This is a genomic window from Sphingomonas sp. TREG-RG-20F-R18-01 (assembly GCF_022662475.1).
GTDB lineage: Bacteria > Pseudomonadota > Alphaproteobacteria > Sphingomonadales > Sphingomonadaceae > Sphingomonas.
Genome location: NZ_JAKNQQ010000004.1, coordinates 286558 through 400389 on the forward strand (window position 1 = coordinate 286558; position 113832 = coordinate 400389).

The 113832-nt window shown below is 66.4% G+C and carries 103 protein-coding genes and 3 pseudogenes (1 of these 106 only partly in view); 53 read left to right on the forward strand and 53 right to left on the reverse strand.

Features of this window, described 5'->3' with window-relative positions; translation table 11 throughout:
* The 4 genes from L8K25_RS13550 to L8K25_RS13565 all read left to right on the forward strand — a co-directional run.
* Positions 1 to 2923: the 3' portion of a TonB-dependent receptor gene (locus L8K25_RS13550; protein ID WP_242139518.1), read on the forward strand. The gene continues 110 nt to the left of window position 1, outside the view; 2923 of the gene's 3033 nt are visible here — the last part of the coding sequence; the start codon falls outside the window, past its left edge; the stop codon is at positions 2921 to 2923.
* A 91-nt stretch (positions 2924 to 3014) separates the two neighbouring features.
* On the forward strand, positions 3015 to 4061 hold the full coding sequence (locus L8K25_RS13555; protein ID WP_242139519.1) for a glycoside hydrolase family 43 protein: 1047 nt from the start codon (positions 3015 to 3017) through the stop codon (positions 4059 to 4061).
* A gap of 64 nt (positions 4062 to 4125) precedes the next feature.
* On the forward strand, positions 4126 to 6492 hold the full coding sequence (locus tag L8K25_RS13560) for a GH92 family glycosyl hydrolase (RefSeq protein WP_242139520.1): 2367 nt from the start codon (positions 4126 to 4128) through the stop codon (positions 6490 to 6492).
* Between the two features lie 25 nt (positions 6493 to 6517).
* Positions 6518 to 7867, forward strand: coding sequence for a glycoside hydrolase family 125 protein (locus tag L8K25_RS13565; protein WP_347341154.1), 1350 nt, complete (start codon positions 6518 to 6520; stop codon positions 7865 to 7867).
* 92 nt (positions 7868 to 7959) lie between these two features.
* Here the strand turns inward: L8K25_RS13565 and L8K25_RS13570 are convergent, their stop codons facing one another.
* Positions 7960 to 9183, reverse strand: a complete 1224-nt coding sequence (locus tag L8K25_RS13570; RefSeq protein WP_242139521.1) for an ROK family transcriptional regulator — start codon at positions 9181 to 9183, stop codon at positions 7960 to 7962.
* 367 nt (positions 9184 to 9550) lie between these two features.
* On the opposite strand from L8K25_RS13570, the gene L8K25_RS13575 reads away from it, so the two are divergent.
* Positions 9551 to 10468 carry an ROK family protein gene (locus L8K25_RS13575; protein WP_242139522.1) on the forward strand — a complete coding sequence of 306 codons (918 nt, stop codon included), beginning with the start codon at positions 9551 to 9553 and terminating at the stop codon, positions 10466 to 10468.
* Between the two features lie 31 nt (positions 10469 to 10499).
* On the opposite strand, the gene L8K25_RS13580 is transcribed toward L8K25_RS13575, so the two are convergent.
* The 14 genes from L8K25_RS13580 to L8K25_RS13645 all read right to left on the reverse strand — a co-directional run bounded on the left by L8K25_RS13580 (position 10500) and on the right by L8K25_RS13645 (position 25519).
* Positions 10500 to 11288, reverse strand: a complete 789-nt coding sequence (locus L8K25_RS13580; protein ID WP_242139523.1) for an IclR family transcriptional regulator — start codon at positions 11286 to 11288, stop codon at positions 10500 to 10502.
* Positions 11289 to 11386: 98 nt separating this feature from the next.
* Positions 11387 to 13720, reverse strand: a complete 2334-nt coding sequence (locus tag L8K25_RS13585) for a TIM-barrel domain-containing protein (RefSeq protein WP_242139524.1) — start codon at positions 13718 to 13720, stop codon at positions 11387 to 11389.
* Complete coding sequence (gene lldD, locus L8K25_RS13590; protein ID WP_242139525.1) at positions 13717 to 14889, reverse strand: FMN-dependent L-lactate dehydrogenase LldD; 1173 nt, start codon at positions 14887 to 14889, stop codon at positions 13717 to 13719. Before lldD ends, L8K25_RS13585 begins: the two co-directional genes overlap by 4 nt.
* Positions 14890 to 15019: 130 nt before the next feature.
* The gene (locus L8K25_RS13595; RefSeq protein WP_242139526.1) at positions 15020 to 15370 is read right to left on the reverse strand and encodes an L-rhamnose mutarotase; all 351 of its coding nucleotides are present in this window, start codon (positions 15368 to 15370) and stop codon (positions 15020 to 15022) included.
* Entirely contained in the window at positions 15370 to 16212 is an 843-nt protein-coding gene (locus L8K25_RS13600) for a fumarylacetoacetate hydrolase family protein (RefSeq protein WP_242139527.1), read from the reverse strand. Before L8K25_RS13600 ends, L8K25_RS13595 begins: the two co-directional genes overlap by 1 nt.
* A 156-nt stretch (positions 16213 to 16368) precedes the next feature.
* Positions 16369 to 17097 (reverse strand): SDR family oxidoreductase, encoded by a 729-nt coding sequence (locus tag L8K25_RS13605; protein ID WP_242139528.1) that lies wholly within the window; start codon positions 17095 to 17097, stop codon positions 16369 to 16371.
* Complete coding sequence (locus L8K25_RS13610) at positions 17094 to 18296, reverse strand: UxaA family hydrolase (RefSeq protein ID WP_242139529.1); 1203 nt, start codon at positions 18294 to 18296, stop codon at positions 17094 to 17096. Before L8K25_RS13610 ends, L8K25_RS13605 begins: the two co-directional genes overlap by 4 nt.
* A complete protein-coding gene (locus L8K25_RS13615; protein ID WP_242139530.1) occupies positions 18293 to 18592 on the reverse strand; it encodes a UxaA family hydrolase in 300 nt (99 codons plus the stop codon). Before L8K25_RS13615 ends, L8K25_RS13610 begins: the two co-directional genes overlap by 4 nt.
* Positions 18589 to 19566 carry an aldo/keto reductase gene (locus L8K25_RS13620; protein ID WP_242139531.1) on the reverse strand — a complete coding sequence of 326 codons (978 nt, stop codon included), beginning with the start codon at positions 19564 to 19566 and terminating at the stop codon, positions 18589 to 18591. The genes L8K25_RS13615 and L8K25_RS13620 overlap by 4 nt, the downstream gene beginning before the upstream one ends.
* Positions 19563 to 20789 carry an L-fucose:H+ symporter permease gene (gene fucP / locus L8K25_RS13625; RefSeq protein WP_242139532.1) on the reverse strand — a complete coding sequence of 409 codons (1227 nt, stop codon included), beginning with the start codon at positions 20787 to 20789 and terminating at the stop codon, positions 19563 to 19565. The genes L8K25_RS13620 and fucP overlap by 4 nt, the downstream gene beginning before the upstream one ends.
* Positions 20790 to 21022: 233 nt before the next feature.
* Positions 21023 to 22018: an alpha/beta hydrolase gene (locus tag L8K25_RS13630; RefSeq protein ID WP_242139533.1), complete on the reverse strand. Its 996-nt coding sequence runs from the start codon at positions 22016 to 22018 to the stop codon at positions 21023 to 21025.
* Positions 22019 to 22166: 148 nt separating this feature from the next.
* Positions 22167 to 22547, reverse strand: a complete 381-nt coding sequence (locus L8K25_RS13635; RefSeq protein ID WP_242139534.1) for a hypothetical protein — start codon at positions 22545 to 22547, stop codon at positions 22167 to 22169.
* A gap of 147 nt (positions 22548 to 22694) precedes the next feature.
* A complete protein-coding gene (gene astD, locus L8K25_RS13640; protein WP_242139535.1) occupies positions 22695 to 24107 on the reverse strand; it encodes a succinylglutamate-semialdehyde dehydrogenase in 1413 nt (470 codons plus the stop codon).
* A 50-nt stretch (positions 24108 to 24157) separates the two neighbouring features.
* On the reverse strand, positions 24158 to 25519 hold the full coding sequence (locus L8K25_RS13645; protein ID WP_242139536.1) for a protein adenylyltransferase SelO: 1362 nt from the start codon (positions 25517 to 25519) through the stop codon (positions 24158 to 24160).
* Between the two features lie 37 nt (positions 25520 to 25556).
* Between L8K25_RS13645 and L8K25_RS13650 the strand changes: the two genes are divergently transcribed.
* The 7 genes from L8K25_RS13650 to leuB all read left to right on the forward strand — a co-directional run bounded on the left by L8K25_RS13650 (position 25557) and on the right by leuB (position 33512).
* Positions 25557 to 26432, forward strand: a complete 876-nt coding sequence (locus tag L8K25_RS13650) for an alpha/beta hydrolase (RefSeq protein ID WP_242139537.1) — start codon at positions 25557 to 25559, stop codon at positions 26430 to 26432.
* Between the two features lie 103 nt (positions 26433 to 26535).
* Positions 26536 to 27663 (forward strand): glycosidase, encoded by a 1128-nt coding sequence (locus tag L8K25_RS13655; protein ID WP_242139538.1) that lies wholly within the window; start codon positions 26536 to 26538, stop codon positions 27661 to 27663.
* Between the two features lie 254 nt (positions 27664 to 27917).
* Positions 27918 to 29054: a glycosyltransferase family 4 protein gene (locus L8K25_RS13660; RefSeq protein WP_242139539.1), complete on the forward strand. Its 1137-nt coding sequence runs from the start codon at positions 27918 to 27920 to the stop codon at positions 29052 to 29054.
* Positions 29055 to 29122: 68 nt separating this feature from the next.
* On the forward strand, positions 29123 to 30526 hold the full coding sequence (locus L8K25_RS13665; protein ID WP_242139540.1) for a nitronate monooxygenase: 1404 nt from the start codon (positions 29123 to 29125) through the stop codon (positions 30524 to 30526).
* 83 nt (positions 30527 to 30609) lie between these two features.
* The gene (locus L8K25_RS13670; RefSeq protein ID WP_242139616.1) at positions 30610 to 31554 is read left to right on the forward strand and encodes a polysaccharide deacetylase; all 945 of its coding nucleotides are present in this window, start codon (positions 30610 to 30612) and stop codon (positions 31552 to 31554) included.
* 226 nt (positions 31555 to 31780) lie between these two features.
* Entirely contained in the window at positions 31781 to 32407 is a 627-nt protein-coding gene (locus L8K25_RS13675) for a recombination protein O N-terminal domain-containing protein (RefSeq protein WP_242139541.1), read from the forward strand.
* A 52-nt stretch (positions 32408 to 32459) separates the two neighbouring features.
* On the forward strand, positions 32460 to 33512 hold the full coding sequence (gene leuB / locus L8K25_RS13680) for a 3-isopropylmalate dehydrogenase (protein WP_242139542.1): 1053 nt from the start codon (positions 32460 to 32462) through the stop codon (positions 33510 to 33512).
* Positions 33513 to 33676: 164 nt separating this feature from the next.
* On the opposite strand, the gene L8K25_RS13685 is transcribed toward leuB, so the two are convergent.
* Positions 33677 to 35023 carry an NAD-dependent succinate-semialdehyde dehydrogenase gene (locus L8K25_RS13685; RefSeq protein WP_242139543.1) on the reverse strand — a complete coding sequence of 449 codons (1347 nt, stop codon included), beginning with the start codon at positions 35021 to 35023 and terminating at the stop codon, positions 33677 to 33679.
* Between the two features lie 108 nt (positions 35024 to 35131).
* Here L8K25_RS13685 and L8K25_RS13690 point away from each other — a divergent pair, with 108 nt between their 5' ends.
* The 10 genes and pseudogenes from L8K25_RS13690 to L8K25_RS13735 all read left to right on the forward strand — a co-directional run bounded on the left by L8K25_RS13690 (position 35132) and on the right by L8K25_RS13735 (position 42885).
* Positions 35132 to 35371 (forward strand): exodeoxyribonuclease VII small subunit, encoded by a 240-nt coding sequence (locus L8K25_RS13690; RefSeq protein ID WP_242139544.1) that lies wholly within the window; start codon positions 35132 to 35134, stop codon positions 35369 to 35371.
* Positions 35372 to 35375: 4 nt separating this feature from the next.
* The gene (locus L8K25_RS13695; protein ID WP_242139545.1) at positions 35376 to 36275 is read left to right on the forward strand and encodes a polyprenyl synthetase family protein; all 900 of its coding nucleotides are present in this window, start codon (positions 35376 to 35378) and stop codon (positions 36273 to 36275) included.
* Positions 36272 to 36796: a pantetheine-phosphate adenylyltransferase gene (coaD, locus tag L8K25_RS13700; RefSeq protein WP_242139546.1), complete on the forward strand. Its 525-nt coding sequence runs from the start codon at positions 36272 to 36274 to the stop codon at positions 36794 to 36796. The genes L8K25_RS13695 and coaD overlap by 4 nt, the downstream gene beginning before the upstream one ends.
* A gap of 131 nt (positions 36797 to 36927) precedes the next feature.
* Positions 36928 to 37686, forward strand: coding sequence for a peptidylprolyl isomerase (locus L8K25_RS13705; RefSeq protein ID WP_242139617.1), 759 nt, complete (start codon positions 36928 to 36930; stop codon positions 37684 to 37686).
* 34 nt (positions 37687 to 37720) lie between these two features.
* The gene (gene queA / locus L8K25_RS13710) at positions 37721 to 38755 is read left to right on the forward strand and encodes a tRNA preQ1(34) S-adenosylmethionine ribosyltransferase-isomerase QueA (RefSeq protein ID WP_242139547.1); all 1035 of its coding nucleotides are present in this window, start codon (positions 37721 to 37723) and stop codon (positions 38753 to 38755) included.
* A 2-nt stretch (positions 38756 to 38757) separates the two neighbouring features.
* Positions 38758 to 39258, forward strand: a complete 501-nt coding sequence (locus L8K25_RS13715) for an EF-hand domain-containing protein (protein WP_242139548.1) — start codon at positions 38758 to 38760, stop codon at positions 39256 to 39258.
* A gap of 138 nt (positions 39259 to 39396) precedes the next feature.
* Complete coding sequence (locus L8K25_RS13720; RefSeq protein ID WP_242139549.1) at positions 39397 to 40056, forward strand: HAD hydrolase-like protein; 660 nt, start codon at positions 39397 to 39399, stop codon at positions 40054 to 40056.
* Between the two features lie 32 nt (positions 40057 to 40088).
* Complete coding sequence (locus tag L8K25_RS13725; RefSeq protein WP_242139550.1) at positions 40089 to 41183, forward strand: MBL fold metallo-hydrolase; 1095 nt, start codon at positions 40089 to 40091, stop codon at positions 41181 to 41183.
* A 122-nt stretch (positions 41184 to 41305) separates the two neighbouring features.
* On the forward strand, positions 41306 to 42178 hold the full coding sequence (locus L8K25_RS13730) for a dienelactone hydrolase family protein (RefSeq protein ID WP_242139551.1): 873 nt from the start codon (positions 41306 to 41308) through the stop codon (positions 42176 to 42178).
* Positions 42179 to 42243: 65 nt separating this feature from the next.
* Positions 42244 to 42885 (forward strand): annotated as a pseudogene (locus tag L8K25_RS13735) (glutathione S-transferase family protein).
* Positions 42886 to 42977: 92 nt separating this feature from the next.
* Here L8K25_RS13735 and L8K25_RS22710 read toward each other — a convergent pair.
* From L8K25_RS22710 to L8K25_RS13750, 3 genes are all read right to left on the reverse strand, one after another.
* On the reverse strand, positions 42978 to 43253 hold the full coding sequence (locus L8K25_RS22710; protein ID WP_347341155.1) for a DUF1289 domain-containing protein: 276 nt from the start codon (positions 43251 to 43253) through the stop codon (positions 42978 to 42980).
* Positions 43205 to 44695, reverse strand: a complete 1491-nt coding sequence (locus L8K25_RS13745) for a DEAD/DEAH box helicase (RefSeq protein WP_242139552.1) — start codon at positions 44693 to 44695, stop codon at positions 43205 to 43207. The genes L8K25_RS22710 and L8K25_RS13745 overlap by 49 nt, the downstream gene beginning before the upstream one ends.
* Positions 44696 to 44795: 100 nt before the next feature.
* Entirely contained in the window at positions 44796 to 45254 is a 459-nt protein-coding gene (locus L8K25_RS13750) for a hypothetical protein (protein WP_242139553.1), read from the reverse strand.
* Between the two features lie 873 nt (positions 45255 to 46127).
* Between L8K25_RS13750 and L8K25_RS13755 the strand changes: the two genes are divergently transcribed.
* The 5 genes from L8K25_RS13755 to L8K25_RS13775 all read left to right on the forward strand — a co-directional run bounded on the left by L8K25_RS13755 (position 46128) and on the right by L8K25_RS13775 (position 51439).
* Positions 46128 to 46934, forward strand: coding sequence for an ABC transporter substrate-binding protein (locus L8K25_RS13755; protein WP_242139554.1), 807 nt, complete (start codon positions 46128 to 46130; stop codon positions 46932 to 46934).
* A complete protein-coding gene (locus L8K25_RS13760; protein WP_242139555.1) occupies positions 46931 to 47893 on the forward strand; it encodes an iron ABC transporter permease in 963 nt (320 codons plus the stop codon). Before L8K25_RS13755 ends, L8K25_RS13760 begins: the two co-directional genes overlap by 4 nt.
* The gene (locus L8K25_RS13765) at positions 47884 to 48657 is read left to right on the forward strand and encodes an ABC transporter ATP-binding protein (RefSeq protein WP_242139556.1); all 774 of its coding nucleotides are present in this window, start codon (positions 47884 to 47886) and stop codon (positions 48655 to 48657) included. Before L8K25_RS13760 ends, L8K25_RS13765 begins: the two co-directional genes overlap by 10 nt.
* An 82-nt stretch (positions 48658 to 48739) precedes the next feature.
* Entirely contained in the window at positions 48740 to 50365 is a 1626-nt protein-coding gene (locus tag L8K25_RS13770; protein WP_242139557.1) for an MFS transporter, read from the forward strand.
* A gap of 33 nt (positions 50366 to 50398) precedes the next feature.
* Complete coding sequence (locus L8K25_RS13775) at positions 50399 to 51439, forward strand: alanine racemase (protein WP_242139558.1); 1041 nt, start codon at positions 50399 to 50401, stop codon at positions 51437 to 51439.
* A 111-nt stretch (positions 51440 to 51550) separates the two neighbouring features.
* On the opposite strand, the gene L8K25_RS13780 is transcribed toward L8K25_RS13775, so the two are convergent.
* A complete protein-coding gene (locus L8K25_RS13780; protein ID WP_242139559.1) occupies positions 51551 to 52723 on the reverse strand; it encodes an acetyl-CoA C-acetyltransferase in 1173 nt (390 codons plus the stop codon).
* Positions 52724 to 52782: 59 nt separating this feature from the next.
* Entirely contained in the window at positions 52783 to 53823 is a 1041-nt protein-coding gene (locus L8K25_RS13785) for an alpha/beta fold hydrolase (RefSeq protein ID WP_242139619.1), read from the reverse strand.
* A gap of 79 nt (positions 53824 to 53902) precedes the next feature.
* Here L8K25_RS13785 and phaR point away from each other — a divergent pair, with 79 nt between their 5' ends.
* Entirely contained in the window at positions 53903 to 54472 is a 570-nt protein-coding gene (gene phaR / locus L8K25_RS13790) for a polyhydroxyalkanoate synthesis repressor PhaR (protein WP_242139560.1), read from the forward strand.
* Positions 54473 to 54483: 11 nt separating this feature from the next.
* Positions 54484 to 54657: a hypothetical protein gene (locus L8K25_RS13795; RefSeq protein WP_242139561.1), complete on the forward strand. Its 174-nt coding sequence runs from the start codon at positions 54484 to 54486 to the stop codon at positions 54655 to 54657.
* Between the two features lie 33 nt (positions 54658 to 54690).
* On the opposite strand, the gene L8K25_RS13800 is transcribed toward L8K25_RS13795, so the two are convergent.
* Positions 54691 to 55230: a biliverdin-producing heme oxygenase gene (locus L8K25_RS13800; RefSeq protein ID WP_242139562.1), complete on the reverse strand. Its 540-nt coding sequence runs from the start codon at positions 55228 to 55230 to the stop codon at positions 54691 to 54693.
* Between the two features lie 3 nt (positions 55231 to 55233).
* Here L8K25_RS13800 and L8K25_RS13805 point away from each other — a divergent pair, with 3 nt between their 5' ends.
* On the forward strand, positions 55234 to 56202 hold the full coding sequence (locus tag L8K25_RS13805) for an AraC family transcriptional regulator (protein WP_242139563.1): 969 nt from the start codon (positions 55234 to 55236) through the stop codon (positions 56200 to 56202).
* A 3-nt stretch (positions 56203 to 56205) separates the two neighbouring features.
* Complete coding sequence (locus L8K25_RS13810) at positions 56206 to 58824, forward strand: HWE histidine kinase domain-containing protein (protein WP_242139564.1); 2619 nt, start codon at positions 56206 to 56208, stop codon at positions 58822 to 58824.
* A gap of 60 nt (positions 58825 to 58884) precedes the next feature.
* Here L8K25_RS13810 and L8K25_RS13815 read toward each other — a convergent pair whose 3' ends face one another.
* A complete protein-coding gene (locus tag L8K25_RS13815; protein ID WP_242139565.1) occupies positions 58885 to 60408 on the reverse strand; it encodes a CpaF family protein in 1524 nt (507 codons plus the stop codon).
* Positions 60409 to 60670: 262 nt separating this feature from the next.
* On the opposite strand from L8K25_RS13815, the gene L8K25_RS13820 reads away from it, so the two are divergent.
* Positions 60671 to 62119, forward strand: coding sequence for a hypothetical protein (locus tag L8K25_RS13820; RefSeq protein WP_242139566.1), 1449 nt, complete (start codon positions 60671 to 60673; stop codon positions 62117 to 62119).
* Here L8K25_RS13820 and L8K25_RS13825 read toward each other — a convergent pair.
* The 5 genes from L8K25_RS13825 to L8K25_RS13845 all read right to left on the reverse strand — a co-directional run bounded on the left by L8K25_RS13825 (position 62116) and on the right by L8K25_RS13845 (position 67103).
* Positions 62116 to 62367, reverse strand: a complete 252-nt coding sequence (locus L8K25_RS13825) for an ATP synthase F1 subunit epsilon (protein ID WP_131527320.1) — start codon at positions 62365 to 62367, stop codon at positions 62116 to 62118. The two genes, L8K25_RS13820 and L8K25_RS13825, sit on opposite strands and share 4 nt — an antisense overlap.
* 126 nt (positions 62368 to 62493) lie before the next feature.
* Positions 62494 to 63954 carry a F0F1 ATP synthase subunit beta gene (gene atpD / locus L8K25_RS13830; RefSeq protein WP_242139620.1) on the reverse strand — a complete coding sequence of 487 codons (1461 nt, stop codon included), beginning with the start codon at positions 63952 to 63954 and terminating at the stop codon, positions 62494 to 62496.
* Positions 63955 to 63995: 41 nt separating this feature from the next.
* The gene (locus L8K25_RS13835; protein WP_242139567.1) at positions 63996 to 64874 is read right to left on the reverse strand and encodes a F0F1 ATP synthase subunit gamma; all 879 of its coding nucleotides are present in this window, start codon (positions 64872 to 64874) and stop codon (positions 63996 to 63998) included.
* A 137-nt stretch (positions 64875 to 65011) separates the two neighbouring features.
* A complete protein-coding gene (atpA, locus tag L8K25_RS13840; RefSeq protein WP_242139568.1) occupies positions 65012 to 66541 on the reverse strand; it encodes a F0F1 ATP synthase subunit alpha in 1530 nt (509 codons plus the stop codon).
* Positions 66542 to 66548: 7 nt separating this feature from the next.
* Positions 66549 to 67103 (reverse strand): F0F1 ATP synthase subunit delta, encoded by a 555-nt coding sequence (locus L8K25_RS13845; protein WP_242139569.1) that lies wholly within the window; start codon positions 67101 to 67103, stop codon positions 66549 to 66551.
* A gap of 221 nt (positions 67104 to 67324) precedes the next feature.
* Between L8K25_RS13845 and L8K25_RS13850 the strand changes: the two genes are divergently transcribed.
* The 4 genes from L8K25_RS13850 (at position 67325) to L8K25_RS13865 (ending at position 72352) form a co-directional block, all read left to right on the forward strand.
* Complete coding sequence (locus L8K25_RS13850; protein ID WP_242139570.1) at positions 67325 to 69106, forward strand: methyl-accepting chemotaxis protein; 1782 nt, start codon at positions 67325 to 67327, stop codon at positions 69104 to 69106.
* Positions 69107 to 69565: 459 nt separating this feature from the next.
* Positions 69566 to 70243 (forward strand): dienelactone hydrolase family protein, encoded by a 678-nt coding sequence (locus L8K25_RS13855; RefSeq protein WP_242139571.1) that lies wholly within the window; start codon positions 69566 to 69568, stop codon positions 70241 to 70243.
* Between the two features lie 58 nt (positions 70244 to 70301).
* Complete coding sequence (gene ada / locus L8K25_RS13860; protein ID WP_242139572.1) at positions 70302 to 71339, forward strand: bifunctional DNA-binding transcriptional regulator/O6-methylguanine-DNA methyltransferase Ada; 1038 nt, start codon at positions 70302 to 70304, stop codon at positions 71337 to 71339.
* A gap of 125 nt (positions 71340 to 71464) precedes the next feature.
* Positions 71465 to 72352 (forward strand): CPBP family intramembrane glutamic endopeptidase, encoded by an 888-nt coding sequence (locus L8K25_RS13865; RefSeq protein ID WP_242139573.1) that lies wholly within the window; start codon positions 71465 to 71467, stop codon positions 72350 to 72352.
* Here L8K25_RS13865 and L8K25_RS13870 read toward each other — a convergent pair.
* Both L8K25_RS13870 and L8K25_RS13875 read right to left on the reverse strand, forming a co-directional pair.
* Positions 72341 to 73885, reverse strand: coding sequence for a trypsin-like peptidase domain-containing protein (locus L8K25_RS13870; protein ID WP_242139621.1), 1545 nt, complete (start codon positions 73883 to 73885; stop codon positions 72341 to 72343). The genes L8K25_RS13865 and L8K25_RS13870 overlap by 12 nt on opposite strands.
* A gap of 199 nt (positions 73886 to 74084) precedes the next feature.
* Positions 74085 to 75164 (reverse strand): sialidase family protein, encoded by a 1080-nt coding sequence (locus L8K25_RS13875; RefSeq protein ID WP_242139574.1) that lies wholly within the window; start codon positions 75162 to 75164, stop codon positions 74085 to 74087.
* Between the two features lie 155 nt (positions 75165 to 75319).
* Between L8K25_RS13875 and L8K25_RS13880 the strand changes: the two genes are divergently transcribed.
* From L8K25_RS13880 to L8K25_RS13890, 3 genes are read left to right on the forward strand one after another with little or no spacing between them, the layout of a single operon-like run.
* Entirely contained in the window at positions 75320 to 76504 is a 1185-nt protein-coding gene (locus tag L8K25_RS13880; RefSeq protein WP_242139575.1) for a PepSY-associated TM helix domain-containing protein, read from the forward strand.
* The gene (locus tag L8K25_RS13885; RefSeq protein ID WP_242139576.1) at positions 76501 to 76668 is read left to right on the forward strand and encodes a hypothetical protein; all 168 of its coding nucleotides are present in this window, start codon (positions 76501 to 76503) and stop codon (positions 76666 to 76668) included. Before L8K25_RS13880 ends, L8K25_RS13885 begins: the two co-directional genes overlap by 4 nt.
* Positions 76669 to 76728: 60 nt before the next feature.
* Complete coding sequence (locus L8K25_RS13890; RefSeq protein ID WP_242139577.1) at positions 76729 to 78897, forward strand: TonB-dependent siderophore receptor; 2169 nt, start codon at positions 76729 to 76731, stop codon at positions 78895 to 78897.
* 163 nt (positions 78898 to 79060) lie between these two features.
* Here L8K25_RS13890 and L8K25_RS13895 read toward each other — a convergent pair whose 3' ends face one another.
* A complete protein-coding gene (locus tag L8K25_RS13895) occupies positions 79061 to 81229 on the reverse strand; it encodes a primosomal protein N' (protein ID WP_242139622.1) in 2169 nt (722 codons plus the stop codon).
* Positions 81230 to 81465: 236 nt separating this feature from the next.
* On the opposite strand from L8K25_RS13895, the gene L8K25_RS13900 reads away from it, so the two are divergent.
* Positions 81466 to 82350 carry a tyrosine recombinase XerC gene (locus L8K25_RS13900; RefSeq protein ID WP_242139578.1) on the forward strand — a complete coding sequence of 295 codons (885 nt, stop codon included), beginning with the start codon at positions 81466 to 81468 and terminating at the stop codon, positions 82348 to 82350.
* Between the two features lie 139 nt (positions 82351 to 82489).
* On the opposite strand, the gene L8K25_RS13905 is transcribed toward L8K25_RS13900, so the two are convergent.
* The 5 genes from L8K25_RS13905 to rsmI form a co-directional block, all read right to left on the reverse strand.
* Positions 82490 to 83167: a type 1 glutamine amidotransferase domain-containing protein gene (locus L8K25_RS13905; RefSeq protein WP_242139579.1), complete on the reverse strand. Its 678-nt coding sequence runs from the start codon at positions 83165 to 83167 to the stop codon at positions 82490 to 82492.
* Between the two features lie 90 nt (positions 83168 to 83257).
* Entirely contained in the window at positions 83258 to 83857 is a 600-nt protein-coding gene (locus L8K25_RS13910; RefSeq protein ID WP_242139580.1) for a DedA family protein, read from the reverse strand.
* A 13-nt stretch (positions 83858 to 83870) separates the two neighbouring features.
* Positions 83871 to 84821 (reverse strand): glutathione synthase, encoded by a 951-nt coding sequence (gshB, locus tag L8K25_RS13915; RefSeq protein ID WP_242139581.1) that lies wholly within the window; start codon positions 84819 to 84821, stop codon positions 83871 to 83873.
* A gap of 165 nt (positions 84822 to 84986) precedes the next feature.
* On the reverse strand, positions 84987 to 85343 hold the full coding sequence (locus L8K25_RS13920; protein WP_242139582.1) for a YraN family protein: 357 nt from the start codon (positions 85341 to 85343) through the stop codon (positions 84987 to 84989).
* 157 nt (positions 85344 to 85500) lie between these two features.
* Positions 85501 to 86334: a 16S rRNA (cytidine(1402)-2'-O)-methyltransferase gene (gene rsmI, locus L8K25_RS13925; RefSeq protein ID WP_242139583.1), complete on the reverse strand. Its 834-nt coding sequence runs from the start codon at positions 86332 to 86334 to the stop codon at positions 85501 to 85503.
* Between the two features lie 11 nt (positions 86335 to 86345).
* Between rsmI and L8K25_RS13930 the strand changes: the two genes are divergently transcribed.
* Positions 86346 to 87545, forward strand: a complete 1200-nt coding sequence (locus tag L8K25_RS13930; protein WP_242139584.1) for a penicillin-binding protein activator — start codon at positions 86346 to 86348, stop codon at positions 87543 to 87545.
* 130 nt (positions 87546 to 87675) lie between these two features.
* Here L8K25_RS13930 and hemW read toward each other — a convergent pair whose 3' ends face one another.
* Positions 87676 to 88854: a radical SAM family heme chaperone HemW gene (gene hemW / locus L8K25_RS13935; protein WP_242139585.1), complete on the reverse strand. Its 1179-nt coding sequence runs from the start codon at positions 88852 to 88854 to the stop codon at positions 87676 to 87678.
* A gap of 62 nt (positions 88855 to 88916) precedes the next feature.
* Here hemW and L8K25_RS13940 point away from each other — a divergent pair, with 62 nt between their 5' ends.
* The gene (locus L8K25_RS13940) at positions 88917 to 89459 is read left to right on the forward strand and encodes a CAP domain-containing protein (RefSeq protein WP_242139623.1); all 543 of its coding nucleotides are present in this window, start codon (positions 88917 to 88919) and stop codon (positions 89457 to 89459) included.
* A 204-nt stretch (positions 89460 to 89663) separates the two neighbouring features.
* Positions 89664 to 90275, forward strand: coding sequence for a PEPxxWA-CTERM sorting domain-containing protein (locus tag L8K25_RS13945; RefSeq protein WP_242139586.1), 612 nt, complete (start codon positions 89664 to 89666; stop codon positions 90273 to 90275).
* A gap of 76 nt (positions 90276 to 90351) precedes the next feature.
* On the opposite strand, the gene rdgB is transcribed toward L8K25_RS13945, so the two are convergent.
* Both rdgB and rph read right to left on the reverse strand, forming a co-directional pair.
* Positions 90352 to 90996 carry an RdgB/HAM1 family non-canonical purine NTP pyrophosphatase gene (gene rdgB / locus L8K25_RS13950; protein WP_242139587.1) on the reverse strand — a complete coding sequence of 215 codons (645 nt, stop codon included), beginning with the start codon at positions 90994 to 90996 and terminating at the stop codon, positions 90352 to 90354.
* Positions 90993 to 91709: a ribonuclease PH gene (rph, locus tag L8K25_RS13955; RefSeq protein ID WP_131527368.1), complete on the reverse strand. Its 717-nt coding sequence runs from the start codon at positions 91707 to 91709 to the stop codon at positions 90993 to 90995. Before rph ends, rdgB begins: the two co-directional genes overlap by 4 nt.
* 97 nt (positions 91710 to 91806) lie before the next feature.
* On the opposite strand from rph, the gene L8K25_RS13960 reads away from it, so the two are divergent.
* Positions 91807 to 92571 (forward strand): TonB family protein, encoded by a 765-nt coding sequence (locus tag L8K25_RS13960; protein WP_242139588.1) that lies wholly within the window; start codon positions 91807 to 91809, stop codon positions 92569 to 92571.
* 906 nt (positions 92572 to 93477) lie between these two features.
* On the opposite strand, the gene L8K25_RS13965 is transcribed toward L8K25_RS13960, so the two are convergent.
* The 3 genes from L8K25_RS13965 to L8K25_RS13975 are packed head-to-tail and all read right to left on the reverse strand — an operon-like array spanning position 93478 to position 96055.
* Positions 93478 to 94263 (reverse strand): SDR family NAD(P)-dependent oxidoreductase, encoded by a 786-nt coding sequence (locus L8K25_RS13965; RefSeq protein WP_242139589.1) that lies wholly within the window; start codon positions 94261 to 94263, stop codon positions 93478 to 93480.
* A 23-nt stretch (positions 94264 to 94286) separates the two neighbouring features.
* Entirely contained in the window at positions 94287 to 95474 is a 1188-nt protein-coding gene (locus tag L8K25_RS13970; protein WP_010215963.1) for a zinc-dependent alcohol dehydrogenase, read from the reverse strand.
* Positions 95474 to 96055: an SRPBCC family protein gene (locus tag L8K25_RS13975; protein WP_242139590.1), complete on the reverse strand. Its 582-nt coding sequence runs from the start codon at positions 96053 to 96055 to the stop codon at positions 95474 to 95476. Before L8K25_RS13975 ends, L8K25_RS13970 begins: the two co-directional genes overlap by 1 nt.
* 145 nt (positions 96056 to 96200) lie before the next feature.
* Here L8K25_RS13975 and hrcA point away from each other — a divergent pair, with 145 nt between their 5' ends.
* The gene (hrcA, locus tag L8K25_RS13980; RefSeq protein WP_242139624.1) at positions 96201 to 97244 is read left to right on the forward strand and encodes a heat-inducible transcriptional repressor HrcA; all 1044 of its coding nucleotides are present in this window, start codon (positions 96201 to 96203) and stop codon (positions 97242 to 97244) included.
* A 20-nt stretch (positions 97245 to 97264) separates the two neighbouring features.
* Positions 97265 to 97816 carry a nucleotide exchange factor GrpE gene (gene grpE, locus L8K25_RS13985; protein WP_242139591.1) on the forward strand — a complete coding sequence of 184 codons (552 nt, stop codon included), beginning with the start codon at positions 97265 to 97267 and terminating at the stop codon, positions 97814 to 97816.
* Between the two features lie 42 nt (positions 97817 to 97858).
* Here grpE and L8K25_RS13990 read toward each other — a convergent pair whose 3' ends face one another.
* The gene (locus L8K25_RS13990) at positions 97859 to 99025 is read right to left on the reverse strand and encodes a glycosyltransferase family 4 protein (protein WP_242139592.1); all 1167 of its coding nucleotides are present in this window, start codon (positions 99023 to 99025) and stop codon (positions 97859 to 97861) included.
* A 378-nt stretch (positions 99026 to 99403) separates the two neighbouring features.
* Complete coding sequence (gene dapE, locus L8K25_RS13995; protein ID WP_242139625.1) at positions 99404 to 100543, reverse strand: succinyl-diaminopimelate desuccinylase; 1140 nt, start codon at positions 100541 to 100543, stop codon at positions 99404 to 99406.
* Between the two features lie 199 nt (positions 100544 to 100742).
* Here dapE and L8K25_RS14000 point away from each other — a divergent pair, with 199 nt between their 5' ends.
* Both L8K25_RS14000 and L8K25_RS14005 read left to right on the forward strand, forming a co-directional pair.
* Complete coding sequence (locus tag L8K25_RS14000) at positions 100743 to 101375, forward strand: PEPxxWA-CTERM sorting domain-containing protein (RefSeq protein WP_242139593.1); 633 nt, start codon at positions 100743 to 100745, stop codon at positions 101373 to 101375.
* 117 nt (positions 101376 to 101492) lie between these two features.
* Positions 101493 to 101597 (forward strand): annotated as a pseudogene (locus L8K25_RS14005) (transcriptional regulator); the annotation flags it as partial.
* A 418-nt stretch (positions 101598 to 102015) separates the two neighbouring features.
* On the opposite strand, the gene L8K25_RS14010 reads toward L8K25_RS14005, so the two are convergent.
* Entirely contained in the window at positions 102016 to 102684 is a 669-nt protein-coding gene (locus tag L8K25_RS14010; RefSeq protein ID WP_242139594.1) for a glutathione S-transferase family protein, read from the reverse strand.
* An 86-nt stretch (positions 102685 to 102770) separates the two neighbouring features.
* Between L8K25_RS14010 and L8K25_RS14015 the strand changes: the two genes are divergently transcribed.
* The 4 genes from L8K25_RS14015 (at position 102771) to L8K25_RS14030 (ending at position 106312) form a co-directional block, all read left to right on the forward strand.
* Positions 102771 to 104105 carry a chloride channel protein gene (locus L8K25_RS14015; RefSeq protein ID WP_242139595.1) on the forward strand — a complete coding sequence of 445 codons (1335 nt, stop codon included), beginning with the start codon at positions 102771 to 102773 and terminating at the stop codon, positions 104103 to 104105.
* A 217-nt stretch (positions 104106 to 104322) separates the two neighbouring features.
* Entirely contained in the window at positions 104323 to 104703 is a 381-nt protein-coding gene (locus L8K25_RS14020) for a hypothetical protein (protein ID WP_242139596.1), read from the forward strand.
* A complete protein-coding gene (locus L8K25_RS14025) occupies positions 104703 to 105842 on the forward strand; it encodes a glutathionylspermidine synthase family protein (protein WP_242139597.1) in 1140 nt (379 codons plus the stop codon). The genes L8K25_RS14020 and L8K25_RS14025 overlap by 1 nt, the downstream gene beginning before the upstream one ends.
* Before the next feature lie 2 nt (positions 105843 to 105844).
* Positions 105845 to 106312, forward strand: coding sequence for an OsmC family protein (locus L8K25_RS14030; RefSeq protein WP_242139598.1), 468 nt, complete (start codon positions 105845 to 105847; stop codon positions 106310 to 106312).
* Between the two features lie 256 nt (positions 106313 to 106568).
* Here L8K25_RS14030 and L8K25_RS14035 read toward each other — a convergent pair whose 3' ends face one another.
* The 7 genes from L8K25_RS14035 to L8K25_RS14065 all read right to left on the reverse strand — a co-directional run bounded on the left by L8K25_RS14035 (position 106569) and on the right by L8K25_RS14065 (position 111678).
* Positions 106569 to 106949 carry a hypothetical protein gene (locus L8K25_RS14035; protein WP_242139599.1) on the reverse strand — a complete coding sequence of 127 codons (381 nt, stop codon included), beginning with the start codon at positions 106947 to 106949 and terminating at the stop codon, positions 106569 to 106571.
* A 1189-nt stretch (positions 106950 to 108138) separates the two neighbouring features.
* Positions 108139 to 108774 carry a ribosome biogenesis GTP-binding protein YihA/YsxC gene (yihA, locus tag L8K25_RS14040; RefSeq protein ID WP_131527398.1) on the reverse strand — a complete coding sequence of 212 codons (636 nt, stop codon included), beginning with the start codon at positions 108772 to 108774 and terminating at the stop codon, positions 108139 to 108141.
* Positions 108771 to 110540 (reverse strand): membrane protein insertase YidC, encoded by a 1770-nt coding sequence (yidC, locus tag L8K25_RS14045; protein WP_242139600.1) that lies wholly within the window; start codon positions 110538 to 110540, stop codon positions 108771 to 108773. The genes yihA and yidC overlap by 4 nt, the downstream gene beginning before the upstream one ends.
* A 37-nt stretch (positions 110541 to 110577) precedes the next feature.
* Positions 110578 to 110811, reverse strand: a complete 234-nt coding sequence (yidD, locus tag L8K25_RS14050; RefSeq protein WP_242139601.1) for a membrane protein insertion efficiency factor YidD — start codon at positions 110809 to 110811, stop codon at positions 110578 to 110580.
* 28 nt (positions 110812 to 110839) lie between these two features.
* A complete protein-coding gene (gene rnpA, locus L8K25_RS14055; RefSeq protein ID WP_010162953.1) occupies positions 110840 to 111157 on the reverse strand; it encodes a ribonuclease P protein component in 318 nt (105 codons plus the stop codon).
* A 32-nt stretch (positions 111158 to 111189) separates the two neighbouring features.
* Positions 111190 to 111324 (reverse strand): 50S ribosomal protein L34, encoded by a 135-nt coding sequence (gene rpmH / locus L8K25_RS14060; protein WP_010162954.1) that lies wholly within the window; start codon positions 111322 to 111324, stop codon positions 111190 to 111192.
* An 87-nt stretch (positions 111325 to 111411) separates the two neighbouring features.
* A complete protein-coding gene (locus L8K25_RS14065; protein WP_242139602.1) occupies positions 111412 to 111678 on the reverse strand; it encodes a hypothetical protein in 267 nt (88 codons plus the stop codon).
* A 115-nt stretch (positions 111679 to 111793) separates the two neighbouring features.
* Between L8K25_RS14065 and L8K25_RS14070 the strand changes: the two are divergent.
* Positions 111794 to 112636, forward strand: a pseudogene (locus L8K25_RS14070) (ATP-binding protein); the annotation flags it as partial.
* A gap of 186 nt (positions 112637 to 112822) precedes the next feature.
* On the opposite strand, the gene L8K25_RS14075 reads toward L8K25_RS14070, so the two are convergent.
* Complete coding sequence (locus tag L8K25_RS14075; protein WP_242139603.1) at positions 112823 to 113728, reverse strand: helix-turn-helix domain-containing protein; 906 nt, start codon at positions 113726 to 113728, stop codon at positions 112823 to 112825.
* Between the last annotated feature and the right edge of the window lie 104 nt (positions 113729 to 113832).

The following is a 113832-nucleotide window of genomic DNA, read 5'->3' on the forward strand; positions in this document are numbered from 1 at the left end:
AACGCCGCCGCCGGTGACGAACGCGCAACAGCCGACCGCCCCCGCCGACCAGGGCCCGGCCCCGGCAGACCAGGGGCAGACGAACACCGGCCCGGTCCGGATCACGGCCGATGACATCGTGGTGACCGGCTATCGTCGCTCGATCGAAACCAGCCTGGCGCGCAAGCGTGCGGCAAACGCCTTCATCGACGTGATCACGGCGGAAGACGTCGGCAAGTTTCCCGACAAGAACGTCGCGGACTCGCTCCAGCGCGTCCCGGGTGTGATCATCGATCGCGATGGCGGCGAGGGAAGCAGGGTCAGCATCCGCGGCCTGCAATCGGACCTGACCCTGACCGAACTCAACGGCAACTTCATCGCCGGCGCGGATACCGGCGACCCGTCGCGGTCGTTCAACTATCTGCTGCTGCCCTCGAACATGATCGGTAGCATCGACGTCTACAAGTCGCCCGAGGCGCGGCTCGACGAAGGTGGTGTCGGCGGCACGATCATCCTGCACACGCGACGGCCGCTGGATCTCAAGCCCTGGTCCGGGTTCGTCTCGGCCGAAGGCACGATTTCGGACGTGACCAACAAGGTCGAGCCGCAGATTTCGGGGCAGCTGTCGTGGCACAACGCCTCCGGCACGCTTGGCCTGCTGGTCGGCGGGACCTATCAGAAGCGGACCAATCGCGAGATGGATGGCTCGACCGAGAGCTGGCAGTGGTGGACCGATGGCGGTCGCGACGGCATCAAGGCGACCGACGTGCGGGGGCGTCCGATCGCCAACGATGCGGCGGTGAGCTATTGGTCGCAAGGGCGGGGCGAAACGACCCAGTCCGGCACGCATTACAACGGCTATTGGGCACCGCAGTCGGTCGACGAATCGATCGTCGTCTCCGAACGCGAGCGGATCGGCGCGCAAGCGACGCTGGAGTGGAAACCGACCGACAATCTGCGGCTCACCGCCAACTATTTCCGGTTCCAGCTGAACAGCAAGACCCAGTCCAACGTGTTGAAGATCCCCGAATGGGGCTATGACAATTTCTTCACCGCGGCGAAATTCGACAAGAGCGGGACGATCCTGCAGTCGGCGACGTTCCAGGTGCCCAACGCGGGTACGGGATGCCTGCGGCAGACGCCGATCTGCACCATGGAGACGCCGCAGCTGTCCGGCGTCTACGCCCGGGAAAAGGACATCTCGAACACGTTCGACCTGCATGGCGACTGGTCGCACGACCGGCTGTCGGTGTCGTTCATCGTCGGCAAGACCCGTTCCACCGGCGGCCCGTCTGAGCAGTTTTCCGTCGCGGCCAAGCCGCGCTTGACCGGCACGGTCACGCAGAACGGCAATTTCCTCAGCATGTACGACTATAGCGGCGGCGGGCTGAACATGACCTTCTCGCCCGAATTGCAGCAGAACCTGACGAACGGGGTCGCGCAGATCGACACCGGGTCGACCGGGTCGGGCTTCACCAACAGCTCGGTCGAGCAGCGCTACGCGCAGGTCGACGTCACGCGCAAGTTCGACGGGCTGCTCCAGTCGATCCAGGTCGGAGGCAAATGGCGCGACGGCAAGATCACGCGCGAGACCGGCGAGCTCGACTGGTATGCCGATCCGGCGACGCAGCTGCGCTTCCAGGACACGCCGGCGGGCGCAGTCGCGCAGCCGTCGTTCTTCTACAGTTCGCCGATCAGCAATATTCCGGGGGGCTTCACCGCAAGCTCCTATCCCGGGATCAACCTGACCAATTACCTCAGCTATCTGAACAAGACCTACGGTCAGGCGGTCAACGTGCCGCAGCCGCAGAACCTCTACAAGATCGACGAGAAGATCTGGGCGGGCTATATCGAGGCGAACTTCAAGGCGGGGCCGGTTCGCGGCAACATCGGGCTGCGCGTCGCCAATACCAAGCAGTCGGGCACCTCGACCGACACCATCTATCGCGAGATCGATTATTGCCAGGACGGCCCCGGCGGTCCGTTCAGCCCGCCGCCGCTGGGCGCGGACGGCAATTGCCAGGTCCTGCCGCAGAGCCAGCGCGAGGTTCGCGAGTTCAGCCCGAACAACGAATCGAAGAGCTACACCGACATTCTGCCGAGCCTCAACGTCTCGTGGGACGTGACGAGCAACGTCCTGCTGCGCGGCGCGGTATCGAAGGTGGTGGCGCGGCCGGCCTATAACGATCTGGCGGCGGCGCGATCGCTGACGTTCCATTCGGCCGCCTATACCTATGACCGCAACCAGTTCGGCGAGACTGCCGGCTGGTTCGGTAATGGCGGCAATTTCAATCTCAAACCCTTCTCCGCCTGGGCGTATGACCTCGGTGCGGAGTGGTATTTCCACCGGGGTTCGGTCGTCGGCGCGGCGCTGTTCCGCAAGGACGTGAAGAACTTCGTCGTCCCGCTGGTGCTCGACCTGGCGCAGACGGTGCAGGGCCAGCAGGTTCTGGTGCAGCAATATTCGACCCAGGCGAATGGCGCGAGCGCGGTGTCGGAGGGCGTCGAGCTCTACGCGCAGCACACGCTTGATTTCGGGCTCGGCGCGCAGGTGAACTTCACCTACAACCATACGTCGACCGCGGACGTCTCGCTCAACGGCACCAAGATCGGCACGTCGCCGCTCGTCGGCAGTGCCAAGACGCAGTGGAATGCATCGCTGTTCTATGAAAAGCACGGCGTGCTGCTGCGCGCCTCGTACAACCGCAAGGGCGAGCAGGTCGGCGGAATCGTCTCCGGCCTTAACGTCTATTCGGATCCCTACGAGCAGGTCGATCTCAACGCCCAATACAATATCACCGATCATATCTCGCTGACCGCTTCGGTGATCAACCTGACCAAGTCCGAACAGCGCGCGCATCTCGGGAACGATACGACTGCGCGCTACTACTCCAGCCAGTACACCGGACGTCGCTTCTACAGCGGCGTGCAGTGGACTTTCTGAGACGGCGTACCCCTCCCCGAGTACGTCGCGCGGCACCGTCTTCCCCAGGCGGGGCCGCGCCCTTTTCCGATCCGGGCAAGGATGATGGCCGATGAGCAGGTTTGGTCTGGTTGCGCTGGCCGCGCTGCTGCTGGCGGCTCCGGTCGCGGCGCACAATCCGATCGTTCCGGGCTGGTATGCCGACCCCGAGATCCGGGTGTTCGGCGACACCTACTGGATCTACCCGACCTATTCCGACGACGCGGCAAAACCGGACGTCTCGCCGCATTTCACGCTTGACCAGGCCAAGCTGCGACGGCGGCATACGGTGCGGCCGTCTTATCTCCAGCAGACCTTTTTCAACGCCTTTTCCTCGCGCGATCTGGTCCATTGGACCCGGCACAGCCATGTGCTCGACGTCGCCAACGTGGCCTGGGCCGGCTATGCCGTGTGGGCGCCCTCGGCGATCGAGCACAAGGGCCGCTATTATCTGTTCTTCGGCGCGAACGACATTCAGAGCGACGCCGAACACGGCGGGATCGGCGTAGCGGTCGCGGACAAACCCGGCGGCCCGTTCAAGGACGCGATCGGCAAGCCGCTGATCGGGGCGTTCCACAATCAGGCGCAGCCGATCGACCCGTTCGTCTACCGCGACGACGATGGTCAGATGTATCTCTATTACGGCGGCTGGCGACATTGCAACGTCGTCCGCCTGAGCGACGACCTGCGCAGCGTCCGGCCGTTCCCGGACGGCACGACCTATAAGGAGATCACCCCGCCGGGCTATGTCGAGGGATCGTTCGTCATCAAGCGCCGCGGGGTCTATTATCTGATGTGGTCCGAGGGGGAATGGACCGGATCGGACTATAGCGTCGCCTATGCCATGGGGCCGAGCCCGACCGGACCGTTCAGGCCGATGGGCAAGATTCTCGCCGAGGACGCGCGGATCGCGCGCGGGGCGGGGCATCATTCGGTCGTCAACGTACCGGGCACCGACGAATGGTACATCGTCTATCACCGCCGTCCGCTCAGCGACGCCAAAGGCGAACATCGCCAGATCGCGATCGATCGGATGAGCTTTGCTACCGACGGCACGATCGAGCCGGTCGTGCTGACCCACACAGGCGCGCCACCGCGTCCGATCGGCCGGCGGCAATGACCGGCCCGTCCGCACCGGCCACCTTGGCCGTTCAGCCCTATACGCATTCTCCGGGAGACCTGACGTGAAGATCCGTTTCGCCGCATCCGCCGGCCGCAGCCTCGCGTTGCTCGCCGTCACCAGTCTCGGCCTGCCCGCGCCGCTGCTCGTCGCGCCGGCGATGGCGCAGCAGCGCGGCGAAGCGGCGGAATCACTGGCCGATCTGGTCAACCCGCTGATGGGAACCGATTCCACCTACGAATTGTCCTACGGCAACACCTATCCGGCGGTCGCGGTGCCGTGGGGGATGAACTTCTGGACCCCGGTGACCGGCAAGCCCGGCAGCGGCTGGGGCTATATGTACCATGATCTCAAGATCAACGGGCTCAAGCAGACGCATCAGCCGAGCCCGTGGATGAACGACTATGCCGCCTTCTCGCTGTTCGCGGAAACCGGCCCGCTCAAGATCAAGGAAGACGAGCGCGCGAGCTGGTACAGCCACAAGGCGGAGACGAGCCACCCGTACAATTACAAGGTCTATCTCGCCGATTATAACGTCACCGCCGAGGTGACGCCGACCAACCGCGCCGCGCAATTCCGCTTCACCTTCCCCAAGAGCGACGACGCGCACATCCTGCTCGACGGGCTGGCGGGCGGGTCGATGGTCAAGATCGATGCGGCCAACCGGCGGATCACTGGCTATGTCCGCAACAACCACGGCGGCGTGCCCGACAATTTCCACAATTACTTCGTCGCGCAGTTCGACCACGACTTCAGCGTCAGCCGGACCTGGGACGACAATTGGCAGATCGGCGCGGATGCGACGCGTGAAGGCGGCCATGTCGGCGCGGTCGTCAGCTTCAGGACGCACGACGGGGAACAGGTCGGCGTAAAGGTCGCCTCGTCCTTCATCAGCGCGGAGCAGGCACAGCGCAATGTCGACAGCGAGATCGGCCGTGACAGCTACGCCGCGACCGAGGCCAAGGCGAAAGCCGCGTGGGAGAAGGAGCTCGGGATCATCCGGGTGAGCGATCCCGATCTCAACAACAAGCGCACCTTCTATTCGGCAATGTACCGGATGCTGCTGTTCCCGCGGCAGTTCCACGAGATCGATGCGCGCGGGACGATGGTCCATTACAGCCCGTATGACGGCAAGGTCCACGACGGGCCGATGTATACCGACAACGGCTTCTGGGACACGTGGCGCGCGGTCTTCCCCTATTTCGCGCTCGTCCGGCCCGAGCTCGACGGCCAGATCATGCAGGGGCTGGCCAACGCCTATAAGGAAGGCGGCTGGCTCCCCGAATGGATGAGCCCGGGCCAGCGCGACGTGATGATCGGGTCGAACTCGGCGAACATCATCGCGGACGCCTATCTGGAAGGCGTGCGCGGGTTCGACATCGAGACGCTGTACGAGGCGATGGTCAAGAATGCGACGACCTCGGAAGGGCGACCGAAGGACAAGAAGGGCAATGTCGTCACCGCAGTCGGGCGCGAGGGCGTCGAATGGTACAACAAGCTCGGCTATGTGCCCTATGACGTCGGCATCAACGAAAGCGCCGCGCGCACGCTTGAATACGCCACCGCCGACTTCTCGCTCTCGCGCCTCGCCGCCGCGCTCGGCAAGACCGAGGATGCCAGGAAATACGCCGCGCAGGCGCAGAATTACCGCAAGCTCTACGACGCGCAATCCGGCTGGATGCGCGGCCGCAACAAGGACGGTAGCTGGATGCAGCCGTTCAATCCCTACGCCTGGGGGGATGCCTTCACCGAGGGCAATGCGCTGCATTACAGCTTCTCGGCGATGCAGGACGTGCAGGGGCTGATCGACCTGCAGGGCGGCGATCGTGCGTTCACCGACAAGCTCGATTCGATCTTCACGCTGCCGCCGGTGTTCGACGACAGCTATTACGGATCGGTGATCCATGAGACGCGCGAGATGCAGATCGTCAATATGGGGCAATATGCGCACGGCAATCAGCCGATCCAGCACATGACCTATCTCTACGACTGGGCGGGCCAGCCGTGGAAGACGCAAGGCCATGTCCGCGACGTGATGGCCAAGCTCTATTCGGCGACGCCTGACGGCTATCCGGGGGATGAGGACAATGGCCAGACTTCGGCCTGGTACGTCTTTTCCGCGATGGGCTTTTATCCGGTGACCCCGACGGTCGGCCAATATGCGATCGGCAGTCCACTGTTTCGATCGGTCCGCCTGACCATGCCGGGCGGCAAGGTGCTGACGATCGAGGCGCCCAACAACGGGCCGCAGAACGTCTACATCCAGTCGGTGACGCTGAACGGCAAGCCGCATGACAAGCCGTGGCTGTCGCGCGCTGCCTTGCAGGCGGGCGGGACGCTGCGTTTCGTGATGGGGCCGACCCCCAACACGCACTGGGGCACCGCCAAGGCGAACGCGCCTTTCTCGATGAGCGCACCGGTGGCGCGCTGAGCTGAAAACGGAACGGGAGAGTGGCATGAATCGTCGAGACATCATTGCGGGCGCAGGCGCGCTCGCGGTCGCGGCGGCGGTCCCCGCCCGCGCGGCGACGGCTGCCTACGGATCGAAGAGGCCGCCGATCAGCGCGCGCCGCTTCACCAGCAAGGCGGTCGAGGCGGAGATCCGTGCGGTCAAGGCGCGGATCGCCGACCCCGAACTCGCCTGGATGTTCGAGAACTGCTACCCCAACACGCTCGACACGACGGTCAAGCTGTCGAGCATCGACGGCAAACCCGACGCGTTCGTCATCACCGGCGATATCGACGCTTTGTGGCTGCGCGACAGTTCGGCGCAGATGCAGACCTACGTCCATCTCGCGCCGCGCGACGCCGATTTGCGCCGCGTGTTCCACGGGCTGATCCAGCGACAGGCGCGCTGCATCCTGATCGATTCCTACGCCAATGCCTTCATGGAGGATCCGACCGCCAGATCGTCGCTCGGCGCGGTGTCCGACAAGACCGAGATGAAGCCAGGCGTCGCGGAGCGGAAATGGGAGATCGACTCGCTCTGCTATCCGATGCGGCTGGCGCATTCCTATTGGACCGCCACGCGCGACACGGCACCGTTCGATGCGTTGTGGGCGCAGGGCATGGCGCGCGCGGTCGCAACCTTCCGCGAACAACAACGCAAGGAAGGGCCGGGGCCTTACCACTTCCAGCGCGTCGACCCGTCACCGACCGAGACGTTGATGCTCGGCGGCTATGGCGCGCCTACCCGCAAGGTCGGGCTGATCCATTCGATGTTCCGGCCGTCCGACGATGCGACGGTGCTGCCGTTCTTGATCCCGTCCAACCTGTTCGCGGTCTCCGCGCTGCGGATGCTGGCGCAGGTGCAGCAGGAAGCGCGCGGCGACACCGCGGCGGCGCGGGACTGTCTCGCGCTTGCCGCCGAGGTCGAGGCGGCGCTCGTCGCGCATGGCCGGATGCCCGACGGGCAGGGCGGCACGGTCTGGGCCTATGAGGCGGACGGCTTCGGCAACGCGCTGTTCATGGACGACGCGAACGTGCCGAGCCTGTGCGGGCTGGCGTTGCTCGGTGCCGCGGATCGCGCGGACCCGCTGTTCCGCCGGACGGCGGCGTTGGCGTGGAGCCCGCGCAACCCGTTCTTCTTCGAGGGCAGCGCCGCGCAGGGGATCGGCGGGCCGCATGTCGGGCTCGACATGATCTGGCCGATGTCGATCATGGTCCACGCGCGCAACAGCGACGACGATGCGGTGGTTCGCCAATGCCTGCGCTGGCTGAAGACGACGCATGCGGGCACCGGCTTCATGCACGAGAGCTTCCACAAGGACGATCCCGCCAAGTTCACGCGGCCGTGGTTCGCCTAGGCCAACGGCCTGTTTGGCGAGCTGATCCTCGACACGCTGCGGCGCAAGCCCGCATTGCTCGCCGAACGCCTCTAGGACGCGATGATAGCCGCTTACAGCACCTGCACGACGTCCGGCTGGCCCTGCGCCTTCCACAGGGCGCCAGGCTTTGGCAGCAGGAAATGGCTGAACGGCAGGATCGCCGCGCCGACTGCGGGCGCATCCGCGGACAGAGCTGCGCGCCGCACCGGTGCGACCGAGGGGAGCAATGGCGCGCGCGCGCGCATCAGCGCATCGGTGCGCTCCGCCAGGGCGTCGAGCTGCGCGGTCGGCAGTCTGCCGCCCAGCAGAATCACGCCCGGATTGATCAGGCAGTTGATCGCCTCGATCGGCACCGTCAGCTGATGTGCGGCGCGTTCGATCCATTCGGAAACACAGGCCTGCACCTCGGGATCGGTCGTGCCATCCATCACTTCGGCCAGGTGGAACCCCTGTTCTTCAAGGCTGCGCGCGAGGCCGGAGAGCGAAACGTAGCGCTGGATCTGCTCGTCCGGGGTTGTGTCATGCTGGGGCGACCGCATGAAGCCGAGCTCACCGCTACGCCCGTCCGCACCGCGGATGTAGGTTCCGTCGATCACCAGGCCGCCACCCAGTCCGGACGACAGCAGGATGTAGAAGAAGGTGTTGTTGCGCTGCCCCTGGCCGAGCTGCATCTCGCCCATGGCCGCCGCGGCGGCGTCGTTTTCGAGAAAGACCGGAAGCGCGAAAGGTTCGTCGAACAGGGACGCGACGTCGACATCAGCCCAGGCGGCGTAGCTCGGCGGGCGGCCCGGCAGGTCGACCAGCCCAAGGTCGTCGGGCACGGCAACACCCAGGCCGACGACCTTGGCGACATCGACATTCGCCTTGCGGAGCATGGTGCGGATCGAACGACGATACAGCGCGCGGACTTGGTCCGGCAGCGCGAAGTCGAGATCCTCGGTCACGCGGGCGAGCGTTTCTCCCGAGAAGTCGACCAGCACGATCGTGACATGGTCGCGATCGATGTTGACGCCGATCGAATAGCAGGCGTCGCGCCGGACCACGAGCTTGGTCGGCGGCTGCCCGCGCGCGCCGCGCCGCTGCCCCGCTTCCTCGATCAGCCCGTCCTGCAGCAGGCGCTTGGTGATGTTCGCGATCGCGGGACCGGTCAGCCCAGTGATCCGGGCCAATTCGACGCGCGTCAACGGACTCATCACGCGGATCGCATGAAGCGTCACACGCTGGTTATGGTCTGCGGCGCGTTCCAGATTGGTGCCCGACAGGCGCGGCTGATCCCGCGGGGTCTGGCGTGTCATACCCATCCGCTGCGCGGTACGGCGCGAACCATCGCGGTCATGATCGATCCCATCTCTACCCTGCCTGTTGCGCGCACCCGCGATCCCCGTTCCGGCAATGCGAACCGCGGCGCCTCGGCAAACTGCACTAGCACGACCGTAACGACCAGCCCAAACGGCGCGGCGGACCGATGGCAGACGGCATGGCCCGACGCGCCACGTCTCGGCCGGTCCTCAGCTTTCTGGATGATTGAATTATTTAAGTTGGTTTATTAATGATGGGCGGCGTCGCGGTCGACCGTCAGGTGTGTGGTGCGCGCGGACAGCGTTTGGGAGAGAATATGCAGCTTGTGCTTAGCGTCCGGGTCCTGGCACGGACGACCAAGGCATGACGGCTGACGGAAACGTCGCGCCCCTGCGCGCCGGTGTGGAACTTGGTGGGACCAAATGCGTGTGCACGCTCGCGCGGAGCACTGGCGAGATCATTGACCAGGCTACCGTACCGACCCGCGATCCCGGCGAGACGCTGCCGGCGATCATCGCGATTCTGCGGGCGTGGCAGAATACGCACGGGTTCACCGCGCTCGGAATCGCGTCGTTCGGCCCGCTGGAGCTGAATGTCGCGTCGCTCCATCATGGCGAGATCGGCGCGACCACCAAGCCGGGCTGGACCGGTACCAACGTCCTTCGCATCCTGTCGGCCCCGTTCGATGTCCCGGTCGGGTTCGATACGGACGTCAACGGTGCGGCGCTCGCCGAGATGGCGTGGGGGTGTGCGCAGGGCATGACCGACTTTGCCTATGTCACCGTCGGCACCGGCGTCGGGGTCGGGCTGGTGGTGCACGGTCTTCCCACGCGCGGCATCGGGCATAGCGAACTGGGGCACATTCGCGTGCCACGGCTGGCCGGCGACACGTTTCCCAGCTTCTGCCCTTTCCACGACGATTGCGTGGAAGGGCTGGCTTCGGGATCCGCCCTCGCGCTGCGGCTCGGCGAGCGATCCGCGCGCGATGTCGCGGCGGGGGACCCCGTCTGGGCGCAGGTGGTCCATGTGCTCGCCGTCCTGTGTCATACCCTCGTCTGCGCGACCGGTCCGCACCGCATCGCGATCGGCGGGGGCGTGGTGACCGGCCAGGCGCATTTGCTCGAGCGGATCGAAGCAAGTCTCGTCGCCAGTCTCAACGGCTATATGCGGCTGCCCGCGGACGCGCCCTATATCGTCGCGCCGGCGCTGGGAGACCGGGCGGGGCCGCTCGGTTCGATCGCGGTCGCCAATTTCGCCGATACGGGCGCGCGCCGGTCCTGAGCCGGCGGTGCGGCCGCACCGCCGGCCATGGTCATAGCCGCTCGTCGCTCTGGATGAGCTGGTCGGCGATCTGCCGGGCGGCAGCCTGCGCCATTGCGGCGACCTGCTGCGCGGTATGGAGTGGCTGGCGACGCTCGAGGTAGGGAACCGTCAGCGCCGCGGCGGCCGCATTGCTCCGCAGGATCGGGACCGAAGTGTCGATCACGCCTGCGATCAGCGGGCTCGGCATCTGTTCGAGACCGGCTGCGCGGATCGCATCGGCGTGGGCGCGAAAGGCATGGAGATCCTTTGTCGACAGCGGCGGGTCGAACAACCCTTCCCACCGCGTGCGGACGGCATCGCTCTGGAAAGCGTAGAGGACGGTGCCGGATGCGGTCCACGGCAGGGGCCGGCGATACCCGACGCGGACCGAGAAGCCGAGATGCTCGCCGGATTCGACCCTGGCGACGACCACGATTTCGCCCCGGCTGTGCAGCGCGAGATGGCAGGACTCGCTGCTTTCCTGCACCAGTTGCCGCATCACGGGCAGGGCGAGCTCGACCAGATTGCGGGTGCGGGGCTGGCGCATGCCGAGCGAGAAGAGCCGGTCGGTCAGGCGGAACCCTTCCGATGCCGAATCCTGCTCGATATATCCGCGGAACTGCAGCACCTGAACCATCCGGTGCAATTCGCCGCGCGACCGATCGAGCTGGTCGGCGATCGTCGTGAACGACATCGGATCGCGCGCATTGGCAAGCAATTCGAGGATGTCGAGCCCCTTCTCGAGCGCAGGTGCCTTGTACCGGCGGCCGTCCTGCTCTTCGTGCTCTTCCTGCTCCATGATCGCCCCCGCTTCGGTCTTATGTACCGTCGACCTTAGCCGGGGCGCGTGGCAGCGGACAAGGTCCGCCCCCACGCGCGCCGGCGGGGGCAGACCCGTCAGCGGCCCATGATCTTGACCAGGCCTGCCGGATCCTGCCCGGTCGGCAATTTGCCCGATGCGCTCAGCCGCTTTGTCGTATCGTCCCAGCGCAGCGTCGCACTGCTGCCGGTCTTGCGATTGCTCACGCCATCGTCGTCGTACAGCGTGAAGCTGGTCGATCGCCCCGGATAGACGCGGATACTGTCCAGTTGCTGCCGCGTGGCCGTGCTGGGGACCTGAACACCCATCGGGATGATCGATCCGGCGCGGACGAACAGCGGAATGCGGTCGATCGGCGCTGGCGCAGTGATCGTCTGGCCGCCGCTGTGGCGCTCGTTGGTCCAGTAGTCATACCAGTCCGCGCCGGCCGGCAGATAGACCGGGCGGCTGGTCGCGCCCTGTTCGGTGACGGGGGCGACGAGGAACGCCGGTCCGAACATATATTCGTCCCCCATGTCGGCGACCTTGGGATCGTTCGGAAAGTCCATGAACAACCCGCGCATGAACGGCGCGCCACTCTGCTGGGTCTGATGACCGAGCGCGTAGAGGTAGGGCATCAAGGCGTAACGAAGCCTCAGATACTGCGCGAGCACCGGTTCGGCGGCCTTGCCATATTGCCAGATTGCGGTGCCCGGACGCTGCCCGTGGATCCGCAGAGTCGGGGTGAAGCTGTTATACTCGAACCAGCGGACGAACAGTTCGGGATAGTCCGGATAGTTTGCCCCCATGGCGGTCGCGCCGGCGGGGTCGAGCAGGACCGGGTGTTCCGCGGTCGGGCCGGCCGGATATTGCCAGCCCCCGGTGTCGCTGCTCCAATATGCCATGCCGGACGCGGTGAAGTTCAGCCCGGTCGGGACTTGTCGGCGCAAGGCCTCCCACGTCGACTGGACGTCCGACGACCAGAACAGGCAGCCGTTGCGCTGGGCACCGAGATAGGCCGCCCGACACAGGATGAGGTTGCGTAGGTCGGGCCGGTCCTTGGCCGACCCATCCGCAACGCTCGCCGTATGCACCAGCGGGAAGACGTTGTGATAGCGATCGCCGGACCCGATCGAGAACTGATGGCCGTCCGGCACCAGATCCGGCTCGGTCTCGTCGAGCCAGAACCAGTCGAAGCCCTGCGAGGCGATATTGTCGCGGATCTTGCCCCAGAACCATTTGCCCGCATCCGGATTGGTGCTGTCGAGCAATGCTCCGGCCCGGTCATACCGCACCGGCAGGCCGTCGACCACGCTGCCGTCGGCATCGTGCAGCAACCATCCCTTGGCGGAGAGCATGTCGTAATAGCGCGACTCCTTCTCGAAGCGCGGCCACACGCTGATGATGCTGCGCATGCCCATTGCCTTGAGCCGGGCATTCATGCCCGCAGGATCCGGGAAATAGGTGCGGTCGATGTCGAGCTGGCCCATCCGGCTCCAGTAGAACCAGTCGAGCACCATCGCGTCGAGCGGATAGCCGCGGCTGCGATAGCCGTCGGCAATGCCGAGCAGTTCGGCCTGCGTCTCATAGCGCGCCTTGCTCTGAATCAGCCCGAATGCGGCCTTGGGGGGCAGCGGGGTCGGCCCGGTCAGCCTGGCGTAGCCCGCGTAGAGCGCGTCGGTCGTGTCCCCTGTGATGACGAAGAAGGAGACGCGCTCGCCGACCTGCGACTGCCAGTGAGTGCTGTTGTGGAGTCCCGGGGAAACCGTCGTCGTCGAAGGGTTGTCCCAGACGATGCCATACCCCTTGTTGGTGACCATGAACGGTACGCACACCGTCTCCCCCGCGGGCGCGTCATAATTGTGGCGGCAGTCGATCGTCCGGCCGCGCAGGTCGAGCTTGCCTTCCTGATTCTGTCCGAGCCCGTAATAATGCTCGTCGAGCGGTGCGGCGAAGCTGGCGCCGACCTTGAAGGTCTTTTCCCCGGCAACCGTGTGCGGGGCCATTTCCCAGCCGCTCATCTGCGTGATGACATGGCCGTCCGTTCCCCGGACGGTGATCGCGACGGGGGGCAGGGACGGCGCGAAATAGCGTTCCATCTGCGAGGGGGCCTTGGGCCATGGCTGTGCGGCGACGGTCAGCGTCATCCCGGACGACGCGAAGACGTCGCCTGCGGGATCGGTGCGATGCGTCCAGCCGGTTGCGTCCGCCCTGGCGTTCGGGCCGGGGCCGGGGGGCGCATCGGCCAGCCCGCGGTCGACCGCGATCGTCACGCGCACGATATTGGGCGCATACGGTTCGATCGCGACGAGGCTGCCATTGCGGTCGAGCGTGGCGATCGGGTCGGCCTGCGCGGTGACAGGCAACAGCGCAATCGCGGCGGCGCCGGTCCAGCGCGCGAGCATCCGTTTGGGAACCGATACGGTGATCATAGGGAATCCTGTCGTTGGAAGGCGGTGGAAACGAGCATCGATCGATCGATATCGGCAATTCGGGTGCGGCCGCACAGCGCCATGGCGACGCGCATCTCGGCTTCGATCAGCCGCAGGACGTGCGCGACCCCGGCCTCGCCATTGGCGGCAAGCGCATAGGCCCAGGCGCGCCCGAGCAACACGCCCTTCGCGCCGAGGGCCATCAGCTTGACGACGTCGAGACCCGAGCGGACCCCGCCGTCAGCGAGCACCGTCAGCGCATCGCCCACCGCATCGACGATCGCGGGCAGCGCGTCGGCGGTGGCGGGGACGCCGTCGAGTTGCCGCCCCCCGTGGTTGGAGACGACGATCCCGTCCGCGCCGGTCCGCGCTGCTTCGCGCGCGTCGGCGGGGTCGAGGATACCCTTGATGATCAACGGCCCCTGCCAATGCGACCGGATGAAGTCGAGGTCGCGCCAGGTGACACTGGAATCAAAATTGGTGCGCATCCATCCGAGGAAATCCTCGAGCCCGGTCTTGTCCCCCAGCGCCGGGGCGACGTTGCCCAGATGGTGCGGCCGCCCGCGCACGCCGACGTCGAGCGCCCACTCGGGATGGGTCATGGCCTGGCCGAACCGGCGCAGCGTCCCGCCCAAGCCAGACGCGCCGGCCAGACCCGAACGGTAATCGCGGTAGCGTGCGCCTGGGACCGGCATGTCGACCGTGAAGACCAGCGCCGAACATCCGAGCTGCCGCGCTTCGTCGAGCAAGGCGCGGACGAGCCCGCGATCGCGGATCATGTAGAGCTGGAACCAAAATGGCGCGGTTGCCGCGGCGGCGACTTCGGCCAGCGGGCACACGCTGACGGTCGACAGACAGAAGGGGATGCCCGCCGCATTGGCCGCGCGGATCGCCTGCACTTCGCCCCGCCGCGCGTTCATGCCCGCAAGCCCGATCGGCGCCAGCATCACCGGCAGCGATTGCGCCGCGCCGAACAGCGTCGTCGTCAGGTCGATCGCGGACACATCGGTCAGGACGCGCTGCCGCAGGGCGAGCTGTTCGAGCACGGCCACGTTCCGGCGCAGCGTGACCTCGGCATAGGAGCCGCCGTCGAGATATTCGAACAGGAACGGGGGCAGGCGGCGGCGCGCCTGCGCTCGATAATCCAGCACTGCGGCCGCCTTCGTCATTTCACTCCCCCCGGTCCGGCGCGCGTTGCATCACCGTCCGCGTCGCCATCCGTTTTCACGTATGGTCAATTATTTTACTGGCGCAAGCCACTCGACTGTTGCGCTGAGCGTCGCGGGGTCCGAGCGCCGGTCAGGCGCCGTCCTGTTCATGGAGCGCAAAGATCTGGCCGGCTTCGGTCCATTTCGTTCCCGGCACGGCCGCGGGAATGGTCTGCTGGAAACGATCCATCAGCGTTTCCCACGCCTGAACGTCCGGATCCGCCGCGTCACCGGCCGCCTTGGCGGCGGGATCGTACGCCGCGCCCGTCTCCATCAGCATCACCAGCCGGTTGCCTGCACGGAAGATCCGCATGTCCTCGATCCCGGCGCGTCGGATGCTGGCGGTGACCGCCGCGGGGACTGCCCCCGCTGCGTGCCACCGCTCATATTCCGCGATCCCGGCTGGATCGTCCTTCAGGTCGAGCAGCAGGACATGAAGCATCAGTCGGCCTCCACGGCCTGCCGCTGCTCGCCGAGCTTGTCGATGCCGAGCCGCATCACGTCGCCTGCCTTGAGATAGACCGGCGGCTTTTGCCCCATGCCGACACCGGGGGGCGTGCCGGTGGTGATCACGTCGCCGGGATGCAGCGTCATGAACTGGCTGAGGTAGCTGACGAGGAACGCGGGCTTGTAGACCATCGTCGCGGTGGTGCCGTCCTGATAGCGGTGGCCGTTGACCTCAAGCCACATGCCGAGGTCGGTCGGGTCGCCGACCTCGTCGGGCGTGACGAGCCACGGGCCGATCGGGCCGAACGTGTCGCAGCCCTTGCCCTTGTCCCAGGTCCCGTGGCGATCGAGCTGATACTCGCGCTCGGACACGTCGTTGATGAGGCAATAGCCGGCGATGTGGGCAGGCGCGTCGGCCTCGGACACATATTTGGCAGCCGTGCCGATGACGATGCCCAGTTCGACTTCCCAATCGGTCCTGGTCGATCCGCGCGGGATGCGCACGGTGTCGTTCGGCCCGACGATCGCGCTGGTCGCCTTGGTGAACAGCACGGGTTCCGGCGGGACGGTCATCCCGCTCTCGGCGGCGTGATCCGAATAATTGAGCCCGATGCACAGGAACTTGCCGACCTGCCCGACGCACGCGCCGATACGCGGCGTGCCCTCGACCGGGGGGAGGGTTTCGGGGTCGAGGCTGGCCAGTTCGGCGAGGACGTCCGGGGATAGCGTTGCGCCGATCACGTCGGGAATTTCACCCGACAGGTCGCGCAGCGTGCCGTTCGCATCGATCAGGCCGGGGCGTTCTTCGTGGAGCGGGCCGTAGCGGACTAACTTCATGGGGAAACTCCTGGGGGGTGATTCACATTCCGTCATTTTCGCGGAGGCGGGAATCCATAGTGGCTGGCCTGCGTACGTCTTTCCCTCGGTAGCCAGTATGGATCCCCGGTTTCGCGGGGATGACGATAGGGGGGAGAGGGCGCCGAAACGAAAGCCTTAGTTGATCCAGCCGCCGTCGACGATGTGCGCCTGGCCCGTGGTGAACGCGGATTCGTCGCTGGCGAGGTACAGCGCGAGCGCGGCGATCTCCTCCGGGCGGCCGAGCCGACCCATTGGCTGTCGCGCGGTGAAATCCTTGCGCGCCTGGTCATAATCCCCGGTATCGCGCAGCCGTTGCTGGAGCGAGGGGGAATCGACCGTGCCGGGGCAGATCGCATTGCAGCGCACCCCGCGCGCGACGAAATCCGCCGCGACCGACTTGGTCAACCCGATCACCGCAGCCTTGGTCGCGCCATAAGCGAAGCGGTTGGGGATGCCCTTGATCGAACTCGCGATCGACGCGACGTTGACGATGCTCCCCGCGCCGCGATCCAGCATCAGCGGCAGGTAGGCGCGGATCGTGCGGTACATGGCGGTCACGTTGAGGTCGTTGGCGAACGCCCAGCTGTCCTCGCCGCAGTCGAGGATCGTCCCGTTGTGAACGACGCCAGCGCTGTTCATCAGCACGTCGACCGGCCCGGTGCGCCCGGGCAGCGCGGCGACCGTGGCGGCATCGCGCACGTCGAGCGCGAAGGTCTCGCATGCAAGACCCTCCAGCTTCGACGCGTCGATATCGGTCGCAATGACCCTCGCGCCCTCGGCGACGAACAGTTCGGCGCTGGCGCGACCGATGCCTTGCCCGGCGGCGGTGATGAAGACGGTCTTGCCGCTTAGCCGCGCGCTCATGCCGCCTGCCTCCGCGGCAGGCAGGCGGGGCCGACGGGATCGAAACTCTTGTAGGTCAAGATGAACTCCTGATGCCCGAGCGCCTCGGACACGCTGCGTTCGCCCGCCGCGATGGCAAGCGTTCGTTCGTAGATTTCGGTGCCGACCTGCTCGATCGTCGCGGCGCCTTCGAGGATCCGGCCGGCGTTGACGTCCATGTCGTCCGCCAGGCGTCGCGCGGTCTCGGGGTTGGCGCAGATCTTGATGACCGGGGAGATCGCCGATCCGACCACCGACCCGCGCCCCGTCGTGAACAGGTTGATGTGCGCGCCGCACGCAATCAGCTCGACGATTTCGGCATTGTCCGAAATGTTGGGAAAGCCGAAGCGCGGCTCGCCGTCCGGCACGACGTCCAGCATGTAGAGACCGGGCGAAGGCGGGATGTCGCCGGGCTTGACGATCCCCGAGATCGGCGAACTGCCCGACTTGGAATAGGCGCCCATCGACTTTTCCTCCTGCGTCGTCAGCCCGCCCTCGGCGTTACCGGGAGCGAAGCTGCCGAAGCCGAGGATGGTATAATAGCGTTCCGCCTTCTCGACGCTCGCCATCAGCGCCGCGCCGAGCTCGGGGGTGATCGCGCGGTCGGCCATGATCGCCTCGCACCCGACCAGCTCGCCGGTCTCCTCGAAGATGCAGGTCGCGCCCTCCGCAACGAAGCGATCGAACGCGCGGCCGACTGCTGGGTTGGCGGTGATCCCGCTGGTCCCGTCGGAGCCGCCGCAGATCGTCCCGATGACGAGCTCGCTGGGAGCCATCGGGATGCGCGGGCCCGCGTCCGCGATCGCCTGGACGCGCGCGACGGCGGCGAGCCCCGCGGCGATCGTCGAGGCGGTGCCGCCGTTCTGCTGGATCACCAGCGTCTCGACCGGACGCCCGCTCGCCGCGACGGTCGCTGCCAGTCCCTCGCGATTGAAGCTCTCGCAGCCGAGCGAGACGATCACGAGGCCGCCGACATTGGGATGCGTCGCGATCGCCTTCATCACCTTGTCCGCATAGCTGTTGGGATAGCAACCGGGGAAGCCGATCAGATGCACGTCGGCATGATCGATCTTGTCGACGATGCGGCGGGCGACGTGATGCGCGCACTCGACCAGATATGCGACCGCGACGACGTTGCGGATGCCCTTGCGGCCGTCGCTGCGGGACCAGGCGGAAATCATGATTCGGTGCTCCGTTCGAGCGTGTCGCGCAGGTGCGACGCGATGTAATCGCTCTTCATATTGTGCAGGTGGACGTGATCGCCGCGTGCGGCGGGGGCGGTCATCGATCCGATCGGCGCGCCATATTTGATCACCGTTTCGCCGAGGCTGAGCGTCAGGCGCGCGATCTTGTGGCCGACCTGGACCGGAACCGGGATCACGACGGCATCGCCATCGATCGAAACGGTGTCGCCGGCGGCAATTGCGGCGGTAACCACCAGGATGTTGTCGCTCGGGTGCAGAAGAATAGCGGTCATGCGGCAAAGGCGTCCGAAGAGGGGGCGTCGGCGGTCAGTCTGTCCCACAATGCGTCGGGGATCGGCCACCGGGCATAGCGGAGGGTTGCCTCGACCTGATCACGCCCGACGAGGCCGGGGATGACGCTGCCGACGACGGCATGGCGCAACGGGAATTGCAGGGCCGCCGCCGCGAGCGGGACGTCGAACGCACGACACGCCTGTTCCAGCGCCGCGACCCGCGCCACGACCAGCGCCGGCGGGGGGGCGTAGTTGAAATGGCGCGCCTGCGCGCTGCCTTCCACGAGGATCCCGCTGTTGTACGGTCCGCCGATCACCAGCCGCGTTCCGGCGCGTTCGCACCGTTCGATCAGCGCGACGGCGCCGTCCTGTTCGAGCAACGTGTAGCGGCCGGCCAGCAGGATCAGGTCGAGGTCGGCGGAGTCGAGCAACTGGTGACAGACCGCCACTTCGTTGACGCCGATCCCGATCGCACCGATGTCGCCAGCGTCGCGCAACTCGCGCAATGCCGGGTAGCCGCCGTCCAGGAACGCAGCCAGATGGCGCGCGGCATCGTCCCCGTGCGTTTCCTCGCCCAGGTCGTGCGCGAACAGCACGTCGATCCGGTCACGCCGGAGGCGCGTGCGACTTGCGCTGTAACTGCGCAGCACCGCATCGCGCGTATAGTCGAAAACCGGCTCGAGCGGGGGGGCGTCGACGAAGCCGTGCCGCTCGTGATCGGTGCTGCCGGTCGGTTCCAGCAAGCGCCCGACCTTGGTCGATACCAGCGCGCGCGCGTCCGGGTCGTGCGCCGCCAGCGCCGCGCCGAGACGGCTTTCGGCGAGACCGAACCCATAATGAGGCGCAACGTCGAAATAGCCGATCCCGGCGTCGAGCGCCGCCGCGACGGTGTCGGTTGCCACCGCATCGTCGACGCGCCGATACAGGTTGCCGATCCCGGCGCAGCCCATGCCGATCGGGGGTAGGTCGATCATGCGGGCCTCCGCAGATGAAACAGGCCGAACGCCAGCACGACGACGAAGCATCCCGCAGGAACGATCATGGCGCGCACGATCGATCCGCTTGCATCGGACACAAGGCCCATCACGGCGGGGAACACCGCGCCGCCGACGATCGCCATGACCAGCAACGCCGACCCAGCCTTGGTCCGCGCGCCCAGGCCATCGACCGCCTCGGCGAAGATCGTGGGGTACAGGATCGACATGAAGAAGCTGCTCGCGACCAGCGCGAGGACGCCGGGCATGCCACCGACGATACTTGCGATCAGGCATAGCAGCGCGGCTATCGTCGCGAACATCGACAGCAGCGGCAGTGGCCGGATCCGACCCATCAGCGCGGCGCCGGCGAAGCGACCGATCATGAAGACGATCAGCGAGGCGGTCAGATACCCCGCCGCCTGCGTCGCCGGCGTTCCCGGCAGCGCCGTTTCGACATAGCGGATCAGGAAACTCCACACGCCCACCTGCGCACCGACGTAGAAGAACTGCGCCAGCACGCCGATCAGGAAGCGCGGCGATCGTAACAGCCAGGCGAAATCGGACGCTGCGCCGACCCCGTCCTCGACGTCGGGCCGGGTCGCGATGTCGGGGAAGGGCGCCAGACGGATGAACAGCGCCCATACCAGGACACCGATCCCGATGCAGAGATACGGGATCTGGACCGCCGCCGCTGCGCTGGCGCGATCGAGTGTCGCATTGTCCGACAGGATGAAGGCGCGACCGATCAGGACTCCGGTGATCGACCCGAGCGGGTTGAACGCCTGCGCGAAGTTCAGCCGACGGGATGCGGTCTCGGCACTGCCGAGCCGCGCGATCAGCGGATTGGCGGATGTTTCCAGAAAGGCGAGACCACTCGCGATGATGAACAGCGCGGCAAGGAACGCGGGGTAGCTCAACGCGCTCGCGGCGGGCCAGAACAGCAGCGCGCCGAGGCCATAAAGGCCAAGCCCGAGCAACACCGCCGCCCGATAGCCGAACGACCGCATGAACAGCGCGGCAGGGATCGCAAGGCAGAAATAGCCGAGGTAGAAGGCGGACTGGACCAGTCCCGCGCCGAAATCCCCCAGGCTGAACAGGCCCTTGAAATGCGAGATCAGCACGTCGTTGAGATTGTTCGCGACGCCCCAGAGAAAGAACAGCGCGACGATCAGCACGATCGGGAGCTTGAGCGACGCACGCGCGGGAATGGGGCGACTCACGCGCGCTCTTGCCCGCACGCAGTCCCGGGAGCGGGTGCCGATCGCGTCGCCGATGCCGCTGGAAACGGGAAATAGCTCGATCGCATGGGCATTTCGGAATCCCCTCCAGGCTCCAACCGATCCGGATGCGGACCACGAGGGTGTCCCGCGACCCGACCGGCCTCTTTCGTCCAACCATAAAGCGACAATTTATATATGAACAGCCATTTTCGGCTTGCCGACGGAGCGGCGGGTCATCCGTGGAACACGCCCCGGCTGGCTCCGAACGCAAGGAACAGGTCCGGCCAGGCCGACGCCGGTCTGCTTTTCGGGAGGCGCACGCCGAAACCGTGGCCGCCGCTATCGAAGACGTGCAATTCCGTCGGTCGTGCCTGTGCCTTCAACGCGGTGAATAGGACGACGCTATTGGCGACGGGTACGAGATCGTCGTCCGCGGCATGCGCCAGGAAGACCGGTGGCGTGTCCGCGGTGACGCGGGCCTCGACGGAGGCGGCATGGCGCAGTGCGGCCGACGCCACATCCCCCAGCAGTGCATCGCGCGATCCGCCGTGTGAAAAGGCGGCTTCCATGCTCACCACCGGGTAGATCAGTCCGGCATAATCGGGCCGGGCCGACTGGGTGTCGATCGCGTCGACCGGGGCGTAGCTCTGCTCGGCATGTCGTGTCGCGAGCGATCCCGCCAGATGTCCGCCGGCCGAAAATCCCAGAACCGCAATCCGTGCGATATCCACGCCGTAGCGGCGCGCGCCTGCCCGGATCAGCCGCATCGCGCGCTGGGCATCCTGCAACGGTACGAGCTGGCGGTTGTCCCAGCCTTCGCCGGGCAGCCGGTATTGCAGGACGAAGGCGGTAATGCCGCGCGCATTGAGCCATGCCGCCTGTTCGAGGCCTTCATTGTCGTAGGAGAGGAAACCGTATCCGCCCCCGGGCATCACCAGCACCGCCGCGCCATTGGACCTCACGGGACGTTTCACGACGAGGACGGGATGCGCGACGCCACGGACCCAACGATCGGGATGGTGCGCATCCCGGCTTCGCTCCTCGATGCTGGCCGTGATCGCTTCATGGCGATCGCCCGGTATCGCGTTCGGCCAAAGCGGGACGATCTCGTCGCCAGATCGCACCTGCGCGCCGAGCCCGGAGGACGCGAGCAACGTCGGCGCAAGCGAGCACAACGCGGCGGCGCTTGTCAGTACGGTACGGCGGGTCGGTTCGTGAGGGGGCATCATGGAGCCTTTCAATACAGCCGGGGGCGGCGGTCCGGTGATCGATGCGTCATCATGCCGTTTTCCGCGGGGGTTACAATTGCGCCAAAGAAAAGCCCGCCGTCTCGAAGGAGACGACGGGCGTTTGATCGTTGCGACGGTATCGCCGGGATCAGTTCTTCTTGCGTGCCCGCTTCGGTGCGGCGGCGGCGGCGGTGTCTTCTTCCTCTTCGGGCGAGTCCTCACCCGCTTCGGTCAGCGCCTCGCCCAGCGCCTTCAGCTTTTCCTGCGAGGAATCGGCCTTGTCGGCGATCTTGGTCGTTGCAGCACCGAGACGATGGAGCAGGGCGTGGACGCGATCCGCATCCGGTTCGTCCCGCTCCAGCTGCTTGCGCAAGGATGCCAGATCGCGCAGGATGCCCTTGGCCCCGGACGTGTCGATATCCACCAGCGCGGCTTCCCAATCCTCGACCATGTCGGCGCCCTTGGTGGGCTTGGTCGTCTCAAGACCGCGATTGATCGCGTTCATCGTACCGGCGAATTTAACGGCCATGTTCCATCTCCGAATTGCCTGTGTGGTGGCGATCGGGGAAACGTCGGGAGGCTTGCTAAATGTCCGCGCAGCGAGCGGGCTAATGCACTGATACGGATCAACCCGATCCGATCGGTGCACGAGTACCCGCTCGGCACGCTTATCCGGTCAGGCGTCGCGCAGCCCCACGCCGATGCTCGCGCGGGCCTGCTCGGCCTCGTTCGACACGACCGGATAGGCGCAATAGTCCGCCGCATAATAGGCGCTCGGCCGATGATTGCCCGACCAGCCGATTCCCCCGAACGGCGCGCCCGACGACGCCCCGTTGGTCGGCTTGTTCCAGTTGACGATCCCGGCCCGCGCATTTGCCCAGAACTGGTCGTACAGCTTGGGGTTCTGGCTGAGCAGGGAGGCGGACAGGCCGTAGCGCGTGTTGTTCGCCTCCACGATCGCATCCTCGAAACTCGACTTTCGGATCACCTGCAGGATCGGCCCGAACAGTTCGACGTCGGGCCGGTCGTTCATCTCGGTCGTGTCGATCAGCGCGGGGCGAAGGAACGGTCGATCGAGCACGGGCCGTTCGAGATGGCGGATCGCGCGTCCGCCGCGCATCATTAGCTCGAGAAAGCTCTCGGTCAGCATGTCGGCTGCCTGATTGTCTATCACCGGGCCCATGAACGGGGCGGGGCTCGCATGCGGTTCATCGACGATGATCCGGCTGACGAGCTTGGTAACTTCGTCCAGCAACGGGTCGTAGAGCTTCTCGTCGACGATCAGCCGCCGCGCGGCGGTGCAGCGCTGGCCGGCGCTGGTGAAGGCCGACTGGACGATCAGGACCGCGGCGGCATGCAGATCCGGCGAGTCCCACACGATGATCGGGTTGTTGCCGCCCATCTCGAGCGCGAGGATTTTCTCGGGCCGGGTGGCGAAGGCGCGGTTGAGCGCGATCCCCGTCGGCGCGGAGCCGGTGAACAGCAGTCCGTCGATCCCGTCATGCGCGGCAAGCGCCTTGCCCTCGTCCGCGCCACCGATCAGCAGGCGGATACAACCGGCGGGCACGCCGCCGGCACGAAAGCAGTCGACCAGGAACGCGCCGGTCGCGGGCGTCTTTTCGGACGGCTTGAACACCACGGCGTTCCCCGCGAGCAGCGCCGGGACGATGTGCCCGTTGGGCAGATGTGCAGGGAAATTGTAGGGGCCCAGCACCGCGAGCACGCCGTGTGGCTTGTGCCGGAGCGCCATCCGCCCGGTCATCTGCGTATCGAGCCGACGTTGCGGCGTGCGGTCGGCATACGCCGTCACCGAGATGTCGACTTTGGCGATGACCGATTCGACTTCGGTCCGCGCCTCCCACAAGGGCTTGCCGGTCTCGCGCGCGATCAGGTCGGCAAAGGCGTCCGCCCGGGCACGCACGACATTGGCGACCCGGCGCAACGTCTCGATGCGGTTGGTGAGCGGTTGCGCCGCCCAGATCGGCCAGCCCGCGCGCGCGGCGGCAACTTCGGCATCGGCATCGCCGGTCGCGCCTTGCCACAACAGGGCACCGGTCGCGGGTTCGTAGGAAAGCAGGTCACTCGACATGGTACGGTCTTGCCTCAGAATGCTGCGATAATCCACTTCACAGACGCGGATCAGTCGGCGAGCGCTTCGCCCATATGACGGATTGCCGCGATCTTGGCATGGAATGGTGCCCAGTCGTCGCGCTGGTCGATCGCCGACCAGATCGCCTCGACCTCGTCGATCAGCATCGAACACGGTGCGCCGGACCAATAGGCATGATCGCGGGGCTTGCGCGCTGTATAGCCGACCAGAGCGGCTCGAGCCGCCGCGAAGGCGTCGTCCGCGGGTACGGTCCCGCCAAAGGCGTCGAAGAAGAAGCGGTCGATGCCGATCCCGCTCTGTGTCATCCCCTGTTCGATCGCCTGGATCAGCGCGCGGTCGCGCGTCGAATCCCGCGGGACCACGCCCACCCGCCACAAAATCGCCTCGGACACCGCGCGCTGATAGCGTTCCGGGAAGGTTTCGAGAATGTCGATCAGCGGCTGCGCCTCGCTGACGGTGCGCAGCGCGACCGCAAGCTGCATCGCGTTCCAGTGGATCGCCTCGGGCTGGCGACCGAACGCGTAGAGCCCGGCATGGTCGAAATAGGCGGCGGTGAAGGCCGGGTCCCAGGTGGGGGCCCAGCGCCACGGTCCGTAATCGAAACTCTCGCCGGTCACGTTGATGTTGTCGGTGTTGAGCACGCCGTGGACGAACCCCGCGGCCATATAGCTTGCCGCCAGCGTGGCCGTCCGCCCGACGACGCGATCGAGCAGCCGGGCGGCCGCATCGTCGCCTGGTTCCTCGCCATACAGGTTGCGCAGGACATAGCCGACCAGGCGCGTCATGTTGTCGGCATCGCGGTCGTAGGCAAGCCGCTGGAACGTGCCGATGCGGATATGGCTATGGCTCAGGCGGACGAGCACCGCCGCGCGCGTCGGCGACGGCTCGTCGTTGCGCTCGAGCTGTTCGCCGGTTTCGATCAGCGAGAAACTGCGCGATGTCGGCACGCCCAGCGCTTCCAGCATTTCGGTCGCGAGAACCTCGCGCATGCCGCCCTTGAGCGTCAGCCTCCCATCGCCGAAGCGGCTCCACGGCGTCGTGCCCGACCCTTTGGTCGCGAGGTCCATCAATCGGTCGCCGGTGTCGCGCAGCTGTGCGAACAGGAAGCCGCGGCCGTCGCCGATCTCGGGATTGTAGTTGCGGAACTGGTGCCCGTGGTAGCGCAGCGCCAGCGGCTCGACGAGGCTGCCCGGCATAGGCTCGAATCGTCCGAAATGCTCGATCCACTCGCCCCCGCCGAGTGTTTCCAGCCCGACCTCGGCAGCGGCGCGATCGTTCCGAAAACGCAAGTGCGTTTCGGGGAAATTCGCTGGCGTGACCGGATCATAGAAAGCGTCGCCGAGATCGAGGATCGCGGTTTCGGGGCGGTAGGCTTGCGGGGTCGTGTCCATGCGTGGATATGGAGGGCGCCAACCGCAGGACGCAACCATGCCACCCTATGAAAACCGATATTGGTGGTCCAACGATGGATTGCGGCTGCATTATCGTGACTATCCAGGCCCGTCCGAGCGCCCGCCGATCCTGTGCCTCCCCGGGCTGACCCGCAACGCGCGCGACTATGACGATCTCGCGCAACGGCTGTCGCCGCGATGGCGCGTGATCACGGTCGATCTGCGCGGGCGCGGCGACAGCGGCTATGCCAAGGATCCCATGACCTATGTCCCGCTGACCTACGTGCAGGACATCGAGGGGTTGCTCGGGGAGCTGGGCGTGTCACGCTACATCGCGTTCGGGACGTCGCTCGGCGGGATCGTCGCGATGCTGCTGGCCGGCACCGCGCGCGAGACGCTGATGGGCGTGCTGCTCAACGACGTCGGTCCCGAGATCATGCCCGAGGGGCTGTCGCGGATCCGCAGCTATGTCGGCAAGTCGAATACCTGGCCGACCTGGCTCCACGCTGCCCGTGCCGTGGCGGAGGCGAATGGCGACGTCTATCCGCAGTTCCAGCTGGAGGACTGGCTGGCGATGGCGAAGCGGCTGTACCGGCTCAACAGCGCCGGGCGGATCGTGCTCGATTACGACATGAAGATCGCCGAACCGTTCCGCGTTCCCGGCAACGAGGCCGGACCGGACATGTGGCGCGCGCTCGACGGGTTGAAGACCGTGCCGACGTTGCTGGTGCGCGGGGCGACGTCCGACGTGCTCGCGGCGCCGGTTGCCGAGCGGATGGCCGGGATGCTGGAGCAGGGCGAGCTCCTCACCATTCCCGACACCGGCCACGCGCCGACGCTGGATGAACCGGCGGCGATCGCGGCGATCGAGCGGTTGCTCGCGCGGATCCCGGCGGAACCCGCTTCGGGCTGACTGGTGCGAAAAGATCCGCGACGAAACCGGGCGGCGTGCGGAAGACTTTGCGCCCGGCATACCCTACATGCCCGACCTTCACGCCGCGGAACCAGGAGTCTGAATGACCTTCCCTCATGATGCGCTGATCTTCACTCCCGCCGACGTCGATTTGACCAAGTCCCCGCTCGCCGGGCAGATCGATGCCGAAACCTATGTGCTCGGCGCGTTCAACCCGGGAATGACGCGGCTGCCGAACGGCAACCTGCTGCTGATGGTGCGGATCGCCGAGGCGTTGCGGACGCCGATCAAGGACCAGCAGATCCACGCGATCCGCTGGCACGATGGCGGCTATTGCCTCGATGCCTGGCCGCTCGACTTCGTCGACACCGCCGACCCGCGCAAGTTCATGATGCGCGGCGGCGGCTGGAAGGTGATGGCGCTGACGTCGCTGTCGTGGCTGCTCCCGGTCGAACTCACCGCCGACGGGACGCAGGTCGTGACGGTACATTACGACAAGGCGATCGCGCCGCGAGCATCCTACCAATGCTACGGCGTCGAGGATGCGCGGATCAGCAAGGTCGGCGATCGCTATCTGATGACGACCTGTTCGGTCAGCCCGGAGCGGCATTCGACCACGCTGTACAGCTCGGACAATGCGCTCGACTGGACGCTCGAGGGGATCGTGCTCGATCACCAGAACAAGGACATGCTGATCTTCGAAGGGCTGGTCGACGGCAGATACTGGGCACAGACGCGGCCCTTGGGCGACCTGTATTTCGCGTACCCCCCGGGGAGCGAATGGCGCGCGGGGCCATCGATCAACCTCGCGACCTCGCCCGATGCTTTGCACTGGAAGCCGCATGATCGGCCCGGCATCCGCCCGCATGCCGCGACCATGGCGACCGCGCGCATGGGCGGCGGCACCCCGCCAATCCTGATCGACGCGCCCGATGGCGGCGGCTGGCTGAGCCTGTGGCACGGGGTCGAGCCGATGGGCGTGGTGGGGGTTTACCGCACCTATTGGTCGCTGCTCGACCGCGAAGACCCGAGCCGCGTGCTCCGCACCAGCCACGATCCGCTGATCGAGGCGAACCCGACGCTGACCGATCCGTTGCGCGAACAGATGTATATCGACAATGTCGTGTTCACGACCGGGATCGCGGATGCGGGCGACCATTATGTGGTTGCCAGCGGGGAGGCGGATCTGGCGTGCCGGATCTCGCATGTGCCCAAGACGCTGTTCGACTGACCTGCCGTCAACGCGGCGGTCTCATGGCCGCTGCGAAACCATAGCTGTTCTCCCGCGAAGGCGGGAGCCCAGGAGTCGCAAGAACTTCAAGCCGTTGTTTTGCGTGGCCCTGGATTCCTGCTTTCGCAGGAAAACAGCTCCAAATCAGTAACGCATGAATTTGTAGAGGTCTCACCTTCGCCGGGGCAACGGTGGCGTGGCGAGGCGAGGATGGGGCTGGTTTTGCGCGACGGAGTCGGTAAGCACTCCGGGAAATGCGCCCCGTCAACATCCTCCACCTCCACTCGACCTTCTCGCTCGGCGGGAAAGAGGCGCGCGCGGTCCGTCTGATGAACGCGTTCGGCGCGAACGCGCGGCATACGATCGTGTCGAGCATGGACGGCCACTATGGCGCGCAAACGGCGATCGCGCCCGGCATCGATTACGAGATCGCGCAGAACCCGCCGCCGCTGACCGGCGGCCCCTCGGTCCAGCGCTATGAGGCGATCGCGGCGTACATGAGCCGGTTCGATCTCGTGCTCACCTACAATTGGGGCGCGATCGATGGGGTGATGGCGAAGCGCGTGGCGTCCAAGGGAATGCCTCCGGTCGTGCATCACGAGGACGGCTTTAACGCCGACGAGGCCGACGGGCTCAAGCCGCAACGCAACCTTTATCGCCGTTTCGCGCTGACCAAGGCCGAGGCGCTGGTGGTTCCGTCCGAGACGCTCGAGCAGATCGCGCTGAAGGTCTGGAAGCAGCCGCGCGGTCGCGTCCATCGCATCGCCAACGGGATCGACACCGCGCTTTACGCGCGCAAGCCCGACCCCAAGGCGATCCCCGGCTTCAAGCGCAAGCCGGGGGAGGTCGTGATCGGCACGCTTGCTGGCCTGCGCGAGGTCAAGAACCTGCCGATGCTGGTCCGCGCGGTCGGGGGCCTGTCAGGCCGTGTGCGGCTGGTGATCGTCGGCGAAGGGCCCGAGCGTCAGGCAATCCTCGACACCGCCGAGCGGATGGGGATGGAGAGCCAGCTTGTGCTGCCGGGCTTCCTGCCCGAGCCGCACCGTTACATCGGGCTGTTCGACATCCTGGCGCTGTCCTCCAGGAGCGAGCAGTTCCCGATCTCGGTGATCGAGGGGATGGCGGCGGGGCTGCCGATCGTCGCGACGCCGGTCGGCGACATCCTGAAGATGGTCTCGCCCGACAACCACAGTTTCATCGAACGGCGCGATCATGAGGTCGCGCTGCGCGACTCCCTGCAGACGCTGGTGACCGCAACACCCGAGCAACGCGGTTGGCTGGGCGAGAAGAACCGCGCGAAGGCGGCCGCGGAATATGATGAAGCGAGCATGATTGCGCGCTATGGCGCGCTCTATTCCAGCGTGCTGGGCCGTCCCGGCGCGTTGGCTTAATTCGCGATTTGCCGCGCAGGGCATCCAGAGCGTATATCGAAACGTATGTTAGTCCGGGAGCCGTTCACTTGTTCAAAGGTTTGAAGCCCATCGTTTATGGAGGCCGCGAGGTCTGGCCGCTCGTCGAGGGCGGCAAGGGCGTCGCCGCGACCAATCACGCGAGCGCTGGCGCCTGGGCGGCGGCCGGCGGGATCGGCACCGTCTCGGCCGTGAATGCCGACAGTTATGATCCCGACGGCAAGATCATCCCGCAGATCTACAAGGCGCTGACCCGGCGCGAGCGGCACGAGGAACTGATCGACTACGCCATCGAGGGCGCGGTCCAGCAAGTTCGCAAGGCGTTCGACATCGCCGGCGGCAAGGGTGCCATCAACATCAACGTGCTGTGGGAGATGGGCGGCGCCCAGCGGATCCTGCACGGCGTGCTCGAGCGGACCCGCGGGCTTGTCTCGGGCGTCACCTGCGGCGCTGGCATGCCGTACAAGCTGAGCGAGATCGCCTCGTCCTATGAGGTCAGCTATCTCCCGATCGTGAGCTCGGGCCGCGCCTTTCGCGCCTTGTGGAAGCGTGCCTACTCCAAGGCAGCCGAATATCTGTCGGCGGTGGTCTATGAGGATCCGTGGCTCGCGGGCGGGCACAATGGCTTGTCGAACGCCGAGGATCCGTTGCAGCCGCAGGACCCTTACCCCCGCGTGAAGGCGCTGCGCGACACGATGCGCGAGGGCGGGATCTCGGATGACGTCCCGATCGTGATGGCGGGGGGTGTCTGGTATCTGCGCGACTGGTCCGACTGGATCGACAATCCCGAACTCGGTTCGATCGCATTCCAGTTCGGTACGCGTCCGCTGCTGACGCAGGAAAGCCCGATTCCGGAGGACTGGAAGGCACGGCTGACCAACATTCAGGAAGGCGAGGTGCTGCTGCATCGCTTCTCGCCGACCGGCTTCTATTCGAGCGCGGTGCTCAACCCGTTCCTCCGCCATCTGCAGTCGCGCTCGGAACGGCAGATCGCCTTTTCGACGCAAAGTGCGGGCGACCATACGTTCCAGCTCGACGTCGGCGTGAAGGGCAAGAACTTCTGGGTCACGCGCAACGACCTGCTGCGCGCGCGCGAGTGGTTCGGGGCGGGCTTCACCGATGCCCTCAAGACGCCGGACAATACGCTCGTGTTCGTCACGCCCGAGGACAAGGGCGTGATCCGCAAGGACCAGGCGGATTGCATGGGCTGCCTCAGCCAGTGCTCCTTCTCGTCCTGGTCGGATACCGAAACCAATTCGACCGGTCGTCTCGCCGATCCGCGCAGCTTCTGCATCCAGAAGACGCTGCAGAACATCGCGCACGGCGGCGACGTCGAGCAGAACCTGATGTTCGCCGGGCATGGCGCCTATCAGTTCAAGCGCGATCCGTTCTATTCCAACGGGTTCGTGCCGACGGTCAAGCAGCTGGTCGATCGCATTCTGACCGGCGACTGATCACTGGCTGCGATCTTTCGTAACAGGCTGATTCGGTAAATCTTTACCCCCTGCGCGCTACGGCCCGGGGGGTGAGCGTACCCGTGTTTCTGACCGTCGATACCGAGCTGATGTGGCGCCACCACGCCGCACGCCTGCCGGTCGACGCCCTTTTCGCGCGGTCGTTCGAGCCAGCGGGCGTCGGGGTTTCGCACATGCTCGAAACCCTGTCGCGCTACGGGCTGAAGGCGTGCTTCTTCGTCGATCCGATGCCGGCGCTGGTGTTCGGGCTCGGGCATGTCCGCCGCGTCGTCGAGACGATCCTCGCGGGGGGCCAGGAGGTCCAGCTCCATCTCCATCCCAATTGGTCGGGCGCGGCGGTCGGCGATGGCGGTGCGACCTATAGCCGCTTCCAGATGGTCGAATATACGCGGGACGACCAGACCGCGCTGATTGGGGGCGCGCTCGACCTGTTGATGGCGGCGGGTGCCCCACGGCCGGTGGCGTTTCGGGCAGGCTCCTATGCCGCAAACGACGATACGCTGCGCGCGTTGGCACGGCACGGGATTGCGTATGACAGCAGCCACAACGGCAGCGAACACCCCTGGCCAAGCCAGATCGACCTGTCGATCCGGCAGATCGCGCCAGTGGAGCGGTTGGGCGTCATCGAGGTGCCGGTCACGCTGATCGAGGAACGCCCGGGGCAAATGCGGAATTTCCAAATTTGCGCGCTGTCGCTCGGCGAGATGCGCGCGGCGCTCGATCACGCGCTTGCGCGCGACCATGCGGCGGTGACGATCGTGACGCATGGGTTCGAACTCGCCAATCGGTCGGGCACACGGCTTAATGCCGTACATGTGCGGCGATTCGAAGGGGTGTGCGCGGCGCTCGCGGAGCGGGCGGACGCGATGCCGACGGTGCATTTCGCGGACTTACCGGCATTGCGCACGGGCCACGCGGATACGCCGCTGTCGCCCGACCCGCTGCGCACGCGGTGGCGGCAGGCGGAGCAACTGTGGTCGAACCTGGTGGCGGAGCGCGTGGGGTGAGGGGCGCCGGGTAGCTTCCTTTTCTTTTTCGCGCTTCCCCGGCGAAGGCCGGGGCCCAGTAGCGGAGGTCATGCCAACTTAGCGCAGCGGTCGCATTCCACTGTATCGCTACTGGGCCCCGGCCTTCGCCGGGGAAGTGGTGGGAGGGGGGACCGGGCGCAGCGTATCCCCGCCCCACGCAATCCCCCTCGTTCCCTCGACCCGGACCACGCGCTACACACCCGCGATGCACCTGCGCACCCAAGCCCTGATCCTCGGCGTCCGTCACCACGGCGAGCATGGCGCGATCGTCCGCGCGCTTACCCCTGACGACGGGCTGCAGGCGGGCTATGTCCGCGGCGGGCGGTCGAGCCGGATCCGGCCGATTCTGCAACCCGCCAACCGCGTTATGGGCGAATGGCGCGCGCGGACTGACGACCAGCTCGCGAGCCTGACGGTCGAACTCGTCATCAGCCGCGCGCCGCTTTACGCCGAGCCGCTGCCAGCGCTCGCGCTCGAATGGGTCACCGCGCTGACGGCGGCGGCGTTGCCCGAGGCTTTGCCCTATCCGCGGATCTATCTCGCGCTCGACGCGGTGATCGAGGCGATCGCGCTCGCCCCCGCCGCGCGCGGATGGGCGCTGACGCTCGCGCGCTACGAGCAGTTGCTGCTCGCCGAGCTCGGCTATGGTCTCGACGACGACGTGCTGCCCCCCGCGTTGACCGATCCCGATGCCAACGAATGGCCCGAAATCCTCGCCGCGTTGCGCATCCTGGGGGAGGCGCTGGGCGCGCAAATCCTGGCGGACCGGCGCGCCGTGACGCTGGAAGCCCGCGCGCGGCTGGTCGATCGGCTCAAAAGGGCGGTTGCGTGATCCGCCAAGGGTCGGCATGGCCGCGCCTTCGAAACACGGATCGGGACGGAAAATGGCACTGATCGCAATCCTCGCCGGAGACGGCATCGGCCCCGAAGTCACGCACGAAGCGCGCCGCGTGCTCGAGGCGCTCGGGCTCGACCTCACGTTCGAGGACGGCCTCGTCGGCGGTGCGGCGTATCGCAAGACCAGCCACCCGCTCCCGCCCGAGACGCTCGAGCTCGCGCACCGCGCGGACGCGATCCTGTTCGGCGCGGTCGGCGATCCCGACATGGACGGGCTCGAGCGGTCGGTGCGGCCCGAGCAGGCGATCCTCGGGCTGCGCAAGGAACTCGGCCTGTTCGCCAACATCCGGCCCGCGACGATGCTGCCGGGGCTCGAGGAGTCGTCCGCGCTGCGCCCAGAAATCGCGCGCGCGATCGACATGGTGATCGTCCGCGAGCTGACCGGCGACGTCTATTTTGGTGAAAAGAGTCGTGGCTTCACGCACACTGGCCTTCGCGAAGCGCAGGACATGATGCGCTACGACGAGGTCGAGATCGCGCGGATCGTACGCGTCGGGTTCGAGATGGCGGCGCGGCGGGGCCGGATGCTGACCTCGGTCGACAAGGCCAACGTCCTCGAGACGTCGCAGCTGTGGCGCGAGATCGTCAACGAGATCGCGCGCGACTATGCCGAGGTCAAGCTGACCCACATGTATGTCGACAATGCCGCGATGCAGCTGGTCCGCAACCCGGGGGCGTTCGACGTGATCGTGACGAGCAACCTGTTCGGCGACATCCTGTCCGACCAGGCGAGCATGTGCGTCGGGTCGATCGGGATGCTCCCGTCGGCGTCGCTCAACGACTGGCAGGGAACGTGCGGGCTGTACGAGCCGATCCACGGGTCGGCGCCGGACATCGCGGGGCAGGGCAAGGCGAACCCGTGCGCGGCAATCCTGTCGGCGGCGCTGTTGCTGCGGCATTCACTGTCGGATGACGCTTCTGCGGAGCGGATCGAGCATGCGGTGCGCGCGGCGATCGCGGATGGCGCGCGGACGGTGGATCTGGGCGGGGCGCTGACGACCGCACAGATGGGCGATGCGGTACTGGCGGCGCTGAAGTGACCGCTTTCTGAAGCCCCTCCCCTTCAGGGGAGGGGTTGGGGGTGGGGCAGTTCAGCAGAACAGGTCTCTCTGCGAGGCACTTCCCCACCCCAACCCCTCCCCTGAAGGGGAGGGGCTAAGAAGAAGTGCCTCACTCCTCCCCTGAGGGGGAGGGGCTTTAGAAATCACCCGATCACGGTCTTGAGGTTCATGAACTCATGCAACCCGTACGGCCCAAGCTCCCGCCCGTGGCCCGACCGCTTCACCCCGCCGAACGGCGCTTCCGGCGACGACGCGAGCATCGCATTCACCGCGATCATGCCAACCTCGAGATCGCGCTCGAACCGCGCGCGTTCGTCCGCGTCGTTGGTCCACACCGACGAGCCGAGCCCGAACGGCACCGCATTGGCCAGCGCGATCGCCGAATCGATATCCTCGGCCTTGAACAGCATCGCAATCGGCCCGAACAGTTCCTCATGCGCGACCGCATGATCGAGCGGCACGTCGACCAGAATCCCCGCCGACATATACGCCCCCTTCCCGGGAAGCGCCTCGCCGCCGAACAACAGCTTCGCGCCCGCCTGTTCGAACAGCTTGAGCTGGCCAAGCACGGTCTGGCGCTGCTCCTCGCTCGACAGCGGCCCCATCGTGCTGTCGGCATCGAGCGGGTCGCCCGCGACCACCGCCTGCATCCCCGCCGAGAACTTCTCGAGGAACGTGTCGTAGATATCGGCATGGACGATCATCCGCTTGGCGCAGATGCACGACTGGCCGGTGTTCTGCACCCGCGCGGTCACCGCTTGCTTGACCGCCTCGTCCAGGTCGGCGGACGGCATCACGATGAACGGATCGGATCCGCCGAGTTCGAGCACGACCTTCTTGAGCGCGCGCCCCGCCGCCTCAGCAACCTTCATGCCAGCGCCTTCGCTCCCGGTGAGCGTCACCGCGACGATCCGGTCGTCCGCGATCAGCGCGGCGACCTTGTCCGACTTGATCGCGAGGTTCTGGAACAACCCCGCCGGGCCGCCCGCCGCGATCACCATCTCCTCGAGCGCAGCGCCGCAGCCCTGGACGTTCGACGCATGCTTGAGCAACCCGACATTCCCCGCAAGGATCGTCGGCGCCATGAAGCGGACGACCTGCCAGTAGGGGAAGTTCCACGGCATCACCGCGAGCACCGGCCCCGTCGGATGCCACGTCGCGGTCGCATTCGGGAACGCGCGGGGTTCGAGCATCGCGGGGCCCTCCTGCGCATAGTGGCGGAACGCAGCGGCGCATTTCTCGACCTCGGACAGCGCGGAGGCGAGCGTCTTGCCCATTTCGCGCGTCGCGATCTCGGCGAGCCGGTGCGCATTGGCATCGAACTGCTCGGCGATCTTCTCGAGCAGCGCGGCGCGCGTCGCGACATCGGTCAGCCGCCACTCGCGGAACGTCGCTTCGGCGCGCGCGACCCTGGTCTCGATCTCGTCCCCGGTCAGCTCGGGATAGCTCTCACCGGGGGCTCCGGTGGCGGGGTTGATACTGGTAAACATGGAAATCGCTCCTGCGGGGAAGCCCAGAGATGGGATTGCGACCATCAAACGCAAAGTCTTGGCGACGTATCCTTGACCCCCGTCGCATGCCTGCCGCATAGGTTGCTCATGGATATACCGATCGAAGAGCTGACGTTCGAAGCGGCGTTGAAGGAACTGGAGGGGATCGTGTCGAGGCTCGAAAGCGGCGATGCGCCGCTGGACCAGGCGATCGCGCTCTACGAACGTGGCGACAAGCTGCGCCGGCGTTGCGATGACCGTCTCAACGCGGCACAGGCGCGGATCGAAGCGATCCGTACCGATAGCGAGGGGCGGGCCATCGGCACGCAGCCCTTTGCGGCAGGTTGACCCCGTGACCATAGCGCCCCTGTTGCTCGCCGAGGCCCTGTCCGAGGTTGGCACCGACATCGACCAGCGGCTCGATTCGCTGATCGCCATTCCCGACGACGCCCGCGCGCCGCTATACCGCGCGATGCGCCATGCCGCGATCGGCGGAGGCAAGCGCCTGCGCCCGTTGCTGGTAATGGCGACCGGGCGGTTGTTCGCGGTCGATCGGGATTGCGTCGGACGTGCCGGCGCGGCGATCGAATGCGTCCACGTCTATTCGCTGATCCACGACGATCTGCCCGCGATGGACAATGACGACATGCGGCGCGGCAAGCCAACCGTCCACAAGGCGTTCGACGAAGCCACCGCGATCCTCGCGGGCGATTGCCTGCATGCGCTGGCGTTCGAGATCCTTGCCGATCCCGCAACCCATGCCGATCCGTTCGTGCGCAGCGAACTCGTGCTCGATCTGGCGCGGGCGGCGGGGCCGGCGGGCATGGCTGGCGGGCAGGCGATGGACCTCGAAGCGGAGAAGACCACCTTCGATCTGCCGACCGTCACGCGGTTGCAGGCGATGAAGACCGGAGCGTTGATCGCCTGTTCGGTGGAGGCCGGCGCGATCCTCGGCAAGCTGCCGCCCGAGGGGCGCACGGGCCTGCGCGGGTATGCGCGCGACCTGGGGCTCGCGTTCCAGATCGCCGACGACATCCTCGACGTCGAGGGCGACGAGGCCGCGGTCGGGAAGAAGCTCCACAAGGACGCCGGGGCCGGCAAGGAAACCTTCCTCTCACTGCTCGGCCTGCCGCGCGCGCGCGAACAGGCGCGGATGCTGGTAGACCAGGCGATCGCGCATCTCCACGCGTTCGGCCCCGAGGCCGATCTGCTCCGCGAAATCGCCCGCTTCACGCTCGAGCGCGATCGGTGACGATCCGCACCGGGGTCTACCCCGGCACCTTCGATCCGGTGACGCTCGGGCACATGGACATCATCCGCCGCGGCGCGAAGCTGGTCGACCGGCTGGTGATCGGCGTGACCACCAACCCGTCCAAGTCGCCGATGTTCACGATCGACGAGCGGATGGCGATGGTCCAGCGCGAGGTCGAGGGGGTCGAGGGCGAGATCCACGTCGTCAGCTTCGATTCGCTGCTGATGGACTTCGCCGAGCGCGAGGGGGCGAGGGTCATCGTTCGCGGACTGCGCGCGGTCGCCGATTTCGAATATGAGTATCAGATGGCCGGCATGAACCAGCAGATCAATCCGCGGGTCGAGACGGTGTTCCTGATGGCGGACGTGTCGCTCCAGCCGATCGCCAGCCGGCTGGTCAAGGAGATCGCGCTGTACGGCGGACCGATCGACCGGTTCGTCACGCCGGCGGTCGCGGCCGAGGTCGCGGATCGCGTCGATCGCATCGGGCGGAAGGGCGAGGCGCACCGCCTTCGCCCCTGAAAATACCCGTGGCCCTATTATGGTCGCTTTCGCGCGGCATCTGCCGTCATACGGCTGCGGTGACGTTCACGTTGGCGCAAGCGACGACTTGGTCTAAGCGACCTTTCACCGAGATTTTTCGCGGGGACATGATGCGTTTCGTTGCCACCCTTCTTGCCTTCATCCTCGCGCTGGTTTCCGGCCCCGCTTTCGCCGCCAAGAAGGAGAAGGTGCAGGTCAAGGACGCCAAGGTGGTGACCACCGGTCGCCCGCCCGTCCCGTCCGTGACCGACCCCGCGAACCTGTGGTATCTGGACCTGTCGACCGGCGGTCGTGTCGTCATCTGGCTGCGGCCGGATGCAGCGCCCAAGATGGTCGAGCGGGTGAAGTTGCTGACCAGTCAGCATTTCTACGATGGCCTGCTGTTCCACCGCGTGATCGAAGGGTTCATGGCGCAGACCGGCGACCCGAAGGGCGACGGCACCGGCGGTTCGACCCTCCCGAACGTCCCCGCCGAGTTCAACTGGCTGCCGCACGTCCGCGGCGCGGTGTCGGCGGCCCGGGAGGGAGCGCCGGAGGGCGCCTCGGTCGAGGACGTCGCCAAGGCCGAGAACAGCGCCAACAGCCAGTTTTTCATCGTGTTCAACCCGACGATGAAGCTCGACAAGAAATATACGGTGTTCGGTCGCGTGATCTCGGGCATGGAATATGTCGATGCGGTTGCGCGCGGTGAGCCGCCGACGGCGCCGTCGCGGATCCTTCACGCCTATCTCGGCACGGATAATCCCCCGGCTTACGTCCCTGCACCGCCCATGCCCGCGGCACCCGCGGCATTGCCGACCGCCGCTCCCGCGTTCAAGCTTGCGCCCCGGGCCAAGCCAGTCGCCACGCCGCGCAAGAAGGCGGCGTAATCCGCCAGCCGGTGCGGCGCGCTAAAGGAGCGTCATGAAAGTCGACCTGTTCGATTTCGCGCTGCCGCCCGAGCGGATCGCGTTGCGCCCCGCCGTGCCCAGGGATTCGGCGCGGATGCTTGTGCTGGACGGCGCGGCGACACGGGATCGTTCGGTTGCCGACCTTCCCGCTGAACTGCGGGCGGGCGATCTGCTCGTGTTCAACGATACGCGGGTGATCCCGGCCCAACTGGAGGGGCGGCGCGGCGATTCGAAGATCGGCGCGACGCTTCACAAGCGCGAGGGGCCACGGCGCTGGCGCGCCTTCATCCGCAATGCCCGCCGGTTGAAGCAGGACGATGCGATCGATTTCGGGGCGGGCGTCATTGCGCGTGCGCGCGACCGCGGGGACGATGGCAGTTTCGCGCTCGACTTCGAGGGGGACGAGCCAGTCGAGGTGCTGCTCGAGCGCGCGGGCCGGATGCCGTTGCCGCCCTATATCGCCGCGCGCCGTCCCGCCGACGCGCAGGACGCGGACGATTACCAGACGATGTTTGCAGCCGAGAAGGGCGCGGTGGCCGCGCCGACCGCGGCGTTGCACTTCACGCCCGGTCTGCTTGCCAACCTCGCGGCCGCCGGGGTCGAGCATGCGACGCTGACGCTGCATGTCGGGGCAGGAACGTTCCTGCCGGTCAAGGCAGATGACACCACGAAGCATCGCATGCATGCCGAATGGGGGCGGATCGACGCGGCGACGGCCGACCGGCTCAACACCGTGCGCGCACGCAGTGGGCGGGTGATTGCGGTCGGCACGACCAGCCTGCGACTGATCGAAAGTGCGGCGGATGCGGCGGGTGTGATCAAGCCGTTCGAGGGCGATACCGCGATCTTCATCACGCCGGGATATCGCCTTCGCGGGATCGACGGGCTGATGACCAATTTTCACCTGCCGCGGTCCACCTTGTTCATGCTCGTCAGCGCGCTGATGGGGATCGAGCGGATGCAGAACGCCTACGACCACGCGATACGCGACGGATACCGATTCTACAGCTATGGCGATGCCAGTCTGCTGTTGCCGTCGAAGGGCTGAGGATGCGTCTGGTCGTTGTCGCGATACTAGGGTTGAGCGTCATGGCCGCGGGGAGCGCAACCGCGCAGACCATGCCGCCGGTCGCCGCAGCGCCGGTTGCGCCCGCCCAGCCGACCGCGACGATCGTCGCCGAGCCAGCCGCCGTGTTCATCGCCGCCTGCGACCAGAATGGCGATGCGCGTACCAGCCGCGCGGAACTCGATGCTTGCGTTGCGCGCAGCTTCGCACGGATCGATACGGCGAACAGCGGGACGATCGGGTATATCGGCTATGCCGATTGGGCGCTGCTGTGGCTGGGGGACCGCAACGCCTTGCCGAGCCCGTTCGGCGTCGACGCCAACCAGGACAATCGCATCACGGTGGCTGAACTGCAGGGCGAATTCGGGCGCCTGTTCGAGCGGTTCGACCTCGACCGCGATGGCATGGTGACGCGCGCGGAATTGCTGACGATCCGTAGCGGGTTGCGGCCCGTGGACACGGGCAAGCGCAAGCGCAAGCCGTAGCGATTGCGGATGGCCCACCTCCGCGCGATCCGTGCAAAGCCGAAGCGGCCGGATCCGCGCCGGTTTTCCGACCGTGCCGGAAACCAGCGGGCGGGGATCGTTCGCCAACCTCGCACGCTATCATAGGAGCGCGGACTCATGGGGGATCCGCGCTATCGGTTGGTCATCTTCGATTTCGACGGCACCCTGGCCGACAGCGGCGACTGGTTCCTGTCGACCGTCGACCACCTCGCCGATCGCTTCAAGTTTCGCCGCGTTTCCCGCGATGAGGTCGAGGCACTGCGCGGCAAGAGCACCCGGGACGTGATCCGCCATCTCGGCATTCCGCGCTGGAAGCTCCCCGCGATGGGGCGCTATCTGCACGGCTTGCTGGCGCAGCAGACTGACCGGATCGCCTTGTTCGAGGGCATTCCGCGCGTCTTGCACGCGCTTCGCGAGGGCGGCGTGCGGCTGGCGTTGGTGACCTCCAACGCGGAGCAGAATGCGCGTGCGATCCTCGGCCCGCATGCGGCGCTGTTCGAGCGGCTCGAATGTGGCGCGTCGTTGTTCGGCAAGGCGCGATGCTATCGGCGCGTGATCCGACAGAGCCGCGTGATGGTCTCCGACGTGCTATCGATCGGCGACGAGACGCGCGACATCCAGGCCGCGCACAAGGTGGGGATTGCGTCGGGCGCGGTGTTGTGGGGCTATGCGCACCCGGACGCGCTGGTGGAGATGCGCCCCGACCTGGTGTTCGCGACGCCAGAGCAGATCGTGCAGCGGGTGCTTGCCGACCCGTCGATCCCATATATCGCGTGACTTGCCGTCTACCGCGTTGCTAATTGCAACCGATGTCCGATGCTCCCGATGCCGCAGCCCTGCTGGTGCAGGATCTCCAACCGACGACGCACAAGGGGTTGGTCTATCCCTTTGGCGGGCGGGAGCCGGAATCGGGGGCAGCGCTGCCGGTCGCGCCGGGCATTCGCTGGGTGCGGCTGCACATTCCCGGACCGTTGCGGCATGTCAATTGCTGGCTGCTCGACGACGTTGACGATCGCGGCGAGGGCGTCGCGTTGGTCGACACCGGGATGAATACCACCGAGGCGCGGGATGCATGGAAGACGCTGTGGCGGGACCCGCTGTCCGGCGTCCGCGTGACGCAGATGATCGGGACGCATTTCCACCCCGACCATATCGGGCTGGCGGGATGGATGTGTGATCGCCACGACGCGCCGCTGGTGATGACCCGCGGCGAATGGCTGACCGCGCGGATGCTGATTGCGGATGCGCGCGATGCCGTGCCTGAGGAAATGCTCGCCTTCTGGCGTGGTGCGGGGTGGGACATGGCGCAGATTGCGCATGCCGAAGCGCGCGGCTGGGCCGGTTTCCGAAAGATCGTCACGCCATTGCCGCTCGGTTACCGGCGCATCGCGCAGGGCGACACGCTGACGATCGGCGATGTCGCGTGGCACGTCGTCGTCGGGTCCGGTCACAGCCCGGAACACGCGTGCCTGTACGATCCGGTCGGCAGGGTTCTGATCGCGGGAGACCAGGTATTGCCGCGAATCAGCCCGAACGTATCGCTCGGCGTGACCGAACCGGAGGCGGATCCGCTAGGGGAATGGTTCGCGTCGATTGCGCGCCTTCGGCAGCTTCCCGACGATCTGCTCGTGCTGCCCGGGCATGGCGATCCGTTTACCGGATTGCACCGCCGGCTGGAGGCGATGGACCGCGAACATCGCGAACGGCTGGACGAACTCCATGCGTTTCTCGACGAGCCGCGCCGCGCGATCGACTGTTTCGGGCGCCTGTTTCGCCGGGCGATCGGTCCCGACATGCTCGGCATGGCGACCGGCGAGGCACTGGCGCATCTCCGGCGGCTCGAGGTCGAGCGACGGGCGAAACGGGAGATGGTCGAAGGCGTGTGGTGGTTTCACGCCGCATGACACCAAAGCGCGCGGTGTCCCGGTAGCGCGACCGGGGGGGCGGCGTGCCGAAGCCATTCCGTTCACCCCCTTTTCGGCCTAGCCTGATCCAAAGCCGGCAGGCGAATCAGCAGGAGAGGCCTATGTGCGACGAGCATACCACAGCCGATAACGACGCATTCCTGGGCGGCAGCGCGATCTCGCGCCGCCAGTTCGGTACGATGACGGGCGCAGCGGGGCTTGCGATGCTGTTGCCGGGGCCCGCCAACGCCGCGCCGATCAATGGCCGCGACGTCGCGGTCACGACACCCGACGGCACCGCCGATGCATATTTCGTCGCGCCTGCCGCGGGAAAGCATCCCGCCGTGCTGATCTGGCCCGATATCATGGGCTTGCGTCCCGCCTTCCGGCAGATGGCGGATCGGCTCGCGCAATCGGGTTACGCGGTGCTCGTCGTCAATCAATTCTACCGCTCGACCAAGGCGCCGTTCCTCGCGCCGGGTGAGTCCTATGACCAGCCCGAAGTCCGCGCCAAGATCATGCCTTTCACCAAGGCGCTGAGTTCGGCGGGTACGGTCCGCGATGCGATCGCCTTTACCAGCTTCCTCGATGCGCAACCGCAGGTCGACCGCAAGCGCGGGATGGCCTCGACCGGCTATTGCATGGGCGGTCCGATGGTGATGCGCACCGCGGCGGCCGTACCCCAGCGGATCAGGGCCGCCGCGACCTTCCACGGTGGCGGCCTGGTCGGGACCGAGGCGGACGCGCCTGACAAGCTGATCCCGCAGATGAAGGCGGCCTATCTGATCGCGATCGCGGAGAATGACGATCAGCGCGCGCCGACCGACAAGGATACGTTGCGCGCGGCCTTTGCGACGGCGAAACTACCTGCCGAGATCGAGGTCTATACCGGCACCAAGCACGGTTGGTGTCCGCCTGACAGCCGGGTCTACAACGCCGCGCAGGCCGACCGGGCATGGGGTCGGATGCTGGGGTTGTTCGGGCGAACGCTGTAAACGCGATTGACCCGACCTAGAGCTCGTGTTCTACTCCTGTTCCTGGGCGATTCGGGAGAGAAACAATGGCGCTGACGCTCTATACCAACCCGGCATCACGTGGCCGGATCGTGCGATGGATGCTCGAAGAAGTCGGCGTTCCGTACGAAACGGTCGTGCTCGATTATGCGTCGAGCATGAAGGACGCGCCGTATCGCGCGATCAACCCGATGGGATAGGTGCCCGCGATCGTCCATGACGGTCATGTGGTGACCGAGTGTGCAGCAATCTGCGCGTATCTCGCGGATGCGTTTCCCGAGGCCAGCCTAGCGCCGGCTCTGACGGAACGGGCGGATTACTACCGCTGGATGTTCTTTGCGGCCGGCCCGATCGAGCATGCGGTCACCAACAAGTCGCTCGGGACCATTCCCAACGAACAGCAACAGCGGATGGCCGGCTATGGTACGTTCGACCTGGCGATGGATACGCTGGCCAAGGCGATCACGATCAACCCGTATTTCGCGGGCGACCGTTTCAGCGCGGCCGACGTCTATGCCGGATCTCAACTGATCTGGGGGCTGCAATTCGGTCTGATTTCAGCCAATCCCGTGTTCACGGCATACGTCGAGCGTGTAACCGACCGCCCCGGGTACAGGCGCGCGGCGCAGATCGACGATGCGCTGATCGCTGCCGCGGCCGCGCCCGCTGCGCCTGCGGCGGTTGGGTAGCGGAAGGGGAAGCACGGTCGGTGCGGTGCGGGGCACGTCGCCGTGCGACGGATCCTTCGGCCAGGTCCGCGGGGCCGGCGACGGCACCGACTTCAGCGACCAGCGCGCGGTTTCAGGTCGGCAAGGCGGCCGGCAAGCGCAGTCATTACCTCGGCGCGCCAGTGCGACGTACCGGTCGACCAGCAGGCGATTTCTTCGAGGGTACGACCACATCCGGTACATATCGCGGCTGCCGGATCGATCCGGCAGGTCGAAACACAAGGACTCTCGACCGGCGTGGCGACTGCCGGTTCGCCGAGCGGTGCGATGGGCGACCCGCTCAGTAGGTCAGCCGGGCCAACAGGAAGTTGGGAACCGGACCGTTCCAGTCACTGTCGGCGAACGATCGCTCATCCGCCGCCGGCACGCGGTCCTGTGGCGGCGCGACGGGCTCGGCGCGCTCTGGCCGGTCGCGACGCGGCGTACGGTCGCGGGTGGGCTGTTCACGGCGCGATCGTACGGGGGACGGGGCTGCAACGGCTTCCACCACGGGATCTTCCGGGAGCGACGGCTCGGTGACTAGAGCCGCTACGTCGGCTTCGCTACCGAGGTTCGCGACCGCAGGATCGCTCTTCGCCTTGCTGCGGCTGCGACGCTTCTTCGGAGCGGCTGGCGCTTCTTCCAGCGCAGCCGGCTCTTCCACGACCGGCGCGGCCTCGGAGGTCGCATAGCGCTCGATCTTAAGGCCGGTCAGCTTTTCGATGTTCTGGATGTTCTCGGCGTCGTCCGGCGTTGCGAACGTGAACGCAATGCCCGTCGCACCCGCACGCCCGGTGCGCCCGATGCGATGGACGTAATCGTCCGGATGCCATGGCGCATCGAAATTGAAGACGTGGCTGACGCCCTTGATGTCGATCCCGCGTGCGGCGACGTCGGACGCGACGAGGATATTGACCTCGCCCTTCTTGAACCGGTCCAGTTCCGCGATGCGTTGCGATTGTTCCATGTCGCCGTGAATCTCGCTCGATGCAAACCCGGCGCGCTGGAGCGCCTTGTTGAGTTCGCGGACGGTCGTCTTGCGGTTCGAGAAGATGATCCCGGTCTTGACATCTTCCGAGCGCAGCAGCTTCATCAGCGTGTCGCGCTTCTTCGCGGCGGTAACGTTGACCAGCCACTGCTTGATGTTGACGTTGGCGGTCGCGGGGCGGGCAACTTCGATCGTCTTGGGATTGGCGAGAAACTTGTCCGCGAGCTTCTTGATCGGCGGCGGCATCGTGGCCGAGAACAACAAGGTCTGGCGCGTCTTGGGCAGTTTGGTGCAGATTTCCTCGATGTCGGGGATGAACCCCATGTCGAGCATCCGGTCGGCCTCGTCGATGACCAGCATCGAACACCCCGTCAGCAGGATCTTGCCGCGCCCGAACAGGTCCATCAAACGACCCGGCGTCGCGATCAGCACGTCGACGCCCTTTTCGAGCGCGGCGGTCTGGTCCCCCATCGACACGCCGCCGATCAGCAGTGCCATCGAGAGCTTGTGATATTTGCCGTATTTCTCGAAATTCTCGGCAACCTGTGCGGCGAGCTCCCGGGTCGGCTCGAGGATCAGCGTGCGTGGCATGCGGGCGCGGCTGCGCCCCTCGCCAAGAATGTCGATCATCGGCAGGACGAAGGCGGCAGTCTTGCCGGTGCCCGTCTGTGCAACGGCAACGAGGTCCTTGCCCATCAGGATCGACGGGATCGCGCTCGCCTGGATCGGAGTCGGCTCGGTATAGCCGGACTCGTTGACGGCGCGCTGGAGTTCGTCGGAAAGGCCGAGATCGGCAAAGGTCATGCGGTGTCCGGAATGATCGTCCGGGCGAAAGCGCCCGTAAACGACGTAGAGCGCTTGCGGATTGGGCGCCAATTGTCAAGGTAAAGGGCGATATTCAGCGTTATCGCTTTGCTTCGAGACGCTTGAACCCGTCGATCTTGCAAACGCTGCCCGATCTCGACCGGATGGAGTCGCGATCGGCACAGATCAGCCCATCGCTGGTTTGCTTGAGATACAGGCCGGAATAGAAATCGAGCGCAGGACAGCGGTCCTCCAGCTCGGCGCGCAGTCGGGTGCCATCGGCGATGATGAGGTCCACGCTGTCGGCCCCGGTGATGACCGCGCCCTCGAGCAATTCGGCGGCGATGCACTTCGGGCCCCGCTTTTCGGCCCAGCGGATCGCTCGGGTGGGCATCGATTGCTGCACCGGGTGGCCGCCAAGAACGCGCGGGATCCGGATGATGATCCGCTGGTGGATCGTCACCTGTGCAAGTTCGACGCGTTCGATCGGACCCTCCACCACGGACGCGGTCGGCGCAAGCGCAAGCATCAAGGCGAGAGGAAGGACGACGTTGGTCATGGGTAACGGCGGCGTTACCCTACCGGATTGAACCGTTGCTGAACTGAAAGATTTGCAATGGCGGCAGAACCTCTGAAACGGCGCGAAGCGCGGCGATCAAAGGACGATCGCTACGCCCACGATTACTGCCCACATCAGCAGCGAAATCAAGCTCGCGATCAACATCCCGGTTCCGGCGGAAAGTGTCCGGCCGTGCGTCAAGGGCGTCAGGCGCCGTGCGTGTGTCCAATCAGTGCGCATCCTCAATGCTCCCGTACGAGCCCTTCTTTCGTGGAGTCTCTGCTCCATGATTTTCGTGGAGTCTCTGCTCCATGATTACAGTGGTTAACGAGCAGTGGAAGTCTTTGTTCACGGTATCGCTCCCACGACGATCGCAAGCATACGCTGCATCGCACCATTTACGGTGGGCCCCAAGCGAGGCGATGGAGCCGGGAAGGTTTGCAGGAAAGGATGAACACATCGTGCGGATCGGTCCGAGAAGCCTGTTCTCGAAGTCGCCCGAGCGAAAGGCACTTGCAGCGGACGAGGCCCAAAGGTGACATGCAGGTGTTGTCTTGCAACCGACAATCACGTTCGCAGATGCGGCGCGAAAGCTGAATATTTTTTCATATTGGTTGGTCTCGACGGAGCCCGTCCCCCTGCTACGGGGCGGACCATCGTCCGATTCCGGGACACTTTGAGCCGCAGCGATCGAATCATGGTCAGGAGCGACCCGACGCGCGGGTCGCGACGACCGCAAGAAAGGTCCCGCCCCGCTGTCGATCGACAACGCGCCGTCGCGTCGACAAGCGTCCGGTTGCGCCGTACCAGATCTTGGCCAATCACGGCATCGATGGCGGGCGGCTCAGACTCCATGCGGATAAGGCACGATTGATGCGGTGGCCGCTCCTGCTTCTGGCGCTCGTGTCCGGCTGCGCGGAACCGCAGCGCGGGCCGATTCGACGCGGCGGGATCGTTTCGACCAACCCGTGCGCGGATGCGATGCTCGTCGATCTCGCGCCGGAACGGATAAGGGCGATCAGTCGCTATTCGCAGGATCCGACGGCGAGTTCGCTGCCGCTGGACGTTGCGCGCCGGTTCTCCACGACTGCCGGAACCGCCGAGGAGGTGATCGCGCTGCACCCGGCGCTGGTCGTCACGTCCAGCTTTACCCCGATTGCGACACAGGCCGCATACCGTCGTGCAGGACTGCCCGTCTTGACCCTCGACTCCCCCCGAAGCGTGGCAGCCAGCGAGGCGCAGATCAGGACCCTGGCGGAAGCGGTCGGTGAGCCGCAGCGGGGCAGGGCAATGGTTGCGCGGATCGATGCAGTGCTCGCAGCGGTGCCGCGGCGGACGCCTGCGATCGATGCGCTGTTGTTTCTGGGCGGGTCGCTGGCCAATGGTCCGGGCAATCTCCTTGATGAGTTGATGCGACGGGCGGGCTTTGCCAATGCCGCGCAGCACTACGGGCTCACCTACAGCGCGTCCGTCACCATGGAGACGATCGTCGCCGCGCCGCCTGCGCTGCTACTCGAACCCGGGCCGACGCGCGGCGCGATGGTGCGCGGAAAAGTGCTCGCGCGTATGGGCGCGGCGACCCGGTTGGCAACGATCCCGCGAGCCCTTCTCAATTGCGGGGGACCGTCGATCGTTCCCGTGATCACCCGGCTTGTGGCGATCCGGAGGACCTTTGGATGATCCGCCAACATTTGGTTCTCGTTTTGCTGGTCGTTGCCGGCTTCGCCCTGTCTCTTATGGCGGGCAAGTTGTGGATCGCACCGAACGTCTGGATGGGGGCTGGGCGCGACGGAGCGATCCTGCTGGAGCTGCGCTTACCACGCGCGCTGCTCGGCCTCGGGATCGGTGCGATGCTCGGTCTGTCCGGGGCGGTGCTGCAGGGGTATCTGCGCAACCCGCTCGCCGATCCCGCGGTGATCGGCGTGTCGTCCAGTGCGGCGCTGGGGGCGGTCGCGGCGATCGTCCTGGGCACCGCAGCCAGCCCCGTCGCGCTGTTTGCCTGCGCGATGGCGGCGGCGGCGGGGGCGATGGCGTTGCTCGCGGCGCTGACGTGGCGGCGGGCAAGCAGCGTGCAGTTCATCCTTGCCGGCACCGTGCTGGCCAGTCTGTCGGGTGCGCTGACCGCGTTTCTCATTTCGATCGCACCGAACCCCTATGCCGTCGCCGAGGTGCTCGACTGGCTGATGGGGGCGCTGACGGACCGTGGGATGGACGATGTCCGGAACGCGTCTCCCTTTCTGATCGTCGGCGGTGTGTTGCTGGCGATGACCGGTCGATCGCTCGATGCGCTCGGTCTGGGGGAGGAAACCGCGCGGTCGCTCGGCATACGCCTCGGTCGGGTGCAGACGCTGGTCGTCCTGGGAACCGGGCTGGGCGTGGGTGCCTGTGTCGCGGTGTCGGGCGTGGTGGGGTTCGTCGGGCTGATCGTGCCGCATGTGCTGCGGCCGTGGTTCGGCGCACGGCCGTCGCGGCTGCTGCTGCCGAGCGCTTTGGGCGGCGCGGCCCTGGTCCTGGTCGCGGACAGCCTGTGTCGGCTCGCGCCCGGCGTGGGCGAAGTTCGGATGGGGGTTGCGATGGCGATGATCGGCGCGCCGTTCTTCCTCTGGCTGTTGCTCCGGGGGCGCGTCCCATGGAGTTGATCGTTGCTGGCCTCGATGTCCGGCTAGGTGGACGGACGGTGTTGCGCGGGGTCGACGCGATGTTCCGACCGGGCCGGATCACCGCGATCCTCGGCCCGAACGGCGCCGGGAAAAGCAGCCTCGTAAAGACGATGGCCGCCCTGATCACGCCAGTCAGCGGCAGCGTGCAGCTTGGCGGACGCGATGTCGCCACGCTTGCACCGCGCGAGCGCGCGCGATCGATCGGGTACCTGCCGCAGGATGGCAGGGCGTATTGGGACGTGCCGGTACGCGACGTCGTCGCGCTCGGGCGCTTGTCGTATCGCAGCCCGTTCGCCGCGGAAGCGGCCGCCGATCGTGCCGCCATCGCGGAAGCGATGCGCGCGACCGGGACGACGGCGCTGGCCGAGCGCGGGATTGCCACGCTCTCGGGCGGGGAGCGTGCGCGGGTGCTGCTGGCGCGAACCCTGGCGGGAACCCCGGACTGGTTGCTCGCCGACGAGCCGTTGGCTGCGCTCGATCCGTCGCATCAGTTCGACATGCTCGATCGGTTGCGTGCCGTGGCGACGGCTGGTCGGGGCGTGGTGATCGTCCTGCACGATCTGCTTCACGCCGGGCGTGTCGCTGACGACGTGCTGTTGCTGCGCGATGGGCGTGTCGTTGCGCATGGACCGGTGCTGGAAACGATGACGGCCGCCCGCTTGAGCGCCGTGTTCGACATCGCGGTCTCCGTTGCGCTGGATGCGCACGGGCGCCCCGTCTGCATCGCGACCGGCCGCGGCTGAACCCCGGGCAGCGCTTGCCGCGGCGTGGAAACCGCTTATCGTCGCAGACACGGCCAATATGGCGTTGGATGAGGGGTGAACGATGGCAACGATCCTGGCGGGCGACGTAGGACCGAGCTTGCCCGACGCCGTGCCGGAGCCCAGCCGCCGCGACATCCAGCTGATCATCACCGCTTCGTCGCTGGGTACGATTTTCGAATGGTATGACTTTTTCATCTACGGGACGCTCGCCGCCTCGGGGATCATCGGCCGGACCTTCTTCCCCGCGCAGAGCGAGTTGCTCCAGACGCTCTATGCCTGGGCAGGGTTTGCGGTCGGCTTCGGTTTCCGGCCACTGGGTGCGATCCTGTTCGGGTTTCTCGGCGATCGTCTGGGCCGTAAATACACGTTTCTGGTCACGATCGCGATGATGGGCCTGGCAACGGCGGCGGTCGGCATGGTGCCTTCCGCCGCCGCGATCGGTCTGGCCGCGCCGTTTATCGTCATCGGCCTGCGAATCCTCCAGGGGCTTGCGCTCGGCGGCGAATATGGCGGCGCGGCGATTTATGTCGCGGAGCATTCGCCACCCGGCAAGAGTGGCTATTACACCAGTTTCATCCAGGCGAGCGTCGCCGGCGGGTTCATCCTCAGTCTGGTGGTGGTGCTGCTGACCAAGGGTGTCCTTGGCACCGCGGCCTGGACCGCCTGGGGTTGGCGGGTGCCGTTCGTCTTCTCGCTGCTGCTGCTGGCGGTATCGGTGTTCATGCGGCTCAAGCTGTCGGAAAGCCCGGTGTTCCGGCAGATGAAGGCCGCCGGAACGACGGCCCGCAACCCGTTCCTCGAAAGCTTCACCTATCCGGGCAATCTCAAGCGGCTGCTCGTCGCCTTGTTCGGGATCGCGGCCGGGCTGACGGTGATCTGGTACACGGCGATGTTCACCGTGCTGTCGTTCCTCGAGGGGCCGATGCGGGTCGACGAGACGACCGCGCAACTGATCGTCGGCGTCGGTGCGCTCGCTGGGCTCGGGTTCTTCGTCTTGTTCGGCCGATTGTCGGATCGCTATGGCCGCAAGACCCCGATCATTGTGGGCTATGCGCTGACCTTGATGCTGCTCTTCCCGATCTTCTGGGTCATGGGCAGTGCGGCCAACCCCGAGCTCGCCAATGCCGCCAAGCGCGCGCCGGTCGTCGTCTCGGGGCCTGCCTGTGCGTACAACCCGTTCGCCGCCAAGCAGGCGGACGCCTGCGGGCAGTTGCTAGACACCCTTTCAAAGAAGGGCGTGCCGTACAAGAAGGCGCATACGCCGGTCACGCTTGTCATCATCGGGGGATCCCCGGTCGACGACATGAGTACCTCCGGGCTCGACGCCGCTTTGACCAAGGCCGGCTATAATCTCGACCGCGTCGTACCGCGGCCGGGCAGCATCGCGCTGATCCTGGTCGCGATCCTGGCGCTCAGCGCGCTTTCCGGGATCACCTATGGTCCGGTCGCGGCGTTGCTGGCGGAGATGTTCCCACCGCGGATCCGGTATAGCTCGATGTGGATTCCCTATCATGTCGGTACCGGCTATTTTGGCGGTTTCCTGCCCTTCATCAGCCAGTTCATCGTCGCACGCACGGGCAACCCCTATGCCGGGCTGTGGTATACCTTCGCCGTCGTGGCGATGGCACTGGTGGTGACGACGCTCTGGCTGGAAGACATCCGCCCCGCCCGATCGAAGGCGGGCTAGCCGAATGCGGCTGGGCGCGTTACCCGCGCTTGCATGATTGCCCCGCTCCGCCTTTCGCTCGATACCGCTGCCCTTGTCGCCAATTGGCGCGCGCTGGATCGATTGAGCGGGACCGCGGCGTGCGGCGCGGCGGTCAAGGCCGACGGGTATGGGCTTGGCGCCCGGGGCGTGGTCGAGCGCCTGGCGACGGCGGGGTGCCGGGACTTTTTCGTGGCGAACTGGGGGGAGGCAGCTGCCCTGGCCGATGTGGCGACCGACCGCTCGATCGCCATCTCCGTTCTGCACGGGGTTCGTCAGGACGATATGGCATTTGCGCTGCACGCGAACGCGCGGCCCGTGCTGAGTACCGTGGAGCAGGTCCGGCGCTGGCGCAATGCGGGGGGCGGGCGATGCGACGTGATGGTCGATACCGGCATGAACCGGCTGGGAATCTCCCCAGACGACGTCGCACAAGGCCTTCTGGACGGCCTGGGCATCGACACGCTGCTGAGCCATCTCGCCTGTGCGGACGAGGACGTTCCGGCGAATGCGCGGCAGCGCGACCGGCTGAACGGGCTGCGTGGCGCGACAACGGCGAAGCGGCTCAGCCTCGCCAATTCCGCCGCGATCGCGCTGGGGCCAGACTATGCGTTCGATCTGACCCGGCCCGGCCTCGCGCTCTATGGCGGCGTCCCGCGCGCCGCGCTGGCGGATGTCGTTCGGCAGGTCGCCACCCCGCAGGCGCAGATCCTGCAGCGTCGGACGCTTCGGGCAGGGGACTCGATCGGCTACAATGCGCTCTACACCGCCAGCGTGCCGGTCGAGGTGGCGATCCTCAACATCGGCTATGCGGACGGCTATTGGCGCGGCTTTACCAACACGGGGCAGGCACGGGCGGGCGATGCGGTACTGCCGGTGCTGGGGCGCGTATCGATGGATCTGACCGCGATATCGGTCGATGCCTTCCCGACCCTTGACGAAGGCGACTGGGTCACGCTCGATTTCGCCTTGCCGCGCGCGGCAGCGGCGTCGGGCATGTCGCAATATGAATTGCTGACCGGGCTCGGCCAGCGGTTCGATCGCATCTGGCAGTAAAAGGGCGCCCCCCGCAGGAGCGCCCAATCCGTCGTTGCACGCGCCGGCGTAGTCCTCGCGGGGCAGCAGACACCCAAGACGCAGCGTGACAATCCGGCCCGATCGAAGCCGCTACCGCTCGATGCAGAGCGCGATCCCCATGCCGCCACCGATGCACAAGGTGGCGAGACCCTTGCGCGAATCGCGCTTGGCCATCTCGTAGAGCAGGGTCGTCAGCACGCGTGCCCCCGATGCGCCGATCGGATGGCCGATGGCGATGGCGCCGCCGTTGACGTTGACTCGTTCCGCATCCCAGCCAAGTTCCTTGCCGACCGAAAGCGCCTGCGCCGCAAAGGCTTCGTTCGCCTCGATCAGGTCGAGATCGGCCATCGTCCACCCCGCCTTCTCCAGCGCGCGACGGGTCGCGGGGACCGGCCCGATCCCCATGATCGACGGATCGACCCCGGCCGATGCCCAGCTCGCGATCCGCCCCAGGATCGGCGACCCGCGGCGCTCGGCTTCCGTCCGCGTCATCAGAACGAGCGCGGCGGCGCCATCGTTGAGACCGGATGCGTTCGCGGCGGTGACCGTTCCATCCTTCTTGAACGCAGGACGTACCCCGGCCACGCTCTCGAGCGTCACGCCGGACCGGATATACTCGTCGTCCGCCACGATCGTGTCGCCCTTGCGCGCCTTGATCGTCACCGGTGCGATTTCGTCGCGAAACCGGCCGGCGGCGCGGGCGACTTCCGCCAGGTTTTGCGATCGGACCGAAAACGCGTCCTGGTCTCCGCGCGTGATCTGATATTGCTCGGCCAGGTTTTCAGCCGTGATCCCCATGTGATAGCCGTTGAAGACATCGGTCAGCCCGTCCTTCACCATCGTGTCGATCAGGCTCAGGTCACCCATCTTCTGCCCCCCGCGCAGGGACTGGGCATGGGCGCTCATCGACATGGATTCCTGCCCGCCCGCGACCATGATCGTCGCGTCGCCGCAGGCGATCGACTGCGCCGCCAGTGCGACCGCGCGCAGACCCGAACCGCAGACCTGATTGACGCCCCAAGCCGGAACTTCCTTCGGGATACCGGCCGCCATCGCCGCTTGCCGCGCGGGGTTCTGCCCCTGTGCCGCGGTGAGGACCTGCCCGAGGATCACCTCGGACACGTCTTCGCCCGCGACACCTGCCTGCGCCAGCGCGGCCTCGATCGCGATGCGTCCGAGCTCGTGCGCGGGCGTTGCCGCGAAGGCGCCGAGGAAGCTGCCCACGGGTGTGCGCTTTGCGGCGGTGATGACGATGTCCTGCATGGCGGGCTCCTGGATAAAACTGGGATCGCGGTGAAACGCTGCTCGAAGCGACAGACCCGCTATTTAGGGCTCGGGACCGCGTTTAGCCAGTCCGACAGCGGCTGCCACAGCTGCGCGCGCGCGCCGCTACCGACGATCATGCCGACGTGTCCTGCCCCGATGTCGCGCCGATCGGGGAGATCCGCCGCGGTCGCTGCCGGGACGATCCGATCGTTGCGGGAGACGAAGTCGATCGCCGGGAAGGGCAGTGCCTGCGGCGCGATCGCGGTGCCGGCGACGTGCCAGCGCCCGGAACCCGGAAGGTCGCGTGCGACGAACTCCTCGAACAGCTGGCGGCCCGCGGCGAACGACAGAGCGGCACCGGCATTAGCCCAGTCCTCCATCGCGACAAACTGGCGGAATGCCGGTGTATCGGCCGCGGTGCGCGAGAAGCTTTCGTATTTGGCAATGGTTCGCGCCGGATCGAGTTTCCAGAAGCCACTCTGCAACACTTCCATAGGGACCAGTCCCATGCGCGCGCACGACGGTTCGGCGGCGGTCCAGAGCCGGGCGACATCCGCGCGCGCCGCTTCGCCCAGTCCGGCGAAATGCCAGGGCGCGGCGATCAGCGCGAGCCCGGCGACGCGCGCGCATTGCGCCGCAGCGAGTGCCATCGTCCCGCCCAGACAATAGCCGACCAGAATCGGCGGCTCGGGAAACTTTGCGATCAGTGGGAGCAGGATACGCTCGACATGCTGGCTGATATCAAGCGCCTGGCCCGGATCGGGCGTGCCCCAATCGAGCAGGAACGGCCGGTGCCCCTCCGCCGCCAGCCAGCGCAGCAGCGACCGTTCGGGCAACAGGTCGAGGATATGCGCCGGGTTGATCAGGGAGGGCACGAACAACACCGCGCGGCCGGTCGAGCCCACCGGCGCATACTCCCGGACGCGGGCGTTACCCTTGCGATAGCGCACAGGCGCAGGCTTTGGCGGTAGACCGCGCGGGGCATCCTGATAGGCGCGCAAACCGGCAAGCGCCGCAGACCGTCGGTCCGGCGCGGTTGCGGTCTCGGCGTGCAGCATGTCCAGAAACAGCGGGAGCGGCCGCGGACCGCGTGGCATCGCCGCAAAGCGCCCGTGTTGCAGCGCGGTAACGAATGGTGGTAGGGTCGCGAAGACCATCAGGCGGGAGCCCTTCTCCATGAAGAAGACCATTCCGGGCGACGGCCCGGTGACGATCAAGAAATATGCGAATCGCCGCCTCTATAATACCGAGACTTCGTCTTACATCACGCTGGAACACCTTGCGGCGATGACTCGGGAAGGCCGCGATTTCAAGGTCATCGATGCGAAGTCCGAAGAGGATATCACGCACAACATCCTGACCCAGATCATCATGGAAGAGGAGCAGCGCGGCCAGACCATGTTGCCGGTGCCGTTTTTGCGGCAGCTGATCGCGATGTACGGGGATTCCATGCAGGCGATGGTGCCGGGGTATCTGGAAGCGTCGATGGACAGCTTCCGCCGCAACCAGCAGCAGTTCAAGACCGCGGTGGAGGGGGCTTTCGCCAACTCGCCGTTCGCCGAACTGGCCAAGCAGAATATGGCCATGTTCGAAGTGGCCACCGCCGCGTTCAAGCCCGGCGGGACGCCCGTAATGCCGGGCATGCCGGGAGCCTCGGCTGCAACCGTTTCAAAAGACGAAGAAATTGCTGCGTTGAAAGCCGAGCTCGGCCGGCTGAACGAAAAGGTCGAAAAACTCGGTAGCTGATCGTCTGTTTCATGTGGTGGGCAGGGATGGCGGGTGCGCTGGCGGTGGCGGTCCTTGCAGGCGTCGCCGACTGGCGGCGCTCCCGCCGCGACGATCTCGATCGGGTCGGATGGTTCGACTGGCGAACGGTCCAGATGACGGCACTGCTCGGCGCCGCATTGTGCGTCATTGCTGCGCAGCATTGAGGTCGTGGTCACGCCCCGTCTAGCGGCGCAGCACTACCCGTCCTGCCCAGCGCCGAGCGGTTTTGCTGCGCGGCGGTAAAGCTGGAAACAGGCGGACGCGCCGGCAATCGCACCGTCGATCCACGCGGGACCGCGAACCGCGCCGCGCGCATCGATCGCGGCGAGCAGCGTGCGCCATTCGCCCTTGGCATGGCGCGCCGATAGGAAGGCGACCGGTGCATCCCGGTCGGCACGACTGACGAGCACAGCGCCACCCAGCCGCGATCCCTCCAGCACATAGAGCACGCCCCAGCGCCAGCCCTCGTCGGCCGAATCCTCGAACGCGAGCGGCGCGGGCATGGCGCATCCCAGCTTGTCGAGATCATCGGCCAGCAACGGCGCGCGCGGCCGCCATGTCGGAAGGGTCTCATCGTCGTGGAGAACCGCCTCGGCAGCCCGCGTCGCCCGCGCATGCGCCAGCAGGAAAGCCGTGTAATCGCGCCGGTCGCTCAGATCGAAGCTGCTGTACTCGGTGTCGGTCAGATCATGGAATGGGCGCGTCGCGGCGCGCAGGCGAACTACCGCGCTGGTCATTAAGTGGGACTGCATCGGGGTTCGCTTCTCATGGGTTCCATCGCTGCGACGAATACCATACAAAGCACAAATGCATCGAATCGCAAGAAACAATCGGTTGAGATAGTGCAGGTTCCAGCGGATCTCAGTCTGGCTTTCGCGACGGGTGCGGTCGTGCCGCGATCGTTGCATCAATGGCGCGGCTTTTCCGCAGAGCATGTCGTGACGGGTACGCAACCATATTCGTTTCAGCGTAGCGGCGAAACACAGTATCTGGCGTTGCACGACATGATTTTGGATGATGGTGAAATCGCCATCGACGGCATGGCGACCAATTACACGCGCGACTGGCGCCGATCGGTCAGCTTCATCCCCAAGGGGCGTTCGGCGCAGGGATGGGTGACCCCGGCCTCGCGGAAGAATGCCTTTACCGCCCTGTACTTCGAACCCGCCCTGATCAGCGAAGAGCTTGAGCGCCGCTATACGGTGACGAACCCTGCACCGTTTCTGTTCGTCAGGCCTCCGCCGTTGCAGGCGGCGCTCACGCGACTGGAGACCTTGCTGCTGGCGCCAAACGTCGATGAGATGCTGGCGGAAAGCGTGTGTCTGGTAGCGGCGCTCGAGGTGTTCGGCATCCAGTCCGACCCGGTCGGCGTGGGGTTGTCCGAACGGCATCTCAAGCTGGTCGACGCCTTCGTGGCGGATCATCTGGCGGACGGGATCAGCGTATCCGACCTGGCGGTGCTGTGCGGGCTGAGCCGGTTCCATTTCACCCGGGCGTTCAAGACGGCGACCGGGACGACACCTTATGCCTATGTCACGACCAAACGGATCGATCGGGCGCGCGAGTTGCTGGCCGAATCCGGGCTTGGCATCGAGCACATATCCGGGGGGGTCGGTTTTCCGACGAGCGCACAGTTCCGGCGCGCGTTCCGCGCCCGGGTTGGTTGTTCCGCCCTGGAATATCGCCGCCTGAGACGGAGAATCTGCTAAACCATGTCCGACACCGATCCATCCCTCCCGGATCTCACGATCTGCGACCGCGAACCGATCACTCGGCTGGATCGCATCCAGTCCTTCGGCTTCCTTCTGGCTCTCTCCAACGACTGGACGATTGCCCGCGCCTCGGCGAATACCGCGGAGATGTTCGGCGTTGCGCCCGACATGCTGATCGGCCGGCCGCTCGACAGCGTCATCAGCCGGCAGGCGTTGCACGACATTCGCAACCGGATGACGATCCTGCAGGCGACGTCGAGCGAACGGCTGTACGATATCGGCCTGGTCAACCCGAAGCAGCGCTTCGACCTCAGCCTGCACTATAGCGGCGAGTTGCTGGTGCTGGAGGGCGAACCATCGTTGCCGCAGGACCGGATGGAAGCAGCGTCGATGGTCCGCGCGATGATAGAGCGGTTGAAGCGCATGAAGGCGCTTGGCGAATTCCACCGCGACGCGGCGCGGCAGATCCGCGCGATCACCGGGTTCGAGCGGGTGATGATCTATCGCTTCGAGGACAATGGCGATGGCGACGTCATTGTGGAATCGACCCGGTCGAACATCGAGAGCTTCCTCGGGCTGCGCTATCCGGCGTCGGACATACCGGTGCAGGCAAGAGCCCTGTATCTTGCCAATCCATTCCGGATCATCGCCGACGTTCACGCCCCGACGGTGCCGGTGCTGCCGTTGCGTGGCGGCCCCGAGCAGGCGCTCGACATGACCCATGCCGTTACGCGCGCCGTTTCCCCGGTGCATATCGAATATTTGACCAACATGGGGGTGGGGGCCTCGCTGTCGATCTCGATCATCGTCGAGGGCAAGCTGTGGGGGTTGATCGCCTGTCATCACGGTGCCGCGCGCTGCCCGAGCTTCGTGATGCGCACCGCTGCCGAACTGTTCGGGCACATGTATTCGATGACGCTCGAAAGCCGGCTGCGCGGCGATGCTGCCGCCGCCGAGCGCAGTGCGCGCGAGCTCAGCGACCGGATGATGACCGCGATCGCCGCGGACGAGTCGCTGCTAACCAACGCCGAATGGATCCGCGACATCGTTGGCGGCATGATCCCTTGCGATGGCGTTGCGATCTTTCAGGGTGGGCGGGTATCGCTCAACGGATCGACACCGCCGGAAGAAGACGTCTACGGGATCGCCCGCTACCTCGACACCGCTTCGCCGAGCAGGGTCTTCGATACGAGCGAACTGGCATCGATCGAGCCGCGCTGCGCGCAGTCCGCCGATCGCGCGACTGGGATGCTGTCGATCCCCGTGTCCCGAACGCCGCGCGACTACATCATGCTGTTCCGTCGCGAGATGCTGCAGGAAGTGCGATGGAGTGGGGACCCCACCAAGGCCGTGGTCCAAACCGACGACGGGCTCCGCCTGTCACCACGCAAGAGCTTTGCCGCTTTCGCCAGCATGGTGCGCGGAAAATCCCAGCCTTTTTCAGAAGCCGATCTGCGCCTCGGCGAAGCGGTGCGGGTTGCGATCATCGAGGTGATCCTACGATATTCGGAGGCAGCGAGTGAGGAGCGCCGCCGTTCGACCGAACGCAGCGAATTGCTGATCGCCGAGCTCAACCACCGGGTCCGCAACATCCTGACGCTCGTGCGCGGTCTGATCACGCGGACCGGCCAGAGCGTCAATGGCGTGGCCGAGTACATGTCCGCGCTCAACGGTCGCGTGCAGGCCCTTGCGCGAGCGCACGACTATGTCACCCGCAACGCCTGGGGACCGGCGTCACTGGCATCTCTGTTAGAGGATGAGGTCAACACGCATCGGCGCAACGGGCATGATGTCCTCACCGTCGACGGGCCACCCGTCCAGCTTCACCCGACCGCCATGACGACGATGGCGCTGGTCGTGCACGAACTGGCGACCAACAGTGCCAAATATGGTGCGCTGTCGACCGACGGTTGCATCCACGTGACGCTCGCCATGCGCACGGACGGCGGGCTGGACGTGCGTTGGCGCGAGCGCGGCGGTCCGGCGGTTCAGGCGCCGACCCGACGCGGCTTTGGATCGGTCGTGATCGAGCGGACGGTACCGTTCGACCTGCAGGGGACGGCCGAAGTTCGCTATCTGCTCGGTGGGCTGGAGGCGGACTTCTACCTTCCGGCGAAACACCTCGTTCCGCCGCAGGAGGTTCCAAGCGTCGCCGCGGCGGATGTCGTGTCGCCCCATCGCACGGTGGAACAGAAGGCCAAGGCGAACAGCCCGCTCGCGGGCGCCGCCGTCTTGTTGCTGGAAGACAGCATGATCATCGCGCTCGAGACGGAAGACATGCTGTACGCGCTGGGGGCGGATCATGTGACCACGGCGTCCACCATCGCTGAAGCGGTCGCCTCGGTGGCGTCCAGCCGCTTCGATCTTGCCGTGCTGGATATCAACGTTGCCGGGCAGGTGAGCTTCGATTTCGCCAGGCGCCTGCGAGGAACCGGGGTGCCGTTCATTTTTGCGTCAGGATATGGCGATCAGGTTGCGCTCGACGGCGACGAGGCGGGGGCTGTCGTGCTTCAGAAGCCGTTCGTGCTGGACCATCTTCGGGAGGCCTTGCTTAAGGGCATCGACGGTCGGGTCGACGCATCGTCCGGTCCGGCTGGACTGCCGAAACTGCCAGGGTGATCCGGGCGCCGGCAGCGTAGTTCCGGAAGCGTAGCGACCGTAAGCGTCGCGCCGGTGCGCTTACAGACACGCCTCGAGATACGCCTGGTCGAACCCGAACGTCCGCGCCTTCTCGAGCGTATAGGGGCGCAGGCCCATCGAGCGATATTCGCCGATGATCTTGCCGTCGGCGCTCTCGTCGAGATATTCGAACTTGAACAGCTCCTGCGTGACGATCACCGGGCCTTCCATGCCGATCACCTCGGTGACGTTGGTGACACGGCGCGAGCCGTCGCGCAGGCGCTTCACCTGGATGATCATCTCGACCGAATCGGCGATCTGACGCGAGATCGCCTCCTTGGGCACCTTGATGTCGGACATCATCACCATGTTCTCCATACGCGCCAGCGCCTCGCGCGGGGAGTTGGCGTGGAGCGTGCACATCGATCCGTCGTGACCGGTGTTCATGGCCGCCAACATGTCGAAACATTCGCTGCCACGGATTTCGCCCAGGATGATGCGATCCGGGCGCATACGCAGCGCGTTCTTGACGAGATCGCGGATGCTGATCTCGCCCTGGCCCTCGAGGTTGGCAGGGCGGGTTTCGAGCGGCAGCCAGTGCGGCTGTTGCAGGCGGAGTTCGGCGGCGTCCTCGATCGTCAGCACGCGCTCGCCCGGGTCGATCATCTTGGACAGCGCGTTGAGCATCGTCGTCTTGCCCGAACCCGTACCGCCCGAGATGACGACGTTGAAGCGGCATGCGCCCGCGATCTTGAGCGCGGTCGCCATCTTGGGTGACATCGAGCCGAACCCCGCCATCATGTCGAGCGTAATCGGCTTGGCGGAGAACTTACGAATCGAGATCGCGGTGCCGCGGAGCGACAGCGGCGGTACGATCACGTTGACGCGGCTGCCGTCCTTGAGGCGGGCGTCGGCGAGCGGCGTGGTCTGGTCGACGCGGCGGCCGACCGAGTTGCAGATGCGCTGCGCGATCTGGAAGAGATGTTCCTCGTCGCGGAACTGGATCTGCGCGAGTTCGAGCTTGCCCTTGCGCTCGACATAGGTCTGGTCGGGGCCGTTGACCATGATATCGGTGATGTTCGGGTCGGCGAGCAATTCCTCGAGCGGCCCGAGCCCGAGCAGTTCGTCGACCAGCACCTTCTCGAGCGCGAACTGCTCGCGGCGGTTGAGGGTGAGCTTCAGTTCGGCGAGCACCTCGCCGATGATCGGGCGGAATTCCTCGGCGAGCTCGTCCTTGTCGAGCGTCGCGGCGGCCTCGGGATCGACGCGTTCGAGCAGGCGCGGGAGCACCTGCTCCTTAATCTTGTGGATCGAGCTTTCGAAACCCTCGACCTTGGAATTGCCCGCGTCGCCCGACGATGCCTGGCGATCGGCGAGCCGCTGCATCGCATCCTGCTGGAGCGGGGGAAGGACACCGAACGGATCGAGCTCCGCGGCCGAGATCGGCAGGGGGGGGAATTGCTCACCGCCGGTTTCGGCTTCCGCCGGTCGCGCGCCGCCGCCGCCCTGCATCGGGCGCGCCACGCCGAACGCCGGGCGCGAACCCTGTCCTGCAATTCCAGGACGACGCCCAAATGCACTCATGCCGTCTGATTCCTCATAGCAACGACCGAGCTAGCCGGCAAAACTTGATATTTACCTAATGTGTTAGGGGTCGGAGGTAAGCAGAACGGGGACCGGTGGCCGATCCCGCTCGCTGCCCATTAATCGTGTTTTTACCGCAGTGGCGCAGAGTCAGCCGATGCGGTCACATCCCGAACTTCCTTACGATCGGACTGCGTCACCGATCAATCTTGCCGGTACGCCGCCGCGTCCGCCGTTTCTCGAACGGCATTGGCAAGCGATCTTGCTCGGGCTGGCGTTCGTGATCGGCGTGCCGACGCGACTGATGTCTGGCTATGGTCTGCCGTTGTGGTTCGACGAGACGTTCTCGGCGGTCATCGCGACTCAGCCAAATCTCGGAAGCTTGCTGCGATGGTGTCTCAACGAGCTGACTGGCCCGGCATATTACGTTCCCCTGTGGATATGGGTGAAGGCGTTCGGTGCGAGCGATGTCGCCCTGCGTGCGGCGAGCATGGCCTGCTCGCTTGCGGCACCGCTGGTCATTCTGCGATACGGAAGTGCCGACAGGCTTCTACGGGTGTTTTGGTGCGCGATCGTTCTGCTGTGGTTGCCGGCTCTGATATTCGCGAACGACGCGCGTTCGTACGCGCAGCTCTTCTTGCTGGGTAGTGTACAGGCGATTGCCTTTCTCCACCTGATCCGTGGCCCGTGCACACGACGCGCGCTGTCGTGGACATGCGTCTCGGTGCTGATGGTCCTCACCCATTATTATGCGATCCCGATCGTCGGATCGCAGGGGGTATTGTATCTGCTGCTCGGTCGCCAGCGGGCCATCAAGACATGGCCGGCGTTTCTGCCGGTTTTGCTCCTGTTAGGCTGGATGGCCGTGCACCTGCCCTTCGTGTTCGGCCTGTCGGCTGCGTGCGCGGCGTCGTGTTACGCTCCAACGCCAAACCTGCTGCCCCTGATCCCGCTCCTCATGTTCGGTACCGGTCTGCAAGGCAGTCTGCTCTTGGCGATCATCGGATTGTCCACTGTCGTGCTCCTGGCGAAGGTGCCGCCGAAACGCGGTTCGATCCGCACGATGGGGCTGGCTCCGGAATGGGCGCTGGTCCTGAGTGGCGCGCTGGCCTTCGGCTTGGTTTTGGTCTTTGCAACAGTGCGGCCCGGCTTCGCGCCGCGCTATCTTGCGCCCTGTCATCCTGCGCTGTTGTTCGCAGTAGCGTGGTGGATGCGGTGGTCCATCGACCGAAGCGCGATACCCGTGCTCGCGTTGTTTGCCGCGATGGCAGGCGGCATGCTCCAGGAGACGCGTGCGGCCTTGACCGATACCGCGTTGGATCATCGGCACTTGTTTAACCTCGAACAACCTTCGGCATGGCTGCTGCAGCGGCATCCGGATCGGCTCGTGTTCGCCTTTGCCGATCCGGTCGGCGTGGCTTCATCCGCCACGCCCCTGGGGCGCGCCAATGTCGGCGAGGTTGGCGGGTTCTTCCTGCGCAGGGCGGGGCAGGCCGTCGATGTCGTGGTGGCGGGAAGGGCACATGCGCCGCCATCGAGCAGCGAGGTCCTGTCTCTCGCGGGAACAGATCCGCGTAGCGCAATACTCTGGATCGGAAACGATTTCAGCTCGCCCAGTCATATCGTCCCGACGCTTGCCGAGGGATCCTGGGAGTGCAGGGACTTCGGTAAGCCGATGGCGACGGTCGTGGCGTGCCGTCGTAAGCGTTAGGCGACGCGCTCGGCGAGGACGGTCAAGCCGCGCGCGCTGACTTCGGCGAAGCCGCCTTCGATCGTGATCGTCTCGGGCGTGCCGTCGGGCGTGCGATAGACCGACAGTGCGCCGTCGCGGATCGTCGACATGACGGGCGCATGGCCTTCAAGCACGCCGAAGTCACCCTCGGTGCCGGGGACGACGACCATGTGGACCGATTCCGAGCGGACCAGCTTTTCAGGCGTGACGAGTTCGAAGTGCAGCATCGTATCTCTCTCTTCGCACCTCCCCTTTAGGGGAGGGGTTGGGGGTGGGGGGTGTCTCACCGAGCGTCAGCACTGCTGGACTGCCCCACCCCAACCCCTCCCCCGAGGGGGAGGGGCTTTAGTAGCTTAAGCTTCCTTGGCCATCTTCTCGGCCTTGGCGACGACTTCGTCGATCCCGCCGACCATGTAGAAGGCGCTCTCGGGCAGGTGATCGTAATCGCCGTCGACGACGGCCTTGAACGACTTCACGGTATCTTCGACCTGGACGAACTTGCCGCTGATGCCGGTGAAGACTTCTGCGACGTGGAACGGCTGCGAGAGGAAGCGCTGGATCTTGCGCGCGCGGCTGACGGTCGATTTATCTTCTTCCGAAAGCTCGTCCATGCCCAGAATCGCGATGATGTCCTGGAGCGACTTGTAGCGCTGCAGCGTCTCCTGGACGCGGCGGGCGGTGTCGTAATGCTCCTGGCCGACGATCGCCGGGGTCAGCACGCGCGAGGTCGAATCGAGCGGATCGACGGCCGGGTAGATGCCCAGCTCCGAAATCGCGCGGTTGAGGTTGGTCGTCGCGTCCAAATGGGCGAACGAGGTTGCCGGCGCCGGATCGGTGAGATCGTCTGCGGGAACGTAGATCGCCTGCACCGAGGTGATCGAGCCCTTGTTCGTGGACGTGATGCGCTCCTGCAGCGCGCCCATGTCGGTCGACAGCGTCGGCTGATAGCCCACGGCCGACGGAATACGACCGAGCAGTGCCGACACTTCCGAACCCGCCTGGGTAAAGCGGAAGATGTTGTCGACGAAGAACAAGACGTCCTGGCCTTCGACGTCGCGGAAATATTCGGCGATCGTCAGGCCCGACAGCGCGACGCGGGCGCGTGCGCCTGGCGGCTCGTTCATCTGGCCGAACACGAGCGCGACCTTCGAGCCCTCGGGCGTCGGGTTGCCGTCGGCGTCCTTGGCGATCACGCCTGCGTCGAGGAACTCGTGGTACAGATCGTTACCCTCACGGGTACGCTCGCCGACGCCTGCGAACACCGAGGTGCCGCCGTGGCCCTTGGCGATGTTGTTGATCAGTTCCTGGATGAGCACGGTCTTGCCGACGCCGGCGCCGCCGAACAGGCCGATCTTGCCGCCCTTTGCGTAAGGCGCGAGCAGATCGATGACCTTGATGCCGGTGACGAGAATCGCGCTCTCGGTCGACTGGTCGACGAAGAGGGGTGCCGGTGCGTGGATCGGCATCGTGTCGGTGTGGCCGACCGGACCGCGCTCGTCGATCGGCTCGCCGATCACGTTGAGAATGCGCCCGAGCGTCTGCGGGCCGACGGGGACGCGGATCTGCGAGCCGGTGTCGGTGACTTCCTGGCTGCGGGTGAGACCCTCGGTCGAATCCATCGCGATCGTGCGGACGGTGTTCTCGCCGAGATGCTGCGCGACTTCGAGCACGAGGCGGTTGCCGTTGTTCGACGTCTCGAGCGCGTTCAAGATCGCGGGGAGGCGGTCCTGCTCGAACGTCACGTCGACGACGGCGCCGATGACCTGGCTGATGCGGCCGACGCTGTTGGTGGTAGCCTTGGGGGGCGTGGTCATTTCGGGGGCGGTTGCCATGATTCTTTCCTCGTATCGACTGCTTAGAGCGCTTCGGCGCCCGAGATGATTTCGACCAGCTCGGTCGTGATCGCGGCCTGACGTGCGCGGTTGTACTGGATGCTGAGACGCTTGATCATATCGCCCGCGTTGCGGGTCGCATTGTCCATCGCGGTCATGCGCGAACCCTGCTCCGACGCTGCGTTCTCGAGCAGCGCGCGGAAGATCTGGATCGCGACGTTGCGCGGGAGCAGATCGGCGAGGATCGTTTCCTCGTCGGGCTCATATTCGACCGCCGCGCCACCGTCCGAAACCGGAGCGGCGTTGGTGTCGATCGCGACCGGGATGATCTGGTTGCCGACCGGGGTCTGGACCAGCGCCGACTGGAACTTGGCGTAGAACAGATGCGCGATGTCGAACTCGCCCGCTTCGAAGCGCGCGATGACGTCATCGGCGATCGCGCGGGCGTCCGTGAACGACACCGTCTTGATGTGGCTCATTTCATGATCGGCGGCGATCTGCGTCGGGAAGAAGCGGCGGATGACCCGGCCCTTCTTGCCCGCGACGTAGAACTTGACGGTCTTGCCCGCGGCTTCGAGTTCCTCGGCCTTGCGGCGTGCGGCGCGGACGATGTTCGAGTTGAACGCGCCCGCGAGGCCACGCTCGCTGGTCGCGATGATCAGCAGATGGACCTGGTCCTTGCTGGTGCCCGCGAGCAGCTTGGGGCTCGATTCGCTGACCGAGACCTTCGACGCGAGGCTCGCCATCACCTGCTCGAGCCGCTCGGCATAGGGGCGACCGGCGACGGCCGCTTCCTGCGCGCGACGCAGCTTGGCAGCGGCGACCATCTTCATCGCCTTGGTGATCTTCTGCGTCGACTTCACCGAGCCGATGCGGATCTTGAGGGCCTTTAGGCTTGCCATTCTCGTCCTTCTTCTCCCTCTCCCCCCCGGGGAGAGGGTCGGGGAGAGAGGCAGTCACAAACTTACGTCCGCGTTACTGCCCTCTCCCGACTTCGCTTCGCTCGTCTGCCCTCTCCCCGTGGGGGAGAGGGAGAAGTTTACGCAAACGTCTTCGAAAACGCACCCAGCGCGGTCTTCAACGCCTCGGTCGTGTCCTTGGACAGGTCGCGCTTGTCGCGAATGTCCTTGAGGAGATCGGCGTGATCGCTGCGCATCGTCGACAGCATCGCCTGCTCGTAGCGGACGACCGCGTTGACCGGGACCGTATCGAGGAAGCCGTTGGTGCCCGCGAAGATCGACACGGTCTGCTCCTCGAACGGCATCGGCTGGAACTGCGCCTGCTTGAGCAGCTCGGTCAGACGTGCACCGCGGTTGAGCAGGCGCTGCGTCGACGCATCGAGATCCGAACCGAACTGCGCGAACGCCGCCATTTCGCGATACTGCGCGAGCTCGAGCTTGATCGAGCCCGAGACCTTCTTCATCGCCTTGGTCTGCGCGGCGGAGCCGACGCGCGACACCGACAGGCCGACGTTGATCGCCGGGCGGATGCCCGCGAAGAACAGGTCGGTCTCGAGGAAGATCTGGCCGTCAGTGATCGAGATCACGTTGGTCGGGATGTAGGCCGACACGTCGCCTGCCTGCGTCTCGATGATCGGGAGCGCGGTCAGCGAGCCGCCGCCTTCCTTGTCGTTCATCTTCGCCGCACGCTCGAGCAGACGCGAGTGGAGATAGAAGACGTCGCCCGGATAGGCTTCGCGGCCCGGCGGGCGGCGCAGCAGCAGCGACATCTGACGATACGCGACGGCCTGTTTGGAGAGATCGTCATAGACGATGACCGCGTGCATGCCGTTGTCGCGGAAATACTCGCCCATCGCGCAACCGGTGTAGGGCGCGAGGAACTGGAGCGGGGCAGGGTCGGAGGCGGTCGCCGCGATGACGATCGAGTAATCCATCGCGCCCTGCTCGGTCAGCGTGCGGACGAGCTGTGCGACGGTCGAACGCTTCTGGCCGACCGCGACGTAGATGCAATAGAGCTTCTTCGACTCGTCGTCGCCCTGATGCGCTGCCTTCTGGTTGATGAAGGTGTCGATCGCGACCGCCGACTTGCCGGTCTGGCGATCGCCGATGATCAACTCGCGCTGGCCGCGGCCGACGGGAACGAGCGCGTCGATCGCCTTGAGCCCGGTCTGGACCGGCTCGCTGACCGACTGGCGCGGGATGATGCCCGGTGCCTTGACTTCGACACGGCTGCGCTGGTCCGAGACGATCGGGCCCTTGCCGTCGATCGGGTTGCCGAGGCCGTCGACGACGCGCCCGAGCAGACCCTTGCCGACGGGGACGTCGACGATCGTGCCGGTCCGCTTGACGACGTCGCCTTCCTTGATCTGGCTGTCCGAGCCGAAGATCACGACGCCGACATTGTCGGCCTCGAGGTTGAGCGCCATGCCCTGCACGCCGTTCGAGAATTCGACCATTTCGCCCGCCTGGACGTTGTCGAGCCCGTGGATGCGCGCGATGCCGTCACCGACGCTGAGCACCTGACCGGTTTCCGAGACCTGCGCCTCGGTGCCGAACGATGCGATCTGGTCCTTGATGACCTTCGAGATTTCTGCGGCGCGGATATCCATTACGACTTCAGCCTTTCATCGCGTGCGCGAGGGTGTTGAGACGGGTGCGGATCGACGAATCGATCATCTGCGAGCCGATCTTGACGACCAGCCCTCCCAAAAGTGCGGGGTCGACCGACAGGTCGACCGAAACGTCGGTCCCGATCCGGGTGCGCAGCTGCTGCTTGAGCGCGTCGACCTGATCGTCCGAAAGCGGATGCGCCGACGTGACCTCTGCGGTCGTCTCGCCGCGGTGGCGTGCAGCCAGATCGCGGAACGCACGAATGATCGCGGGCAATTGCGGCAGGCGGCGGTTGTCGGCGAGCACGCCGAGGAACTTGCCCGTCGTGTCGTCCACGTCGATCATCTCGGCGGCTGCGGCGACTGCCTTGGCAGCGGCGGCGCGCGAGATCACCGGGCTGGCAACCAGCGCGGCGAATTCGTCCGATTGCGCAAGCGCTTCACGCACACGTCCGAGGCTCGCCTCGACTGCGTCGATGCTACGGGTGTCTCGGGCAAGCTCGAACAATGCGGTGGCATAACGTCCGCTTAAGCTTGCTTGAATACCGCCGGATGTCTCCACGCGATTGGGATCCTCTTGGACGTCATAAGGTGGCCCCATGGGGAATGAAGGCGGCAAAACGCGCCTCCAGATGGGTTGCCGGTTCGCTAGCATCGGGTCGCGGGCGATGCAAGCCGTGCGCTGAAATGCGTCCGGAGCGGGACGACTTTCCTGTGGAATTTCTTTTAACTGTAATATTCAGTTAACTACCTGTCAGGCCCTTGCTGCGCATTAGCCGCGGCATGAAGACCCCTTCGCTTCGGCCGCACGTCCGCTCGCTCAAGGCATTGTTGCGCCGCTTTCTCGTCAAATGGGCGGAGGGTGGCCGGAACATGCGGGTGCAGCTGCGCCGCATCGTCGGCGCGCTGCTGGCGATCCAGGCTTTGTTTGCGGTCACGTTGCTGGGGACCACCCTCGCCACAAGCCACCGGGTCAACGCGCTGGTGGTGGACCGGCTGTATCCGATCGGCGAATTGCAGCGGATCAACGCCAGCTATGGCACCGCGCTGCTTACCGCCAACAAGGTCCGCAGCGGTAATCTGTCGGCGGTAGGCGCGATCGAGACGATCGCGGCGTCGCGCCGCCTGATCGCTACGGATTGGGACGCCTTTACCCGTCACAGGTTCGATGTCGGCCGCTCGGACGAGGTGGCACAGGTTGCGACGGCGCGGCACGATGCCGATGCTGCGCTGGACAAGCTGCTGGCATTGCTGCGCGGGGGACATGTCGACCAGCTCGATTTTTTCCTGAGTGGCGCGATGTACAGCGCGATCGACCCGCTGACCGTATCCAGCGCCACCTTGATCGAGGATCTGCGTGCCGATGCGATGCGCGAGCGGCAAGCGCTCGACCGGGGTTTCGGCCAGATCTATCTGCTCGTGACGCTGATCACGGTGGGGGCGGTCCTCGTTTCGATCTGGGGGATGCGAATGCTGTCGCTGCGGGTCGAGCGTCCGCTGGCGCAGATTGCCGCCGCGACGCGCGACATCACGTTGGAACGCGCCGAGGCAATCATCCCTGCGCTCGATCGCACCGACGAGATTGGCGAGATCGCACGCGCGCTCGCCTTCGCGCGCGACCGGTCGGCGGAGGCGCGACGCATGAGCGAGCAGGCTCGGAGGACCGCCGATGCGCTCAACGCCAATGAACGTCGCGAGGATGCCGCACGGTCCCGTCGGGCGGCGCATCTGGAAGCCCTGTTCCAGAAGTTCGAACAAGAGGCGGGGTCCTCGGTCCGGCGGCTTGCCTCGGCGGGTCCAGCGCTGCGCCAGACGGCCGGGGCGATGGCAGACGAGGCCGGAACCACCCAGGAGCAGGCGATGGCAACCGCCGCGCTGACCGAACAGAGCGCCACCAACGCGCGGACGATCGCGCATTCGGCGGCTGCGCTTGCCGGGGCGATCGACCAGATCAGCCGGGAGGCGAACGAATCGCGCGCCAGCGTGGCAACCGTGCGGTCGCGGACGCTGGAGGGACGCGATCGCGCCGAATCGCTGGGGGCGTTGGTGGCCGAAATCTCCGGGGTGCTCGATATGATCGCAGCGGTCGCGGGCCAGACCAATCTTCTGGCGCTCAACGCGACGATCGAAGCGGCGCGGGCGGGCGAGGCCGGGCGTGGCTTCGCGGTCGTCGCGGACGAAGTGAAGGGACTGGCGCGCCAGACGCAGCTCGCGGCGGGTCGGATCGAGGGGCGGTTGGATGCGGTGCGAATCGCGACGGGCACCGTTCTGGCGACGATCGAATCGGTCAACGGCCTGGTCGCCGAGCTCGATCGTTCGTCTGCGAACGTCGCGCAGGCGGTCGACCAGCAGCGCGGCATGACCCAGGCGATCGCGCACGCCATCGCCGAGGTCGAGGACGGCACGGCCGACGCCGCCGCCAATATGCAGACGCTGCGCGAACGCGCCGAGCGCTCGCGCCATAGCGCCGACCAGGTTACGCGCACTGCTGGCGACGTTGCCGGCGGCGTGGAGGCGCTGCGCAGCCAGATCAACGGCCTGATCGCGGACGTACGCGCGGCGTGACGTTCGTCGCCGGCCGTGCTGGCGTCAGGCACCGTCACCCCCGCGAAGGCCAGGGCGTTGGCTTCGGGGCAACCGGTGTGCGTCATGATCAAGCGGCCGCGCCTGCGCGAGACCTCTGCGAAAGTCGCTCGATCTCACATCCGTCACCCCGGCGAAGGCCGGGGCCGTGTTGTTACCCGGGCGCGGCGAGACGGCTGAGTGCGGTATCACCGGTTTCGCCCCCTTACATGGCGGCCCCGGCCTGCGCCGGGGTGACGGAAAGAGGCAATGGCGCGACTTTCGAAGAGGTCTCGCTTCCGCCGGGGTGACGGGCGGGGGCCGCGGAGCACGTTCGCAAGTGTCTGGCGCTGCGCCGGGACGAGGACCCTTTGCGGTGGAAACCCAGCGCGACAGGACACACCCCCTAGACCACCGCTGGCGGCGCGGTATGGGCAGGCACCCCCAGCAGGAGCGACTCACATGTCCGCCACCACCACCAAGATGACCATGTCCGACGGCGCCGAAATCGCAGTCTACCACGCGCAACCCGAGGGGACGCGCCGCGGCGGCCTCGTGCTCGTGCAGGAAATCTTTGGCGTGACCGATCACATCCGCAGTCTGTGCGACGGCTATGCCGCCGACGGCTTCGAGGTGCTCGCACCCGCCGTGTTCGACCGCGAGCACCCCGGGTTCGAGGCCGAATATTCCGGCGAAGGCTTCGCGCGCGGCGTCGAGCTCGCGAGCAAGCTCCACCCGTTCGAACTCACGCTCGCCGACGTCCAGACCTGCATCGATTCGCTTGCCGACAAGGGCCCGGTGTTCGTCGTGGGCTATTGCTACGGCGGCTCGGTCGCGTGGAAGGCGGCAACCAGCCTGCGCGGCGTCGCGGCTGTGTCGGGCTATTACGGGAGCATGATCCCCGATGCCGCTGACGAGGAGCCCAAGGTTCCGACGATCCTCCACTTCGGCAAGAAGGACGATCACATTCCGCTCGCCGGCGTCGAGAAGGTCATCGCGAAGGACTGGGCCAACGCGACCGTCTACCTCTACGACGCGGGCCACGGCTTCAACTCCGATCGGCGCGACGATTATGACGCGGAGAGCGCCAAGCTCGCCAAACAGCGCACGCTCGACCTGTTCGCCGCGAACGGCGGCTGACGCTTTGAGCGCAACCGGCGGGATGTGATCGCATCCCGCCGAAGCGTATAGCGTCGGCATGACGCAGACCTTCCTCCTCGATCCCGCGATGGCGTGGGCCGCGTTCGAAGCGCGGGATCGCCATAGCGACGGCCGCTTCGTCGGCGCGGTGAAGACCACCGGCATCTACTGCAAGCCGAGCTGCCCCGCGCGTCACCCGAAGCGTGAGCACGTCACCTTCTATCGCGATCCCGCCGAGGCGCGGGCCGCCGGCTATCGCGCGTGCCTGCGCTGCAAGCCCGACGAGGTCGGGCGCGACCGGATCGCGGTCGCGCGCGCGGTCGCGTTGCTCGAGGCGGCGGAGGACATGCTCGCGCTCGACGATCTCGCGGCGCAGGTCGGTTATGCGCCGCACCATTTCCATCGCCTGTTCAAGCGCGCGACCGGGGTGACCCCGGCGGCTTATGCGCGCGGTCTGCGGGCGCGGCGGGCGGCCTTGGCATTGACGGGAGACACGAGCGTGACCGAGGCGATCTACGAAGCGGGCTATTCGGCGCCGAGCCGCTTCTATGAGGATGGCGCGAAACGGCTGGGGATGAGCCCGAGCGCATGGAAACGCGGCGGGGCCGGGGTTACGATCCGCTGGACGATCGCGGACACCAGCCTCGGCGCGATGCTCGTCGCGGCGACCGACAAGGGCCTCTGTCGCGTGTCGTTCGACGAGGACGAGACTGCGCTCCGCGCACGCTTTCCCGAGGCCGAGATCCTGCCTGGGGGCGCTGCGCTCGCGACGCTTGCCGCGCAAGTGGTCGCCAGCGTCGAATCCCCGGATCGCGACCAGGATCTGCCGCTCGACGTGCAGGGGACCGCATTTCAGGAAGCGATCTGGCAAGCGCTCCGCGCGATCCCGCTTGGCGAGACGCGCAGCTATGCCGAATTGGCGGCGATGGTCGGCAATCCGGCAGCCGTGCGCGCGGCGGGGACCGCGTGCGGTGCGAATCCGGTCTCGATCGTGGTCCCATGCCACCGTGTCCAGCGTGGCGATGGGACATTGGGCGGCTACGCCTACGGGATCGATCGGAAGGTGGTGCTGCGTAAGCGCGAGGGGGTACCTTAAGGGCCGCCTGGATTTTGGAAAGCGAAGAGGGGGCACCACACTCCGGCGCTGACAAGGCAGGCGCCCCCCGCCATTGTCTCCCGCGCAAACCACGCTAGCCTCCCCTTTCACAGGGGGAACCGCCAATGCTGCCGACCGAACCGAATACACCGCCCCACAGCCGTGTCTGGCGTTTCCTGCATTTTCCGCTGGTCCTGTTGTTCGTCGGCTTCGTCTTCGTGTTCGGCGGGCAGGTCGTCGCCAGCATGTTCGCCAAGCAGTGGCCGCCGCTCAAGGGCTCGCCGATCAGCGTGCTTCAGGCGGTAGCCTTTGCCGCCCTGATCGCAGGCAGCTACGTCGCCTTCGTCCGGCTGATCGAGCGGCGGCCCGTCTATGAGTTCGCCGCAGCCGGCTGGGTGCGCGAACTGGTGGCGGGGCTTGCGGGCGGAACACTGCTGTTCAGCCTGGTAATCGGGATCATCGCGGCGCTGGGCGGGTATCGCGTGGTCGGGACCGGGGCGGTCTCGTCGCTCTATGCCGCCGCCGCGCTGGCGATCCTGTCGGGCGTTGTCGAGGAAATCGTTCTGCGCGGGCTGTTCTTTCGGTTGCTCGAGCGTCTGCTCGGCAGCTGGATCGCGCTCGCCCTGTCGGCAGCGCTGTTCGGCGCGCTGCATCTCGGCAATCCCAATGCGACGATGTCCGCCGCGGTGGCGATCGCGCTGGAGGCGGGAGTGATGCTTGCGGCGCTGTACATGCTGACCCGGCGTTTGTGGGCGGCGATCGGGATGCATGCGGCGTGGAATTTCGCGCAGGGCGGAATCTATGGGATCGCCGTATCGGGCTTCAGGCAGACCGGGTTGCTACGCCCCGCCATCCAGGGACCGAACTGGCTCACCGGCGGCAGCTTCGGTGCGGAAGCGTCGGTCCCCGCCGTGATGGTCAACCTGGTCTTCGGGGTTATGCTGCTGGTTCTGGCGCACCGGCGCGGACTGTTCGTCGATCCGGTGTGGGTGCGTCGTCGTTCAGCCGCCTGACGGGTCGGCGGGGGAGCAGGTGTACACGATCTTCTCATTGGGTTGTGGCGGCAGCGCGGTGCGGATCGCCGCCTGCTGCGTGGCAAGGTTCGCACGCCCCGCCTCGTCGGGCGTGCACGCCTTCAGCGTTACCTGCGACCGGATCTTGCGTACCGAATCCATTTGGCTTGCCGACAGGAAATACCGACGAGTCACATATTGGCGGGTCGCGGGGTCGAACTGCATGACGGAAACCGTCTGTTCTTTTCCGGGAACGAGGATGCGATCCCACTTACTGCCGTTCTCGGCATATTGCGTCCGGCCGTTCATGCAGCCGGATTGGCCCCAGTCGATCGCGACGTCGCTGGTTTGCGAGGATATCACGCGGCTCCGCTCGGGAACGAACCGGCATACCATCTTGCCCAGCGCCGCCGTCGAGGAGACAGCGGTCGAGGACGGCACGGGCGCGGGCGTGGCGACACCCTTGGGCAGCATCGTCTCGCCGCTGGGGCGCAACACGAACAGCACGACCGCGCCGACCATCAGCATTCCGCCGCCCGCCCAGCCCCAGATCGCGCCACGACGTCGACGCTGCAGCTCGAGCAGCGTCCCGCCACCGATCCCCATGGCGCCCAGCACCAGCATCAGCGTGGCAATCGCCATGACGTTTTCGCGGTGGCGGTCTGCGGCAATACGCGCGCTGGACAGCGCGCTTTGCTGGTCGCTCGCTGCCCGGGCGGCGGCCTCGCGGCGGTTCGCCTCGGCAAGGCTCAGGGCCTGCGCATCGGCATCGCGATCGGCCTTGTCGACATCGGCGATGCTCGTGCACGGCGTCCCTACGGCGGCATAGGGCTGTTTCGCGCGCGCGAGGAAGGCCGCGAGTTCGCTGTCGGCAATGGCGAAGCCGAAGCTCGTGTCGCCGTCCTCGGCCTTCGTGATCGCCGAATTGACCCCGATCACGCGCCCGCACGGGTCGAGCAGCGGACCGCCCGAATTGCCGCGCGCGATCCCTGCGGTGTGGAGCATCACGTCGGTTCCCGACATCTGCCGCCGCCCCGAGAACACGCCTTCCGATCGGATCGGGGAAAGCGGATGGATATAGTCCGCCGCGGATCGCGCGGTGGCCAGATCGACGTTGCCCGGATAGCCGAGCGCCGTGACGTTACTCCCCTCGTCGACCGGGCCGCTGTAAAGCGCGACCGTCGGCAGGCGCGCGCCGGTAAATTCGATCAGCGCAAGATCGTGCACGGTGTCGATCGCGATGACCTTGCCTTCATAGCCCTTGGTACCTTCCGACGGCACCACGCCAATGACGACATTCCCCGGGTACCGCGACGCCAGCTCGACGACATGCGCGTTGGTGACGATCCGGTTGGACGCCACGGCAAAGCCGCTCCCATGCCCGAAGCCGACGACTTCATCATCGACGATCGCGATCGTCACGACGCGCACCACGCTGCGCGCCGTGGCCGAGATGTCGTCGGCGCGGGCGGGTTGCGGGAAGAAACCAAGACCGGCCAGGATCAGGAGAGCAGCCAGAACAAGCGTCCGCATGGTCCGCGGGGTCCCCGTCGTCGCGACGCGCGAAGACGTCAGGGCGGCGGTCGGGCTGAGGATCGGTAAAAAAGCCATACTGTCGATTCTGACAGGAAGCGTCGCTGCGGGACAGCGGGAATGTGCGGCGCGGCGGTCGCATCGAAGGCCTGGTGCCAGAACGGTGTGTCACCACGACGGATCGAACGGTCGCCGCCTGCTACTTCAGCGCGCCCGGATCCACGACGACATGCTTTATCCGAGTCCGGTTGTAAGTGTAGGTGATGTGGACCAGCCCGTCGCGCGACTGGATGACCGCGGGATAGGCGTACCCGTCCGGCATCGGTCGCGTCTCCAGCGACAGCGCCGGATGCCACTGTACGCCATCGTCTGAAAGCGCGATGTTGAGTGGCCAGCGCGGGCCATCTCCCGGCCGGTCCGGCCAGTGCGCGCTATGATTGTAGACGAGCAGCTGACGACCGTCGCGCAGCGTCACGGCATCCGTCCCCGCGTTGGGATTGGGCAGGTCGATGGCCGCGAGCGGTGTCCAGCTCCGGCCATCGTCGCGTGACCAGCTCATCGCGAGCGCGCCCTGCCGCGTCCGGGCAATGAGCTCCAGCCGCTTGTCCTGGAACGTCAGCACGCTTGGCTGGATCGCCTCGATCCCCATGGGCGAGGGAATGGGCGGTTCGATCTGCCAGGTCCGGCCGTGATCGGTCGATCGCTCCATTCGGATGAACCAGCGATTCTGTTCCGCCGTGCCCGCCTCACGGCTCGACGGCGCCAGCCACGCGCGCCCCGGCGTGACGACCGGCTTGTTCTTAATCGGACCCAGCACGCCATCCGGCAGGGCGCGCGGCGCACTCCAGTGCCGGCCGTTGTCGCGCGACACGATCACCATGCCATGCCACGTGCGGGGACTGGCGCCGACCTTGTAGAACAGCCGCAATGGTTCTCCCGCGGGTTGAAACAGCACCGGGTTCCAGGTCGGATAGCGGACGCCGTCGCGCGTGCGCCCGTCGGCCACGGCAACCGGCTTGTCCCATCCGGCCGGCCCCCGGCGCGCAAACCAGATAGTGACGTCCGGACGACTTTCCCCGCTGCCCCCGAACCACGCCGCCGCCAGCGTTCCGTCGGTCAGCTGGATGATCGTCGAAGCATGCGCCTGGGGGTAGGGCGGCGCCGCATCGACGAACTCCGACACTAGGATCGGGGAAGCAACCGAGGGCGTCGCCCCGACCGCCAGCACGATGCTCCAACCGGCAAACCATCTCAGGAGCGGGCGCGTGGGACTGGTCATGTGCCGGCAATGGCAGGGACGCCGTCGTCGGACAACCGTAGCAAGACGCAGGCTAAGCTTGGCTGATGACGGGTCGGCATTTTGCGACTTGCTCGCAACAAGCGTCTCGGCTAGTTGCTGCGAATGCGTCGCAATAAAAATAACGGACTGCCGCGATGACGCGCGGTATGGTCCGCTTCTGGGTTCAGCTGCACAAATGGAGCAGCCTGGCCTGCACGCTGTTTTTGCTGATGCTGTGCCTCACCGGGCTGCCGTTGATTTTCCATGACGAGATCGATGCCCTGGGTGGGGATCCTGCGATGTCGGTCACCGGCATTGCCGCGTCCCGCGACTCGCCGGAGCTGCGACCGCTCGACGCGATGCTTGCAAAAGCGCTGGCGAAGCGACCGGGGGAAATCCCGCTCTACATGGCCTTCGATAGCGACCGGCCATTGATGACCGTGACCACGGGCGCGCGACCCGATGTTCCCGCCAGCGGGATGAAGATCCAGAACCTCAATCGGTTGACCGGTGACGTTCTGGAAGACGGCAATGGCGGTCCGGGGCATGCGATGACCGAATTTCTGCTGCAACTCCACACCGACATGTTCCTTGGCCTGCCGGGCGAGCTGTTCCTCGGCGTGATGGGCCTGGTCTTCGTGATCGCCGTCGTTTCGGGGATCGTGCTTTATGCGCCGTTCATGCGCAAACTCGACTTCGGGACGTTGCGTACTACGCGGAGTCGCCGCCTCAAGTGGCTGGATTACCATAATCTCGTTGGTATCGTTGCGCTGGCATGGATGGTCGTCGTCGGACTGACCGGAGTGATCAACGCCTTCGTCACGCCGATCACCAAGCTTTGGCAGGCCAACGAGCTGGCGGAAATGACGCGAGCCTATGCGGGACGTCCGCCGCTGCCACCATCGCGCTATGGCTCGCTCGACGTCGCAATGGCTGCGGCGCGTCGCGCCATTCCGGGTATGAACCCGCAATTCATCGCCTTCCCGGGCGGGGCGTTCAGCAGCGGGCATCATTATGCCGTGTTTTTCCAGGGCGCGACGCCGCTGACGGAAAACTTGCTGACCACCGCGCTGGTCGATGCGGAAACCGGGCAGCTTACCGACGCGCGACCGATGCCGTGGTATTTCAAGGCTCTGTCATTGTCGCGTCCGCTGCACTTCGGGGATTATGGCGGGCTGCCGCTCAAGCTGCTTTGGGCGATGCTCGATCTGTTCACCATCGTTGTTCTCGGATCCGGCCTCTATCTCTGGCTCGGTCGTGGCCCTGAGACAGGGCCTCGCTCCGCCGGTCGGCGTGCCGGCGGCAGGGCGCGCATCCGCCTTCCCGAGAACGTCGCATGATTCTTCGGTCGACCTTCGCGCTGCCGACCCTGATCGCGCTGGGCACGGTGGCCGGCCTGATCGCCGCGCTGACCGGCAGCGGCTGGCGGGACGCTGCCGCATGGATCGGGCTCGGCATTCCCGTCGCCTCGGTCGGCTGGGCAATGGCCGCGCGTCGCCGCTGATCAACGCTGCATCTTCCAGAGGCGGGCAAAGACCCGCTGGTTCCAAAAGGGATTGATACCGTGACCTTGCTGTTCCCCCGCACCGCCTCGGCGGTCGCGCTTGCCGCTGCCGTGCTTGCCGCCCCCGCCGTTGCCCAGGATCGCACAGACGCAACGCCCGACGACTCCTCGGCCGACATCGTCGTCACGGCGCAGCGCCAGAACCGCACCGAAGTGTCGCGCGAAGGGGCGGTCGGCGTGCTGGGGAACAAGGTGGCGGCGGACGTGCCGTTCAGCATCAAGAGCTACAATGCCGCGCTGATCCTCAACCAGCAGCCGCAGACGCTCGGGCAGGTGCTCGAGAACGATCCGTCGGTGCGGACGACGTACGGCTTCGGCAATGCCGCCGAGCAGTTCGTGATCCGCGGTTTCACGCTGTTCGGCGACGATATCGGGTTCAACGGGCTGTACGGCCTGACCCCGCGCCAGCTCGTCGCGCCCGAACTGTACGAACAGGTTCAGGTCCTCAACGGCGCGAGTGCGTTCCTCAATGGTGCGGCCCCCGGCGGATCGGGGATCGGCGGGAGCGTCAACCTCGTCTCCAAGCGCGCGGGCAACACACCACTCACGCGACTGAGCGCGACCTATAGCGGCGACCGGCATTTCGGCGGCAGCTTCGACGTCGGCCGGCGCTTCGGCAGCGGCGGCGAGATCGGGGTGCGGATCAACGGCGCATATCGCGCGGGCGACGTCGCGATCGACGACGAGTTCCGCCGTAGTGCGGTGATCGGCGCTGGCCTCGACTATCGCGGCGAGCGGCTGCGGCTGTCGCTCGATCTCGCGTATCAGCGGGTGCAGGTCCGCGACCTGCGCCCCAAGGTGACGATCGCCAGCGCGACGATCCCGCGCTTGCCCGAGTCCACCGCCAATTACGGGCAGAAGTTCGCCTACACCACGCTGCGCGACATCTTCGGATCGGGGCGGATCGAATATGACGTCACCGATAACGCGATGCTCTACGCCGCCGCGGGCGCGCGCGACGGGAGCGAGCAGGGGATCTACAGCGGGATCACCGTCACCAACGCGGTGACGGGCGCGGCGAGCGGGACCGCTTTGTATGTCCCGCGCACCGACAATAACGAGACTGCGCAGGCCGGGATCCGCGTCAAGCTTGCCGCTGGCGGCGTGACGCAGGAGATCAATCTCGGCGGGTCGATGATCTGGCAGGTCAATCGCAACGCCTATGACTTCCGCTACGGGGCGAGCTTCGACGGGTTCGCGACCAACCTCTACGATACGCGGCAGGTCGCGCTGCCCGCGTCGTTACTGGTCGGCGGCAATCTGGCGGACCCGTTTCCGGTCTCGCGGACTCGGCTGGGGAGCGCGTTCGCGTCGGACACGATCGGGGTGCTCGCCGACCGCGTGTTGCTGACCGCCGGGCTTAGGCTTCAGACGATCAACCAGCGCAGCTATTCTTACACCGACGGATCGCTGAGCGGCACCTATGACGAGAGCGCGGTGACGCCGGTCGTCGGGCTGGTGATCAAGCCGGTTGCTGGGCTGTCGCTGTTCGCGAACCGGATCGAAGGGCTCGCGGCAGGGCCGGTCGCGCCGGCGGGGACGCTCAATGCTGGCGAGATCTTTGCGCCGTACACATCAACCCAATATGAGGTCGGCGGGAAGCTCGGGCTCGGACGGGTCAATGCGAGCATTGCGGTGTTCCAGACCGAGCGGCCGAGTGCGTACAGCATCGCCGTCACGCCAACGACGTTCCGCTACGGGGTGTTCGGCAAGCAGCGCAATCGCGGGATCGAACTGAGCGTCGATGGCGAACTCACGCGTGGCCTGCGGGTGATCGCGGGCGGGTCGGTCAACGACGCCAAGCTCCGCAACACCGCTGGCGGCGCGAACGACGGCAATACCGCGGTCGGCGTGCCGGACTATCTGATCAACGGGAATGTCGAGTGGGATACGCCGTTCCTGCGCGGGGTGACGCTGACCGGGCGGGTGGTCAATACCGGCAAGCAGCAGGTGAATGCGGCGAACAGCCTGTCGATCCCGTCGTGGACCCGGGTCGATCTGGGCGCGCGCTATGTCGCGGTCTTGGCGGACCGGCCAGTGACGTTCCGCCTGGGCGTCGATAACGTCGCGGACCGACGCTATTGGGCGTCGTCGTTCGACTCGTTCGGGGCGGCGTTGTTGCAGGGGGCACCGCGGACGGTGAAAGTGTCGGCTTCGGTGGATCTGTAGCGATACCATTGCTCGGCTGGATCGGGCTAAAACCGATGGCGCTTCCCCGGCGAAGGCCGGGGCCCAGTAGTGATGACCGATGAAACATCGCGCAGTCGCCCGCCTTCCGGCGTCTCGCTACTGGGCCCCGGCCTTCGCCGGGGAAGCGCTTGGCGGGTAGCCGCTAAACGAAGCTGTACGGATCGACGTCCACCACCACGCGCACCTTGGACGGCCAGTCGACCCCGCCGAGCCATTCGCGCAGCATGTCCTGCACGTCGAACGCGCGCCGGGCGTGGACCAGCAACCGATAGCGATGCCGCCCGCGCAGCATCGCGAGCGGCGCAGGTGCGGGGCCATAGACCTCCATCGCCTCATGCGTCGGCGCCGCCCGCCCGATCGCGCGCGCCGTCTCCAAAGCCGCGCCCTGATCTTCGCTCGAGATGACGATCCCCGCGAACCGCCCGAACGGCGGCGCGCCCGCCTCGCGGCGGTGCTCGGTCTCGGCGTTGTAGAACGCTTCCGCATCCCCCGACACCAACGCGCGCATCACGCTCGCATCGGGGCTGTGCGTCTGGATGAAGACGTGCCCCGGCTTCGCCCCACGGCCCGCGCGGCCCGCGACCTGCATGATCTGCTGGAAGGTCCGCTCGCTCGCGCGCAGATCGCCGCCGTCGAGCCCGAGGTCGGCATCGATCACCCCGACCAGCGTCAGATTGGGGAAGTGATAGCCCTTGGTCACCAATTGCGTGCCGACCACGATGTCGATGTCATGCGCCTCCATCCGCGCGACGAACTCGGCGGCCTTGGCGGGGGACCACATCGTGTCGGACGTCACCACCGCGGTCTTCGCATCGGGGAACAGCGCGGCCACCTCGTCCGCGATCCGCTCGACCCCGGGGCCGACCGCCGCGAGCGTGTCCTCATTCTGGCATTCGGGGCAGACCCGCGGGACCGGCTCGGTATGCCCGCAATGGTGGCAGGCTAGGCGGCGGACGAGCCGGTGCTCGACCATCCACGCGGTGCAATTGGGGCATTGGAAGCGATGCCCGCAGGTGCGGCACAGTGTCAGCGGCGCATAACCGCGCCGGTTGAGGAACAGCAGCACCTGTTCGCGCCGTGCGAGCGTCTCACCGATCGCGGTGACGAGCTTGGGCGCGATCCAGCGGCCGCGTTCGGCCGGATCTGCAATCAGGTCGAGCGCCTGGATCGACGGCATTTCGGCAGCCCCCCAGCGGCCGGGGAGCTTGACCTCGGCATAGCGACCGTTGGCGACTTGCTGGCGCGTCTCGATCGCGGGGGTGGCGGAGGCAAGCACGACCGGGATCTGCTCGAACTTGCCGCGCATCACCGCGACGTCGCGCGCGTGATAATGGACGCCTTCCTCCTGCTTGAAGCTCGTCTCATGCGCCTCGTCGACGACGATCAGCCCGAGATTTGCATAAGGGAGAAACAGCGCCGAGCGCGCGCCGACCGTGACCAGCGCTTGGCCGCTCGCGATCGCGCGCCACGCGCGGCGGCGTTGCGACGAGCGCAGGCCCGAATGCCACGCGACCGGCTGCACCCCGAAGCGCGCGGCGAAGCGCTTGAGGAACGGCTCGGTCAGCGCGATCTCGGGGAGCAGGACGAGCGACTGGCGGTTCCCGCGGATCGCTTCGGCGACGGCTTCGAAATAGACTTCGGTTTTGCCCGAGCCGGTGACGCCGTCGAGCAGCGTCGGCTTGAACGCCTTTGCGGCAACATCTGCGACGAGCACGCCCGAGGCGGCGCGCTGGTCGGCGGAGAGCGCGGGGGCGGCAAAGGCGGGGTCGGGGAGCGGGAAGGGGCTGTCGATGTCGACTTCGACCGCCTCGAGTGCCCCCACCTTGACCAGCCCGCGGATCACCGCGTCGGAGACTTCGGCGATCGCGGCGAGTTCGCGGATCAGGCCTTGCGTGGTGCCGATCCGCTCGATCGCTTGCTCGCGCTGTGGGGTGAGGCGATCGGGGAGGGTGCCGGTCGCGCGATATTCGACGATCGTCTTTGCGCCTTCCAGCGCGGAGGTGGAGGCGAGCGCCATCCGCACCACCGACGCGGGCGAGGCGAGGTAATAATCCGCGGTCCATTCGACCAGCCGCCGCAGCGGTGCTGCGAGCGGGGGGACGGGGAGGACGCTGACGAGGTTGCGCAGGCGATTGTCGCCGACCTCGGCATCGGACGGCATGTGCTCGCTTTCCCACACCACGCCGAGCAACTGGCGCGGGCCGAGCGGCGCGACGACGATCGAGCCGGGTTCGACGGTCATGCCGTGCGGGACGCGGTAATCCAGCGGGCCGAGAGCGGCGTTGAGGAGGATGACGCGGGCGCGGGACATGAGGGGCATATGGCGGGTTGCGGGGGCGGGTGCAAAGGGGGGCGTGTTTTGCTCGAGCCCTCGCCTTCTGGGAGTGCCCTTCTTCTCCTTACGCCCCTCCCCTTCAGGGGAGGGGTTGGGGGTGGGGCTGTGTCTCATAGAGAGCTAGTTCTGCTGGACTTCCCCACCCCAACCCCTCCCCTAAAGGGAGGGGCTTTCGGTTTCACCTTGCGGCGGACATCCGCTACACCGCCCCCATGAGCGATCTCCCCCGCGCCTATGCCGAGCATCTCGCGCGCGACCGCAGGCACTCCCCGCATACCGTGCGCGCCTACGAAGCCACCGCAGTGCGGCTGTGCGGCTTCCTCCAAGCCCATTGGGGCGAAGCGATCGACCAGGCCGCGCTCGCCCGCGTCACCACCGCAGACCTGCGTGCATTCCTCGCCGCGCGACGCGGCGAAGGCATCGGCAACGCTTCGGCCGCGCGCGAATTGTCGGCGGTGCGGGGGTTCCTCGACCACGTCACCGGCGCTGGCACCACGCCGCGCCTCAAGGGCCCGCGTGTCGCCAAGGGCGTACCGCGCCCGATCTCGCCCGCCGAGGCGATCGCGCTGGCGGAGGACGTATCCGAAGATCCGGATGAACCGTGGATCGGCGCGCGCGATTTCGCGGTTTTGCTTTTGCTATACGGCGCGGGGCTACGGGTGGCGGAGGCGCTCGGGCTGACCGGTGCGGCGCTGCCGCTCGGCGCAACGCTGGTCGTCACGGGGAAGCGCGACAAGACGCGGATCGTGCCTCTGCTGCCGCAAGTGCAAGCCGCGATCGATGCCTATGTCGCATTGTGCCCCTATGGCACCGCGCGCGATGCCGCAGTGTTTCGCGGCGCGAAGGGCGGGCCGCTTTCGCCACGGATGGTGCGCCGCGCGGTGCAGCGGGCGCGGGTGCGGCTGCAATTGCCGGACCGGACGACGCCGCATGCGTTGCGGCATTCGTTCGCGACGCATCTGCTCGGGCGCGGGGCGGATTTGCGCGCTTTGCAAGAACTGTTGGGGCATGCGAGCCTGAGCTCGACGCAGATTTATACACAGGTCGACGCAGCGCATCTGCTCGACGTCTATCGCAACGCACACCCCCGCGCCTGACGGCGTAGAGGAAGAATCACAGCCGTCACCCCGGCGAAGGCCGGGGCCGCCATGTTGTGATCCGGAACGTCGGCTTCGCGACCAACATGGCGGCCCCGGCCTTCGCCGGGGTGACGGAAGCCGCGCGTATGCTGAAGGTTTAGCGGAGCGCTGCGACCAGCGCTTCCGCCGCCGCAGCGGACGACGCCGGGTTCTGCCCGGTGATCAGCAACCCGTCGCGCACGACGTGGACGCCCCAATCATCGGTCTTGGAATAGATACCGCCGTTCTGCGTCAGCATGTCCTCGACCAGGAACGGCACGACGTCGGTGAGCCCGACCGCAGCTTCCTCGGTGTTGGTGAAGCCCGTGACCTTCTTGCCAGCGACCAGCGGCGTACCGTCGGCAGCCCGCACATGGCGCAGCACGCCCGGGGCATGGCACACCAGAGCGACCGGCTTATCGGCGGCGATTGCGCCTTCGATCAGGGCGCGCGAGGTCGAATCCTCGGCGAGATCCCAGAGCGGACCGTGCCCGCCAGGATAGAAGACCGCGTCGAAATCCTCAATCTTGACCGAGTCGAGCCGCACCGTGCTGGCGAGCTGTGCCTTGGCGTCGGCATCCGCCTCGAACCGGCGCGTGTCGTCGGTCTTTGCGCTCTCGTCGGCGCTCTTGGGGTCGAGCGGTGGCTGGCCACCCTTGGGCGAGGCGAGCGTCAGCGTGGCACCAGCCTGCTTGAGCACATAATAAGGGGCGGCAAGTTCCTCGAGCCAGAAGCCGGTTTTGGCACCAGTGTCGCCGAGCTGGTCATGCGAGGTAAGGACAATCAGGATATTCATACAATTCACTCCAGCGGGCGATGAGCCCGCGTTGAGCGGCAGATGGGTGGCGCACCCGACAATTACTACCGCAGTGCAGCGAAGCCGCGTTCAGCCGCGCGGTTTCCACGTCAGCAGCCGCCAGACATATCCCACCACGATCGCGATCGTCAGCGCCACCGCGGCGGGGCCGATGAACGCATCGAGCTCGCGGAAATTGGCGCCGAGATAGTAACCGGCATAGGCCAGCCCGGTGTTCCAGATCGCCGACCCCGCCGCGGTCCACAGGATGAAGCGCAGGTGCGGCATCCGCGCCATGCCGGCGGGCAGCGACACCATGGTGCGGAACGCGGGCATGAAGCGGAACACGAACACGACCCATTGCCCGCGCGCCCGGAAGAACGCCTCGAGCTTCTCGACATGCTGCCAGTCGAGCGTCAGCCAGCGGCCGTACCGGTCGACGACCGGGCGCAACCGGTGATAGCCGAGCCGGTAGCCGATCGCGTACCAAAAGTAATTCCCTGCGACCGTCCCCGCGGTCCCCGCGACGATCAGCGGGACGAGGCTCATCTGCCCACGCGCGACCGCGATCCCGCCAAGCCCCATGATGACTTCGGACGGGATCGGCGGGAACACATTTTCCAGCACCATCAGCAGGAAAATGCCGAAATAGCCGCCCCAGGCGGTCAGTTCGATGATCAGTTCGGTCATCGCGAAGCGGGCGTCAGCCCGCGACCTTGCGTTCGATCGCGTCCCAGATCATCCCCGCGACATCCGTGCCATCGAAGCGTTCGATCGCGACGATGCCGGTGGGGGAGGTGACGTTGATTTCGGTCAGCCACTCGCCGCCGATCACGTCGATCCCGACAAACAGCAGCCCGCGCTTTTTGAGCTCCGGCCCGAGTACCGCGCAGATCTCGCGTTCCTTGTCCGTCAGCTCGGTCTTCACCGCCGACCCGCCGACCGCGAGGTTGGAGCGGATCTCGCCTTCACCGGGCAAGCGGTTGATCGCACCAGCGACCTCGCCGTCGACCAGCACGATGCGCTTGTCGCCCTTCGCGACATCGGGGAGAAACGCCTGCACCATATGCGGCTCGCGCCACATGGTGTTGAAGACCTCGATCAGCGCGGACAGGTTCGCGCCGTCGCTGCCGACCTTGAAGATCGCCTTGCCGCCATTGCCGTGGAGCGGCTTGATCACGATTTCCTTATGCTCCGCCAGGAACGCGCGCGCCTCGTCGAGCGAGCGGGTGATCAGCGTCGGCGGCATGAACTGCGCGTAATCGAGCACGAACACCTTTTCGGGCGCGTTGCGGACCTGCGCGGGGTCGTTGACGACCAAGGTCTTGTGCGCGATCCGCTCGAGCAGATGCGTCGCGGTGATATAGCCGAGGTCGAACGGCGGATCCTGCCGCATCAGCACGATATCGGCCTCGTCACCGAGGTCGAGGCTCACCGGCTCGCCGAGCGTGAAATGGTTGCCCTCGACGCGCTGGACGGTGACCGGCTCGGCCTTCGCCCAGACCCGGCCGTTCGAATAGTTGAGCGCCTCGGCATTGTAATGGAACAGCTTGTGCCCGCGCTGTTGCGCCGACAGCATCAGCGCGAAGGTCGAATCGCCCGTGATGTTGATGGAAGCGATGGGGTCCATCTGGACGGCGACTGTCAGGCTCATCGATCTGTAACTCCGTCCGGGACACTTCGTTCACCCGTTGGCGGGGTGATCCGAGCGCAGATAGGGGGTCGATCGCGGTGTGTCACCCCGAGCGGGCTCAGCCGTTCCGACGATCCGTGCCACCAACCCTAACCCAACGGGATGGTGGTATTCGAGACACGAGGCTCACCCGATCCACGCATTCTCGATATGCCGCGGTCGCACCCCCGGCGCGAGCAGCAGCACGTCGACGCGGATGTCGTCGCCTGGCCCCGCGAAGCGCGGCATCAGCACTTCCGCCGCCGCCGCGACGCGGGCGAGCCGGCGTTCGTCGATCGCGAAGTCGAGCGCGGCGGCGGTCTTGCGTTGCTTGACCTCGACGAACGCAACGAGGTTCGCCTTGCGCGCGACGATGTCGACTTCGCCCGCTGGGGTGCGCACGCGGCGCGCGAGGATTTCCCAGTCGTGGAGCCGCAGCCACCAACTGGCGAGCCGTTCGCCGCGTCGGCCCGCGGCTTCGGCAACGCGGCGGTCCCTTACCATTTTCGCTGCATCCGGAGCGGATAGACTCTTCTCCCCTCCCTGGAAGGGAGGGGCCGGGGGTGGGTTGGTGTGGGGGATATCAGTCGCGCGACCAACGAGCCGACCCACCCCCAACCCCTCCCTTCCAGGGAGGGGAGTAAGTAAGGGCGGGCGTCGCTCACGCCTTCAATTCCAGCGCCCTTGCGTACAATGTCTTGCGATCCAGGCCGAGCTTCTTGGCAACCTCGCTCGCCGCCTGCCCGGTCGATAGCCTGGTCAGCGCCTCGCTCAGCGCAGTGTCGGCGTCCTCCGCACTCGCGGCTTCGGGCGCACCCGGCGGGGCCACCACCACGACGATCTCGCCCTTGGGCGGTGCCTCTGCATAGCGCGCGGCGAGCAGCAACAGCGTGCCCGTCACCGCTTCCTCGAAATGCTTGGTGATCTCGCGCGTCACCGCCGCCTCGCGGTCACCGAGCCCCTCGGCGAGTGCGGCGAGCGTGACGCCGAGCCGCGGGCCGCTTTCGTACAGCACCAGCGTCGCGCGGATCGTCGCGATCTCGGCGATCGCGGTCGCGCGCGCCTGCGCCTTGGCGGGGAGGAAGCCGACGAACAGAAACCGGTCGGTCGGCAAGCCCGCGAGCGTCAACGCCGCCACGGCCGCGCACGGGCCCGGGATCGTCCACACCGTATGCCCCGCGGCGCGCGCATCGCGGACGAGCTTGTAGCCCGGATCCGAGATCAGCGGCGTCCCCGCATCCGACACCAGAGCGACCGGCTCCATTCCCATTCGCGCGATCAGCCCGGGGCGGACCTCCTCGGCATTGTGGTCGTGATACGGCACCATCGGGCGTTTGACCCCGATATGGTGCAGCAGCTTCGCCGTCACGCGGCTGTCTTCCACCGCAATCACAGCAGCATGGCTCAGGATGTGCGCGGCACGCAGCGACAGATCGCCGAGATTGCCGATGGGGGTCGCAACGATGTAGAGGCCCGGGGAAAGATCATTGGTCATCAGGAGCGGTCATGGCAGAGCAGGATACAGGGGCGCAACGGCGCAACGGAATAAGGCGGCTTTCGCAGGCGACGCTGGTAGCCGGCGCGGTAGTGCTCAGCGGGTGCCAGACGGTCGTGCCGCGGGGCGCCGTGCCCCGTCCGCGTCCCGCAGCAGGACCCAGCCAGTCACAGCAGCCGGTGTTCGAGCAAGGCATTCCGAAAGATACCGCGCGCCACCGGGTTGCGCTGCTTGTTCCGCTCAGTGGCACCAATGCGGGCGTCGGGCAGAGTCTGGCAAATGCGACCCAGCTCGCGCTGCTGGATTCGCGCAACGAATCGGTTCGCATCACGACGTACGACACTGCGTCCGGTGCGGCACAGGCCGCGCAACGCGCGCTAGCCGATGGCAATCAGCTGATCCTGGGGCCGTTGCTCGCCGATGACGTGCGCGCCGTCGCGCCGATCGCCAAACAGGCGCATGTGCCCGTGGTCAGCTATTCGAACGACACCACGGCCGCGGGCAACGGCGTATATCTGCTGGGCTATGCACCGGCTCAGTCGATCGGCCGTGTAGTCGATTATGCGGCGGCGCACGGCGTTACCAGCTTCGGCGGGCTCGTACCCAACGGCGTCTATGGCGAGCGCGCATCGACCGCCTTCCTGCGTGCGGTGGAATCGGCCGGCGGACGGGTCGGGTCGCTCCAGACCTACGACCGGGTCGGCGGCGCGATGACCGCCGCGATCGCGCGGATGGCCAAGAGCGCCCCATATCAGGCGGTCCTGATTGCAGATGGCGGCTCGGCCGCAGCCGCCGGGGTTCCCGTGTTGCGTCGCAATGGCATGGGAGGCGCGCGCATTCTCGGGACGGAATTGTGGAATTCGGAAGCGGCGATTGCCAGCAAGACGGCGTTGAACGGCGCCTGGTTCGCCAGCGTCTCGGACGGATTGTATCGCCAATATGCCGCCAAATACCGCGCGCGTTTCGGGGCGGCTCCGTTCCGGCTGTCGAGCCTTGGCTATGATTCCGTCTTGCTGACGATCCGGATCATGCGCGATTGGTCGATGGGGACCGCGTTCCCGGAGGACCGGTTGCACGATCGTGGCGGATTTTCCGGCATCGACGGCGCGTTTCGTTTCGGTCGCGACAATGTCGCCGAACGCGCGCTGGAGGTACAGGAGATCCGCGGCGGGACGACCGTGACCGTGTCGCCCGCGCCGACGGGGTTCTAGGATAAGCGCCTGCTCTGGTCGACGGGCCCCCGGGTGAAGCCGGGGCCCAGTTGCTGTCCGGTGCGAGGCGGGGGAGGGCGTTGCAGGCAGTGCCTGCGGCAATGACCTTCCCCGGATCACGGTCTCGGGTTCAGTCCGTCCGCACGACCAGCGGCAGGATCGCGTCCAGCAGCAGCATGCCTGCTTCGGTCACGCCTAACCAATCCATGTTCCGGGCAAGTAGTCCCTGCGCGATGAGCCGGTCCGCTGCTGGGGTGTCGATCAGCCGGTCGATGGTCGTTGCGCCGACCCTGGCGATCCGCGCCAGATCGACTCCCTCGCGCAGGCGCAGCCCCATCAGCAACGCCTCGGTTGCACGGTCGGCGGGGGGGAGTAGCTCCTCGATCTGGGCCCCGTGCATGTTCCGGTCGACGGCCGTCATCCAGTTTTCGGGCTTCTTGTGGCGTGCCGTCGCGAGTCCGCCGCGCCGGCCGTGGGCTCCCGGGCCGATGCCGGCATAGTCGCGGTACCGCCAGTAGACGAGGTTGTGGCGGCTTTCCGCCCCGGGCCGGGCATGGTTGGAGATCTCATATGCCGGCAATCCCGCCGCCGCGGTCATCGCGCGCGTCGCCTCGAACAGATCGGCCGCCGAATCGCCGTCGGGAATGACGATCCGCCCCGCCGCCGCCTCGGTCGCGAACCGCGTGCCCGGTTCGATCGTCAGCTGGTACAACGACAGATGTTCGGTCCCGAAGGAAAGCGCGCGCTCCAGTTCGGTTTGCCAGTCCGACAGACGTTGGCCAGGGCGCGCGTAGATCAGGTCGAAGCTAACCCGCGCGAAGGCCGCCTGTGCGGTGGCCAGCGCGCCCAGACCCTCGGTCACGTCGTGTGCACGCCCCAGGAACCGCAAGGCGGCGTCGTCGAGCGCCTGCAATCCGAGCGAAACCCGGTTGACCCCCGCGCGCACGAGATCGGCGAAGCGTGCAGCCTCGACCGAAGACGGATTGGCCTCAAGGGTGATTTCGATGTCGGGCTCGGGCGCCCAATAGGTCGTGGCGGCGTCGATCACCGCCGCAACGGTTTCGGGGGGCATCAGCGAGGGGGTGCCGCCACCGAAGAAGATCGAGCCCAAGCGCCGTCCCGGCAGTGCAGCCGCTTCGTAGCGCAGGTCGGCGAGCAATGCCTTGCGCCAGGCCGCCTGGTCGACCACGTCGCGCACGTGGCTGTTGAAGTCGCAATATGGACATTTCGAGACGCAGAACGGCCAATGCACATACAGCGCGAGCGGAGATACGGTCAGATCGGCAGCAGGGATTGGGGCAGTGGGCATCGATCGTGCTATGCAGGCAGACGATGACGGTGGAAAGGTTGGGGGGCCTTAAAAATCGGATGATGGCCGTGCTGTCAGCGATCGTGCTCGGCGGATGCCAGGTCGCGGCGCCCGAACGCGTGGTGGAGCCGCGGGTGATCGCCGGCAGCTATCCGCGCGGCGAGGCCCTGCTCAAGGCCGCGATGCTGGCCGGTCACGCCGCGGCGCGGGCCGAGGTCGGCGCGCCGCCGTTGCAGTGGGACGATGCGCTCGCGGCCGATGCGGCGGTCTATGCCGATACGCTGGTCGTGACGGGGCGGTTCCGCCACGCCGACCAGCCGATGGGTCCTGGACGCGAAGGGGAGACGCTGTTCCGCGGGACGCGGGGCGCCTATTCCTATCGGGAAATGGTGGACCTCTGGGTCGCCGAGAAAAAGGATTTCGTCGACGCGGTCACCCCCGATTTCAGCCGGACCGGACGGGGCGAGGACGTCGCGCACTACACCCAGATCATCTGGCGCGCGACGACCCGAGTCGGGTGCGCGCTGCGGAGCAGCCGGGAGGACGACTATCTCGTGTGCCGCTACTCGCCGCCAGGAAATGTCATTGGAGAACGTGTGGGCTGAGGCGAAGATGGCGCGCGATCGCGGCGAGATCTTCATCATGTGCCACATTGAAACATAGCGATCGTTGCACAGAGAAGACCTATCCTCTTCTGGAACAATCCTTGGTTAACAGGCAGATATTGGCCGTTGCTGCTATTTTGTCTGGCGCTACAGCCGGTTGCATCAACCGGCCAGATCGTGGCCCAGCAATACAGGGCGTATCCCATGAAGATGATCCAGAGCCTTTCGGCCGCCGCGGCACTTGCCTGCGCCATTGCCGCGGTGCCGGCCACGGCCGCGACGCCGATCGTCAGCAGCGGCAAGCTGATGGGCGCAACCGGCGTGACCGTCGGTGGCGCGAGCTATGACGTCGCCTTCCTCGATGGCACCTGCTCGGGCGTGTTCGGCGGCTGCACCACCGGCAACTTTTCCTTCACCACGCTGTCGAGCGCGCTGGCTGCGGGCAATGCGCTGCTGTCGCAGGTCTTTATCAACGGCAAGGCCGGCGCGTTCGATACGCATCCGGCGCTGACGGCCGGCTGCACGAGCGCAGTCGCCTGCAATGTCCTGATCCCGTTCGCGGCGAGCAATGGCGTCGCGCTGGTGACCGACACCGTCAACATGCCGACCGCGTCGCTCGATTTCACCTTCGCGTCGCTGATCGGATCGAAGACGTCGACCGCTTCGCTGGCGAGCTTCGTCTATGCCAAGTTCACGCCATCGGTGACGACCGCGGTGCCCGAGCCTGCCACCTGGGCGATGATGCTGGCCGGCTTCGGCCTGATGGGCGCCGCGCTGCGCTATCGCAAGCGCTCGACCAAGCTGACCCTGGCCTGATCCCCGGCGTAGCGGGTGCCCAAAAACCCGGCGGTCGCGCGACCGCCGGGTTTTTTCGGTAGCGGGCGGCGCGGACCTACAGCACTGCCGCGGTCATCTGCGCGAAGGCGGCGGCGCGGTGGCTGATCGCATGCTTCTGCGCGGGGTCCATCTCGGCATAGGTCTGGTCGCTGCCGGTAGGCACGAACACCGGGTCGTAGCCGAACCCGACCGCGCCGCGCGGCGGCCACGTCAGCGTGCCCTCGGCGCGGCCCTCGAACCACTGGACGTGCCCGTCGGGCCACGCCAGTGCCAAGACGCAGACGAAATGCGCGCTGCGGCTGGCATCGGGCCCCTTGGCGACGAGCGCGTCCTCGACCTTGGTCATCGCGAGCGTCCAGTCGCGCCCGTTGGGCGTTTCCGCCCAATTGGCGGTGTAGACCCCCGGATCGCCGCCGAGCGCCTCGACGCACAGCCCGCTATCGTCGGCGAGCGCGGGCAGGCCCGACAGGTCGGCGGCCTGCAGCGCCTTCAGCTCGGCATTGGCGACGAAGGTCGTGCCGGTTTCCTCCGGCTCGGGCAGGTCGAGATCGGCGGCGGAGATCGCCTCGATCCCGTGCTCGGCGAGCAACGCGCCGATCTCGCGGACCTTGCCCGCATTGTGGCTGGCGATGACGAGCTTGCCGGGGGCAAGCTTGCGGATCGCCTGGGGCGCCACGCCCTCATCCCCGGTCGGCGTCACTTGGCGACCGCCCGCGCCTGGGCGGCGAAGATGTCGGTGCAGCCGATCCGCGCCAGACGAAGCAGGCGGAGCAGCGCTTCCTCGTCATAGGTCGCGCCCTCGGCGGTCGCCTGGACTTCGGCGATGTTGCCGTTTTCGAGCAGGACGAAGTTCGCGTCCGCGTCGGCGTTCGAATCCTCGTCATAGTCGAGGTCGAGCACGGGCGTGCCCTTGTAGATCCCGCAGCTGATCGCCGCGACCTTCTGCGTCAGCGGGTCGGCGGTGAGCTTGCCGCTCGCCATCAGCCCGTCGATCGCGAGCCGGAGCGCGACCCATGCGCCCGAGATCGACGCGGTGCGCGTGCCGCCATCCGCCTGGATGACGTCGCAATCCAGCACGATCTGGCGCTCGCCGAGCAGCTTGAGGTCGGTGACGGCGCGCAAGCTGCGCCCGATCAGGCGCTGGATTTCCTGCGTGCGGCCCGACTGCTTGCCCTTGGCGGCTTCGCGGCTGCCACGGGTGTGCGTCGCGCGCGGGAGCATGCCGTATTCCGCCGTCACCCAGCCCTCGCCCTTGCCGCGCAGGAACGGCGGTACCTTTTCCTCGATGCTGGCGGTGACGAGCACCTTGGTGTCGCCGAAACCGATCAGCACCGATCCTTCGGCGTGACGGGTGAAACGCGGCTCGATCGTGATCGCGCGCATCTGGTCGGGGGTACGGCCGCTGGGGCGCATCGGGAATCTCCTGAGAATGGTCGCGACGACCTACCCGTGCGTTGGGACAGTGTCACCCCTATCTGAAGGGGCCGCGACCCCGGAGCCCGACCCCCTGATGACGACCTACCAACCTTCCTCGACTGGCGACCGGATCAAGGGGGCGGGCGGGGCCGCGTTGCTGGTGGTGGCGATCGGATACGGGCTGGTGACGGGGCTGTCGGTCGATTTTCGCACCCGCGTGGTCGAGGAGATGAAGGCGTTTTCGGTGCTTCCGCCCGCTCCGCCGCCGCCCAAGAAGGAGGTCGTGCCCGCACCGCGCAAGGCGGAGAAGCGCAAGGAGGCCGAAGCCGCACCGCCGAACCTCACCGCCAAGCCGACCGAAGTCGTTGTGCCGCCACCGGTGATCCGTCTGCCCAAGCCGCCGCCGATCGTGGTGGCACCCGTGGCCGGGCCGGGGACGGACCCCAAGGCGGGGGCGGCACCCGTGGTCGGGCCGGGGACGGGGAGCGGCGGGCAGGGCAATGGGCGCGGCAGCGGTCGCGGCGGTGATGGCGATGGCGGCGGGGGCGGGGAGATCCCGCTCCGATTGATCAGCGGGCCGCTTCGCTATCGTGATCTGCCGCGAGACCTGTACGCCGCAAATGTCACAGGCACCGTCGAGATGGAATTTGTCGTCGGCGTCAAGGGCCGCGTCACTGCGTGCCGGATCACCCGCTCCAGCGGCAACGCCCGGCTGGACGCGGCGACGTGCGGGCTGACCGTTGCAAAACTTCGTTACCGTCCGACCAGGACGGCGGCCGGAATGGCCGTCCCGGATACGGTTGCAGGCGAGCAGGTTTGGACGTCGGACCGTGTGGAAGGCGGGGACGAAGAGGAGTAGCGGGTTTCCCCCACCTTGTTACTTCCCCGGCGAAGGCCGGGGCCCAGTAGAGAGGTCGGAGGAAATTTGGCACAGCGCCCGCTTCTACCCGTCTCACTACTGGGCCCCGGCCTTCGCCGGGGGGGGACTGTGCGATGGGTAGTTACTTACCCCGGCGGGTGCCGGATATGATTTCAGGTGAGGCAGGTTTGACGGATCGAGCGGGGGAAGGCGGGGACGAGGAAGATCGATCACGCTGCCACCACTCTTGAACGCCTCCCCGGCGAAGGCCGGGGCCCAATAGAGCGGTCAGAGGACACCGGGCGCAGCGTCCGCTTCTACCCGTCTCACTACTGGGCCCCGGCCTTCGCCGGGGAGGTTGGGGACTGTGCGGTGGGCAGTTACCGACCCCGGCGGGTGCCGGATATGATTTCAGGTGAGGCAGGTTTGACGGATCGAGCGGGGGAAGGCGGGGGCGAGGAAGATCGATCACGCTGCCACCACTCTTGAACGCCTCCCCGGCGAAGGCCGAGGCCCAATAGAGCGGTCAGAGGACACCGGGCACAGCGTCCGCTTCTACCCGTCTCACTATTGGGCCCCGGCCTTCGCCGGGGGGGGGTGAGGGCTGCGCAGTGGGTCGTTATTCGCTCCTGCGGGTGCCGGATATGATTTCAGGTGAAGCGGATTTGACGGATCGAGCGTGGGGAAGGCGGCGACGAGGAAGGTCGATCATGCCGCCATCACCCTTGCACGCCTCCCCGGCGACGGCCGGGGCCCAGTAGAGAGATCGGAGGAGATTGGGCACAGCGTCCGCTTCTATCCGTCTCACTACTGGGCCCCGGCCTTCGCCGGGGAAGCGCTAACAACAGAAGGGTGGTTAGCGGCTATCCCCGGCGCTTATGGCCGGGGATAGCACCAACCCGAAGCTTACTCCGTGCCGCTGCCGGGCTCCGCCATCTTGCGATGCTGCTCGGCAACGAACGAAGGGGGCAAGACGCCCGTGGCCGCGACCTGCAGCTTGTTCGACAGTCCCGAGACGATGCTCCCCTTGCCCGCGAACAACGCCTCCCAGCCGTCCTTCGCGACCTTGGCCGGATCACTCTTGCTGTCGCTCTGGCCGACGCTGGTGTCGTTCATGCCGGCGCGGTCGAAGAATTCGGTCTCGACCGGGCCGGGCATCAACGTCGTGATCGTGACGCCCTTCGACTCCTTGATCTCGTTGCGCAAAGCCTCGGTCCAGTTGTCCACGAACGCCTTGGTGCCGTTGTACACCGCGTTGAACGCGCCCGGAATGTAGCCTGCGACCGACCCGGTGACGAGGATCTTGCCATCGTCCCGCGCGACCATGTCCTTGAGGACGCGCTGGATGAGATAGACCGTGCCCGTGATGTTGGTGTCCACCGAGCGCCGCCACTTGGCGACGTCCTGGTCGAGGAACGCGCCACCGGTGCCGATCCCGGCATTCTCGCACAGCAGATCGACCTGACGGCCCCCGGTGGCATCGAGCAACTGGTCGACGCCTTCGATCGACGACAGGTCGGCGTTGACCGACTGGACGTCAGTGCCGAACTGCTTGAAGTCGGCGGCGGCGGAATCGATCAGCGCTTCGTTCGCGACGACGATCAGGTCGTAGCCGTCCTTCGCCGCGATGGTGGCGAGTTCGAAGCCGATCCCGGTCGATGCGCCGGTGACGATTGCGAGTTTGTTGGCCATGTTGGTCTCTCCTGAAATATGGGTCAGAGCGTGGGCGCGAGGCCGGGCTTGAGGACGACCTTGGTCACCTCATTCTGGTTGTCGTGGAACATCTTGTAGCCCTGCGGGGCTTCCTCGAGCGACAGCCGGTGCGAGATGAGGAAGGTCGTGTCGATCTTCTCCTCGAGGATGGCGGCGAGCAGTCCGGGCAGGTAATGCTGGACGTGGGTCTGCCCGGTCTTGAGCGTCAGGCCCTTTTCCATGAACGCGCCGAGCGGGAATTTGTCGACGAACCCGCCGTACACCGCAGGCATCGAGACACGGCCACCCTTGCGGCAGGCGTAGATCGCCTGACGGATCGCGTGCGTGCGATCGGTGCCGAGGAAGGTCGACTTCTTGATCTGATCGATGACGTTGTCGACGAAGAAGCCGTGCGCTTCCAATCCGACGCTGTCGATCACGGCGTCGGGACCGATTCCGCCGGTCATCTCCATCAGCGCGTCATAGACCGCGGAATCCTCGAAGTTGATCGTCTCCGCGCCGAACTTCTTCGCGAGTTCGAGACGGCGCGGGAAGTGATCGATCGCGATCACGCGTTCGGCCCCCATCAGGAACGCCGACTGCACCGCGAACAGCCCGACCGGGCCGCACCCCCAGACCGCGACGGTATCGCCGGGTTCGATGTCGGCATTCTCCGCCGCCATCCAGCCGGTCGGCAGAATGTCCGACAAGAACAGCACCTTCTCGTCGTCGATCCCCTCGGGAATGACGATCGGGCCGACGTCGCTGAACGGCACGCGGACATATTCCGCCTGGCCGCCCGCATAACCGCCGGTCATGTGGCTGTAGCCGAACAGCCCCGACATCGGCTGGCCATACAGCGTCTGCGCGATGTCCTGATTGTCTGCGGGCAAACCGTTGTCGCACGCCGAATATTGGTGCTTGCCGCAATGATAGCAGCTGCCGCACGCGATGGTGAACGGGACGACGACCTTCTGGCCCTTCTTGAGCGTCGATTTGGGGCCGATCTCGACGACTTCGCCCATGAATTCATGGCCGAGGATGTCGCCCGACTGCATGGTCGGGATATAGCCGTCGTATAGATGCAGGTCGGAGCCGCAGATCGCGGTCGCGGTGATCTTGATGATCGCGTCGCGGGGGTTGATGATTTCGGGATCGTCGACGGTGTCGACGCGGACGTCGTGACGGCCGTGCCAAGTCAGCGCGCGCATCAGGCCTTCTCCTCTTCATATTGTTTGCGCGTCTGCGCGGCGGTGGCGACTTCGCCGGTTTCCATCAATTGCTTGAAGCGGCGCAGGTCGCGTCGCGCCTGGATCGCAGGTTCGCGCTGGAACAGCTTGGCGATCAGCTTGCCGACGACACCCGCGGGCGGATCGTACAGCAGCGTCGCGGTGACGATGGTGCCGCGCGCGCCCGCATCGCGGAAATCGACGCGACCGCTATTGTCGATGTCGGCACCGGGCTCGGACGCCCAGGCGACATACTCGCCATCGACTTCGTCGGTGACGACCGAATCCCATTCGACCATCTTGCCGCCGGGGGCTTTCACCACCCAATGCGACCGCTTCGCGTCGAGCACGTCGATCCGCTCGACATTGTCCATGAACGTCGGGAGATTGGTGAAGTCGCGGAAATAGGCAAAGAGTTCGGCACGCGGCCGGTTGATCGTGACCGCGCGGCCGACGACCGAATCGCCACGCTTTTCGAGCAGCGAGTCCGTCATCGCCTCGACCGCGGCAGATGTATGTTTGGATGCGGATAACGGGGCATCGTCGGTGGTGACGTCTGGCATCGGGCCCTCCTGGGTTGCGGTGTCGTTAACGCGCCGGGGGGGCGGGGCGGTTCCTGCGAAAAGAGGATAACCTCGATCAGGTGCGACGATCCGGTCGTTGTCCGCGCCGGTTGAGCGAAGCGCCAAGGGGGGCCATATGACAGGCATGACCGCAGCCCCGATCACCGAACTCAACGACCGTGCGCGGGACATCTTCCGGGTGGTGGTGGAGAGCTATCTCGACACCGGCGCACCGATCGGGTCGCGCGCGATCGCGCATCTGTCGGGGCTCAACCTGTCGCCCGCGTCGATCCGTAACGTGATGCAGGATCTCGAGGAACTCGGGCTGCTCGCGGCACCGCATACCAGCGCTGGGCGGATGCCGACCGAGATCGGGCTACGGCTGTTCGTCGACGGAATGATGCAGGCGCTCGAACCCTCTGCCGAGGAACAGGCGGCAATCGCGGCGCGGCTGACGCACGCCGGCCCGGTCGAGGAAGCGATCGCGGCGACGACTGCCGCGCTTTCGGGTCTGTCGGCATGTGCGGGGATGGTGATGGTCGCCAAGCGCGAACTTGTGTTGCGGCAAATGAGCTTCGTGCCGCTGTCTGCGGAACGCGCGCTCGCGGTGCTGGTCGGTGCGGACGGGTCGGTCGAGAATCGCGTGATCGCGTTGCCGCCGGGTCTCCCGGTGTCCGCGCTGGTCGAGGCGGGCAATTACATGAGCGCGATGCTCGGCGGGCTGACCATCGACGAGGCGCGTGCGCGGATCGAGATCGAGATGGCCGACGAGCGCGCCGAACTCGACGGTGCCGCGCGCACGTTGATCGAGCGCGGGCTCGCGGTGTGGAGCGAGGATGGCGACCGCCGCCCGGTGCTGATCGTGCGCGGGCAGGCGCGGCTGATCGACGATGCCGCCGCCGCCGACCTCGAGCGCGTTCGCGATCTGCTTGATGATCTCGAGGGGAAACAGGACATTGCGCGGCTGCTCGACAATGCTGCGGCAGGGGATGCGACCCGCATCTTCATCGGGGCGGAGACCAAGTTGTTCGCGCTGACGGGGTCCTCGGTGATCGCCAAACCGTTCCGCGGGCTGGACGGTCGCGTGGTCGGAGTGGTCGGGGTGATCGGCCCCACGAGGTTGAACTATGCGCGCGTCGTGCCCATGGTGGATTATACCGCCGCGACACTCGCGCGCTTGATGGGTTGAACACGGGATTTTTGGACGACATGAGCGATAACGACACCAACCAGGCCCAGGATCTGCGCGAGGAAACCGCCGCAGCCGCTCCCGAGGTCGCCGAGCATGACGCCGCCGACGCGCGGTTCGAGAAGCTCGAGGCGGAACTCGCCGAATCGAAGCAGGCAGTGCTCTATGCGCACGCCGAGGCGCAGAACATCCGCCGCCGCGCGGAGAAGGAAACCGCTGATGCGCGCGCCTATGCGTCGACCGCGTTTGCGCGCGATCTGCTGTCGGTCGCGGACAATCTCGCGCGCGGGCTCGATGCGATCCCCGCCGAATTGCGCGACGACGAGAAGATGAAAGGGCTCGTTGCCGGACTGGAAGCGACCGGTCGGGAGCTCGAGGCGGTGTTCCAGCGCCACGGCATCACCAAGATGACGACGATCGGCGAGAAGCTCGATCCGAATTTCCACCAGGCGATGTTCGAACTGCCGAGCGACCAGCCGGCGGGGACGGTCGTCCAGGAAATGCAGTCGGGCTACATGATCAAGGACCGGCTGTTGCGGCCGGCGCTCGTCGGGGTCGCGAAAGCACAATAGACCCTTGCGGGATCGCGCGGTCTGGGAGCCTCGAACGGGGACTCAGACCTGCGCGATCGTCCGTAAATGATCGATCCGCTGCTGGACGACGTTTTCGAAACTATGGTCCTGGCTGACTTGCCCGGCCGCGCGGATCATGTCCGCGAGCGCAGGACGATCCGCACTCAACCGCGCGACGGCGCGCGCCAGCGCGCTCACATCGTCCATCGGCACGGTAACGCCGACGTTGCCCAGCGCCGCGATGCCCCGGAAGGCGGCATTGTCGTACCCCACGATGGGCACGCCGCAGCTGAGCGTTTCCATATAGGTACAGGACGGATCGGCCTGACGATGCGTGCAGACGAACAGATCGGCGGTCTGTTTGAGCGTCGGCACCAGCGTTTCGTCGAACGGCACCGCGCCGTGCAACCGCACCTTGTCCCCCAGGCCGCTCTGCGTCGCCGCGTCCTGCATGGCGGCGCGCAACGGGCCGTCGCCGAAGATGTCGAGCACAAAGGGCGTCCCGGTCCGCTGGAGCGCTTCGGCGAACGGCACCAGATGGTCGACGCCCTTGATCCGCGCCAGTCGACCCGAAAAGGCGAGCCGGATCGGCGCGCCCGCTAGGACCTGCGCGACCTTCCGGTCGATCTCCGCCGGCGACGCTTGCTGGCTGCGGGTCATGCGCGTGTCGAAATAGCGCATCGGCGCCTCGGACAGGTGCTGGTAGCTGTCGAACGCCGGACTGCCGTTGGCCTGAAGCCCGGCGGCCTGCTCGAACGCACGGCGACGGTCGCGTTCGCGCAGCACCATCCAGGCCATCGACTTGGCGGTGCGCAGCGTCAGCCCCTGGCTCAGTCGAAGGATGCGCAGCCGCGTGACGAGCGTATTCTCGATGATGAACACGGTCGGCGTGGCGGTCACGTCGGGGATCGCCAGATCGCCGTAGCTGTCGCCAGCGGCCAGCACGATCGCGGCGTCGTCGAAATCGGCGCGATTGCTGTCCGGGGCGTCGCCACGGGCAACCACGTCGAACGGGAGGTCCGCCGCGTCATACGCCTTGCCGAAGACGATCTGCGACCGATCCCCCCTGCGCATCAGGCAGCGCACGCGTCCGGGCCACAAGGCCGCGTAGCGCTTCAGTCCGTCGACCGCCTTGATGTCGAGATAGAATCGCGATCCGTCCATCGCGAAGGGAACGCTGGGCGTAACTACCAGGGTCTGCGAACTCAACCTCGTGCTCCAATACGCGATCACGAGCGCGCTCGACGCCATTTGTGGCGCGAAGTCAACAGGCGCAGCGTCGAATCCTGCACAAATTGCCGCGAATTGCGCAGCGCGCACCCGTGGTCTCGCACGATCCGCGAAGTACACTGCGGGTCATTTCCGCGACGACGGTCATTCGAACTGCGAAACGACGCGCGGTGCGAACCAGCAACCGGATCACTTTATGACAATACTGTCACATCACGATCGGTATTTGACTGATCGATATTTCGGATGACGCTGGTCACGCCCCGTTAACCTTGATGCGCAACACCCTATTCCTTGGCGGGGGCAAGACGCAGTAGCGGGAGGGGACCCCACCGCGAGCGCTTCGCGCCGACGATCCTATGGGCGCTCCAGCGCCACGTGCGCGATGATGTCGGCATAGATTCGAGTCAGCCCCGCCAGATCCTCCAGCGCAACCGCCTCGTCGAGCTTGTGCATCGTGGCGTTGAGCAATCCGAATTCGACGGTCGGACACAGGGCGGACAGGAACCGCGCGTCCGACGTTCCGCCGGTCGTCGACAATTCGGGGACGATCCCGGTCTGCCGCTCGATCGCCGCCGCGACCAGCGTCGAGAGCGGCCCTGGCTCGGTCAGGAATGCCTCGCCCGAGATGCGCGCGGTAACGGTCGCGGCGGGATCGTGCCGCGCGACCAGCGCTTCGATCCGCGCGACCAGCGCCGCGCCATTCTGTTCGTCGTTGAACCGGATGCTCAGCCGCGCCTCGGCCCGCGCGGGAATGACGTTGGTGGCCGGGTTGCCGACCGTGATGTCGGTCACTTCGATGTTCGACGGCTGGAACCAGCGATTGCCCGTGTCCAGGACGATCGTCTCGATCTCGCGCAGGATCGCGATCAGGCGCGGGATCGGATTGTCGGCAAGGTGCGGATAGGCGACATGCCCTTGCCGACCGGCGATGGCGATCCAGAGATTGACCGATCCGCGCCTGCCGATCTTGATCGTATCGCCCAGCCGATGCGCGGACGTCGGCTCTCCGACGAGGCACAGGTCGGGTGCGATGCCACGGGCGCGCATGCGATCGATCAGCGCGCGCGTTCCGAAGATCGCGGGGCCTTCCTCGTCGCCGGTAAGGATGAGGCTGAGCGGGGCGCCGGGCGCTTCCGGGATCGCCGCGATGAACGCCGCAATCGCGCCCTTCATGTCCACCGCGCCGCGCCCCTGCAACAGGCCCCCGCGCGTCGTCGGGGTAAAGGGGTCGTCGGTCCAGCCCTGACCCGGGGGAACGACATCCAGGTGCCCGGCGAAGGCAAGATGCCGCCCCGTACCCGCACGCGTCGCCAGCAGGTTTTCGACGGGACCGTCCGGCGCTTCGCCGGCCACGAACCGGTCGATCGTGAACCCCAAGGGTACCAGCGTATCGGCCAGCACGTCGAATACCGCGCCGGTGGCGGGGGTGACGCTGGGGCAGGCGATCAGCGCTGAGGCGAGCGCGACGACATCGGCGGAATAAGGAGACTGCATGCCGTCCGGCATCGCCCAAGCGCGCATCGCATTCAATCCCCCGGGACGGTCGCGGGAAAAAAGCACCGCTGACCAGACCCGTCGGCCCTGCTTACAGGTGCGAAAGGCGTTAACGATAAAGGCGCGCGGAATTGCTGAACTGGCACAGCTTTTGCGAAGCCTGTGCTCGAGAAGTACGGTAATTTCTGGAGTAAAGTGAATGACTAAGGCCATCCTGTTCGCTGCCGCCGCCACTGCCATGGCGCTCGTTTCGACCGGCGCGAACGCCGCTGCCAACCTCGTCAGTGCAGCGGTGACCGGCTCGAACGGCTCGACTGTCTGGAACACCACGAGCGCGACCGGTTTCTATACGGTCTTCCTGCAGCAGCCGTACGGCAAGATCATGAACCCCGAAGGTCAGGCGATCAACGATCCGACCGAGGCGGGCCTCAACAGCTTCACGATCAACGGTGACGGCTGGCCGATCGGCGGCACCACCGATTCGGACCCGAGCTACACGATGACCCTGAAGTTCGCCGACGGCGCGACGATCTCGGGCATCTACCAGAAGGGCATCAGCGGCGTCCTCGACGCGACGTCGTCGACGGTCGGCGACACGACCTATACCTTCACGGGCTTCGCCTGGGATCGCTCGCACGCGGACAACGTCAGCGGGAACAAGGCCGTCGCGGGGGGCGACACCAGCGATTACGCCGGCCAGTTCTCCTTCTCCGCAGTCCAGAGCGCAGTTCCCGAGCCCACCACCTGGGCGATGATGCTGGCCGGCTTCGGCATGATCGGCCTGGGCCTGCGGTCGCGCCGCAAGGAGCAGGCGAAGGTCGCCTACGCCTGATCCACGCGCGCTGCGCACGCTGAAAGGCCGTCGGTCCATGCGGACCGGCGGCCTTTTCGTTGGCCTGTCCAAACGACCGAAATGCGTCAGGCTGGCAGGCGCAACCTCGAAACGATGGTGCCGAAGCGCGATCTCGCGCAAATCCCGCAAACCAACGCGACCGGCTATCCGCCGCCGTTCGATAGCGCGGTGGCGGGCCGTCCGTACCGCCGCCTGACGCCCGTACGCGTCACGGCCGGCGACCATGGTGACGTGGGCGGGCGGTGCTTGCGGTACCCTGGCGGCCCCGGCCTTCGCCGGGCTGACGGCTGGTGGCGGTTCGGGGCTGGCGAACGCGCTCGTCACCCCGGCGCAGGCCGGGGCCGTTGTGATGGGGGCAGCCGGTGTGTGCGGCGCCTTCGTGCGCCCAATGCGAAGGCTGTGCACGGACCCCTAGTCTGCTGTTTTCCCGCGAATGCGGGAATCCAGGGCCGGGCAAAACAACAGCTTACGGCTCTCGCAACGCCTGGGCTCCCGCCTCCGCGGGGGAACACCTATGGTCTTGCAGAGGTCTCGCCTTTGCCGGAGTGGCGGCCAAGGGGCCGTTGCGATGGAGGCAGCCGGTGTGGGCGGCGTAGCGGCGGCCCCGGCTCCGGTAGAGCTAGGCCGTCGTAGCGGGTTGCTCGAACTGTTCGATCACCCATTCTTCTTCCTGCGCCTGTGCGATCCAGTCCTGCACGAACGGGTGATGCAGCACGGCGTCCATATACCCGTTCGCGAAGCGCGCGATGGGCAGGCCGTAGGTAACGATCCGCGTGACGACCGGCGCATACATAATGTCCGCCGCGCCGAACGCGCCGAACAGGAAGTCGCCGTCACCGCCGAAGCGGGCACGCGCCTGCGCCCACAGTTCCATGATCCGCTGCAGGTCGGCGAGGACATCGGCATCCGGGGCGACCGGCGGGAAAATCTGGCGGACGTTCATGCTGTGCTTGCGGCGCAGCGCGGTGAAGCTCGAGTGCATTTCCGCCGCCATCGACCGCGCCATCGCGCGCGCCGCATCGTCCGCCGGCCAGAACAGGTCGCGGCTGGTCTTCTCGGCGAGATATTCGACGATCGCGAGGCTGTCCCACACCACCGCATCGCCGTCCCACAGGATCGGCACCTTGCCCGAGGACGGCGCGAACTCGTCGCCCTCGCGGCGCTTGTCCCATTCCTCGTCGTAGAGCGGGACGACCGCTTCCTCGAACAGCAGGCCCGACTGCTTGCACGCGAGCCAGCCGCGCATGGACCAGGACGAATAGGCCTTGTTGCCGATGATCAGTTTCATGCGCCCTGCCTAAGCGAGCGCCGGACGGCGCGCAACGGCGCAATCCCGGGTGGTATCCCCGGGACCGATCCCGCATGACGCACCGCATGAGTCGCAACATCCCCCATCTCGTCCGGCTGGTCTCCATCGTGTGGCGGCGGCGCGGGTCGCGGCGGGCGGGGGAACAGCTCGGGCGGCTGCGGCGGCGGATGGCGACGGGCGTGGGCGCGGTGTTGCTCGGGCTCGCGGCGCTGGCGTTTGCCGGCGTGAGCGATCGGGCGCAGGCCGCCTTCGCGGCGTTCGTCGTCCGCTGGCCCTATGCGCCGCTTGCGCTGACGCCGGCGGTGTTCGTGCTGGTGGTGTGGATCACGCGGCGGTTCGCGCCCTATGCGCGCGGCTCGGGCATTCCCCAGGTGATCGCGGCAAGCCGTGCGCCCGAATCGCGCGCGGCGGCGGCGCTGGTCTCGCTGCGGACCGCGGCGGCCAAGCTGGTGCTGACGGTGGTGATGCTGCTCGGTGGTGCCTCGGTCGGGCGCGAGGGGCCGACCGTGCAGGTCAGCGCGGCGATCATGGTCAAGGTCCACCGCTACTTCCGCGTGCCGATCACCGCGGGCGTGCTGATCGCGGGCGGCGCGGCGGGCGTGGCGGCGGCGTTCAACACGCCGCTCGCGGGCGTCGCCTTCGCGATCGAGGAACTCGCCGCCGCCTATGAACAGCGCGTCGCGGTGCTGGTGATGGGCGCGGTGATGATCGCGGGGCTGACCAGCCTCGGGATCGCGGGGGATTACGTCTATTTCGGTGCGATGCACGCGACGCTCGGGGTGAGCGCGGTGCTGACGCTGACCCCGGTCGCCGGCGTTCTCGGGGGTGCCGCCGGGGGGGCCTTCTCGCGATTGGTGCTGGGCTTCGCGACGACACGGTGGCGACCGGTCGCCGCCGCGCGGTCCCGGCCGATGCTGTTGGCGCTCGGATGCGGACTGGTCGTGGCGGTGCTCGGCATTGCGACCGGGGGCGGCACCTGGGGGACGGGCTATGGCGCGACCCGCGCGCTGGTCGAGGGGACCGGGCAGTCGCAATGGTTCGGCCCGGCCAAGTTCCTGGCAGCACTGGCGACGACGCTGAGCGGCGCGCCGGGCGGGATCTTCGCGCCGTCGCTGGCGGTGGGGGCGGGGCTGGGCAACCTGCTGACCGGGCTGTTCAGTGCCGAACCGGCGGGCGCGGTCGTGCTGCTCGGGATGACGGCATATTTCGTCGGGGTGGTGCGCGCGCCGCTCACCGCGGTGATCATCGTGATGGAGGCGACCGCCGCGCGGGGGATGATTCTCCCGTTGTTCGCGACCGCGCTGATCGCGGATGCGGCGAGCACGCTGGTATGCCGCGAGCGGCTGTATCATGGGCTCGCCAAACCGTTCCTCGCGCTGGTCGAGGACAAGCGCGACTGAGCGGCGGGTGACGGAGCTGGTCGGTGCAGAACCGTCGTGCACCGTTCTCCCGCGAAGGCGGGAGTCCAGGGGTCGCTAGCCCTGACAGCGGTTGGTCTGCGCTGCTCTGGGTTCCTGCTTTCGCAGGAACACGGTAACGCGCATCCGGCTTCCCTCGGTTTCCCTGTTCGCGCGGCTCCGCGTGGCTTATGCTCGCCATACACGGGGAGGCCTTTTGATGACCAAGCGTACGTTCGATCCCAGATTCCTGCCGATCACCAGCGCCGTCGCGACCGCGTTGCTGGCGAGCGGCTGCGGTCCCTCGACCGACGTCGCGCGGTCCGACGTCGCGGTGTGCCGTGATGCGAACGGGGTGCGCACGGCGGACGCCAATTGCGCGCGCAGCGGTGGCGGGCACGGTATGAACGGTGCGATCATGGGCGCGGCGGCGTGGTACTACCTTTCGCGCGGCAGCGTCGTTCCCGCGATGGGACGGCCGCTCGCGGGCGGGTACATGTCGCCGCGCGCCGGGACGAGCTACGCCCGCGCATCCGCCGCCACCGTCTCGCGCGGTGGCTTCGGCATGAGCGCGCGCGGCGGTGGCGGGGGCGGCGAGTGATGCGCCGGATCGACACCACCCCGCGCGCTGACTGGCAGGCGCGCGTCGAAGCGCTCGGGCTCGTCTGGCACACCGCCGACGGCAAGCCCTATTGGGACGAGAGCGCGTGCTACATCTTCACCCCCGCCCAGATCGCGACGATCGAGGCGGCGAGCGCCGACCTGTACGAGATGTTCATCGCAGCGGGGCAGCATGTGCTCGACCGCGAACTGTTGAGCGACTTCGGCGTTCCCGCCTTCTGCCACGATGCGATTCACGACTCCTGGAACGCCGAGCCGCCCGCGCTCAATTTCGGGCGGTTCGATCGCCGCTATGACGGGATCAATCCGCCCAAGCTGTTCGAATTCAACTGCGATACCCCGACCTCGCTGGTCGAGGCGGCGGTGATCCAGTGGGACTGGAAGGAAGCGGTCTTCCCGAATGCCGACCAGTATAACAGCCTGCACGACACGCTCGTCGCCAAATGGCGCGACATCGCGCCACCGCCGGGGAGCAGCGCGCTGTATCTCGCGCACGTCGCCGATGCGGCGGGGGAGGATAGCGTCACCACCGCCTATCTCGCCGATACCGCGCGGGACGCCGGGATCGAGACCCGGCTGATCGAGTTGAAGGACCTCGGCTGGGACAGCGCGGGGCGGCGGTTCGTCGATCTCGACAACATGCCGATCGACGCGATCTTCCACCTCTATCCGTGGGAGTGGCTGGTGAACGAGCCGTTCGGCAAGGATCTGGTCGAGAGCCTCGGGACGACGCTGTGGATCGAGCCGATCTGGAAGATGCTGTGGAGCAACAAGGCGATCCTCGCGGTGTTGTGGGAGCTGTTCCCGGATCATTCCAATCTGCTCGAGGCACGGCGCACGCCGCTCACTGGAGATCACGTCCGCAAGCCGCTGCTCGCGCGCGAAGGCGCGAACGTGACGCTGGTGCGGGGCGGGGCGACGCTCGCTGAGACCGCGGGGGACTATGGCGCGGAAGGCTTCGTCTATCAGGCGCTGTACGACCTGCCCGGCAGCGGGACGCAGCGCCCGGTGATCGGTGCGTGGATGGTCGATGGCGCGCCCGCCGGCATGGGGATCCGCGAGGACGGGCCGATTACCGGCAACACCGCGCGCTTCGTGCCGCACATCATCGAGGCATAGCCATGGCGGAGCACGCCTTCACCGCGCGGATCGGCTGGACCGGGAATCGCGGCGACGGGACGCGGCGCTACCACGGCTATGACCGGAAGTGGGAGCTGGTGACGCCCGCCGGCGTCGCCCTGCAATGTTCGAACGATCCGCGGCTGGGCGGCGACCCGGCGCTGCCCAACCCGGAGGACATGCTGCTCGCAAGCCTCGCTGCCTGCCATATGCTCTGGTATCTGCATCTGGCGAGCGCCGCGGGGATCGTGGTGACCGATTATGCGGACGATCCGCTCGGCGTGGCGGAAAGCGCGCCCGACGGGACCGGGCGGTTCGTCAGGGCAGTGCTCCGCCCGCGCATCACGCTCGCGGCCGGGAGCGATGCTGCGGCGGCGGATGCGATTCATGCGCAAATCCATGCGCATTGCTTCATCGCGCGCTCGGTGGCGTTTCCGGTGGACCACGCGGCGACGTATAGCGTGGCGTGAGCGACGGGTGCGCATCTGCAGCGCGTCCCGTGGGCTGGGAAGTGCTTTCCCCTTCTCCTTCCTCTGCCGCTTCCTTTGCTGCTTCCCCGGCGTAGGCCGGGGCCCAGTAGCGAGCGGTGAGTCGCGGAGGACTGCCCGCGGCAACCACCACCTTTGCTACTGGGCCCCGGCCTCCGCCGGGGAGGAGGTAAAAAGGAACGGCCAGGTCGGCAGGCGCGGTCGCGGCGATGGGATTGCGGCGTGACGCGTCCGGCCCTCAGCGGCGGCGGCGATACCCGTCGAACTGGGTGCTCTCGAACGACACCACCGCCCCGGCATTGTCGCCCAGCGGAATCGCCGCGACGCCATAGGCGCTGCGGTAGCCGTTCGTCCCGATCGCGGCACCCACCTCGCCGTGAATACCGAGCGCGCCCTTGCCGGATTGGTCGCGTTCGCCGCGCGCGATGGCGGCGCTTTCGACCGTATTGCTGTCGAGGATCGCGTCGCGCTCGGCGTCGCTCAGGCGGATCGTGTCGCCTGGCGGGGCGGGGGTGGTTTGCGCGGAAGGCGCCGGGTCGTTGCTTTGTGCCAGCGCGGCGGCGGGTACGGCGACGATGCTCGCGATCGCCAGCAGGACGGGGCGGAGGGGCGGTGGCATCTTGCGGGTCATCCAGCGGGTATAGGGCAGGATGCGGAGGACGTCTAATCTCGGCGAGCGATCCCGCTATTGCTGCACTTCCCCGGCGGAGGCCGGGGCCCAGTAGCGAAGGTTGCTGTAACAGGGTGCTGCGCTCACTTACGCAACGCCCGTTCCTGGGCCCCGGCCTTCGCCGGGGAGGTTGTAGGAAGGGGAGGTGGTAGCGGCGCACGGGCCGTCTGGGACGAACGCATCCTTAGCGCCTCAGCGGATTGCCTTGATCACCCGCCGTGCGGAGTTTGGGGGTGCCAACGTCCGCGAACGGTCCGTCCTCCCTTCACTTCCCCGGCGGAGGCCGGGGCCCAGTAGCGAAGGTCGTGGTAACAGAGTGTTGCGCTCACTTACGCAACGCCCGCTCCTGGGCCCCGGCCTGCGCCGGGGAGGTTGTAGGAAGGGGAGGTGGTAGCGGCGCACGGGCCGTCTGGGACGAACGCATCCTTAGCGCCTCAGCGGATTGCCTTGATCATGCCCGTGCGGAGTTTGGGGGTGCCAACGTCCGCGAACGGTCCGTCCTCCCTTCACTTCCCCGGCGGAGGCCGGGGCCCAGTAGCGAAGGTCGTGGTAACAGGGTGCTGCGCTCACTGATGCAACGGCCGCTCCTGGGCCCCGGCCTTCGCCGGGGAGGTTGTAGGAAGGGGAGGTGGTAGTGGCGCACGGGCCGTCTGGGACGAACGCATCCTTAGCGCCTCAGCGGATTGCCTTGATCACCCGCCGTGCGGAGTTTGGGGGTGCCAACGTCCGCGAACGGTCCGTCCCCCCTTCACTTCCCCGACGGAGGCCGAGGCCCAGTAGCGAAGGTCGTGGTAACAGGGTGTTGCGCTCACTTATGCAACGGCCGCTGTTGGGCCCCGGCCTTTGCCGGGGAGGTTGTAGGAAGGGGAGGTGGTAGCGGCGCACGGGCCGTCTCGGACGAACGCATCCTTAGCGCCTCAGAGGATTGCCTTGATCACCCGCCGTGCGGAGTTTGGGGGTGCCAACGTCCGCGAACGGTCCGTCCTCCCTTCACTTCCCCGGCGGAGGCCGGGGCCCAGTAGCGAGGGTCGTGGTAACAGGGTGCTGCGCTGACTTACGCAACGCCCGCTCCTGGGCCCCGGCCTTCGCCGGGGAAGTAATATTGGAGGGAACCGCCAGGGCGGCGGGCCCCCGCCGCTCAGCTGATCGCTTCGATCACCGCCGCGCGCAGTTCGGGGATGCCCAGCCCGGTATCGCTCGACGTCACCAGAATGTCCGGATGCGCCGCCGGCCGCTTGCGGGCTTCCACCGCGGTCGCCTCGGTCACTTCGGCGAGGTCGCTCGCCTTGATCTTGTCCGCCTTGGTCAGCACCATGCGGTAGCTGACCGCCGCCTTGTCGAGCATCTCGAGGATCTCGCGGTCGACGTCCTTGATGCCGTGGCGCGAGTCGATCAGCACCAGCGCGCGCTTCAAGACGTCGCGCCCGCGCAGGAAGTCGTTCACCAGGAAGCGCCACTTGCGGACCATGTCCTTGGGCGCCTTGGCAAAGCCATAGCCAGGCATGTCGACGAGGCGGAACGTCAGCGGCGTGCCGACGTCGAAGAAGTTGAGCTCCTGCGTCCGCCCCGGCGTGTTCGACGTGCGCGCGAGCGAGTTGCGATGCGTCAGCGCATTGAGCAGCGACGACTTGCCGACGTTCGAGCGACCGGCGAACGCAACTTCGGGCACGTCCGCATTGGGCAGGAACTCGAGCGCGGGCGCGGACTTCAGGAAGGCCACCGGCCCCGCAAAGATCTTGCGCGCCGCCTCGATCGCTTCGGGTTCGAAACTCATGCCTTGACGACCTTCGTGGCAGCGGGCTCGCGCATGCCCGGGTGACGCGCATACAGCAACCGCTGCTGCGCGACGGTCCACAGGTTCGACGTGATCCAGTAAACCTGCAGCCCGACCGCGAACGGCGCCATCACGAACATCAGCACCCACGGCATCAGCGCGAACACCTGCTTCTGGGCCTCGTCCATCGGCGCGGGGTTGAGCTTGAACTGGAAGAACATCGACACGCCGAGCAGGACCGGCACGATCCCGATCGCAAGGAACGGCGGCAGATGGTACGGCAGATAGCCGAACAGGTTGAGGATCGTCGCAGGGTCGGGCGCGGACAGATCGTGGATCCAGCCGACGAACGGCTGGTGCCGCATTTCGATCGTCAGCAGCAGCACCTTGTACAACGAGTACATGATCGGGATCTGGATCAGCGTCGGCAGGCAGCCCGCGAGCGGGTTGACCTTCTCGGTCTTGTAAAGCGCCATCACTTCCTGCTGCTGGCGCGCCTTGTCGTCCTTATACTTTTCCTGGATCGCCTTCATTTTCGGCTGGATCGCCTTCATCGCCGCCATCGACGCGAACTGGCGCTGCGCGATCGGGAAGATCAGCGTGCGGATCGTGACGGTAAGCAGGATGATCGCGACCCCGAAGTTGCCGATCATGCGGAACAACCAGTCGAGATATTTGAAGATCGGCTTCTCGACGACCTCGAACCAGCCCCAGTCGATCGCCTTGCCGAAGTGGCGGACGCCGAGGCGATCCTCATAGCGGTCGAGCGTGTTGGTTTCCTTGGCGCCCGCGAACAGCTTGGCGGTGGTGACCAGCGCCTTGCCCGGCGCGACGACGCGCGGGGCGAGCGTGAAGCCGGCCTGGAAGGTGTTGCCCGTGGCGGCGGTGAAGCCGGCATGGACGGGGGCGTTGGCATCGGGGATCGCGGCGGCGAGCCAGTATTTGTCGCCGAAGCCGACCCACCCGCCATTGCCGTCGAACATGTTCTCGCCGGGCTTGGCGCCGCTGCCCCAGATCTTGCCGAAGAACGAGGCGTCCTTGCCCTTCAGATTGTCATAGGTGATGTCGTAGGTCGCGCCCTTGTCGAACACGCCGATCGGGCCGACGTGGTTGGTCCAGGTATCCGCCTCGGTGCCGACGCCGGTGCGCGAAATCAGCGAATAGGCACGCAGCGCGATCGGCGTCGCGCCCCCGTTGGCGGCGACCTGACGGACCGTGAACATGTACTTGTCGTCGATCGCGACGGTCAGCGCAAACCGCTGGCCCTGCGGGTTGGCGTAGCTGAGCGTGACCGGCTGGCCCGGGCGCAGCACGTTGGACGAAGCCGTATAGACGGTATCGCCATTGGGGACGGTGACGCCGTCGCCCGACCAGCCGAAGCCGGCGTAATAGGCGTCCTTGGTCCCGCGCGGGGAGAACAGCCGGATCGGGGGCGAGCCCTTCGCGACCGTTTCCTTATATTGCGACAGCGTCAGATCGTCGATCCACGCGCCCTTCAAATTGATCGACCCGTTGAGCTTTGGCGTCTCGATCCGGACGCGCTGGCCCGCGCTTTCGCGCAGCACGACGTTGCGGTCGCGGACTGCCAGCGCGCCGTCCGCGGCGGGGCCGGTCGAGGTCTCGAGCGCCTTCGACTTGCCCTTGACGACCTTGGTCGCGGGCGGGTTCGCCGCGGGGAAGAACTTCTGGGTGAGGAAGTTGCTGCCGAGCAGAATGATCGCGGCAAAGAGCGCGAAGAGGATGAAATTCTTGCTGTCGTGCTTCACGCGAGTCGTATCCGTTCGTCGATCAGGGTTTCGGCGATCATGGGACCGGGTCGGGTCCGTACCCGCCCCAGGGATGACACCGCGCGATTCGTTTCGCGGCCAGCCATCCGCCCTTCAGAGCGCCATAGCGGCGAACTGCGGTAATTGCATAGCTGGAACAGCTTGGCTGGAAGCGGCAGCTTGGCGGGAGCACCGCCGACGGGCCGATCTGCCAGCCGCGCGCGACGAGGATCAGCGCGCGGGCGAGGAGGGTGGGGCGCGGTTCGCACATCAACGACCGCCGTCGGGTCGGGGAATGCTCACCGCACCACCTTGGCCAGCGCCTTGGTCAGTTCGCTGCGCATCGCCGCGTAATCGCGTTCGATCCCGCCGCTGCGGCCGATCAGCACGTGATCCGCGCCTTCGACTCCGGCGACCGGCAACAGCTCACGCGCCAAGGCACGCAGCCGACGCTTGAGCCGGTTGCGGATGACGGAATTGCCGACTTTCTTGGTGACGGTAAAGCCCACGCGCATCGCCGGGGAACCATCGTCGCGCCGCCGCATCAACAGGACGAATCCCGGCATCGGCGCGCGTTTCCCCGCGTTCGCGGCGAGGAAATCGGCGCGGCGCGCCATCGTCTCGATGGTCGCGCCGCGGAGATCCCGGTTTACGCCGACAGCTTCTTGCGGCCGCGGTTGCGGCGGGCGCGAATCACGTTGCGGCCACCCGGGGTCGCCATGCGCGAGCGGAACCCGTGGCGGCGTGCACGCACCAGATTGCTCGGCTGAAAGGTCCGCTTCATCGTTCATTCCCTAGGACTGCAAACAGAAAAGGGCCGCCACGCGGACGGCCTCGTAAGCGGTCCCCCTAGGCAAAAAGGGCGCGCTAGTCAATCACGCGCCACGGTGATTGCGCGATCGCGTGCGCGGCGCCGCGCCGCACTCTGCCGCCTCAGCCCCATGTCGGCATAATGGCCGACCTTCGGCCATCGTCGCTTGGCCTGGACGAACCGCTTCTTCGCCCACAGCGAATTCTGCAACAGCAGCGCAAGACCGGCCGCGAACACGAAGATCCCGCCGGGCCCGGGAATCGCGCCGACGATCGGCGCGGCGAGGACGAGCACCACGCCGACCGAGAACAGGGTGAGCCGGAGCATCGGATGGCGCGTGGACTGCATCGCCACAGCATGTGGGAAGCCTGACGCGCTTGGCAAGGCAGTGGACTTCGTGTCGGCGTCCGTTAGGCCCGGGAACAGGCCCGGGGGGGAACGAATGGTCGCGAGCGTGTCGACGGTGGCATATCTGGGTCTGGAGGCGCGCGCCGTCGAGGTGCAGGTCCAGCTGATTCCCGGGTTGCCCGCCTTCAACGTGGTGGGGCTCGGCGACAAGGCGGTCGGCGAGAGCCGGGAGCGGGTGCGCGGCGCGATCGCCGCGATGGGGCTGGCGCTGCCGCCCAAGCGGATCGTGGTCAATCTCTCCCCCGCGGACCTGCCCAAGGAAGGCTCGCATTTCGACCTGCCGATCGCGCTGGCGTTGCTCGCGGCGATGGGGATCGTCGATGCCGAGGATTTGGCGGATCATGTCGTGGTCGGCGAGCTCGGGCTTGACGCGCGGATCGCGCCGTCGCCCGGGGTGTTGCTCGCGGCGTTGCATGCCTCCGAGCTCGGCAAGGGGCTGATCTGCCCGGTCGCGCAGGGGGCGGAAGCGGCATGGGCGGGACAGGGCGTGCTCGCCGCGCCCGACATCCTGTCGCTGATCAACCACTTCAAGGGACACGGCCTGCTGGCCGCGCCGCCGCCGGGGCAGGCCGAGCCGATCGTACCCGGCCCCGACCTGCGGCAGGTGAAGGGGCAGGAGACCGCCAAGCGCGCGCTCGAGATCGCGGCGGCGGGCGGGCACAACCTCATCATGGTGGGGCCGCCGGGCTCGGGAAAGTCGCTGATGGCGTCGTGCCTGCCCGGCATCCTCCCGCCGCTCGATGCGGCGGAGGCGCTCGAAGTCTCGATGGTCGCGAGCGTCGCGGGGACGCTGACCGGTGGAAGGCTGACGCGCGCGCGACCGTTCCGTGCGCCGCACCACTCGGCGTCGATGGCGGCGCTGGTCGGCGGCGGTGTGGCAAAGGACTGATCTATTGCATCGGGGAGAGACTAATTGCAGTGGCACGGGCGGAATCTGTCGTTCGTGTCGTACTTTGAAGCAAACGCTGTAAAAAACAGCGAGCCTTCGCAGAAATGCTCGTCAGGATGATAATCTCGCAGCGTTTCCACTGCGTATCGTTCCAGCCGGATCTGAAAGGGCGGGTCAGCATCCCCTGTTAGCCAATTTATTGCGTCCGGGAATTCGGCCTGCGCGACGTCTTGTAGATCCTGAAATTTCTGGCAAGCCATTGTTTCCGTTTATGCGGTGCAAGCATCTATATATCGGGGCGTAAGAAACACCATATTGCAAACACAGTTCGCTGACAGTCGATTTGCCACTGCAATACGCTTCAAATATTGAAAGCTGCTCCTCATCGGATAAGGCTGAACCGCGGATGAGCAGCCGTGCCGAGGATCTGCGCATTTTAGCATAATGTGAATGAGTTGCGCTCCGCATAATTTCCTTGCGGAGATCGTCAACTTGTTCCCGCATCGAGATCGTGGTGCTGCTCTCTGCAAAATGAACAATGATTCTTTTGGAAACAGCTTTTTTCAAGCGATTGATGAGTTCTTCTGAATCAAGTGACAATGACTCATACCGTGCAAAAGCCAGGGAGCTGCCTGCTGGCGTTCTCATCAATTCTCTAAATGCTAGTTCCCTATGAAATTGATCATAACAACTATCACTGGGCCTTTTGATTACGAGCGATCCGCAGCCAAACCTATTTAGAAGGACGGCCTGTCGGGTAACATCCCTTGGTGACGCACCCCAAATATAACCAGTTATGTCAGCAGAGAACGACTTATCCGACGGATAGGGCAGTCGTTCTGTAGATGTAAATGTGTGTTTGTGCATTTGGGCTAAATCGGCTTCAGTGACGTCTACTATTTTCCGCAAAAGAGTCTCTGGACAAGCGAAGTCGATCTCAGAGTCTTTGCATACTGGCCAACCAAGGGCTTCAAGAAGGCACTTAGTGCTTCCGAAACCAAGGTCTATCGAGACCCGTTTGAGCCAACTCGAAATCATTTCGTCTGCTGCTGGTCGCGAAAAACCGTTCTTGTCATTCATGTTTCGGTTCCGAGTCGAATGCAAAGCTGAGGTCGTTACATCAGGGTATACCGTGGGTAAACACACTGCGCTGAACAATTCCGCTGTTCAATCAGGGTTGTTCA

Excerpts from the sequence above, each read along its gene's own strand:
- L8K25_RS13555 (WP_242139519.1), top strand. The coding sequence starts at position 3,015 with ATGAGCAGGTTTGGTCTGGTTGCGCTGGCCGCGCTGCTGCTGGCGGCT.
- L8K25_RS13565 (WP_347341154.1), top strand. The coding sequence starts at position 6,518 with ATGAATCGTCGAGACATCATTGCGGGCGCAGGCGCGCTCGCGGTCGCG.
- L8K25_RS13570 (WP_242139521.1), bottom strand. The coding sequence starts at position 9,183 with ATGACACGCCAGACCCCGCGGGATCAGCCGCGCCTGTCGGGCACCAAT.
- L8K25_RS13575 (WP_242139522.1), top strand. The coding sequence starts at position 9,551 with ATGACGGCTGACGGAAACGTCGCGCCCCTGCGCGCCGGTGTGGAACTT.
- L8K25_RS13580 (WP_242139523.1), bottom strand. The coding sequence starts at position 11,288 with ATGGAGCAGGAAGAGCACGAAGAGCAGGACGGCCGCCGGTACAAGGCA.
- L8K25_RS13585 (WP_242139524.1), bottom strand. The coding sequence starts at position 13,720 with ATGATCACCGTATCGGTTCCCAAACGGATGCTCGCGCGCTGGACCGGC.
- lldD (WP_242139525.1), bottom strand. The coding sequence starts at position 14,889 with ATGACGAAGGCGGCCGCAGTGCTGGATTATCGAGCGCAGGCGCGCCGC.
- L8K25_RS13595 (WP_242139526.1), bottom strand. The coding sequence starts at position 15,370 with ATGCTTCATGTCCTGCTGCTCGACCTGAAGGACGATCCAGCCGGGATC.
- L8K25_RS13600 (WP_242139527.1), bottom strand. The coding sequence starts at position 16,212 with ATGAAGTTAGTCCGCTACGGCCCGCTCCACGAAGAACGCCCCGGCCTG.
- L8K25_RS13605 (WP_242139528.1), bottom strand. The coding sequence starts at position 17,097 with ATGAGCGCGCGGCTAAGCGGCAAGACCGTCTTCATCACCGCCGCCGGG.
- L8K25_RS13610 (WP_242139529.1), bottom strand. The coding sequence starts at position 18,296 with ATGATTTCCGCCTGGTCCCGCAGCGACGGCCGCAAGGGCATCCGCAAC.
- L8K25_RS13615 (WP_242139530.1), bottom strand. The coding sequence starts at position 18,592 with ATGACCGCTATTCTTCTGCACCCGAGCGACAACATCCTGGTGGTTACC.
- L8K25_RS13620 (WP_242139531.1), bottom strand. The coding sequence starts at position 19,566 with ATGATCGACCTACCCCCGATCGGCATGGGCTGCGCCGGGATCGGCAAC.
- L8K25_RS13630 (WP_242139533.1), bottom strand. The coding sequence starts at position 22,018 with ATGATGCCCCCTCACGAACCGACCCGCCGTACCGTACTGACAAGCGCC.
- L8K25_RS13635 (WP_242139534.1), bottom strand. The coding sequence starts at position 22,547 with ATGGCCGTTAAATTCGCCGGTACGATGAACGCGATCAATCGCGGTCTT.
- astD (WP_242139535.1), bottom strand. The coding sequence starts at position 24,107 with ATGTCGAGTGACCTGCTTTCCTACGAACCCGCGACCGGTGCCCTGTTG.
- L8K25_RS13645 (WP_242139536.1), bottom strand. The coding sequence starts at position 25,519 with ATGGACACGACCCCGCAAGCCTACCGCCCCGAAACCGCGATCCTCGAT.
- L8K25_RS13650 (WP_242139537.1), top strand. The coding sequence starts at position 25,557 with ATGCCACCCTATGAAAACCGATATTGGTGGTCCAACGATGGATTGCGG.
- L8K25_RS13655 (WP_242139538.1), top strand. The coding sequence starts at position 26,536 with ATGACCTTCCCTCATGATGCGCTGATCTTCACTCCCGCCGACGTCGAT.
- L8K25_RS13660 (WP_242139539.1), top strand. The coding sequence starts at position 27,918 with ATGCGCCCCGTCAACATCCTCCACCTCCACTCGACCTTCTCGCTCGGC.
- L8K25_RS13675 (WP_242139541.1), top strand. The coding sequence starts at position 31,781 with ATGCACCTGCGCACCCAAGCCCTGATCCTCGGCGTCCGTCACCACGGC.
- leuB (WP_242139542.1), top strand. The coding sequence starts at position 32,460 with ATGGCACTGATCGCAATCCTCGCCGGAGACGGCATCGGCCCCGAAGTC.
- L8K25_RS13685 (WP_242139543.1), bottom strand. The coding sequence starts at position 35,023 with ATGTTTACCAGTATCAACCCCGCCACCGGAGCCCCCGGTGAGAGCTAT.
- L8K25_RS13690 (WP_242139544.1), top strand. The coding sequence starts at position 35,132 with ATGGATATACCGATCGAAGAGCTGACGTTCGAAGCGGCGTTGAAGGAA.
- L8K25_RS13705 (WP_242139617.1), top strand. The coding sequence starts at position 36,928 with ATGCGTTTCGTTGCCACCCTTCTTGCCTTCATCCTCGCGCTGGTTTCC.
- queA (WP_242139547.1), top strand. The coding sequence starts at position 37,721 with ATGAAAGTCGACCTGTTCGATTTCGCGCTGCCGCCCGAGCGGATCGCG.
- L8K25_RS13715 (WP_242139548.1), top strand. The coding sequence starts at position 38,758 with ATGCGTCTGGTCGTTGTCGCGATACTAGGGTTGAGCGTCATGGCCGCG.
- L8K25_RS13720 (WP_242139549.1), top strand. The coding sequence starts at position 39,397 with ATGGGGGATCCGCGCTATCGGTTGGTCATCTTCGATTTCGACGGCACC.
- L8K25_RS13725 (WP_242139550.1), top strand. The coding sequence starts at position 40,089 with ATGTCCGATGCTCCCGATGCCGCAGCCCTGCTGGTGCAGGATCTCCAA.
- L8K25_RS13730 (WP_242139551.1), top strand. The coding sequence starts at position 41,306 with ATGTGCGACGAGCATACCACAGCCGATAACGACGCATTCCTGGGCGGC.
- L8K25_RS13745 (WP_242139552.1), bottom strand. The coding sequence starts at position 44,695 with ATGACCTTTGCCGATCTCGGCCTTTCCGACGAACTCCAGCGCGCCGTC.
- L8K25_RS13750 (WP_242139553.1), bottom strand. The coding sequence starts at position 45,254 with ATGACCAACGTCGTCCTTCCTCTCGCCTTGATGCTTGCGCTTGCGCCG.
- L8K25_RS13755 (WP_242139554.1), top strand. The coding sequence starts at position 46,128 with ATGCGGTGGCCGCTCCTGCTTCTGGCGCTCGTGTCCGGCTGCGCGGAA.
- L8K25_RS13760 (WP_242139555.1), top strand. The coding sequence starts at position 46,931 with ATGATCCGCCAACATTTGGTTCTCGTTTTGCTGGTCGTTGCCGGCTTC.
- L8K25_RS13765 (WP_242139556.1), top strand. The coding sequence starts at position 47,884 with ATGGAGTTGATCGTTGCTGGCCTCGATGTCCGGCTAGGTGGACGGACG.
- L8K25_RS13770 (WP_242139557.1), top strand. The coding sequence starts at position 48,740 with ATGGCAACGATCCTGGCGGGCGACGTAGGACCGAGCTTGCCCGACGCC.
- L8K25_RS13775 (WP_242139558.1), top strand. The coding sequence starts at position 50,399 with ATGATTGCCCCGCTCCGCCTTTCGCTCGATACCGCTGCCCTTGTCGCC.
- L8K25_RS13780 (WP_242139559.1), bottom strand. The coding sequence starts at position 52,723 with ATGCAGGACATCGTCATCACCGCCGCAAAGCGCACACCCGTGGGCAGC.
- L8K25_RS13785 (WP_242139619.1), bottom strand. The coding sequence starts at position 53,823 with ATGCCACGCGGTCCGCGGCCGCTCCCGCTGTTTCTGGACATGCTGCAC.
- phaR (WP_242139560.1), top strand. The coding sequence starts at position 53,903 with ATGAAGAAGACCATTCCGGGCGACGGCCCGGTGACGATCAAGAAATAT.
- L8K25_RS13795 (WP_242139561.1), top strand. The coding sequence starts at position 54,484 with ATGTGGTGGGCAGGGATGGCGGGTGCGCTGGCGGTGGCGGTCCTTGCA.
- L8K25_RS13800 (WP_242139562.1), bottom strand. The coding sequence starts at position 55,230 with ATGACCAGCGCGGTAGTTCGCCTGCGCGCCGCGACGCGCCCATTCCAT.
- L8K25_RS13810 (WP_242139564.1), top strand. The coding sequence starts at position 56,206 with ATGTCCGACACCGATCCATCCCTCCCGGATCTCACGATCTGCGACCGC.
- L8K25_RS13815 (WP_242139565.1), bottom strand. The coding sequence starts at position 60,408 with ATGAGTGCATTTGGGCGTCGTCCTGGAATTGCAGGACAGGGTTCGCGC.
- L8K25_RS13825 (WP_131527320.1), bottom strand. The coding sequence starts at position 62,367 with ATGCTGCACTTCGAACTCGTCACGCCTGAAAAGCTGGTCCGCTCGGAA.
- atpD (WP_242139620.1), bottom strand. The coding sequence starts at position 63,954 with ATGACCACGCCCCCCAAGGCTACCACCAACAGCGTCGGCCGCATCAGC.
- L8K25_RS13835 (WP_242139567.1), bottom strand. The coding sequence starts at position 64,874 with ATGGCAAGCCTAAAGGCCCTCAAGATCCGCATCGGCTCGGTGAAGTCG.
- atpA (WP_242139568.1), bottom strand. The coding sequence starts at position 66,541 with ATGGATATCCGCGCCGCAGAAATCTCGAAGGTCATCAAGGACCAGATC.
- L8K25_RS13850 (WP_242139570.1), top strand. The coding sequence starts at position 67,325 with ATGAAGACCCCTTCGCTTCGGCCGCACGTCCGCTCGCTCAAGGCATTG.
- L8K25_RS13855 (WP_242139571.1), top strand. The coding sequence starts at position 69,566 with ATGTCCGCCACCACCACCAAGATGACCATGTCCGACGGCGCCGAAATC.
- ada (WP_242139572.1), top strand. The coding sequence starts at position 70,302 with ATGACGCAGACCTTCCTCCTCGATCCCGCGATGGCGTGGGCCGCGTTC.
- L8K25_RS13865 (WP_242139573.1), top strand. The coding sequence starts at position 71,465 with ATGCTGCCGACCGAACCGAATACACCGCCCCACAGCCGTGTCTGGCGT.
- L8K25_RS13870 (WP_242139621.1), bottom strand. The coding sequence starts at position 73,885 with ATGCGGACGCTTGTTCTGGCTGCTCTCCTGATCCTGGCCGGTCTTGGT.
- L8K25_RS13875 (WP_242139574.1), bottom strand. The coding sequence starts at position 75,164 with ATGACCAGTCCCACGCGCCCGCTCCTGAGATGGTTTGCCGGTTGGAGC.
- L8K25_RS13880 (WP_242139575.1), top strand. The coding sequence starts at position 75,320 with ATGACGCGCGGTATGGTCCGCTTCTGGGTTCAGCTGCACAAATGGAGC.
- L8K25_RS13885 (WP_242139576.1), top strand. The coding sequence starts at position 76,501 with ATGATTCTTCGGTCGACCTTCGCGCTGCCGACCCTGATCGCGCTGGGC.
- L8K25_RS13895 (WP_242139622.1), bottom strand. The coding sequence starts at position 81,229 with ATGTCCCGCGCCCGCGTCATCCTCCTCAACGCCGCTCTCGGCCCGCTG.
- L8K25_RS13900 (WP_242139578.1), top strand. The coding sequence starts at position 81,466 with ATGAGCGATCTCCCCCGCGCCTATGCCGAGCATCTCGCGCGCGACCGC.
- L8K25_RS13905 (WP_242139579.1), bottom strand. The coding sequence starts at position 83,167 with ATGAATATCCTGATTGTCCTTACCTCGCATGACCAGCTCGGCGACACT.
- L8K25_RS13910 (WP_242139580.1), bottom strand. The coding sequence starts at position 83,857 with ATGACCGAACTGATCATCGAACTGACCGCCTGGGGCGGCTATTTCGGC.
- gshB (WP_242139581.1), bottom strand. The coding sequence starts at position 84,821 with ATGAGCCTGACAGTCGCCGTCCAGATGGACCCCATCGCTTCCATCAAC.
- L8K25_RS13920 (WP_242139582.1), bottom strand. The coding sequence starts at position 85,343 with ATGGTAAGGGACCGCCGCGTTGCCGAAGCCGCGGGCCGACGCGGCGAA.
- rsmI (WP_242139583.1), bottom strand. The coding sequence starts at position 86,334 with ATGACCAATGATCTTTCCCCGGGCCTCTACATCGTTGCGACCCCCATC.
- L8K25_RS13930 (WP_242139584.1), top strand. The coding sequence starts at position 86,346 with ATGGCAGAGCAGGATACAGGGGCGCAACGGCGCAACGGAATAAGGCGG.
- hemW (WP_242139585.1), bottom strand. The coding sequence starts at position 88,854 with ATGCCCACTGCCCCAATCCCTGCTGCCGATCTGACCGTATCTCCGCTC.
- L8K25_RS13940 (WP_242139623.1), top strand. The coding sequence starts at position 88,917 with ATGGCCGTGCTGTCAGCGATCGTGCTCGGCGGATGCCAGGTCGCGGCG.
- L8K25_RS13945 (WP_242139586.1), top strand. The coding sequence starts at position 89,664 with ATGAAGATGATCCAGAGCCTTTCGGCCGCCGCGGCACTTGCCTGCGCC.
- rph (WP_131527368.1), bottom strand. The coding sequence starts at position 91,709 with ATGCGCCCCAGCGGCCGTACCCCCGACCAGATGCGCGCGATCACGATC.
- L8K25_RS13960 (WP_242139588.1), top strand. The coding sequence starts at position 91,807 with ATGACGACCTACCAACCTTCCTCGACTGGCGACCGGATCAAGGGGGCG.
- L8K25_RS13965 (WP_242139589.1), bottom strand. The coding sequence starts at position 94,263 with ATGGCCAACAAACTCGCAATCGTCACCGGCGCATCGACCGGGATCGGC.
- L8K25_RS13970 (WP_010215963.1), bottom strand. The coding sequence starts at position 95,474 with ATGCGCGCGCTGACTTGGCACGGCCGTCACGACGTCCGCGTCGACACC.
- L8K25_RS13975 (WP_242139590.1), bottom strand. The coding sequence starts at position 96,055 with ATGCCAGACGTCACCACCGACGATGCCCCGTTATCCGCATCCAAACAT.
- hrcA (WP_242139624.1), top strand. The coding sequence starts at position 96,201 with ATGACCGCAGCCCCGATCACCGAACTCAACGACCGTGCGCGGGACATC.
- grpE (WP_242139591.1), top strand. The coding sequence starts at position 97,265 with ATGAGCGATAACGACACCAACCAGGCCCAGGATCTGCGCGAGGAAACC.
- dapE (WP_242139625.1), bottom strand. The coding sequence starts at position 100,543 with ATGCAGTCTCCTTATTCCGCCGATGTCGTCGCGCTCGCCTCAGCGCTG.
- L8K25_RS14000 (WP_242139593.1), top strand. The coding sequence starts at position 100,743 with ATGACTAAGGCCATCCTGTTCGCTGCCGCCGCCACTGCCATGGCGCTC.
- L8K25_RS14010 (WP_242139594.1), bottom strand. The coding sequence starts at position 102,684 with ATGAAACTGATCATCGGCAACAAGGCCTATTCGTCCTGGTCCATGCGC.
- L8K25_RS14015 (WP_242139595.1), top strand. The coding sequence starts at position 102,771 with ATGAGTCGCAACATCCCCCATCTCGTCCGGCTGGTCTCCATCGTGTGG.
- L8K25_RS14020 (WP_242139596.1), top strand. The coding sequence starts at position 104,323 with ATGACCAAGCGTACGTTCGATCCCAGATTCCTGCCGATCACCAGCGCC.
- L8K25_RS14025 (WP_242139597.1), top strand. The coding sequence starts at position 104,703 with ATGCGCCGGATCGACACCACCCCGCGCGCTGACTGGCAGGCGCGCGTC.
- L8K25_RS14030 (WP_242139598.1), top strand. The coding sequence starts at position 105,845 with ATGGCGGAGCACGCCTTCACCGCGCGGATCGGCTGGACCGGGAATCGC.
- L8K25_RS14035 (WP_242139599.1), bottom strand. The coding sequence starts at position 106,949 with ATGCCACCGCCCCTCCGCCCCGTCCTGCTGGCGATCGCGAGCATCGTC.
- yihA (WP_131527398.1), bottom strand. The coding sequence starts at position 108,774 with ATGAGTTTCGAACCCGAAGCGATCGAGGCGGCGCGCAAGATCTTTGCG.
- yidD (WP_242139601.1), bottom strand. The coding sequence starts at position 110,811 with ATGTGCGAACCGCGCCCCACCCTCCTCGCCCGCGCGCTGATCCTCGTC.
- rnpA (WP_010162953.1), bottom strand. The coding sequence starts at position 111,157 with ATGGCGCGCCGCGCCGATTTCCTCGCCGCGAACGCGGGGAAACGCGCG.
- rpmH (WP_010162954.1), bottom strand. The coding sequence starts at position 111,324 with ATGAAGCGGACCTTTCAGCCGAGCAATCTGGTGCGTGCACGCCGCCAC.
- L8K25_RS14065 (WP_242139602.1), bottom strand. The coding sequence starts at position 111,678 with ATGCTCCGGCTCACCCTGTTCTCGGTCGGCGTGGTGCTCGTCCTCGCC.
- L8K25_RS14075 (WP_242139603.1), bottom strand. The coding sequence starts at position 113,728 with ATGAATGACAAGAACGGTTTTTCGCGACCAGCAGCAGACGAAATGATT.